Annotated in this window: 102 protein-coding genes and 2 riboswitches (1 of these 104 only partly in view); of the genes, 68 read left to right on the forward strand and 34 right to left on the reverse strand. The window is 43.1% G+C overall.

What is annotated here, in order from left to right; all coding sequences use genetic code 11:
- Positions 1–137: the 5' end (the start) of a disulfide oxidoreductase gene (locus tag J7E35_RS16975; protein ID WP_214781692.1), read on the reverse strand. The gene continues 301 nt to the left of window position 1, outside the view; the window shows 137 of its 438 coding nt (coding positions 1–137); its start codon is at positions 135–137; the stop codon falls past the left edge of the window.
- Positions 138–421: 284 nt separating this feature from the next.
- Between J7E35_RS16975 and J7E35_RS16980 the strand changes: the two genes are divergently transcribed.
- The 3 genes from J7E35_RS16980 (at position 422) to J7E35_RS16990 (ending at position 4,996) form a co-directional block, all read left to right on the forward strand.
- On the forward strand, positions 422–1,960 hold the full coding sequence (locus J7E35_RS16980; protein ID WP_214781694.1) for a bifunctional GNAT family N-acetyltransferase/carbon-nitrogen hydrolase family protein: 1,539 nt from the start codon (positions 422–424) through the stop codon (positions 1,958–1,960).
- A gap of 527 nt (positions 1,961–2,487) precedes the next feature.
- The gene (locus J7E35_RS16985; RefSeq protein ID WP_214781696.1) at positions 2,488–4,233 is read left to right on the forward strand and encodes a phospho-sugar mutase; all 1,746 of its coding nucleotides are present in this window, start codon (positions 2,488–2,490) and stop codon (positions 4,231–4,233) included.
- A gap of 40 nt (positions 4,234–4,273) precedes the next feature.
- Positions 4,274–4,996, forward strand: a complete 723-nt coding sequence (locus tag J7E35_RS16990) for an SDR family oxidoreductase (protein WP_214781698.1) — start codon at positions 4,274–4,276, stop codon at positions 4,994–4,996.
- A gap of 142 nt (positions 4,997–5,138) precedes the next feature.
- Here J7E35_RS16990 and J7E35_RS16995 read toward each other — a convergent pair whose 3' ends face one another.
- A complete protein-coding gene (locus J7E35_RS16995) occupies positions 5,139–5,393 on the reverse strand; it encodes a YhdB family protein (RefSeq protein WP_214781700.1) in 255 nt (84 codons plus the stop codon).
- A 190-nt stretch (positions 5,394–5,583) separates the two neighbouring features.
- Between J7E35_RS16995 and J7E35_RS17000 the strand changes: the two genes are divergently transcribed.
- From J7E35_RS17000 to J7E35_RS17010, 3 genes are all read left to right on the forward strand, one after another.
- Entirely contained in the window at positions 5,584–5,907 is a 324-nt protein-coding gene (locus tag J7E35_RS17000; RefSeq protein ID WP_214781702.1) for a DUF3889 domain-containing protein, read from the forward strand.
- A gap of 68 nt (positions 5,908–5,975) precedes the next feature.
- Positions 5,976–7,385, forward strand: a complete 1,410-nt coding sequence (locus tag J7E35_RS17005; RefSeq protein ID WP_214781704.1) for a SpoVR family protein — start codon at positions 5,976–5,978, stop codon at positions 7,383–7,385.
- Between the two features lie 543 nt (positions 7,386–7,928).
- Positions 7,929–8,852: a cation diffusion facilitator family transporter gene (locus J7E35_RS17010; protein WP_214781706.1), complete on the forward strand. Its 924-nt coding sequence runs from the start codon at positions 7,929–7,931 to the stop codon at positions 8,850–8,852.
- 443 nt (positions 8,853–9,295) lie between these two features.
- On the opposite strand, the gene J7E35_RS17015 is transcribed toward J7E35_RS17010, so the two are convergent.
- Positions 9,296–9,586 (reverse strand): ArsR/SmtB family transcription factor, encoded by a 291-nt coding sequence (locus tag J7E35_RS17015; protein ID WP_214781871.1) that lies wholly within the window; start codon positions 9,584–9,586, stop codon positions 9,296–9,298.
- Positions 9,587–9,884: 298 nt separating this feature from the next.
- Between J7E35_RS17015 and J7E35_RS17020 the strand changes: the two genes are divergently transcribed.
- Positions 9,885–10,253 carry a YidH family protein gene (locus J7E35_RS17020; protein ID WP_214781708.1) on the forward strand — a complete coding sequence of 123 codons (369 nt, stop codon included), beginning with the start codon at positions 9,885–9,887 and terminating at the stop codon, positions 10,251–10,253.
- Positions 10,254–10,373: 120 nt separating this feature from the next.
- Here J7E35_RS17020 and J7E35_RS17025 read toward each other — a convergent pair whose 3' ends face one another.
- Both J7E35_RS17025 and J7E35_RS17030 read right to left on the reverse strand, forming a co-directional pair.
- Positions 10,374–11,024, reverse strand: coding sequence for a DUF3939 domain-containing protein (locus tag J7E35_RS17025; RefSeq protein ID WP_214781710.1), 651 nt, complete (start codon positions 11,022–11,024; stop codon positions 10,374–10,376).
- Between the two features lie 368 nt (positions 11,025–11,392).
- Positions 11,393–11,530 (reverse strand): hypothetical protein, encoded by a 138-nt coding sequence (locus J7E35_RS17030; protein ID WP_214781712.1) that lies wholly within the window; start codon positions 11,528–11,530, stop codon positions 11,393–11,395.
- 10 nt (positions 11,531–11,540) lie between these two features.
- On the opposite strand from J7E35_RS17030, the gene J7E35_RS17035 reads away from it, so the two are divergent.
- From J7E35_RS17035 to J7E35_RS17070, 8 genes are all read left to right on the forward strand, one after another.
- Positions 11,541–13,820 (forward strand): sensor domain-containing protein, encoded by a 2,280-nt coding sequence (locus J7E35_RS17035; protein ID WP_214781714.1) that lies wholly within the window; start codon positions 11,541–11,543, stop codon positions 13,818–13,820.
- 44 nt (positions 13,821–13,864) lie between these two features.
- A riboswitch (guanidine-I (ykkC/yxkD leader) is annotated at positions 13,865–13,963 on the forward strand.
- A gap of 129 nt (positions 13,964–14,092) precedes the next feature.
- Positions 14,093–14,416, forward strand: coding sequence for a quaternary ammonium compound efflux SMR transporter SugE (gene sugE, locus J7E35_RS17040; RefSeq protein ID WP_214781716.1), 324 nt, complete (start codon positions 14,093–14,095; stop codon positions 14,414–14,416).
- 121 nt (positions 14,417–14,537) lie between these two features.
- Positions 14,538–14,885: a PadR family transcriptional regulator gene (locus J7E35_RS17045; RefSeq protein WP_214781717.1), complete on the forward strand. Its 348-nt coding sequence runs from the start codon at positions 14,538–14,540 to the stop codon at positions 14,883–14,885.
- Entirely contained in the window at positions 14,866–15,507 is a 642-nt protein-coding gene (locus J7E35_RS17050) for an HAAS signaling domain-containing protein (RefSeq protein ID WP_214781719.1), read from the forward strand. The genes J7E35_RS17045 and J7E35_RS17050 overlap by 20 nt, the downstream gene beginning before the upstream one ends.
- 103 nt (positions 15,508–15,610) lie before the next feature.
- Positions 15,611–17,074 (forward strand): DUF4153 domain-containing protein, encoded by a 1,464-nt coding sequence (locus tag J7E35_RS23755; protein WP_214781721.1) that lies wholly within the window; start codon positions 15,611–15,613, stop codon positions 17,072–17,074.
- 116 nt (positions 17,075–17,190) lie between these two features.
- Positions 17,191–17,544, forward strand: a complete 354-nt coding sequence (locus J7E35_RS17060) for a hypothetical protein (RefSeq protein WP_214781723.1) — start codon at positions 17,191–17,193, stop codon at positions 17,542–17,544.
- A gap of 246 nt (positions 17,545–17,790) precedes the next feature.
- Positions 17,791–19,587: a TIGR04190 family B12-binding domain/radical SAM domain protein gene (locus tag J7E35_RS17065; protein ID WP_214781725.1), complete on the forward strand. Its 1,797-nt coding sequence runs from the start codon at positions 17,791–17,793 to the stop codon at positions 19,585–19,587.
- A gap of 157 nt (positions 19,588–19,744) precedes the next feature.
- Complete coding sequence (locus J7E35_RS17070) at positions 19,745–20,701, forward strand: cation diffusion facilitator family transporter (RefSeq protein ID WP_214781727.1); 957 nt, start codon at positions 19,745–19,747, stop codon at positions 20,699–20,701.
- A gap of 83 nt (positions 20,702–20,784) precedes the next feature.
- On the opposite strand, the gene J7E35_RS17075 is transcribed toward J7E35_RS17070, so the two are convergent.
- On the reverse strand, positions 20,785–22,134 hold the full coding sequence (locus tag J7E35_RS17075) for a hemolysin family protein (RefSeq protein WP_251009789.1): 1,350 nt from the start codon (positions 22,132–22,134) through the stop codon (positions 20,785–20,787).
- Positions 22,135–22,635: 501 nt separating this feature from the next.
- On the opposite strand from J7E35_RS17075, the gene J7E35_RS17080 reads away from it, so the two are divergent.
- A complete protein-coding gene (locus J7E35_RS17080; RefSeq protein WP_214781731.1) occupies positions 22,636–23,703 on the forward strand; it encodes an ATP-binding protein in 1,068 nt (355 codons plus the stop codon).
- Between the two features lie 18 nt (positions 23,704–23,721).
- Here J7E35_RS17080 and J7E35_RS17085 read toward each other — a convergent pair whose 3' ends face one another.
- Positions 23,722–24,282, reverse strand: coding sequence for a GNAT family N-acetyltransferase (locus tag J7E35_RS17085; protein WP_214781733.1), 561 nt, complete (start codon positions 24,280–24,282; stop codon positions 23,722–23,724).
- A 121-nt stretch (positions 24,283–24,403) separates the two neighbouring features.
- Between J7E35_RS17085 and J7E35_RS17090 the strand changes: the two genes are divergently transcribed.
- Positions 24,404–25,678, forward strand: a complete 1,275-nt coding sequence (locus tag J7E35_RS17090) for a dicarboxylate/amino acid:cation symporter (RefSeq protein WP_214781735.1) — start codon at positions 24,404–24,406, stop codon at positions 25,676–25,678.
- Between the two features lie 51 nt (positions 25,679–25,729).
- On the opposite strand, the gene J7E35_RS17095 is transcribed toward J7E35_RS17090, so the two are convergent.
- Positions 25,730–26,860, reverse strand: coding sequence for a histidine kinase N-terminal domain-containing protein (locus J7E35_RS17095; RefSeq protein ID WP_214781737.1), 1,131 nt, complete (start codon positions 26,858–26,860; stop codon positions 25,730–25,732).
- A gap of 258 nt (positions 26,861–27,118) precedes the next feature.
- Positions 27,119–27,225, forward strand: a riboswitch (TPP riboswitch).
- Between the two features lie 109 nt (positions 27,226–27,334).
- Here J7E35_RS17095 and thiT point away from each other — a divergent pair.
- The 5 genes from thiT to J7E35_RS17120 all read left to right on the forward strand — a co-directional run bounded on the left by thiT (position 27,335) and on the right by J7E35_RS17120 (position 31,542).
- Positions 27,335–27,931 (forward strand): energy-coupled thiamine transporter ThiT, encoded by a 597-nt coding sequence (gene thiT, locus J7E35_RS17100; protein ID WP_214781739.1) that lies wholly within the window; start codon positions 27,335–27,337, stop codon positions 27,929–27,931.
- A gap of 268 nt (positions 27,932–28,199) precedes the next feature.
- Entirely contained in the window at positions 28,200–28,424 is a 225-nt protein-coding gene (locus J7E35_RS17105) for a FeoA family protein (RefSeq protein ID WP_214781741.1), read from the forward strand.
- Positions 28,424–30,433, forward strand: a complete 2,010-nt coding sequence (feoB, locus tag J7E35_RS17110; RefSeq protein WP_214781743.1) for a ferrous iron transport protein B — start codon at positions 28,424–28,426, stop codon at positions 30,431–30,433. Before J7E35_RS17105 ends, feoB begins: the two co-directional genes overlap by 1 nt.
- A gap of 21 nt (positions 30,434–30,454) precedes the next feature.
- The gene (locus J7E35_RS17115) at positions 30,455–30,619 is read left to right on the forward strand and encodes a FeoB-associated Cys-rich membrane protein (RefSeq protein ID WP_214781745.1); all 165 of its coding nucleotides are present in this window, start codon (positions 30,455–30,457) and stop codon (positions 30,617–30,619) included.
- A 458-nt stretch (positions 30,620–31,077) separates the two neighbouring features.
- Entirely contained in the window at positions 31,078–31,542 is a 465-nt protein-coding gene (locus tag J7E35_RS17120; RefSeq protein ID WP_214781747.1) for a helix-turn-helix transcriptional regulator, read from the forward strand.
- A 59-nt stretch (positions 31,543–31,601) separates the two neighbouring features.
- Here J7E35_RS17120 and J7E35_RS17125 read toward each other — a convergent pair whose 3' ends face one another.
- Positions 31,602–32,120, reverse strand: a complete 519-nt coding sequence (locus tag J7E35_RS17125) for a universal stress protein (RefSeq protein WP_214781749.1) — start codon at positions 32,118–32,120, stop codon at positions 31,602–31,604.
- A 159-nt stretch (positions 32,121–32,279) separates the two neighbouring features.
- On the opposite strand from J7E35_RS17125, the gene J7E35_RS17130 reads away from it, so the two are divergent.
- Both J7E35_RS17130 and J7E35_RS17135 read left to right on the forward strand, forming a co-directional pair.
- The gene (locus J7E35_RS17130) at positions 32,280–32,465 is read left to right on the forward strand and encodes a hypothetical protein (RefSeq protein WP_214781751.1); all 186 of its coding nucleotides are present in this window, start codon (positions 32,280–32,282) and stop codon (positions 32,463–32,465) included.
- Between the two features lie 1,149 nt (positions 32,466–33,614).
- Positions 33,615–36,005, forward strand: a complete 2,391-nt coding sequence (locus tag J7E35_RS17135) for a transglycosylase domain-containing protein (RefSeq protein ID WP_214781874.1) — start codon at positions 33,615–33,617, stop codon at positions 36,003–36,005.
- A 344-nt stretch (positions 36,006–36,349) separates the two neighbouring features.
- Here J7E35_RS17135 and J7E35_RS17140 read toward each other — a convergent pair whose 3' ends face one another.
- Entirely contained in the window at positions 36,350–36,673 is a 324-nt protein-coding gene (locus J7E35_RS17140; protein ID WP_214781753.1) for an HPr family phosphocarrier protein, read from the reverse strand.
- Between the two features lie 262 nt (positions 36,674–36,935).
- Here J7E35_RS17140 and J7E35_RS17145 point away from each other — a divergent pair, with 262 nt between their 5' ends.
- The 7 genes from J7E35_RS17145 (at position 36,936) to fumC (ending at position 45,860) form a co-directional block, all read left to right on the forward strand.
- A complete protein-coding gene (locus J7E35_RS17145) occupies positions 36,936–38,216 on the forward strand; it encodes an MFS transporter (protein WP_214781754.1) in 1,281 nt (426 codons plus the stop codon).
- Between the two features lie 163 nt (positions 38,217–38,379).
- Positions 38,380–38,931 (forward strand): RNA polymerase sigma factor SigY, encoded by a 552-nt coding sequence (gene sigY / locus J7E35_RS17150; protein ID WP_214781756.1) that lies wholly within the window; start codon positions 38,380–38,382, stop codon positions 38,929–38,931.
- Positions 38,897–39,244: a YxlC family protein gene (locus J7E35_RS17155; protein WP_214781759.1), complete on the forward strand. Its 348-nt coding sequence runs from the start codon at positions 38,897–38,899 to the stop codon at positions 39,242–39,244. Before sigY ends, J7E35_RS17155 begins: the two co-directional genes overlap by 35 nt.
- A complete protein-coding gene (locus J7E35_RS17160) occupies positions 39,241–39,438 on the forward strand; it encodes a sigma-Y antisigma factor component (RefSeq protein WP_214781761.1) in 198 nt (65 codons plus the stop codon). The genes J7E35_RS17155 and J7E35_RS17160 overlap by 4 nt, the downstream gene beginning before the upstream one ends.
- A 438-nt stretch (positions 39,439–39,876) precedes the next feature.
- Complete coding sequence (locus J7E35_RS17165; RefSeq protein WP_214781763.1) at positions 39,877–41,634, forward strand: ABC transporter ATP-binding protein; 1,758 nt, start codon at positions 39,877–39,879, stop codon at positions 41,632–41,634.
- Positions 41,631–43,634, forward strand: a complete 2,004-nt coding sequence (locus tag J7E35_RS17170; RefSeq protein ID WP_214781765.1) for an ABC transporter ATP-binding protein — start codon at positions 41,631–41,633, stop codon at positions 43,632–43,634. The genes J7E35_RS17165 and J7E35_RS17170 overlap by 4 nt, the downstream gene beginning before the upstream one ends.
- Positions 43,635–44,480: 846 nt before the next feature.
- The gene (gene fumC, locus J7E35_RS17175) at positions 44,481–45,860 is read left to right on the forward strand and encodes a class II fumarate hydratase (protein WP_214781767.1); all 1,380 of its coding nucleotides are present in this window, start codon (positions 44,481–44,483) and stop codon (positions 45,858–45,860) included.
- A gap of 155 nt (positions 45,861–46,015) precedes the next feature.
- On the opposite strand, the gene J7E35_RS17180 is transcribed toward fumC, so the two are convergent.
- Entirely contained in the window at positions 46,016–46,219 is a 204-nt protein-coding gene (locus J7E35_RS17180; RefSeq protein WP_214781768.1) for an alpha/beta-type small acid-soluble spore protein, read from the reverse strand.
- Positions 46,220–46,576: 357 nt separating this feature from the next.
- Between J7E35_RS17180 and J7E35_RS17185 the strand changes: the two genes are divergently transcribed.
- Positions 46,577–46,819, forward strand: coding sequence for a hypothetical protein (locus J7E35_RS17185; protein ID WP_214781876.1), 243 nt, complete (start codon positions 46,577–46,579; stop codon positions 46,817–46,819).
- A gap of 75 nt (positions 46,820–46,894) precedes the next feature.
- Here J7E35_RS17185 and J7E35_RS17190 read toward each other — a convergent pair whose 3' ends face one another.
- Together J7E35_RS17190 and J7E35_RS17195 are read right to left on the reverse strand one after the other, a co-directional pair.
- On the reverse strand, positions 46,895–47,995 hold the full coding sequence (locus tag J7E35_RS17190; protein ID WP_214781769.1) for an ABC transporter ATP-binding protein: 1,101 nt from the start codon (positions 47,993–47,995) through the stop codon (positions 46,895–46,897).
- A 134-nt stretch (positions 47,996–48,129) separates the two neighbouring features.
- Positions 48,130–49,029 (reverse strand): PucR family transcriptional regulator, encoded by a 900-nt coding sequence (locus J7E35_RS17195; protein ID WP_214781770.1) that lies wholly within the window; start codon positions 49,027–49,029, stop codon positions 48,130–48,132.
- Positions 49,030–49,198: 169 nt separating this feature from the next.
- Here J7E35_RS17195 and J7E35_RS17200 point away from each other — a divergent pair, with 169 nt between their 5' ends.
- Entirely contained in the window at positions 49,199–49,459 is a 261-nt protein-coding gene (locus J7E35_RS17200) for a metal-sensitive transcriptional regulator (protein WP_041966706.1), read from the forward strand.
- 195 nt (positions 49,460–49,654) lie between these two features.
- On the opposite strand, the gene J7E35_RS17205 is transcribed toward J7E35_RS17200, so the two are convergent.
- From J7E35_RS17205 to J7E35_RS17235, 7 genes are all read right to left on the reverse strand, one after another.
- Positions 49,655–49,840 carry a hypothetical protein gene (locus J7E35_RS17205; protein ID WP_214781771.1) on the reverse strand — a complete coding sequence of 62 codons (186 nt, stop codon included), beginning with the start codon at positions 49,838–49,840 and terminating at the stop codon, positions 49,655–49,657.
- 58 nt (positions 49,841–49,898) lie between these two features.
- The gene (locus tag J7E35_RS17210) at positions 49,899–50,111 is read right to left on the reverse strand and encodes a YheE family protein (protein ID WP_214781772.1); all 213 of its coding nucleotides are present in this window, start codon (positions 50,109–50,111) and stop codon (positions 49,899–49,901) included.
- A 173-nt stretch (positions 50,112–50,284) separates the two neighbouring features.
- The gene (locus J7E35_RS17215) at positions 50,285–51,469 is read right to left on the reverse strand and encodes a YheC/YheD family endospore coat-associated protein (protein WP_214781773.1); all 1,185 of its coding nucleotides are present in this window, start codon (positions 51,467–51,469) and stop codon (positions 50,285–50,287) included.
- Positions 51,466–52,833: a YheC/YheD family endospore coat-associated protein gene (locus J7E35_RS17220; protein ID WP_214781775.1), complete on the reverse strand. Its 1,368-nt coding sequence runs from the start codon at positions 52,831–52,833 to the stop codon at positions 51,466–51,468. The genes J7E35_RS17215 and J7E35_RS17220 overlap by 4 nt, the downstream gene beginning before the upstream one ends.
- On the reverse strand, positions 52,830–53,915 hold the full coding sequence (locus J7E35_RS17225) for a YheC/YheD family endospore coat-associated protein (RefSeq protein WP_214781777.1): 1,086 nt from the start codon (positions 53,913–53,915) through the stop codon (positions 52,830–52,832). Before J7E35_RS17225 ends, J7E35_RS17220 begins: the two co-directional genes overlap by 4 nt.
- A gap of 122 nt (positions 53,916–54,037) precedes the next feature.
- Positions 54,038–54,199 (reverse strand): hypothetical protein, encoded by a 162-nt coding sequence (locus tag J7E35_RS17230; RefSeq protein WP_214781779.1) that lies wholly within the window; start codon positions 54,197–54,199, stop codon positions 54,038–54,040.
- Positions 54,200–54,361: 162 nt separating this feature from the next.
- Positions 54,362–55,465 carry a YheC/YheD family endospore coat-associated protein gene (locus J7E35_RS17235; protein ID WP_214781781.1) on the reverse strand — a complete coding sequence of 368 codons (1,104 nt, stop codon included), beginning with the start codon at positions 55,463–55,465 and terminating at the stop codon, positions 54,362–54,364.
- Positions 55,466–55,944: 479 nt separating this feature from the next.
- Here J7E35_RS17235 and J7E35_RS17240 point away from each other — a divergent pair, with 479 nt between their 5' ends.
- The 4 genes from J7E35_RS17240 to J7E35_RS17255 all read left to right on the forward strand — a co-directional run bounded on the left by J7E35_RS17240 (position 55,945) and on the right by J7E35_RS17255 (position 60,551).
- Entirely contained in the window at positions 55,945–56,304 is a 360-nt protein-coding gene (locus J7E35_RS17240) for a YlbF/YmcA family competence regulator (RefSeq protein WP_214781783.1), read from the forward strand.
- Between the two features lie 455 nt (positions 56,305–56,759).
- Entirely contained in the window at positions 56,760–57,632 is an 873-nt protein-coding gene (locus J7E35_RS17245; RefSeq protein WP_214781785.1) for a Cof-type HAD-IIB family hydrolase, read from the forward strand.
- 273 nt (positions 57,633–57,905) lie between these two features.
- Entirely contained in the window at positions 57,906–59,414 is a 1,509-nt protein-coding gene (locus J7E35_RS17250; protein WP_214781787.1) for a coproporphyrinogen III oxidase, read from the forward strand.
- Positions 59,415–59,756: 342 nt separating this feature from the next.
- Entirely contained in the window at positions 59,757–60,551 is a 795-nt protein-coding gene (locus J7E35_RS17255) for an enoyl-CoA hydratase (protein ID WP_251009659.1), read from the forward strand.
- Positions 60,552–60,587: 36 nt separating this feature from the next.
- Here J7E35_RS17255 and J7E35_RS17260 read toward each other — a convergent pair whose 3' ends face one another.
- Positions 60,588–60,773, reverse strand: a complete 186-nt coding sequence (locus J7E35_RS17260) for a YhzD family protein (protein WP_214781789.1) — start codon at positions 60,771–60,773, stop codon at positions 60,588–60,590.
- Between the two features lie 119 nt (positions 60,774–60,892).
- Positions 60,893–61,054, reverse strand: coding sequence for a hypothetical protein (locus tag J7E35_RS17265; RefSeq protein WP_214781791.1), 162 nt, complete (start codon positions 61,052–61,054; stop codon positions 60,893–60,895).
- 237 nt (positions 61,055–61,291) lie between these two features.
- Between J7E35_RS17265 and J7E35_RS17270 the strand changes: the two genes are divergently transcribed.
- The 7 genes from J7E35_RS17270 (at position 61,292) to J7E35_RS17300 (ending at position 70,639) form a co-directional block, all read left to right on the forward strand.
- Positions 61,292–62,191 carry an ABC transporter ATP-binding protein gene (locus tag J7E35_RS17270; RefSeq protein WP_214781793.1) on the forward strand — a complete coding sequence of 300 codons (900 nt, stop codon included), beginning with the start codon at positions 61,292–61,294 and terminating at the stop codon, positions 62,189–62,191.
- Positions 62,184–63,437 (forward strand): ABC transporter permease, encoded by a 1,254-nt coding sequence (locus J7E35_RS17275; RefSeq protein ID WP_214781794.1) that lies wholly within the window; start codon positions 62,184–62,186, stop codon positions 63,435–63,437. The genes J7E35_RS17270 and J7E35_RS17275 overlap by 8 nt, the downstream gene beginning before the upstream one ends.
- A 209-nt stretch (positions 63,438–63,646) precedes the next feature.
- The gene (locus tag J7E35_RS17280; protein WP_214781880.1) at positions 63,647–64,342 is read left to right on the forward strand and encodes a Type 1 glutamine amidotransferase-like domain-containing protein; all 696 of its coding nucleotides are present in this window, start codon (positions 63,647–63,649) and stop codon (positions 64,340–64,342) included.
- Between the two features lie 414 nt (positions 64,343–64,756).
- Entirely contained in the window at positions 64,757–65,980 is a 1,224-nt protein-coding gene (locus J7E35_RS17285; RefSeq protein ID WP_214781796.1) for a metallophosphoesterase family protein, read from the forward strand.
- A gap of 17 nt (positions 65,981–65,997) precedes the next feature.
- Positions 65,998–68,997, forward strand: coding sequence for an ATP-binding protein (locus J7E35_RS17290; protein ID WP_214781798.1), 3,000 nt, complete (start codon positions 65,998–66,000; stop codon positions 68,995–68,997).
- A gap of 76 nt (positions 68,998–69,073) precedes the next feature.
- Entirely contained in the window at positions 69,074–70,018 is a 945-nt protein-coding gene (gene yhaM / locus J7E35_RS17295; protein ID WP_214781800.1) for a 3'-5' exoribonuclease YhaM, read from the forward strand.
- Between the two features lie 438 nt (positions 70,019–70,456).
- Positions 70,457–70,639: a sporulation YhaL family protein gene (locus J7E35_RS17300; RefSeq protein ID WP_214781802.1), complete on the forward strand. Its 183-nt coding sequence runs from the start codon at positions 70,457–70,459 to the stop codon at positions 70,637–70,639.
- Between the two features lie 43 nt (positions 70,640–70,682).
- Here J7E35_RS17300 and J7E35_RS17305 read toward each other — a convergent pair whose 3' ends face one another.
- Positions 70,683–71,564: a peptidylprolyl isomerase gene (locus J7E35_RS17305; protein WP_214781804.1), complete on the reverse strand. Its 882-nt coding sequence runs from the start codon at positions 71,562–71,564 to the stop codon at positions 70,683–70,685.
- Between the two features lie 193 nt (positions 71,565–71,757).
- Between J7E35_RS17305 and J7E35_RS17310 the strand changes: the two genes are divergently transcribed.
- The 3 genes from J7E35_RS17310 to J7E35_RS17320 all read left to right on the forward strand — a co-directional run bounded on the left by J7E35_RS17310 (position 71,758) and on the right by J7E35_RS17320 (position 72,200).
- The gene (locus J7E35_RS17310; RefSeq protein WP_023615406.1) at positions 71,758–71,838 is read left to right on the forward strand and encodes a YjcZ family sporulation protein; all 81 of its coding nucleotides are present in this window, start codon (positions 71,758–71,760) and stop codon (positions 71,836–71,838) included.
- Between the two features lie 93 nt (positions 71,839–71,931).
- On the forward strand, positions 71,932–72,015 hold the full coding sequence (locus J7E35_RS17315; RefSeq protein WP_064503397.1) for a YjcZ family sporulation protein: 84 nt from the start codon (positions 71,932–71,934) through the stop codon (positions 72,013–72,015).
- A 92-nt stretch (positions 72,016–72,107) separates the two neighbouring features.
- Positions 72,108–72,200, forward strand: a complete 93-nt coding sequence (locus J7E35_RS17320; protein ID WP_102261746.1) for a YjcZ family sporulation protein — start codon at positions 72,108–72,110, stop codon at positions 72,198–72,200.
- 164 nt (positions 72,201–72,364) lie between these two features.
- Here J7E35_RS17320 and J7E35_RS17325 read toward each other — a convergent pair whose 3' ends face one another.
- The 3 genes from J7E35_RS17325 to J7E35_RS17335 all read right to left on the reverse strand — a co-directional run bounded on the left by J7E35_RS17325 (position 72,365) and on the right by J7E35_RS17335 (position 74,064).
- Positions 72,365–72,553 (reverse strand): hypothetical protein, encoded by a 189-nt coding sequence (locus J7E35_RS17325; protein WP_225650422.1) that lies wholly within the window; start codon positions 72,551–72,553, stop codon positions 72,365–72,367.
- 326 nt (positions 72,554–72,879) lie between these two features.
- The gene (locus J7E35_RS17330) at positions 72,880–73,455 is read right to left on the reverse strand and encodes an HTH-type transcriptional regulator Hpr (RefSeq protein WP_214781806.1); all 576 of its coding nucleotides are present in this window, start codon (positions 73,453–73,455) and stop codon (positions 72,880–72,882) included.
- A gap of 237 nt (positions 73,456–73,692) precedes the next feature.
- Positions 73,693–74,064, reverse strand: coding sequence for a YtxH domain-containing protein (locus tag J7E35_RS17335; RefSeq protein ID WP_214781808.1), 372 nt, complete (start codon positions 74,062–74,064; stop codon positions 73,693–73,695).
- Between the two features lie 175 nt (positions 74,065–74,239).
- On the opposite strand from J7E35_RS17335, the gene yhzF reads away from it, so the two are divergent.
- Positions 74,240–74,431 carry a membrane protein YhzF gene (gene yhzF, locus J7E35_RS17340; protein WP_214781810.1) on the forward strand — a complete coding sequence of 64 codons (192 nt, stop codon included), beginning with the start codon at positions 74,240–74,242 and terminating at the stop codon, positions 74,429–74,431.
- A 46-nt stretch (positions 74,432–74,477) separates the two neighbouring features.
- Here yhzF and J7E35_RS17345 read toward each other — a convergent pair whose 3' ends face one another.
- The 3 genes from J7E35_RS17345 to J7E35_RS17355 all read right to left on the reverse strand — a co-directional run bounded on the left by J7E35_RS17345 (position 74,478) and on the right by J7E35_RS17355 (position 77,019).
- A complete protein-coding gene (locus tag J7E35_RS17345; protein WP_214781812.1) occupies positions 74,478–74,996 on the reverse strand; it encodes a tryptophan transporter in 519 nt (172 codons plus the stop codon).
- Positions 74,997–75,120: 124 nt separating this feature from the next.
- On the reverse strand, positions 75,121–76,203 hold the full coding sequence (serC, locus tag J7E35_RS17350) for a 3-phosphoserine/phosphohydroxythreonine transaminase (protein WP_214781814.1): 1,083 nt from the start codon (positions 76,201–76,203) through the stop codon (positions 75,121–75,123).
- Between the two features lie 396 nt (positions 76,204–76,599).
- A complete protein-coding gene (locus tag J7E35_RS17355) occupies positions 76,600–77,019 on the reverse strand; it encodes an HIT family protein (protein ID WP_214781816.1) in 420 nt (139 codons plus the stop codon).
- A 578-nt stretch (positions 77,020–77,597) separates the two neighbouring features.
- Here J7E35_RS17355 and J7E35_RS17360 point away from each other — a divergent pair.
- From J7E35_RS17360 to J7E35_RS17370, 3 genes are all read left to right on the forward strand, one after another.
- Complete coding sequence (locus J7E35_RS17360) at positions 77,598–78,338, forward strand: ABC transporter ATP-binding protein (RefSeq protein ID WP_214781818.1); 741 nt, start codon at positions 77,598–77,600, stop codon at positions 78,336–78,338.
- A complete protein-coding gene (locus J7E35_RS17365) occupies positions 78,331–79,542 on the forward strand; it encodes an ABC transporter permease (RefSeq protein WP_214781820.1) in 1,212 nt (403 codons plus the stop codon). The genes J7E35_RS17360 and J7E35_RS17365 overlap by 8 nt, the downstream gene beginning before the upstream one ends.
- A 291-nt stretch (positions 79,543–79,833) precedes the next feature.
- Complete coding sequence (locus J7E35_RS17370) at positions 79,834–80,556, forward strand: EcsC family protein (RefSeq protein WP_214781822.1); 723 nt, start codon at positions 79,834–79,836, stop codon at positions 80,554–80,556.
- Between the two features lie 27 nt (positions 80,557–80,583).
- Here J7E35_RS17370 and J7E35_RS17375 read toward each other — a convergent pair whose 3' ends face one another.
- A complete protein-coding gene (locus J7E35_RS17375; RefSeq protein WP_285290335.1) occupies positions 80,584–81,792 on the reverse strand; it encodes a M20 family metallopeptidase in 1,209 nt (402 codons plus the stop codon).
- Between the two features lie 154 nt (positions 81,793–81,946).
- Positions 81,947–83,338, reverse strand: a complete 1,392-nt coding sequence (locus J7E35_RS17380) for a hypothetical protein (RefSeq protein ID WP_214781824.1) — start codon at positions 83,336–83,338, stop codon at positions 81,947–81,949.
- 313 nt (positions 83,339–83,651) lie between these two features.
- Between J7E35_RS17380 and liaF the strand changes: the two genes are divergently transcribed.
- The 3 genes from liaF to J7E35_RS17395 are packed head-to-tail and all read left to right on the forward strand — an operon-like array spanning position 83,652 to position 86,094.
- The gene (gene liaF, locus J7E35_RS17385) at positions 83,652–84,404 is read left to right on the forward strand and encodes a cell wall-active antibiotics response protein LiaF (protein WP_251041061.1); all 753 of its coding nucleotides are present in this window, start codon (positions 83,652–83,654) and stop codon (positions 84,402–84,404) included.
- Positions 84,405–84,418: 14 nt separating this feature from the next.
- Complete coding sequence (locus J7E35_RS17390; RefSeq protein WP_214781828.1) at positions 84,419–85,453, forward strand: HAMP domain-containing sensor histidine kinase; 1,035 nt, start codon at positions 84,419–84,421, stop codon at positions 85,451–85,453.
- Complete coding sequence (locus J7E35_RS17395) at positions 85,453–86,094, forward strand: response regulator transcription factor (protein ID WP_214781830.1); 642 nt, start codon at positions 85,453–85,455, stop codon at positions 86,092–86,094. Before J7E35_RS17390 ends, J7E35_RS17395 begins: the two co-directional genes overlap by 1 nt.
- Before the next feature lie 456 nt (positions 86,095–86,550).
- Here J7E35_RS17395 and J7E35_RS17400 read toward each other — a convergent pair whose 3' ends face one another.
- On the reverse strand, positions 86,551–87,063 hold the full coding sequence (locus J7E35_RS17400; protein ID WP_214781832.1) for an antibiotic biosynthesis monooxygenase family protein: 513 nt from the start codon (positions 87,061–87,063) through the stop codon (positions 86,551–86,553).
- Positions 87,064–87,366: 303 nt separating this feature from the next.
- On the opposite strand from J7E35_RS17400, the gene hemE reads away from it, so the two are divergent.
- The 5 genes from hemE (at position 87,367) to J7E35_RS17425 (ending at position 94,020) form a co-directional block, all read left to right on the forward strand.
- Positions 87,367–88,413, forward strand: coding sequence for a uroporphyrinogen decarboxylase (hemE, locus tag J7E35_RS17405; protein ID WP_214781834.1), 1,047 nt, complete (start codon positions 87,367–87,369; stop codon positions 88,411–88,413).
- A 90-nt stretch (positions 88,414–88,503) separates the two neighbouring features.
- Positions 88,504–89,442, forward strand: a complete 939-nt coding sequence (gene hemH / locus J7E35_RS17410; RefSeq protein WP_214781835.1) for a ferrochelatase — start codon at positions 88,504–88,506, stop codon at positions 89,440–89,442.
- Positions 89,443–89,584: 142 nt separating this feature from the next.
- Positions 89,585–91,012 (forward strand): protoporphyrinogen oxidase, encoded by a 1,428-nt coding sequence (gene hemY / locus J7E35_RS17415; protein ID WP_214781837.1) that lies wholly within the window; start codon positions 89,585–89,587, stop codon positions 91,010–91,012.
- Positions 91,013–91,174: 162 nt separating this feature from the next.
- Positions 91,175–91,747: a TetR/AcrR family transcriptional regulator gene (locus J7E35_RS17420; RefSeq protein WP_214781840.1), complete on the forward strand. Its 573-nt coding sequence runs from the start codon at positions 91,175–91,177 to the stop codon at positions 91,745–91,747.
- Between the two features lie 74 nt (positions 91,748–91,821).
- On the forward strand, positions 91,822–94,020 hold the full coding sequence (locus J7E35_RS17425) for a YhgE/Pip domain-containing protein (RefSeq protein ID WP_214781841.1): 2,199 nt from the start codon (positions 91,822–91,824) through the stop codon (positions 94,018–94,020).
- 253 nt (positions 94,021–94,273) lie between these two features.
- On the opposite strand, the gene J7E35_RS17430 is transcribed toward J7E35_RS17425, so the two are convergent.
- Entirely contained in the window at positions 94,274–94,435 is a 162-nt protein-coding gene (locus J7E35_RS17430) for a hypothetical protein (protein WP_214781843.1), read from the reverse strand.
- A gap of 105 nt (positions 94,436–94,540) precedes the next feature.
- Entirely contained in the window at positions 94,541–94,675 is a 135-nt protein-coding gene (gene yhfH / locus J7E35_RS17435) for a protein YhfH (RefSeq protein ID WP_214781845.1), read from the reverse strand.
- A 170-nt stretch (positions 94,676–94,845) separates the two neighbouring features.
- On the opposite strand from yhfH, the gene J7E35_RS17440 reads away from it, so the two are divergent.
- The 9 genes from J7E35_RS17440 to J7E35_RS17480 all read left to right on the forward strand — a co-directional run bounded on the left by J7E35_RS17440 (position 94,846) and on the right by J7E35_RS17480 (position 103,587).
- The gene (locus J7E35_RS17440) at positions 94,846–95,580 is read left to right on the forward strand and encodes an MBL fold metallo-hydrolase (RefSeq protein WP_214781847.1); all 735 of its coding nucleotides are present in this window, start codon (positions 94,846–94,848) and stop codon (positions 95,578–95,580) included.
- A gap of 14 nt (positions 95,581–95,594) precedes the next feature.
- On the forward strand, positions 95,595–96,584 hold the full coding sequence (gene lplA, locus J7E35_RS17445) for a lipoate--protein ligase (RefSeq protein WP_214781849.1): 990 nt from the start codon (positions 95,595–95,597) through the stop codon (positions 96,582–96,584).
- A gap of 170 nt (positions 96,585–96,754) precedes the next feature.
- Complete coding sequence (locus J7E35_RS17450; RefSeq protein WP_214781851.1) at positions 96,755–98,311, forward strand: fatty acid--CoA ligase family protein; 1,557 nt, start codon at positions 96,755–96,757, stop codon at positions 98,309–98,311.
- A 294-nt stretch (positions 98,312–98,605) separates the two neighbouring features.
- Positions 98,606–99,382, forward strand: coding sequence for an enoyl-CoA hydratase-related protein (locus J7E35_RS17455; protein WP_214781854.1), 777 nt, complete (start codon positions 98,606–98,608; stop codon positions 99,380–99,382).
- 287 nt (positions 99,383–99,669) lie between these two features.
- Positions 99,670–100,398 (forward strand): AzlC family ABC transporter permease, encoded by a 729-nt coding sequence (locus J7E35_RS17460; protein WP_353050020.1) that lies wholly within the window; start codon positions 99,670–99,672, stop codon positions 100,396–100,398.
- Complete coding sequence (locus J7E35_RS17465) at positions 100,391–100,696, forward strand: AzlD domain-containing protein (RefSeq protein WP_214781856.1); 306 nt, start codon at positions 100,391–100,393, stop codon at positions 100,694–100,696. The genes J7E35_RS17460 and J7E35_RS17465 overlap by 8 nt, the downstream gene beginning before the upstream one ends.
- A 168-nt stretch (positions 100,697–100,864) precedes the next feature.
- Positions 100,865–101,653, forward strand: coding sequence for an ABC transporter ATP-binding protein (locus tag J7E35_RS17470; protein ID WP_214781858.1), 789 nt, complete (start codon positions 100,865–100,867; stop codon positions 101,651–101,653).
- Positions 101,637–102,392, forward strand: a complete 756-nt coding sequence (locus J7E35_RS17475) for an ABC transporter permease (protein WP_214781859.1) — start codon at positions 101,637–101,639, stop codon at positions 102,390–102,392. Before J7E35_RS17470 ends, J7E35_RS17475 begins: the two co-directional genes overlap by 17 nt.
- A 193-nt stretch (positions 102,393–102,585) precedes the next feature.
- Positions 102,586–103,587, forward strand: coding sequence for an aliphatic sulfonate ABC transporter substrate-binding protein (locus J7E35_RS17480; RefSeq protein WP_214781860.1), 1,002 nt, complete (start codon positions 102,586–102,588; stop codon positions 103,585–103,587).
- Positions 103,588–103,994: the final 407 nt, after the last annotated feature.

Here is a 103,994-nt window from a genome sequence, read left to right on the forward strand (position 1 = left end):
CGCTGATACCAGCACAGCAGACAAGGCTCATACTGCCGGATTTCTGAGAAATACAGACTGCCGAACATGGCAATGATCGACGCAGCCCAGGCCGTAAATAAATATGACTCCCTTGAATCTTTTTTCGTCTCTTTCAAGCTAATCTCCCCTAAGCCAGATAATCTCTATTTAAACACTTTATATAAAAGAAACACTTACCTCTCATTACATCTTAAGGAATGTAATAAAATATTTCAATTAACATTATGTGAAATAATTTTTCCCAATACAAAGGGAGAAGCTAAATAAAGAGTTATAACCAATCGATTTAGGGTATAGGAATATGATGATGATTTAGAGGCTAGTTTGTTTTTTTTACATACATAGTAAGTAAATGCTAATAATAGCGATTTTTTTTATGACAGAAAGGATGCAGATTTATATGAGTGAATTGGATTTGTCCAAATTTGAAAAAAGAATGATCATCCGCAACACGAAGCAAGAGGATATTGATGAGATCATCAAGATGCAGAACAGCTGCTTTCCTGGAATGGATCCGTGGAAGCGGGACCAGCTTGAGAGCCATCTTGACGTATTTCCAGAAGGCCAATTCGTTGCAGAATATGATGGGAAAGTAGTTGGCTCCTGTTCGAGTCTGATTATAAACTTTGATGAATATGATGACCGCCACAGCTGGGATGATGTCACAGATGAAGGCTATATTACGAACCATAACCCAGATGGATATAACCTATATGGAATAGAAGTCATGACCCATCCTGAATTCAGGAGGATGAAAGTTGGCTACCGTTTGTATGAAGCAAGGAAGGATCTCGCAAGGCAAATGAATCTGAAAAGTATCATTATCGGCGGGAGGATCCCAAATTACCATTTGCACGCGGAAGAAATGTCACCAAGAGAATATGTCCGGCAGGTCGCTTCCCATAAAATCTATGATCCGGTTCTCTCATTCCAGCTGAGGAACGACTTCACTCTGATGAGGATCAACCCGAACTATTTGCCGGATGATCTCCAGTCGAATAAATACGCGACATTGATGGAATGGAACAATGTAGACTATCAGCCAAAATCGAAAAGATTCTATAAGACCAGCAATCCTGTCCGGATATGCGTTGTCCAGTATATGATGAGACAAATCAAGTCATTTGAAGATTTGGCTCACCAGGTTGAATACTTTACGGATGTTGCATCAGATGCCGGTTCTGATTTTGCCGTGTTCCCGGAAATTTTCACGACACAGCTTATGTCATTCATGGATGAAAAATCACCCTCGCTCGCGGTACGCAGGGTGACTGAATATACCGAGCAGTACATCGAGCTGTTCACCGACCTGGCTGTCCGCTACAATGTCAACATCATCGGAGGCTCGCATTTGGTAAAAGAAGAAGACGATGAGATTTACAATATTTCTTACTTGTTCCGCAGAGATGGAACAATCGATAAGCAATACAAGCTGCATATCACGCCAAATGAGCGTAGATGGTGGGGCATCAGCCGCGGCGATGAATTAAAGGTGTTCGATACAGACTGCGGCAAGATTGCGATTCAAATTTGTTATGATATCGAATTCCCTGAACTTGCGAGGATCGCCACTGATATGGGAGCCAAAATCATTTTCACACCGTTTTGTACCGAAGACCGCCAGGGTTACCTGCGGGTTCGTTACTGTGCCCAGGCGAGAGCGGTCGAAAATCAAGTGTACACGGTCATTTCGGGTACGGTTGGCAACCTGCCGCAAACAGAAAACATGGATATCCAATATGCCCAGTCAGGGATTTTCGCGCCATCTGATTTTGAATTCGCCAGGGACGGCATTGTCGGCGAAACCAATCCAAATATCGAAATGGTCATGATCGGCGATGTTGACCTGGAAATCCTCCGCCGCCAGCGCCAGGATGGGACAGTCCGCCAACTCAAAGACCGCAGGCATGATATTTACCGCATTCAGTATAAGAAGTAAGATAAGGTGAAGCACCTGGGGAATAGAGCTGATTCCCCGGGTGTTTTTTTGCGTTCTTTTTGGAGTGGCTTTAAGGTAATGAAATAAGTGTACAGAAGTGTACAGGGGTATGCTCCCAGTTTTACCTTAAGCAGGGTGACGGCGGGATTAACCCTTTTTTTCGGGCAATTAACCCTTTGGTCCGGGCAATTAGCACAATGTTTCGGATGATTAACGGTATTATTCGGGAGATTATGGCCGAAGATTAAGAGAATAATTTTTCCAATTGGCTCAGCTGCTTTCAGCACACTCGATTTTTACAAGATAATGGAAAAAATCAAACCCGCTGATCAACCGAAATAAAAAAAGAAATCGCAATAAGGTGGATTCGTGCTGCTAATGTAAAAAACGACATTTAAAATTAGACATTTTAATGGCAAAAGCAGTGAAATATATCGAAAACAATCACACAAAAGTTATCAATCATACCCTATCTTGTTTTATAATTAGCTGTAAGATTCAAATCTTATTTTTCAGGAGGTCATTCAATGGATTGGAAGAAGAAAGCCGACAAGTGGCTTGGTTTTGCCGGATTGGATCCGGAGCTGAAAACCGAACTAGATTCATTAAAGGATAATGGACAGCAATTAGAGGAAGTATTTTATAAAGATTTGGAATTCGGCACTGGCGGAATGCGCGGTGAAATTGGCGCGGGTACCAACCGGATGAACTTATACACAGTGCGCAAGGCATCTGCCGGTCTGTCAGCATACATAGAAGCACAAGGAAATGAAGCGAAGCAGCGTGGCGTGGCAATTGCCTACGATTCCCGCCATAAGTCACCTGAATTCGCAATGGAAGCTGCAAAGACATTGGCGACCCGCGGCATCCAGACATATGTTTTTGAAGAATTAAGGCCAACACCGGAGCTTTCATTCGCAGTACGGCACCTGCATGCATATGCAGGAATCGTCATTACTGCCAGCCATAACCCGCCTGAATATAATGGCTATAAAGTTTATGGCCCTGATGGCGGACAGCTGCCTCCAGATAGTGCGGATGAAGTGATCACAAAGGTAAACGAGATTGAAAATGAATTGGCAATCGAGGTAATGGAAGAGCAAGAGTTGAAGGAAAAAGGCTTGATTAAGATGATTGGGTCCGAAGTGGACCGCGCTTATCTTGAAAAGCTTATGACGATATCCGAAAATCCAACGCTGGCAGATGAAGCCGATGTGAAAGTGGTTTTCACACCATTGCATGGGACTGCCAATATGCCTGTGCGCAATATCCTGACGAACCTGAAATACCAGAACGTCACGGTCGTGAAAGAGCAGGAGCTTCCGGATCCTGAGTTTTCCACAGTTCAGAGCCCGAATCCTGAAGAGCCTGCCGCATTTGAGCTTGCGATCCGTGAAGGGAAGAAAATCGATGCTGATGTACTCATTGCAACGGACCCTGATGCAGACAGGCTCGGTATCGCTGTAAAAGACTCGGATGGGGAGTATGTTGTGCTGACAGGAAACCAGACAGGAGCCCTGCTGCTGCATTATATCCTGACGCAAAAACAGGAGAAGGAAACACTCCCAGCCAATGGTGCAGTGTTCAAGACAATCGTAACTTCCGAACTTGGACGCAAAATCGCATCATCTTTCGGGGTTAATACAATCGATGTATTGACCGGTTTTAAGTTCATCGCAGAAAAAATCAAGCAATATGAAGAATCAGGGGAGTATAAATTCCTGTTTGGCTATGAAGAAAGCTATGGATACCTAATCGGGGACTTTGCCCGTGATAAAGACGCAGTCCAGGCGGCGATGCTTGCTGTCGAGGTTTGCGCATATTATAAGAAGAAGGGCATGTCTTTGTACCAAGCTCTGCTCAGTGTATTTGAAGAATACGGTTATTATCAGGAGGGACTGCGTTCCCTGACGCTGAAAGGAAAAGAGGGCGCAGAATTAATCCAGAAAACGCTCGGGGTCTTCCGCCAGAATCCTCTTAGACAGCTCGGTGAATTGAAGGTTACCACTGTGGAAGATTATTTAACAGGTATAAGAATGAATGAGAGCAACGAGGAAGAAAAAATCCAGCTTCCTTCTTCAAATGTTATCAAATACTATCTTGAGGATGGTACATGGATGTGCCTTCGCCCGTCTGGAACGGAACCAAAGATCAAGTTTTATTTTGGTGTGAACGACAAGAGCCTGGCAGAAAGCAAGCAGAAGCTTCAAAAAATCGAACAGGATTTCATGGAGGCAGTTGAAAAGAAAATGGAAGCTGCAAAGAACTTGTAAATCACAACCTTAGAACTTCAGCAAGAAAGGAAGTAATCAAATGTTAAAAGAACAAGTAGCAATCGTCACAGGTGCATCAAGAGGAATTGGCAAGGAAATAGCCGTGAAATTGGCTGAGCAGGGAATGAAGCTCGTGATCGCAGGCAGCTCAGAAGAAATCAATCAGACAGCGGATGAAATGAAACAGAAAGGTTTTTCAGATGTCATAGCGGTCCAAACCGATGTCAGCGATGAGCAGCAGGTGAAGAACCTTGTTGAAAAAACGGTGGAAGCATTCGGCCAGGTTGACGTACTTGTCAATAATGCCGGTATCGGCTTTTTCAAACTGGCAGAAGAAGTCACGGTTGATGAATGGAAAAAGCTTTTTGAAGTTAATGTACAAGGTGTATTCCTTGGCGCCAAAGCCGTACTTCCACATATGAAGGAACGTAAATCGGGGACCATCATTACAATCTCCTCTGATGTAGGCAGATACACGATTCCTAATGGAAGTGCTTATACAGCTTCAAAGTATGCTGTCCAGGGCTTCAGCGGGGCACTTGCCCAGGAAGTGAGGGAGTTTGGAATTCGCGTTGGCACCATTAACCCTGGAATGGTTGATACTTATTTTGCTGACTCAAAGCAGGGGCTTCCGGAAAAACATGACTGGCTGAAGGTAGAGGACATAGCAAACGCAGTTGTCTATATGGCTTCCGCTCCTAAACATATGCTTATTGATGAAATTGTCATTCACCCGCTTGTACAGAATTATCCGATTGCCTGATTAAGGTGGGATTTAGCAAAAAAATGAAGCGGGTAGTGAGTAACAAGCCAAATAATTACTAGTAAAAATCAGCATAAAAAATAATAAACACGGCACCTTAATATAGGTGACCGTGTTATTTTTTTTGGTGGAATTCTCATGGTTAAATCGAGCCGGTTACAGCGGTTTCCAGGTAGTCATCGCCGGCGGCTTCATTTGCGTGGTCGATATATCTGAGCAGGGAATACAGGCGCTTTTCAATGACAGCATAATCTTTTTCAAAGTTGTAAGCGTGGAGAAAATGTTCGATCTTTTTGGCCAGGAACTGGTCCTCTGTCCTGACCATAAGGATGAGCAGGTTATCCCATTGGGATCGGTGCGTGTAATATAGAGCCCGATCGTAATCCGATTTCTTCATATCCAATCCTCCTTATGAGGAGTTGATAATATTATATGGATTTGGCGCCGTAACTTCCTCAGAAAATGTTGGACGCCCCTGTTTACTGGGTTTTTCAAGTTTTACCTGTATATTTGTACGCAGAAATGATCAGGATTGACTACATTTCGATATGGGTTTACCAAGCTGGTATGCCAAAAAGGAGTGTACGATGAAAAAGTATTTTTTCACCATGGCTGTATTGTTGATTTTGTTACTGGGGATCCAGAGAGTTGATATTCATGCGCAAAGGCCGGACTATGAAAAATATGGACGGATCGCTACTGCTGTAATCAAGGAGGAATATCCAGGAGAAGCTGTCCAGGATTATAAGTATAAGGGCAGAAAGCAAATAGATGATCGCCAGGTACTCGACTCATTTCAATACAAGGTCAGTGTCGACGGAAAACCTGTTATTATGACGGTGCAAGTAGCCCACGATTTAAAAAATGAAAGGTTGTTGAGTCTTACAGTGACTGAGCAGCACCAGCAGTAAAGTTTCTAACCTGTTCATCATTCTCCTTTATTTCTCATACATTGTTGTAAGAGGTGAAAGGGGGAGAGATGGTGTCGGAAGATCAGAAGTCACTGGAATATGCCATTTCTGAAATTACCGAAATCGCTAAAGGGTTTGGGCTGGACTTTTATCCGATGAGGTATGAAATATGTCCTGCAGAAATCATCTATACATTTGGCGCTTATGGAATGCCAACAAGGTTTTCTCATTGGAGCTTTGGCAAACAGTTTCATAAAATGAAGCTCCATTATGATTTAGGTCTCTCAAAAATTTATGAGCTGGTTATCAATTCTAATCCATGTTATGCCTTTTTGTTAGATTCGAATTCGCTGATTCAGAACAAGTTAATCGTTGCCCATGTCCTTGCCCACTGTGATTTCTTTAAGAACAATGTCCGTTTCCAGAATACGAAGAGAGATATGGTTGAAAGCATGGCGGCAACAGCTGAGAGAATCCGTAAATATGAAATCGAGCATGGAAAACAAGCGGTGGAGTCTTTCCTTGATGCGGTGCTAGCCATCGAAGAGCATATCGATCCATCGTTGATGAGGCCGAAGCTCGCATGGTCTGCCGAAGATAATTTTGAGGATGAACCAACGACAATAGCGACTCCGTATGATGATCTTTGGAACCTTGAATCCAAAAAGACGGAATCAACAGAGAAGATAAAGAAGAAGAAATTCCCGCCGCGCCCAGAGAAAGATCTGCTATTGTTCATTGAAAGTTATAGCCGCGAGCTGGAGGATTGGCAGCGGGATATCCTAACAATGATGCGTGAGGAAATGCTTTATTTTTGGCCGCAGCTTGAAACGAAAATCATGAACGAAGGCTGGGCTTCATACTGGCATCAACGGATTCTCAGGGAAATGGATCTGACGAGCGGCGAAGCAATCGAGTTCGCAAAATTGAATGCCGGAGTCGTGCAGCCATCAAAGACGGGAATCAACCCATATTATTTAGGGATTAAAATTTTCGAGGACATCGAAGAGCGCTATAACCATCCGACTGAGGAAATGAAGCGGCGAGGCGTAAAGCCGGGGTCAGGCCGGGAGAAAATGTTTGAAGTCCGCGAAATCGAATCGGATATTTCATTTTTACGCAATTACTTGACGAAGGACCTTGTCATGCGTGAAGATATGTACCTCTTCCAAAAACAAGGACGTGAATATAAAGTCGTCGATAAAGCGTGGGAACAGGTTCGAGACCAGCTTGTCAGCATGAGAGTGAATGGGGGATTCCCATACTTGACCGTAACGGATGGCGATTATCTTAAGAATGGAGAGTTATATATAACACACAGCTTCGAGGGGATCGAGCTCGACATTAAGTACCTTGAAAAAGTCCTTCCATACGTCCATCAGCTATGGGGCAGGAAATGCCATATCGAAACAATGGTCGAAAGCAGGGCAATGCTATACACCTATGATGGAAAAGGGATCCATCGCAAATATTTATAATCAAGAAAACCGCTGATTTCCAGCGGTTTTTAATTATTTTTGTAAGGCTGTTTTCGTAAGATTGTTGTTAAAATCCTAAAGCCGATTTTAGCGTATATAAAGCCATTTTGCTGGTCGGTATTAAGTATGCAAGCTCTTTTCTCATTATAAAGAGACAAGTTTGCAAAGAAAAAAAGGTCATTCAATCTTATTTTGTAGTCGATAGCAATTAAGTTTGAGAAAAGAGCTTTGTGAAAAACTACAATAATAAGGTAATTAAAATATGGCTGTTTTCGTAAAGATTGTTGTTAAAATCCTAAAGCCGAGTTTAACGTGATAATAGCCATTTGGTATGTCGGTACTAAGTTTGCAAGCTCTTTTCTCATAATAAGCGTTCATTTTGTGAAGAAACTCAGGTAATTCAATCCTATTTTGTAGGCAATAGCAACAAAGTTTGAGAAAAGAGCCTAAAATATAGACAAGCTTTTTGTTGAACCAATTTCAAAAGTGAGTCATAATTATATATATGACCATATATTCATATATAAGGCGGGGAGGGATCATATGGGACATAATCATTCGCATGGGCACAGTCACAGCCACGGCCATGCCCATACAAACAATAAAAGAGCTTTATTCTGGGCTTTTCTCATAATTGCAGCTTTCATGGTTATTGAGGTGATTGGCGGGGTCATCACCAACAGCCTTGCTTTGCTTTCCGACGCGGGCCATATGCTGAGCGATGCAGCTGCACTTGGTTTGAGCTTGTTCGCGATGAAGCTTGGCGAAAGAAAGGCCACACAATCAAAGACGTATGGTTATAAAAGATTCGAAATCATCGCAGCAGCTTTAAACGGGCTTACCTTGATTATTATTTCAATTTATATATTTGTTGAAGCATACCATCGTTTTACAGATCCTCCGCAAGTTCAAAGCATAGGAATGCTGACGATTTCCGTTATTGGGCTGATTGTCAATATCATTGCCGCGTGGATTTTGATGAGTGGAGACAAGGATGAAAACTTGAATGTAAGAAGCGCTTTCCTTCACGTGTTGGGAGATATGCTTGGCTCGGTTGGGGCAATCACAGCAGCATTGCTGATATACTTCTTTGGCTGGGGACTTGCAGATCCCATCGCGAGCGTAGCCGTTGCGATTCTGATCATCATCAGCGGCTGGAGAGTGATGAAGGAGAGCTTTCATGTACTGATGGAAGGCACACCGGAGCAGATTAAAGTGAACGAAGTGAAAGATGAAATAATGAAGATTCCCGAAGTGAAGGATGTGCATGATGTCCACATCTGGTCGATTACTTCAGGCGTGCTGATGCTTAGCGGGCATATTGCCGTCAAAGGCGAAGGAGCGCATGACAGAGTGCTTCACAAAGCCCAGAAGCTGTTGCATGACCGCTTCGGGATTGATCATAGTACACTTCAGGTAGAAGGGGAGGAACACGGATGCCCATGCGCCCATGGACCTTGCAATTGATTAAACAGTACCATATCACGATGGAATAAAAACATTAAAATGCTGTTATCGCAATGATTGTTGCTATCGTAAATGTTCTAGAATCGCGCTAAAGAAGGTGTCTGGCTCTTTTCGAGATGATTCCTGATATGGATGGCATTTTATACTCGTGAAAACCCAGGCGCCGGTTTTTATTTTTGGTTGAGAAAGCAATAAAGTTTACGAAAGGCTGTTTTCGTAAAGATTGTTGTTAAAATCCTAAAGCCGATTTTAACGTAATATAAAGCCATTTTGCAGGGCGGTATTAAGTTGAGATGCTCTTTTCTCACAAAAAAGTCTACTTTGCGAGGAAAAATAGGTCATTCAATCCTATTTTGTAGTCAATAGCAACAAAGTTTGAGAAAAGAGCCTAACGAAAAGAGCCATCAAAAAAACATGCCAGCCAATATAGATGGGCATACCCATCAATGATGGCTGGCATGTTCTATGCTTTGCTTTAACAGATCGATGACATGTTCGTCATCATGGGTATAATAGAGCGAAGTGCCTTCTCTCCTGAATTTGACGAGCCTGAGATTCTTTAAAAAGCGCAGCTGATGTGAAACGGTCGATTGCAGCAAAGAAAGCTTTTCTGCTATCTCATTAACCGAATGTTCCCCCTGTAGCAGCAGATGGAGGATTCTGAGTCTCGTGGGATCTGAAAGGGCTTTGAAGGTCTGGGAAACCATGAATAATGTTTCCTCATCCAAATCCATTTCATGCGTGTTCTTTTTCTTTTCTTCCAAGTTAATCAGCCTCCTTCATCTATATTATACCTTATGAAAGAAAAATCACGGCTGTAAAAACAGACGAGATTTCTGTTTTTGATATAGAGTCTTTCAGCATCTAAACGAGTAATCCAGCCTCTCAATATTAGGATGAATAACTATTCCTGTAGAGGTGGAAATATAGAACATGCAAATAAAGATAGATGGTGACTGAGCAAATGAACAGGAATCTTTGAGGCTCGGGTGATAAACTTATAGTTAATAGAGGCAGGAAGTAGGTGAAGAGGTGGACGAGAACAATACACATGAATCAAAATATATCCAGCAGCACCTTGCAAATGAGCGTACCTACCTTGCCTGGGTCCGGACCTCAATCGCCATAATCGGGATTGGTTTTCTGGCATCAAGTTTGCATTTTAATAACATCAGGTCTGTAAGCCCGGCTGCAGACACGATTGCTGTTTTTGTCAGCATCTTTTCTTTGTTGATTGGTTTGATAATCCTGTTCTTTGCGACAACACATTATTTCTCGGTACGAAAAAATATCAACAGGCAAACATTCGAATCAGCCAGTAACCTGATAAAAATTTCTACAGGGATCATTTTTTTGATCTTTCTGTTACTTGGTATTTATTTAATCAGCATTTTATTTTGACGTGGCTTTATTGCCAGTTTGACTTGTTCCCTTATGGACCGGGCTTCTCCTTACGAGGTGCTTGCAGACAAAGGGAATCTTTAAGACCATCAGCGGAAACCAGGCAGAGCATCGTTACCCTCAATTGCCGGTGCTGTTTTTCTCTGGTTTTTTATGAGTTATGAGACCATCGTAATTGGTGATATATAGCTCAATTTCCGGCTGGATATCGAGGCAGTGGGCATTCAACAGCTGATAATAGTTCACTCTATGCAGTGGGTCATAGGGAAGCATTGGGTACTCCTTATGCTCTTTAACATAAAGATCTACTGCCTTTTGGACTTTATCAATCGTTATTGCTAGATTTTTTTCTTCCTCAGTGAAAATATCGTATGTTTCCTTTGACATATAAAAGTTTCGTGATGGAATTCCTTTCAGGAGGGGGGCAAGTTGTTCCATATCGATCCTGTTGTCTTCCTTGACAAGAATAGTTCGGTAAACGCCCTTGGGAAGATGTTCTGAATACGTGCGTACTGCTTTTTTTATCTGGTCAACGCTTGCCTCAATGATTGGCCAGGTGGTTTCCTTCGACTTTTTTTTAACCCTGGCATAGAAAATAATAAATTGGACCAATCCTGCAGTGGAACTCAATATAGTTAAATACGGAAATAAATCGAACATGAGGTCTAATAGCCAACCGATGATTAGCCAGACGAATGCAGTTGTAACTTTTATGCCGGCTGTTTCAGAAAATAAGTGTCTGCTGCTGCTCTTGTCTTTCTCCGTTTGCATCTTAATCCCTCCTTTCAAAGGCAGAAACTGCCATTGCTACTCCATAATCCATTAACCATTACAGGAGTCACATTATTTGTGTGAAGGCTTATAAAGAGACTGGACTTAAGATAACGCTGGTTTTGCCGATATAAAAGTAAGAGTCTGTCCTTTTGTGCTATTGTGGGAAGAGTTCAACCGGGCGATTGAAGCAGGGGGCGGGATGGGATAAAAAGGCGGATCAGTTTCTACCTATATTATATTAAATTCTCTTCATGATTGGTATGGTTCTGTTTTGAATATTATGAAAATAAGATTCGAAACAGGTCGATTATATGGCTGAATATTGTATAATATTTAGAAAGCTTCAATCTTTTTCCCGAAAATTGTCATGCGACTGGCTTGCATGTATCAGCTATTTCATAAAGGCAAATAAACCAGACAGAAACGAGGGGCAGGATGGATATTCCCCATATGTACATATTTGACTTGAATAATATAGCTTTGACCGTCGTTTTTTTAATCATTTCGTCCATAATGGCAGTTGAATTCAGCAGGCAAATCAAAAAGACGGTTAATAGAAAAAGACGTAAAATGGTCCTGTATTCGCTTCTTTTGGCTCTCACATTCTTGCTGACACATCTTTTTGTGATTATTTCTGCAGGCGTTCCATTTTCGACAAGCAATATTTATTTATTTTTTATGATATTTTTTGGCATTTGCGGAATTGGATCATACGCAGCTTTGAGTCTGGCGCAAAGGGATATTGCGAATACTGCTCAGTACGTATTCACTAGTCTATTAATAGCTGCCAGCATCATGGGGGCTGAATATACGGCATTCTATATAATCTTCAGGGAAGCTATCAAAGTTCAGCCGATTTTATCCATTATCTCCTTTTTAATGATATTGGTCACTTCATTTTCGTTCATCAGGTTTTTGATGCAGATTACCAACGAGGATATTTATGAGTTTGTAAAAAAGTATAAGTATACAGGCAGTGTCCTTGGCGGCATGGCAATGGGAGGTATCCCGTATATCGTCCTGACTTCGATGATGAACGTTACAGATGGAAGCGGCATACATTCCTACCTGGCGCCGTTCGTTTATATGGCCACAGCAAATTTATTATTCATGCTCGTACCGGACCTATTTGGCGAAAAACTGATCATGAAGAACGTCCAGTCTCATTTATCCTTGTTTACCCATAACCCTGATTCTGTATTCAGGGTCGACTTACAAGGTTATATTTTAAGTGTCAATAAAAAGGCAGTTGAGCTGACAGGCTATATGGCCAATGAATTAGCGGGTCTCCATTTCATTGATTTGATTGGGGGCAGCGAGGAAGAAAAGAAAATAAGGAAATATTTCATGAAAGTGCTCAGCGGTGAGACGAAATTGATTGAAACCACTCTGATAAGGGCGGATTCAACTTATGCCGACGTAAGAATCACAGCGGTGAGAATCATCGTTAAAAATACAACAGTTGGTGTCTTTGGAATAGTCAGGGACATAACAGAACAGAAAAAAGCAGACAAAATGATTGAGTATCTTGCATATCATGATGAACTGACTAATTTGCCTAACAGACGGAATTTAGAGAAAGTCATGGCAGTGCAATTTATTAAGGATGAAGGGTTTTCCTTGATCTATCTTGATTTTGATCGTTTTAAAAGAATCAATGATACATTTGGGCATTCATTTGGTGATAAGATTTTGGTTGAGATCGGCAGGAAGCTCTCAGAAGTTGTCCCGGAGGAATGCCTTGTTGCAAGAATAGGCGGAGATGAATTCGCGATTCTTGTTACTGGAGGGAATAAGCCAGACGGAGTTGCCAAAAAGATTGTGCATGCATTCCAGAGTCCGCTTTTTGCGGAGGGAATGGAATTCCTGATCACGGCTAGTATTGGGATCTCAAGGTATCCAGAAGATACGGATAATCTTGGATTATTGCTGAAGTTTGCTGATATGGCAATGTATAAGGCAAAAGAAAACGGTGCGAACCACTTTCAGTTTTTTGACCAAAGCATGGTGGACCATAACCTGAATAAGTTTGAACTTGAGAATGAATTGCGGAACGCTATAAATAGTGATTCTCTCACGGTTTTTTACCAGCCTAAGTACAATGCAGCAACAAATGAAATAACAGGGGCTGAAGCACTGGCAAGGTGGAAGCATGCTCGCCATGGAATGATTCCTCCAGGTGTGTTCATTCCGATTGCAGAGGAAGCGAACTTGATCGTACCTCTCGAGAGATTGATCATCAGGAAAGTGTTCAGTCAGCTTGTACAATGGAAGGGTCAGGGTTTTGAAGTTCCCCGCACTTCGATCAATATCTCGATCATCCATTTTTACCAGGAGGATTTCGTGAAATTCATGAGGCAAACACTTAAAGAATATGGACTTTATGGTGAATTGATTGAAATCGAAGTAACTGAAAGTATCATGATTAAGAAGGAAGATAGCATCAACGCACAGCTCCAGGCTTTAAGGGAGATTGGAATCGAGGTCAGCATTGATGATTTTGGCACGGGATACAGTTCATTGAGTTATTTAAGTAAGCTTTCGGTCGATCGTTTGAAAATTGACCAGAGCTTCATTTCACACTCCCAGGAAAACCGTGAAATCATATCCACGATTGTCTCTATGGCAACGAACCTAAAGTTAAAGGTGATTGCCGAGGGGGTAGAAACGGAATCTCAGATTGACCTGTTAAAATCACTGGGCTGCCACGAAGTCCAGGGATATTTTTACTCACCGCCATTGCCATCCAATGAATATGAAACGATGATGAACAGGGAACTTCAGGAGACATGACGGCCTTTTTGACTGACTGTGCTGATTATGTTACTATTCTTTTATGAAAAGTCCTCTAGGGTTCCGCAGCTTTTGCTGGACTGGTCCGAGAGAGGGCGCACAGGAATTGCCTGTGTACACGGAGGGATAAAAACCCGGGAGATATCTATGTGATATCTCCCGGTTTTTTTATGGTTAAGATATTTATATGGTTATTGAGTTGCGGATAATCCCATGAAGTTTTCTTAATCAAGCTCCGTCGCCTGCACTTTAAAATGAAAGGGGTAAGAAGTATGGCTTGGTTTTATTTAGTTATCGCCGGTATATTTGAAGTCGTTTGGGCCATTGGCCTGAAGTATACAGAAGGTTTCACCAAAGCAGTTCCATCGTTGATCACCTTGGTCGGGATGGCCATAAGCTTTTATTTTTTGTCTATGGCAGTCAAAACTTTGCCAATCGGTACTGCATATGCAATCTGGACTGGAATTGGAGCTGCAGGGGCAGTCATTCTAGGGATAGTTTTGTTTGGAGAGCCGCGTAGCCTGATGAGACTGATGTTCGTTGCCTTCATTCTGGTTGGGATCATCGGCCTGAAAGCAACATCCGGAAGCAATTAATCATATTCAGGAAGTAGGCTAGCAGAAAAGTACAGTCTGCTTTTTGAAATTTAATTTGAAATTTTCACCAATATATATTATGATGCCGGTAGGTACCTTTTATTACTAGGTAGGTGATAGGATGTTTAATCGTGAACTTTTAAAAGGGAGCACATCGCTTGTGCTGCTCCAGTTGTTGAATGAACGGGATATGTATGGTTACGAGCTAGTGAAAGAACTGGATAAGCGCAGTGACCACAGCCTGCAGGTAAAAGAAGGAACCCTTTACCCGGCATTGCATAAGCTTGAAAAGCAGGGATACATTGAATTTTACTGGCAGGAGCAGGAAAAAGGCCCGGCAAGGAAGTATTACCGGATTACTGATGAGGGCAGGGAAGTCCTTATAGTGAAAACGGAAGAATGGCAACAGTTCGTCAATGTCATGAACAAAGTGATCAGGAGACCGAAAAATGATCCAGTTAAAGACTGAATTCCTCAACGAGCTTGGCAGGCACCTGGGGAAGCATACGGACAAAGAACAAATTTTAGCTGAATATGATATCCATATCACAGAAATGCTTGAAGAGTTCAATGGCAGTGAAAGAGAAGAGGCGGATATTAGCACTGAACTTTATGCAAGGTTGGGGACTCCGGAAGAGATTGCAGATAGCTGGAAGGAAGAACTGTCAACGACCTCAATAAAAACTCAATGGGTTTTTATTTTGGCCAACCTGATATTCTTCGTTGGCGGCACCATCCTGACCCTGGTTCATAATCTTTTTGATTTCCCTTTCATTGACATGGCGTGGAAAAGCCTGACGTCGATACCAGCTGTGATCATTTTGCTTTACCTCTTCTTTTGGATACTGCTTGGATATGAAATAGGCAAAGGCTTTGGCCATAAGGGCAGGAGATTGATGAAAAAGACGTTCATTCTCTCCATTCTGCCGAACATCATTCTTATGAACTTGACTTTGTTCAACCTGATTCCGCATGATTGGTTCCAGCCGCTCCTAAGCCCCGCATTCATTTTTATTTGTATTTTGTTTACAGCACTATTGTATCCAATATGTTGGGTTGGATATAGATGGGGGAAAAGGGCTTCCATCTAATTTTTTTGTCATAGTACATAGAATTTCTATGTACATAGAATTATAAGGTGAATATATTTTTTGAATATATACCTAGTTATTCTAGGTGAGAGGAGAGAGTCAAGTGGAAGTGAAAATGAAAAAAGGTGACTGGATGTTTTTCCTGGTTTGTCTTGCTCTGGGGATCCTGGCTGAAAGGTCTTTCTTGAATGGGAAAATTGGCCTATCCTATCCTGTGTTTATTACTGTGTTTTATGGTGTGTTCTTCTGGAGGTATCGTTCATTTGCCTTCACCAATAAAAGGCTTGGACTTTTGATGGTTGCTTCAATATGGCTCCTTTCAACCAGCTTTTTTCTTCATTCGAATATGATTTTATATGTATTGAACTTCCTGGTGATTCCAGTGATGGTCCTTATCCAGCTTGTGCTTATTACTTATCCGCTTCATAATCAATGGCATAGATGGCCGTTCGTCCAAAATCTCTTTTTGACAGTAGGAGCAGCAATTGCCTATGTTTACAAGTTTTTAATGAATGCGGCTAAATTGGCAGTCAGAGGGCTTGAAGAAAGCAAGAGTGCAACGATCCGAAAAGTATTGATCGGCATGGCTATTTCAATCCCGCTATTGTTTGTTATCGTCAATCTGCTTGTCTCTGCTGACCAGCAGTTCGGAAACCTATTAGGCGCCTTCCCTCGCTGGCTTTTGGGATTGAAGATAGAGGAAGAAGTGCTGCGGACGATTGCGGTCACTATTTATGCATTGTCAATCTTTGGACTATTCCAGGTGCTAAGGAATAAGCAGCCGCTGCCTGCAAAATCCCAGGAGCCAAAAGATAAGATGGCATGGGACAGCGTGATCAGCCTGACAGTGCTTACTTTATTGAATATCGTGTATCTGTTGTTTGTCATTGTACAATTCCAATACTTTTTCAGTGAGACTCTAAAGGCAGGATTTACGTATGCTGAATTTGCACGCAGAGGATTCTTTGAACTTCTTTTTGTGACCATGTTGAATTTGTTGATCATATCCGCTATTGTTTCGTATGTTGATAAAGCTTCCAAATTTATGACGCTGGCTATTCGCTCTCTTCTTTCTCTGCTCGTCATCTTTAGCGGAGTGATGCTGTATTCAGCTTTTATACGCCTGTTCATGTATGAAGAGGCTTATGGATTCACTTTTGCCAGGGTACTGGCCCATTCTTTCATGGTTTTCCTGCTGGTGATATTGTGCTACTCCTTTATGAGAATATGGATGGAAAGGCTCTCACTAGTCCGCTTTTACATCATATCTGCCATCATTTTTTATACATTGATCAACACAGTCCAGCTTGACCGGTATGTTGTTGACCGTAATTTGGAGCGTTATTCAGAAACCGGAAAAATAGATATTTACTATCTGAACTCACTGTCTTATGAAGGAGTGGAGGGACTGGTGGAGCTATATAAGCTTAATCCAGACCACCCAGGTCTCACGGACTTGCTGCTGCAAAGGAGGCAAGAATTCCTGGATTCAGAAGAAAGCTGGAATACGATAAATATGGCCAGAAGAAACGCTGAAAAAGCGTTAATGGAACTGGAGATGCAGTAACAATGAAATATGGCAAAAATGAAAACAAAGGCGTCTTTGTTACTAGTTTTGTAACATATCAATGTGAATAATGATGATAAAATAACCTTAAGCCAAATAAAGGGGAGCCATGTGAAATGGAAGGGATATCTGAAATCATCAATCTCTTAAAAGGTATTGAAAGTTCGATTGACTCATTGAATAAAAGGACCGAAAACATAGAAAAAAGACTCGGCCGACTCGAAAAAGTCGATAGCATTGAGCATCGCGTAACATCAAACCAGATCGATATAACAGACATTAAAGACGCACTTGAAAGAATGGAAGAAGCACAAAGTGCAAAAATCGAAAACATGTTAAAAGAATTGCTAAGCAAAGCAGCAATGAAAAACAATACAGAATTCACCACGATCCACAAACGCCTTGATTCCCATCTTTTAAAATTGGGCAGGGTCGAGGAAGAAATCCTGATGGTCCAGCAAGAAAAATAGTTTTTTAGAGATTGCGATCGTGCAGTCTCTTTTTTTATATAATGCTTCCACAAAACTTTCATAAACTCTCAATCTCTTTATTTATAAGGGTCTGGAGGCTTTTTGAAGCAGTTATGTTAAGTTGTTCACAAAAAATTTCACTTTGCGGGACTAAGACGAAGTATTTGGAAGTTATGATTAATGTGTACTCATACATTGCCTTTATTAGGCAGATTAATAGTATATATTTTATTTGAGGTGAGTCCTTTGAAATACGATTTAGTCCTTCTTCATGCGCCAAGTGTTTATGATTTCAGGAAAAATGCGCTGCTGGTAGGCCCGATCAGTGACGTCGTTCCATCCTCTCCAGTATTCGAAATGTATCCTATTGGCCTGACAAGCATTGCGGAATATTTAGAACGCCAGGGCTTGCGCGTGAAAATTATTAATATCGCTAATCGAATGTTGATGGATGAAAACTTTGATGTCGAAAAGAAATTAAAAAAGATCAAGACACGGGCTTTTGGAATTGACCTTCACTGGCTGCCGCATGCTCATGGAAGTATCGAACTTGCGAAAATTGTGAAAAACCTTCACCCGGAAACTCCTATGGTTTTTGGCGGTTTATCTGCAACCTATTACCATAAAGAATTAATAGAATATCCATTCATTGATTTTGTCATGAGGGGTGATTCAACTGAAAAATTAATGCTCCTTTTGATCAACCATTTGAAAAATGGAACCCATCATCAGGGCGGGATTCCAAACCTTACTTGGAAGGACGGAGACACTCCAGTATACAACCCGTTAAGCCATGTTCCTGACAGCCTGGATGAATTTGATATACCGGGCTATCGATATACGATCAAGTCGGTCTTCAAGTATAAGAATTTCCTGGACCCGCTCCCCTATAATGGATGGCTTCAATACCCTAATACCGCGATTCTCACGGCAAAAGGCTGCACCCAGGGCTGCTTGATTTGCGGGGGCTCGAAGCAATCATACAAGGATAACTGCAATCGTAAAGTCCTGGCAAAACGCTCGCCTGCTAAACTAGTAGAGGACATTCTTTTCATCCAGCGCTTCAGCAGGGCTCCGATTTTCATTCTTCATGATATCCGCCAAGCGGGAAAGGAATATGTGGATGAGTTTTTTGAAAGGCTCAGTAAGATCAACTTGAAAAATGAGCTGGTATTCGAGTTGTTCCAATATGCGAACGAAGAGTTTTTTGAAAAGATTGAGAAGGCTGTACCAAAGTACAGCATTGAATTGACATTGGAAACACATGATGAGAAGATCCGCCGTTATAATGGCAAATTTAATTGCACAAATGCAAAAGTCATTGAAACACTGCAGGCTGCATTAAAGCATAGCTGCAAGAAGATAGATATATTTTTCATGGTTGGCATTCCGCACCAGGATTATCAAAGCGCCCTTGACAATGTCGAATTTTGTGAGGAAATTCATAATGCATGTGGAGGGGATAAACGTCTATCATACTTTGTCGCTCCGCTGGCACCATTCCTGGACCCGGCAAGCCCGGCTTTTGAAAATCCCGAAAAATATGGCTATAAGAAGTTCTGCCATACACTTGAGGACCATAGAAAAGCAATCACCCAGCCATCATGGAAATACATGCTCAGCTTTGAAACAGATTATATGACCAGGGATGATATTGTAAAGTCAACCTATGAATCTGCCAGAAGCCTCAATGCCTTTAAACTGAAGTACAGCCTTGTAGACCAAAAGACACATGATGAGGTGAATGAGAAAATCACCAGGTCGCTTGAATATATAGAGAAAATCGATGAAATTGTTGCTCTTCCCGAACAGGAAAAAAACCAGCAGTTAGCACTTCTTAGCAAGGAAATGGAAGAAGTGAACAAATACAGTATTTGCGGTAAGCATGAATTGAAATGGGAAGTGAAAAAGCACTATGCTGATATCTTCTCGCTGACGGCAATCGGAATAGAGCTGTTGGCAGAGGACATCTTGATCAATGCAAAACAGAAATGGAATGCCTATAATAAAAGAGTTGGAGAAGCCTCTAAAAGCAGGACGTGAATTTTAGAAGAGAGCCCCTAAGGACCTAATCCTGAGGGGCTCTTTTGCATGTTAATTACCTAAGTGGTTCCTGAAGTTAATCTTAAAAATGTTTAAAGTAGAACGAAATGTGAAAAGGTAAAGGAAAATATATTTAACTAGTAAAGCGGGTGGAGAAATGTCATCAATGATTGAATTTTTTAAAAGAGGAAATAAATCTTCGGGGATTGCTGCGGTTGGGAATACCTTCCTTGCAATCATCAAAGGGGTTGCTGCAGCTATCAGCGGAAGTGGTACGATGCTCGCGACGACACTTCATTCGGTTGCAGATGCACTGAATCAATTTTTTGTTTTCATCGGCAGTGCCATCTCGGAAAAAGAAGCGACAAAGCGATTTCCGACCGGATTTGGAAGAGTTGTAAACCTGTTCGTACTCGTGGCTGTCATCATCATTTCAATCATGGCATATGAAACAGTAATCAAAGGATGGGAACTGATCCAGCATCCAAAAGCTTCTTCAAATATGTGGTTGAATGTTATTATTATGATAATCGCAGTACTTGTTGATGGGGCAATCTTGATAAAAGCAATGAAGGAAATTGCTCACGAAACGAGAAGTGAAGCAAAGGGATTCGGAATAGTAGGAAATGCATTTAAGAATGTCAGTCTGGCTGCTCCGCCGACAAGACTAGTTTTCTATGAAGATTTGATTGCGACTTTTGGTGCACTGTTAGCACTTGTTTCGATTGTAATGGCCCATGTTACAGGATTTTATTTACTTGATGGGATTGGAACCTTACTGATTGGCATCCTGCTGATTGGGATTGCTTTGAAGATTGGTTATGAAAATACGGTTGGACTGATTGGTGTCGCCGCGCCTAACGTGGTTGAAAACAGGATTGCAAGGCTCATTCTATCCGATCCGGATGTAATTGACATCAATACGTTAAGGATTGTCCAGGAGGGCAGACAGTACCATGTCGAAAGTTATCTGGAACTCCGTAAAGGGCTGACACTTGCCGACGCTGATGATATCAAGTTCAGGGTCAGGGATAAGGTACTGACGGATCCAGATGTTGACGATGTAATAATGGGTATCATCGAAGCGGATGACGTCCAAAATTGGAAACTGTAAAATGTAAAAAACAGGCAGAGTTTGGTATCTGCCTGTTTTTGTTTAGTTTTAGCATGATACAGCCCTAGAACTAATTGGTTTTTCTATGAAACAACTTCAGTCTGGTTCATAAAAAAATTTTCCGCTGGCTTTTCGATTTCGGGTTGTTTACTTACTTCAATATATTTAATGTGGTGCTCTTCCATTTCAATGATCTTGAACGAATAGGATCCAAAGCAAACAACGTCGCCCTGCTTGACTTCATAATTTTCGGTAAGCATCCAGCCGCCGATTGTATCGACATCTTCATCGTTGATATCAATCGCAAGCATTTCATTTACCTCACTGACTAGCAATTTGGCATCGATGATATAATGACTTTCTTTGACTTTGCGAATCATCGGCACTTCATCCATATCGAACTCATCGCGAATTTCTCCCACAATTTCTTCAAGGATATCTTCTACTGTTACAAGCCCGGAAGTTCCGCCATATTCATCCATCAAGATCGCCATGTGTATGCGTTCTTTTTGCATCTTGACGAGCAGGTCGTGAATAGGGATGCTGTCAATGACCCGGATGATTGGACGAATATATGAATCTATCGCTTTTTTTCCGCGCCCCTGGTCATGGATCAGATCAGTCATGACTTCCTTGATATTGACAAGCCCGACAATGTGGTCCTTATCTCCGTCGATGACGGGATATCGGGTGAATTTCTCTTCCTTTACAATCTGGAGGAAGTTCTCCAGAGTATCCTCGATTGACAACGAAATGATTTCCGTACGGGGCACCATGATTTCCTTAGCGATCCGGTTGTCAAATTCGAAAATTTTATTTACATACTTAAACTCTGACTGGTTGATTTCACCACTTTTAAAGCTCTCAGACAGAATAATGCGAAGTTCTTCCTCAGAATGAGCCAAATCCTGTTCAGAGGCAGGCTTAAGACCGACAAGCCCAACAGCAAGACGAGCGGATCCGTTCAATAACCAGATGAATGGATACATGATCTTGTAAAAAAGGATCAGCGGACCAGCTGTATTCAGCGAAACCCATTCAGCCTTTTGAATCGCTAAAGTCTTAGGGGCGAGTTCCCCGACTACGACATGCAGGAACGTAATCGTCGCGAATGCAATCCCCACTGAAAAGACATGTCCGACGGATTCAGAAATAGCCAGGCTGTTGAACAATGGTTTTAGCAAATCGGCAATTGCCGGCTCTCCAAGCCAGCCTATTCCCAGAGCAGTGATTGTGATCCCAAGCTGGCAGGCAGAAAGGTACTCATCCAGATTGGATATGACTCTTTTTGCGAGCACAGCTTTTTTGCTGCCTTCCTCTATTAGTTGGTCGATTCTGGAACTTCTCACTTTAACAATCGCAAATTCTGAGACGACAAAAAATGCCGTTAAAGCAATTAAAATGGCTATCCAAACCAAGTTAAATATGTCCAAATAAGTTCCCTTAGCCCGCGGATTTGCGGGTAAGGAGTCACCTCCCAGTAAACTGAAAATTAAGCCTGGAGTTACAGGCTGCAAATAAATGATTACATTCATCAAGACATTTTAACGGCCCGTTCCGTGCGGCTGGATCAGCCAGGGCCAACATCCTGTTATGCTGTTCCTTCCGCGTTTACAGCTGTTAAATTCTCGATACGATAGATTGCCCCATCATACCACCTCAGCTTTATCATTTAAATTTTATTATACCATATCAAGAATAATTAAGGGGAACATTAATACGGTTTGATATCAATGTATGAAACGGACACATAAAGTATGAAGTTTATGTTCAAGTATATTGGAAAATTCAGATTTTAACAATTTAATGCTTTTCCAGGAGGGTCAGAAAAATTTCCCAATGTAAATAAAACCCTTTTTATGGCTTTTTTAACAGTTAGAGTTTGAAATTAGTTTAAATATTCAGTAAAATTTCTATAAAAAGGGAGGCTGTCTATGAGTATTCTTTTATCAAGTTTGGAAAGAAAGTTACATAAAGCCGAAAAGACGGATGAACAAATTTGGGTAGGTCCATCCCTGGATTTCATTTGCAAGAGAACTCCGGATGGTCTCATCAAATATGTTACACCAACCGTTTATTCCATGCTCGGCTATGAGCCATCTGAATTAGTCGGAAAACTGTACACTTTACTTGTTCACGCCGAGGATTATAAACGGATCTTGAATGCTGACATGCCCGAAGCTGAGGACGTATGCAGTCTCACTTACCGCATTAAGCGAAAAGACGGAGTGTATATCTGGGTGAATTCACAAATCTCGGTTGTTCGGCATCCTGAAACAAATGAACCATTTGAACTATTTTCAGTGACAAGTGATGTTTCTGCAAAAATCAAAACAGAGCATTTCATCCTTGAGTATGAAAAATTGAATGTTGTTGGCCAGCTTGCTGCAGGTATTGCACATGAAATCAAAAACCCTTTGACAAGCCTGAAAGGTTTTATCCAGCTTATGAAGTCAGGGAAAGAATTGAATCACAATTATTTAGCGATCATGGAAGAGGAAATAAAGCGGATGGAGACAGTATCCAAAGAGCTGATGATTATGGCAAAGCCGCATAAATCCGACTTAAAGTCCTTTGACGTAAATGACTTGGTTGATCATGCCATCACTCTGCTGATGGCTGAGGCAGCAAAAAAGTGCGTCGAAATAACCAAGCAATCTACACTTGAAGATGGAATGTTGCTTTGTGATGGGAATAAGATCAAGCAAGTGCTGATCAATATGCTGATGAACGCGATTGATGCGATGGATTTGCCAGGTGAAATAACGGTTGCGATTTCCAGATCAGTTGAGGAGTTGACTATTGCCATAGCTGATTCGGGTTCAGGAATCCCTTCGAAGGATTTGGACAGGATCGGCAAGCCTTTTTATACAACAAAGGAGAATGGGAACGGACTGGGTTTGATGATCTGCTATAAAATTATTGAAGAACATAATGGCAAAATCAATGTGGTATCGAATGGTGAAGGGACAACATTTACCATCAAGCTGCCAATCCGTTGATTTGCTTGATTCCAGTGCTTAAGAATAATGTACATGTCTTCTATGCCATTCTTTTGAAAGAAGCCCATATAAAAATAAATCCTGAAAATGTCCATTTAAGTATTCCCCATCACGTATGACACCCTCCTTGTAAAACCCAAGCTTCTTGGGGATGGCCTGGCTTTTATGATTGTCCTTGCCGCATCGGATCTCTATGCGGTTAAGCCCAAGCTCATAAAAAGCATGGTTTATGACTGCTTTCACTGATCTAATTGTAATGCCTTTTCCTTGCAGTTTTTCCGCCGTGTAGTAGCCAATGCTTGCCTGCGAGTTGCTCCAGTCAATGCCATGCAGGCTTATACTGCCTGCAAGGATCCCCCTGTATCGAATGCCAAAATGAATGCTGCTCCCTTCTTGATAATTTCTCTGCCACATTTGGATCACCGAAAAAAATTGACCGGGAGCTTGAATACCATCTATCCAGGGAAGCCACTCCCGCAAATAGCGACGATTAGAATCCACAAGCCAGAATAACTCCCCCGCTTCACGCGGCTCAAAAATTCGCAGTTCAAGTTCGGAATCAACTTTTAAAGTTAACATAGGAACCTCCTTAAACTTTTCCTGATGGTAGTTTTGGCCATTTAGTTCGCTGTAGTTTAAGCCGGCCAAAAGAGGGAATAAAGCTTTACATTGTTTTTTAATTTTTTTTGGGAGGAAGACTATGAAATTAACGACTAAGATTTTGATTGGCCTTGGACTTGGCGCAATGACCGGGCTGATCCTCAATATTTTCTCACCTGAATTGTTCACTGTTTTAGATAAATTCCTATTTACACCCCTTGGCAAGATATTCATCAATTTAATCAGTATGCTTGTCGTACCGATTGTCCTGTTTTCAATTATTCTCGGAACCGCTGGGTTAGGTGACCCCAAGAAACTTGGGAGGATTGGTTTTAAGACTGTAAGCTTTTTTTTAGGTACAACAGCGATTGCAATTACAATTGGTCTTGCGCTGGCATTTTTAATCAAGCCTGGCTTGATGGGCCAGTTTGATACCAGTGGAGCAGAATTCAAGGCTGAAAAGGCCCCTCCGGTAAGCGAAACCTTTTTAAATCTTATTCCAGCGAACCCGTTTGAAGCACTTACTGCTGGCAATATGCTGCAAATTATCGTGTTTGCGCTATTTATCGGGATTGCTTTAACAGCACTGGGTGACAAAACAAAAGGGATACTAAATCTGGTCGAACAAGGTAATGAGATCATGATGTATCTGGTAGGCCTTGTCATGAAGTTTGCTCCTTATGGAACTTTCGGTTTAATTGCTACGGCTATCGGAAGTCAGGGAATCGATGCCATCAAGGCGATGGGAGTATATATGATCGTCGTTGTTCTGGCTCTCGTTGTCCATGCGATTATTACTTATGGATCTGGTGTCTATTTCATTGGTAAGAAAAATCCATTTTGGTTCTTCAAGCAATTCTCCCCGGCGATGGGTGTTGCCTTCGGTACATCGAGCAGTAATGCAACACTTCCGGTTTCAATGGAAACAGCACAGAAGAACCTTCGTGTTCCTGAATCTGTCAGCAGCTTTGTGCAGCCTCTTGGAGCGACAATCAACATGGACGGCACAGCAATCATGCAGGGGGTAGCTACCGTCTTCATCGCACAGGTATACGGTGCCGACCTTACAATGGCCGAGCTTTTAACGGTTGTCCTGACTGCAGTGCTTGCAAGTATAGGGACGGCAGGTGTTCCAGGTGTTGGTTTGATCATGCTGGCGATGGTACTCCAATCAGTAGGCCTGCCAGTCGAAGGGATTGGACTAATACTTGGCATCGACCGTCTGCTCGATATGGCTCGAACGGCTGTCAATATTACTGGCGATGCAGCTTGTGCGGTCATTGTCTCTGAATCTGAGAAAAAGCATGCGTTAAGGCCTGAGAAAAGTAAAGTGAAAAAGGTGGCGGACGACCGCTCACTTGAATATTTAGATTAAAGTAGAAGAGACCCCGCCGTTGCCGGCGGGGTCTCGTTGTTCAGGTATATGTCAGATTTCGATCTTTGTCAAAGGCAGCAGCATGATAAAAGACGTTTTGTCAGGTTCTGATGAACAGGCGAGTATGCCTTTATGCTTTTCGATGATTTCCCTGCAGACGAACAATCCAAGTCCGGTTCCAAGTGTTTTGGTCGTGACGAATGGCTCAAAGATGGTTTTTAACAAATTGTCGGGTATGATTGGCCCATTATTCGAAATTTCAATTTTTATATGGGTATCATTCACGAAATATCCTTTTATTTCAATCTGTGGATCATCACGGTACTGGCTCAATACGTCAATGGCATTGAAGATGATGTTGATGAGGACCTGCCTGATTTCATCAGCATAGCCGTACAAATCCATATCCTCGGCTATATCCTTGATCACCCGGACATTCGTGTCAAGGATGCTGGGATACAGGAAATTTAAAACCTCATCAATCATTTTATTCAAAGAGAAATGCGTTTTTTCTTTTCCAATCAGCTCTTTTTTTGATAGCAGCAAGAATTGCGAAATCCGGAAATTCAGTTGTTCAAGCTCGCTTGAGATGATATCAAGATACTTCATATCTTGATGTTCAGATCTTAAGAGTTGGATGAAGCCCTGAATAGAAGTCAGCGGATTGCGGAATTCATGGATGAAGCTAGACGTCATTTGCCCAAGCAATGTCAGCCTGTCTTTATGTGTTGAATCTATGAACTGGTTCTTTTCCTCGATGATCTTGTTTTTTTGTTCATTATAATAAGATACAGCGTAATACAAAAAGGTATCGAAACAGTAATTGATCGAGTTGATGGCTTCTTGCATTTCTGTCCATTCCATATTCATTTTATGAAGATGTTTGTATAGAACGGAGCGTCCGGAATTGACATTATAGACAAAATCGCCAATGTTTATGTCAGCACGTACTCGTTCTTCTCCGACCATGAAAGCAAGCTCCTGAATATGTTCTTCCAATTCCTCACTTGTCTTGGAAAACACCGAGAGAATGATTGCATACATTCTCTCAGCGTTCCTGCTTATTTTCTCTTTATATGGATCATCTTCTGAGACGATGATTTTTTCCGTCCAGTCAGCTATGAGGTTTTCTTTTTCACTAGTCAGGAAGCTAAGCAATCGGTTATCCGTAATTGGCAGCATTTCATTAAGTCCCCCAGTTTTTCATTTCGGTATTAAAGATTCGAGGAAAAATCTTAAATCCCTTTGTCGAATATTAAGAACATCCGCTGAATTGCGTCGAATAGCTAAAAACGTGACAAAAGAAGGATTTTTTTAGCAACATTGAAAGAGTTTTGTCTATTGTGTCATCGACATTTATTGAGAAGTGCAGAGTTTGCTGACAGGTTATACTTGTTATTAAATTGAAGAAGTAGTATATTCATAGTGTAGAAACTAAATAATAACCACAAGGGGAGCTGCGTGAAGCAGCTGAGAGTGAGCGGCCGAGTTCTTACCCTTTGAACCTGTTAGTTAATACTAGCGAAGGAATGTGGATGCGATAGGAAAGCAATCTTGGGAATCCTATATCGATCCCCACGATTGCTTTTTTTGTTTCTGAAGCAGAAAAGGCGTGTTAGAAACGGACCTCATTCTGAAAAGAAGGAGGAACAAAACATGAAACAAAAACAAACTCTCTTTTTAGTGGAAATAGCCGTATTTTCCGCACTGGCTTATTTGCTTGATTTATTTTCCGGGTTTTTATTTTCAAGAATCTGGCCCCAGGGCGGGTCAGTGTCGATTGCGATGGTGCCTGTATTCCTGATGGCGTTCCGCTGGGGAATAAAGGGCGGCGCAATAACTGGGCTGCTATTGGGACTCTTGCAATTCATCCTTGGTTTCTCGCAAATATACCACCCTGTACAGGGATTCATCGATTATTTGGTGGCATTTACTGTGCTGGGAGTTGCCGGTATTTTTGCAAGGCAGGTCAAGGAGAACATCCAGAGTGGGAATAAGAAAAAGTGGATTGGTTTGATCATCGCTGGTACCTTCATTGGAAGCTTGCTACGCTTTATCGCTCATTTCTTTTCGGGCTGGATCTTTTTCGGTGTATGGGCGCCAGAAGGACAGCCAGCGTGGCTTTATTCCATTATCTATAACGGTACTTACATGATCCCGAGCATGATTTTAAGTGCAATTATCATTATTCTGGTCATCGGCTATGCACCATCGAGAATGGTTAAGTCGACACCTGTAAGCAATAAAATGTAGTAGATAGGGGAGCTGAATAGCTCTCCTTTTTTTTATGCGCGTTTTATACATATAAGTGTATGTAATGGGAATGAAGTGATTCTCGGTAAAAGTTTTGTCAATTATATGGAGTTTGCAATAAATATACGTTGCAAGCTTAATCTTAGTGATTTATGTCACAGTGCAACTCGACTTCAACTGGTTAAATAAAGATAATCATTCTCATTTAGAAAAATGAATCATCAAAGGGTTTCATAATAACTATTAAATCTAAAAAAAGGTGATGGCTATGCTGGGTAAATTAAAGACTGGTGAAAAAGGCCGGATCTTGAATATTGCTAGTGCTGACAAATTTGTCAGAAGAAGATTGCTTGATTTGGGAATAGCAGAAGGCTCTGAAGTGTGCGTAAAATGCATACTGCCTTTTGGCGGCCCAGTGATGGTTGAATCCTGCGGGCAATGCATCGGCATTCGCCGCAAAGAAGCATTAAGGATTGAAGTGGAGCGAGTATGATGAATATTGCACTCATTGGCAACCCCAACACTGGAAAAACTTCATTGTTTAATAACTTAACAGGTTCCTATGAATATGTCGGGAACTGGAGCGGGGTAACGGTCGAGAAGAAAGTTGGCCTATTAAAAAATGGCAGGGACCAGCTTATTGACCTTCCTGGGGTGTATACCCTCAATCCACTTTCTAAAGATGAAGGTGTTGTGACGAATTTTTTCCTGAATGAACCATTCGAAAAACTTCTGAATATCCTGGATGCTTCTCAGTTAAGGCGCAATCTTCACCTTACTATGCAGCTGTTGGAATACGGTGCACCTGTCATTATTGGTTTAAACATGCTGGATGTGGCTAAAAACAGGGGGATTCAAATTGATATTGCTAAACTGTCTCAATCATTGGGCGTGGCAGTAGCACCTGTTGTTGCCAGGTCAGGCAAAGGATGTAATGAACTTGCAGAACTGGTGGCTGGCGGAGTTATCGGCATCGGGAAGTCGAATCTCATTTATTATGGAAAAGCGATTGAAGCGGGCATCCTGGAGCTTGAGACCAAACTGGCCGGAAAGACGGAACACCCGGTTCGCTGGCTTGCACTTCAGCTGTTTGAAGGCAACCCCTATGTGAAAAATCACCTGGAAACAATACTTTCACTGGATGAGCTTGACACACTGGTCAACCATGTTTCGGTTTCCGAACAGCGAAATTCGGGCAGTAAACAAGCGCTTGACCAGATCATCCATCGCAAGCGCAGTGAAGCGATCGATAAAATAGTATCAGAGGCAGCCACCACAATGGAAAATAAAAAGATTCCATTGACAGAGAAGGTTGATATGATCGTAACGAATAAATTCCTGGGAATCCCGATTTTTCTTGTATTGATGTACATGATGTTCATGCTTACGTTTGACTGGCTTGGCTTCCCGCTCTCTGATGCCTTGGATTCACTTCTGTCCGGACCAGTAACATCAGGTATCACAGCAGCACTGACTGCAGCGGGTGCTTCCTCATTCATCAAGGACCTGGTTCTTGATGGGATTGTAGCTGGAGTAGGGGGAGTCCTCGTCTTCGTGCCGCAAATCTTCATTTTGTTCTTCTTCATATCCTTGCTTGAGGATTCAGGTTATATGGCTCGTGTCGCGCTAGTTATGGACCGGTTAATGGAATCAGTCGGCTTGAATGGAAAGGCATTCATCCCAATGATGATCGGATTTGGCTGTAATGTACCTGGCATCATGGCAGCAAGGACCATTGAGACACCGAAGGAAAGGCTGATGACCATCCTGCTGACTCCGCTTATGTCATGCTCGGCGCGGCTGCCTGTTTACGCCTTGTTTGTCGGAGCGTTTTTTTTAGAACATAAAGCAACTGTAGTTCTGAGTTTGTATGTGTTGGGGGTAGTGATCGCTCTTTTGCTGGCAAAGGTATTCTCGAAAACCTTATTGAAGGGTGAAACTTCTGTATTCGTCATCGAGCTTCCCCCATACAGGCTTCCGCAGGCGAGAGCGCTTTGGAGAAGCACATGGGATAAGGGGAAAGGATTCGTGAAGAAGGCAGGAACATTTATTTTTGCCGGCTCCGTCCTGATCTGGCTGCTTGCCTACGCTGGCCCGGAAGGCGTGAATGTAAGCATGGATGATAGCTATTTAGCGGTTCTTGGAGGTATTTTCTCACCGTTATTCGCCCCCATAGGCTTTGGGACATGGCAGGCCAGTGCCTCACTTTTCACTGGTTTCCTGGCAAAAGAAGCTATTATTTCGACAATGAACATCATTTACTTTGTACCAGATGAAGCTAGTCTGCAAGGCTTGCTTGCTGCTCATTACACACCATTAGCTGCATACAGCTTCATGGCATTCATCCTATTATACGTTCCTTGCCTTGCAACTGTAGCAACCATTTATAAGGAAACTGCTTCCAAACGCTGGACAGCTTTTTCAATCACTTATGCCCTGGTTATCGCATATGCATTGTCTCTGGTTATTTATCAAGGCGGTAAGTTGTTAGGACTAACCTAAGCCTTGAAGGAGGAAGGATCTATGATCGCAAACATTTTGATAGGCGGAGCCATATTCGGGTATGCCGGCTGGGCCTTCTGCCGATTCATCAAGAAATCAAAGGAAGGAAAATGTGCTGCCTGCTCCATCCAAAGCTCATGCTCAACCAACTGCAGTAGTATCAGCCGGGAAAAACAAGCAAAATAAAAAAAAGGAATGCAGTCCTCTGCATTCCTTTTTTTTTCGAAGAGCATGCAGTACGACATATTGAAAGCATAGGTATTGAACATGCACTATAAAAGCAATGAGCATGGCACCAATAATATAAGGGGGAAGAAAACGCGGCGGACCAAAAACAACATTGAGTTTAAAGGCAATCATATTAAAATTTAATGCTCTTTTCTCAAACTTTGTTGTTATTGACTACAAATAGGATTGAATGTTTATTCGGAAAGTTTACTCTATTGTGAGAAAAGAGCATGCAAACTTAATACCGTCCTGCAAAATGGCTCACATTACATTATAATCGGCTTGGGATTTTAACAACAATCTTTACGAAAACAGCCAAATTTAAAGTGCAAAACTTGCGGTAAATAAAAAGTATTTTTAATTCTAACTAATTTGGTGTAAAATTACACCAAAAGCATTTCAAAGGAATGAAGCGGATGACTAGGGATGAAATTATTAGCAGGGTATCGGAAAAAGTAAGGGTGCTGCGGGCAGAAGTTGGTTACACACAGGATAAAATGGCTGATATCATTGGAATCTCCAAGAAGACACTTGTCCAGATTGAAAAGGGCAGGGCTCAGGCCGGCTGGTCGACAGTCGTGGCCATAGCTGCCCTGTTCAGGGAAACAGAGACCATCCAGTTTTTGTTCGGCAATGAACCACTAGAGGTACTTGAAACCATCGCACATGAAGGTACAGACTATCGAAAAGAAAAAACATTGGGCGGCAAAGTCTGGTGGCGTGAAGTTTCAAGAGTTGGCGGATTTGTGATGCAGCAGAACATCCTTAGCCAGCATTACAGGATTCTGGATCAAGATGATTTCAGGATATTCAGCAGCTTTGAAGAAAAGGAGACAATGGAGCGGTTAGAAGAAATTGCAGCTGAAGCATTGAAGGGATAAAGCAAGAAATTGATGAAAAAAGCAGCCGGGTAATGGCTTAAACCCGGCTGCTTTTGATTTTATTTAGCGATTAGTACATGGCAGTGAGCGTTATTGGCAACCTTTTGGCTTACTCCACCAAGAAGCTTGCGCTTGATGCCTTCTTTTCCAGACTGGCCAATGATGATCAAATCAGCCTTTACATCTTTAGCATACTCCACAATACTCTCGGATGGACTTCCTTCAAGGATGGAGTATTCAGTGTCGATGTGTAGCGCATCAAGTTCAGCTCTTGCGTTATTAAAGGCTTGTTCAGAGCTGTGGGTTATGATTGAGTGCTCTGATTTATCAAGTGCACCTTGCTCCATAGCCAGTGGAGGGACCTGGATCCCATCTGCCGGGAAGTTATTGATTGGCAGATGCTCAATGGGGCGCTCAGTCGTTTCAACCAGTTCGCTTTTAATTTCCTCTTCATAAACATGGCCTACATACAATTTGACCCCATCTTTTTCATTAGTGAACTCCTTAGCCAGTTGCAAGGCTTTCTTGCTGCCTTCAGAATCATCGTAAGCGAGCACCACTTTTTTTATTTCAGCCATATAGATCAACCTCCAAGATTAGTACTTCTTATAGTTCATTACCCATTTTTAAAATAGAACTAACCGACCTAATAATTTCCATATACCCTCAAAAAACTTCAAATAGTGGCGAACCTTGTTGTATAGCTTTTCAAATTACTGGGGTAGGGAGTGTCCGGTATGATATCTCATTCTCAAAAGCCAATTCATCCGACAATACGGAAATGCATGCAGCACCTGGATGTCATTCAAGCAGATGATAAAACCAAGCAAATCGTCTATATGTATATGGAAACACTTCTCCGTGAAAGTAATATGGCAGCTGCCTGCGAGCAGGCACCCATAGAATCACAGATTCATAATTAATAAGAACAGTTGAAGCTTATTTTAAGAAACTACCGCAGATTTTCGGACAATCTTGCGGTATTTTTTTGTTGTTTGTCTGAAGAGATGCCATTGTTCGGACAAAAAGAGGGCTCATACAAGCAATTTTGTCTGAAGTGGTTCCGTGTTCGGACAAAAAAAGTGGTCATGCAAGCAGTTTTGTCTGAAGTGATGCCAGGTTCGGACAAACAGAGGACTCAGGCAAGCAGTTTTGTCTGAAGTGATGCCAGGTTCGGACAAACAGAGGACTCATGAAAGCAATTTTGTCTGAAGTGATGCCGTGTTCGGACAAAAAGAGGGCTCATACAAGCAATTTTGTCTGAAGTGATGCCAGGTTCGGACAAAAAAAGGACTCAGGCAAGCAGTTTTGTCTGAAGTGATGCCATGTTCGGACAAAAAGAGGGCTCAGGCAAGCAATTTTGTCTGAAGTGATGCCGTGTTCGGACAAAAAGAGGGCTCAGGCCAGCAGTTTTGTCTGAAGTGATGCTGGGTTCGGACAAAAAGAGGACTCATGCAAGCAGTTTTGTCTGAAGTGATGCCGTGTTCGGACAAAAAGAGGGCTCAGGCCAGCAGTTTTGTCTGAAGTGGTTCCGTGTTCGGACAAAAAAAGGGCTCATGCAAGCAGTTTTGTCTGAAGTGATGCCAGGTTCGGACAAAAAGAGGGCTCATACAAGCAGTTTTGTCTGAAGTAATGCCAGGTTCGGACAAAAAAAGGACTCATGCAAGCAGTTTTGTCTGAAGTGATGCTGTGTTCGGACAAAAAAAGGGCTCATACAAGCAATTTTGTCTGAAGTGATGCCAGGTTCGGACAAAAAGAGGACTCAGGGCAGCAGTTTTGTCTGAAGGGATGCTGTGTTCGGACAAAAAAAGTGGTCATGCAAGCAGTTTTGTCTGAAGTGACGCCAGGTTCGGACATAATAGCGTCCAGGCCTCTAGTTTATGTCGAACTCCACTCGCCTTTTGCTTGCTTATATGTCTTTTTTCCTCATAATTAGCCAATTTGTGTTAATGCCTTTTAAAAATGGGTAAAAGAAAGTGTCATATTTTTAAACTATTTTTAAAAGGTTGGGGTGCTCAGTGAGCAAAAATTCAATAGTAACACGTTTTCTAAGAGGCTGGAAAAGGCTGCATATGAATCAAGTCCTGGTATTATCGGTTTCAACAGCGGTACTGGCTTTCTTGAGTTTTTTCCATGTGTATTCTGAGGGGGCTGACATCAGCGCATTGAATGATGACATGGCACAGTCAACCGTCATCTACGATGCAAATGGCGAAGTTGCCAGCAAGATTTCGGCTTTGAAAAATGAAGGGATCAAGATAGAGGATGTTCCGGACCATGTCATAAATGCTGTTATCGCCATAGAGGACCACCGTTTTTATGAACATGATGGGGTGGACCTGGTGGGCATTTCGCGGGCATTTGTACAGAATGTCAAAGCTGGAAGCATTGTTGAAGGTGGAAGTACAATAACACAGCAATTGACAAAAAATGCTTTGCTTTCGAGTGAAAAGACTTATAAAAGGAAGCTCGAAGAATTTTTCATGGCGAGAGAAATCGAGAAGCAATATTCCAAAGATGATATCATGCAGATGTACTTGAACAGGATTTATTTCGGTAATGGTTCATGGGGGATTAAAAGGGCTGCTATGGGTTACTTTGGAAAGGATGTTAAAGATCTTTCCATCAGCGAAGCAGCAATGCTTGCAGGTTTGATCAAGGCGCCTTCAGCGCTTGATCCCCATAAGAATTATGAAGAAGCGATTGAAAGAAGGAATCTTGTCCTGCAAATGATGAAAACCCATGGATTTATAAAGGAAGAAGAATATACACACGCCGTTGCCGAGAAGATTGTCCTGAATGAAAAAGGCGGAGATCCGTTGCGCGGCAAGTATCCATATTATGTGGATCACGTCATTGATGAAGCAATCAAGAAATACGGGCTGACTCAGGAAGAAATCTTGACTGGCGGGCTTCAAATTCATACAGAGCTTAATGTAACAATGCAATCAGCTGTGGAAGCGACTTACGCGAAAGATGACCTGTTTCCAAAAGGTACTGATAAGCAAATGGTCCAAAGCGGCGCTGTTCTTGTCGATCCAAAAACAGGCGGGATTCGTGCCCTTGTAGGCGGACGCGGTGAGCATGTATTCCGTGGCTATAATCGTGCTACGCAATTAAAAGCACAGCCAGGCTCGACGATGAAGCCGCTTGCCGTATTTGCACCAGCGCTTGAAGAAGGCTGGGGTGTTACGGACATGCTGAAGGACGAAGAAATGGAATTTAAGGATTATAAGCCTCAAAACTTCAATGGTAAATATAAAGGCGAAGTCCCAATGTATGAAGCATTGAGAGATTCATTGAATATTCCTGCTGTATGGCTGCTGGATGAAATAGGCATTGTCAAAGGAATGGAATCCGTAAAGAACTTTGGAATTAATCTTGATCCAAAGAATGACCGTAATCTGGGACTCGCGCTTGGAGGCCTTTCGACTGGAGTATCACCAGTTACAATGGCTGAAGCATATTCAGCATTCGCCAACAATGGCGAGCGTCATGAAACATATGCCATCACTAAAATTATTGATAAAGAAGGCAAAACAATTGCAGAGTACAAGGGAGAGAAGAGCAAGGCTGTTTCAAAAGAGACCGCTGAAAAAATGACGACGATGCTTCTTGGTGTCGTTCAGGAAGGCACAGGGAAAGGTGCACAAATCCCCGGCAGGGAACTAGCGGGCAAAACTGGGTCTACACAAGTTCCGATTGAAGGTGTCAAAGGAACCAAGGACCAGTGGTTTGTAGGGTATACACCACAGCTTGTGGGCGCTGTATGGGTTGGTTACGACAAGACAGATAAGGAACACTTTTTAACCACTACGAGCAGTGAAGGAGCCGCCTTGGTCTTCAAGGATTTTATGACAGAAGCACTGAAAAATACAAAAGCACAATCTTTCAATGTTCCTCCACTTTCAAAATATATCGAGGAGCACAAGAGGCAGCAGCGTGCCAAGTCTGTAAAAGTGCTCGAGTCAAGGATTAAAAAGGAATCAGAAAAGCTTAAGAAGCAATGGGAAGAGGCAAAAGAGAAGCTGAAAAAGAAAAAGGAAGAATCAAAAAAAGAAGCAAAAAAGAAAGAGAAACAGGAAACTGATACTGATTCTGCCGCAGCGTCAACGAATTCTGACAGCAGCAATGACACCAGTGACACCGGTGAAAAAAATGATACCGGAGATTCCAAGGATACTGGTGGAAATGCCGGCGGAGAAGGTGACACCGGCGGAGAAGGAGACACCGGCGGAGAAGGAGACACCGGCGGAGAAGGAGATACCGGCGGAGAAGGAGACACCGGCGGAGAAGGAGACACCGGCGGAGAAGGAGACACCGGCGGAGAAGGAGACACCGGCGGAGAAGGTGACACCGGCGGAGAAGGAGACACTGGCGGAGAAGGAGACAACGGAGATACCGGAGGATCTCACGGCGATGGGTCTGATGATAAAGAAAAAGAAGATGCTAGCATTAACTGATACTAAACAAGCACAGGGGATATGTCTCCTGTGCTGTTTTTATTTTTGTAATCCAATTTGTTGGGATGGAATTGACTTAACTTTTCACCGAGAATCTGAGAGAAGTCCGCTGATGTTCTCAACAAGTTTTCCATGAGTGGATAAAAAAGTTGTTTACGAGCTGGTGTGAAAGCAAAAGTTTATGAAAAGTACATAAAAAAAGACCCGCTTGGAAGCAGGTCTTTACTAAAATCAAATTATATTAAGCTTAAAAGGAAACCGATTACGACGACAGCGCCGATAATCATAAGAATTGTTCTTACCATGAAACTTCACCTCAGTTATTAGTTTATCTATTACTGTGACTATATTTGGAATGATTCGGAAGACTCGATCAGTCGCTTGCGTTTTACGCGAAGGACAGAAGCTTCATTCGTAAGAAGCCTGGTCAGCTGGTTTAATTTCGGTTCTACATTTGTACCTTCCATAATAATTTTTAAAGTTGTATTTGGTTCCACTGTCAACAGGAAGGAAACAAGCTTAGACAATGAAGTGGCCTCAACTGCCTTTTGGCGGCTGTACAAGTAAGTAGTACCATCCAATTTTTTAGCCGCCTGATAAATTTCAAGCATTTTTTTCATTGTGAATCTTTTCTGGACCATAACATTCGATGACATAATCTCTTTCATTTATATAAACTCCTTTAATGAATCAATTTTTATTAGGTTAGTAGAATATTACCCCGTTAAGTTGATCCGAAAACCTATAGAGATGAAAATGGGCGATGTTGGCAGTCTAACCAGCATAAAAAGTGTTGAAGCCAGAGTAGTTCTCCAGCGAAGAGGCACTCGGTCTCAGGATGTAGAAAGAAACAGTCAGGAGAAAGTATATTGTAGCCAGAGTTTCAAGCTAATATAAAGCTATTAAAAGAGATGCGAGGAGCAGACAGTTATGAAAAAATTTGCGGAGATTTTCAGGAACAGGAGTTTCACGAACTTATTTTTAGCAAACTTCACTTCCCAAATGGGCAGTACGATTGGCTTGACAGCCTTCATGTTTTTCTTGCTGGATCGTTTCAGCTCCCAGCCAGCCTATGCGACGATAACCGAGCTGATGTATTCCTTGCCAATGCTTGCGGTATTTTTCCTGATTGGAGTTTTTGCTGACAGGATGGACCGGCAAAAAATCGCCGTTTATTGTGATTGGATTAGTGCGGGATTTTCTTTCGCATTGATTGCTGCTATTTATATTGGCTGGATGCCGATGATCTTTGCTGTACTGTTTTTGAGAAGCGCGGTTCAAAAGTTCTTTTTCCCGGCTGAGCATGGGATGGTACAGGGGATTTTGAAAAAAGAGGATTACACAACCGCGGCTGGTTTGAACCAGCTAGTGATGAGTCTGTTCATGCTATTTGGCAATGGCCTCGGTGTTCTCGCTTACTGGTCGATTGGTATTTATGGTGCGATTTTGGTTGACACTCTGTCGTTTATCATCAGTGCACTGCTCATCCAGAAGACTGATGTTTTGATGGAGGCGCGACTCCCAAATGGCCCTCATACACTAAAGGATTTGAACATTAAAATGGTCTTCAAGGACTTTAAATACGGTTTTATGTATGTCATGAGGAGCAAGCTGTTGTTTACTTTAATCATTGGTTTTTTCATCTTTGGAATTGTGAATGGCGGCTTCTCCGTCATGCCTATTTTCATTCTGAAATATAAACTGGCTCCCGAAACGTATGAACAATACTCGATTGTCATTGGTTTTGTGTTTGGCATAGGGGTGTTGATTGGAAGCTTTATAGCGTCATTGCTTTCTCAAAAAGTGAAGCTCTACCACCTGATTTCAGTTGGTTTGATCATCTCAGGTAGCTTTACAGTTCTCGCGTCACTGCCCACCAACATTTATCTGTTCCTGGGTATCCTGTTTATCTCTGCACTGGCGCTGCCGCTTATTAATGTAGGGATTGGCGGGTGGCTTCCGAGCATCATTGATCCGAAAATGATGGGCAGGGTACAGGGACTGATTAGCCCTCTTAATATGCTGTCTCATTCATTGACTCTCGCATTCATTGCATACAGTTTTCCGTCTCTGCTTACAATTGAAATGCTTTATTGGATTGTTGGTGGTTGCCTCGCCATCGTAGGGGTATTTTACATGATTGTTTTGCCTAAACTTGCACAAGAGAGCGAGTCTGCTGTTAATGAGACTGTTGTCGAGCAGGGAATATAGCAGGAAGTCCTTAGAGGGCTTTCTTTTTTTATCGATTTTTAGCAGATCCACTGAAAATTTTTTATAATATTTTTGAACGAACCTTTACTTCATGCGTCTTATTAATAAATAATCAACTTAGAGATCATTTATATGGGTGGCGGGGAAAGAGAGGCTTGCTTTGATGGATGAAAAAGATTTAATCAATAGCGCAAAAAAAGGCGACAACCGATCGTTTGCTGTGCTGTTCAGGAATCATTATCCCCTGCTGGTAAAATACCTGATGAAAATAACGATGAATCCTGATATCGCAGAGGAAATCGCACAAGGTACGATGGCTAAATGTGTGGAGAAGATTCATTTGTTCAATGGGAAATCTAAATTCTCGTCGTGGCTGATCAGCATAGCCACGAATATGTATATTGATCAGCACCGCAAGAAAAAGCGCGAGCGGAAATGGAACGAAGGAGAAGCAGCATCACGAAAGCTGCAGTGGCATATGGAATCGAAAAATGAGGAATGGACAGATGCGCTGGCTGCATTATCCAGGCTGACAGATGAAATGCGAATCCCCCTTATCCTTAAGCATTATTATGGGTATTCGTACGATGAGATTGGTGAAATTTTGAATATCGCCAGTGGTACGGCAAAGTCTAGAGTCCATCATGGACTTTTAGCTGTTAGAAGGGAGCTGAAAGTAGATGAAAAACCAAAAGGGAACCTCGTCAAAACATGAAAAAATGGATAAGGAGTTTTTTGATACCATCAGCGCCATCAATAATGGATTGGACAAACTAGACTCCATGGATACTTATGTCCCGGATGATAAATGGTTCGAGCAAATGGTGCTGGATCAACAAGAAATACAAAAGAAGAACTATCGACGGGAATTAGCGTGGTTTATATTAAGTGCTGTGTTGATTTTAAGCGGAGTTCTCTTCACTATGCTGGAGATCCCTATACTCTTCTTTGTGCTCCAGGCTGTGACAGTAGCGATTACAGCAATCTATAGTTATAAAGGAGTGCAAAAGCAGGTGGACAGCAGATGAACGAGGAACTGTCACCTGTTATGCTGGCCCTGGTCGTTTTGATTCTATTGGTGCAGAGCATTTTTCTTTTTACAAATGCGCGGAAGCATGGCCATAATTATTGGCTATGGGGAATCCTTGGATTGATTCAGGCACCGATGCCCCTCCTATTTTATCTATTATTTGCGCGAAAGATGTGGCGCAGAAAGACATAAGAATGAAATGATGAAAAATAGTGAAAAGTTTGAATTGACATGATGACTGTTATGGTGATAACCTTACAAAGGAATGGAAAATATAACTAAAAGGAGGGTTACGGACATGAACATTGTTAAAAACGCAAAAAACGCTCAACTAAATACACGTACCCCATCCTTTTACCATAGCTGATTTTTTAATCAAGTTGTTCTGTGACTGGAAAGGCATGGGTTGCGCATCTGCGTGACGTATGCCTTTTTCTGTCTTCATCGATTGATTCAAGACATATCGCATGCCGCGGTATGTCTTTTTTCATGTTCAGAGAACATCCATTCCAAAATAAATTGAGGAGGAATTGAAATGAGTAAGTCAAACGTAAGGAAAATGGTAAAAAAGGAATATCTCGAAAGCGGCTAGTCAGATTTTTTACACAGAGAGAGGGAGAGTGATTATTCATGTTGTCAGTTTTATCGAAGTTAAGCTGGTTTTTTAAAGAAAACTGGAAGAGATACAGTGTCGCAATTACGTTATTGATCTTTGTCGGCATACTTGATGTGCTGCCGCCTAAAATTGTTGGGATGGCAATCGACGCAATCCAGCTTGGTTCCATTAATCAGGCATTAATTCTAAAGTATATTGGCGGCCTCTTGCTGATTACGGTGGTCTCCTATTTCATCACATACATTTGGATGTACCAGTTATTCGGCGGCGCGTTCCTGATTGAACGGAAGCTCAGGACCCGTTTTATGAAGCATTTGCTGAAAATGACACCAACGTTCTTCGAAAAGAACCGTACTGGTGACTTGATGGCAAGGGCTACGAATGACTTAAAGGCAATATCCATCACGGCAGGTTTCGGAGTCCTGACGCTTGTCGATTCAAGCATCTTCATGCTGACTATCCTGTTCACGATGGGTTTTTTCATAAGCTGGGAACTGACGCTGGTTTCAATCATTCCTTTGCCAATAATGGCGTATCTAATCAACATTTATGGCAAAAGGATTCATTCCAAGTTCACGTCTGCCCAGGATGCTTTCGGCGAGCTGAATGACCGTGTACTTGAATCTGTTTCTGGAGTGAGGGTCATCCGCGCTTATGTACAGGAAAAAGCTGATGAATCAAAGTTTCATGATTTGACTGAAGATGTCTATCACAAAAATGTTGAAGTCGCAAAGATTGATTCTTTGTTTGAACCGACGATTAAAATCCTTGTTGGGTTGAGCTATCTGATTGGATTAGGGTATGGAGCATTTCTGGTCTTCCAGCAAAAGCTGACGCTTGGAGAGCTGGTCAGCTTTAATGTTTATCTGGGGATGCTGATCTGGCCGATGTTCGCGATCGGTGAATTGATCAATGTCATGCAGAGAGGGAATGCGTCTCTTGACCGCCTGAATGAAACACTATCCTACAAGGAGGATGTTGCCGACCCGGCGAAACCGGTGGAAGGCAATGAACCTGAATATTTACAGATGTCAGAGTTCACATTCAAGTATCCTTCATCAAAGGTGAATAATCTTGATAGGATTAAGCTGCATTTGAACCGCGGTGAAACGCTGGGAATAGTCGGCAAGACAGGAAGCGGCAAGACAACTCTGATCAAACAGCTGTTAAGGGAATATCCTGAAGGCAGTGGGAACCTGCTTGTATCAGGAGTGCCAATCCAGGAGCACAGCCTTACGCAGACTCGGGGCTGGATGGGCTATGTTCCTCAGGAAAACATCCTTTTCTCCCGTTCGGTTAAGGAGAATATTTTGTTCGGAAACCCAATGGCTTCCGAAGAAGATTTGCAGAATATCATCGATCTTGCTGCTTTCCGCAAAGATCTCGAGATGCTCCCGGAAGGTCTGGCAACACTTGTTGGTGAAAAAGGGGTTGCACTTTCCGGCGGCCAGAAGCAGCGTATTTCGATTGCAAGGGCTTTGATCAAGGATCCAGAAATCCTGATCCTAGATGATTCACTTTCAGCAGTTGATGCAAAAACAGAGAAGAAAATCATTGATAATATCCGCAGGGAGCGGAATGCAAAAACAACAATCATCACAACACACAGAATGTCTGCGGTTGAGCATGCTGATCATATCGTCGTACTTGAAGATGGGAAAATTACCGAGGAAGGCACGCACGACCAATTGATGGCTGCTCAAGGCTGGTATTATGAACAATATATCAAGCAGCAGGCAGCAGCAGTCGAAGAGGAGGTGCACTCCATATGAGTACAGGAAAAAGACTGTTCAAATATGCGTTAAACTATAAGAAAATAATCCTGATTGCCCTGGCGATGCTGACTGTCGCTGTTGTCGCAGACCTTGCAGGGCCGTTCATCGCCAAGCGGATGATTGATAATCACATTTTAGGAATTGAGTCGGTTTGGCACGAAACCGAGGCCGGGGATGGTGCCGTTGAATACAATGGCAGTTTTTACTCAAAGGATAGCGGCGAGGACAGCACAGATTCTGCACGGATTTTTCAGGTAGGAAGGAATTTCGTGTTTGTGGATGCGGATGTTGAATTCGACGGAAGCCGAAGTTACGAGAATGGGATGCTGATAATCAGCAAAGGATCAAAAGCAGCGCAATATGAAGCAGAGGTATTGTCGGGCGATGATTTGATGAGTTTTTACAAGCCGGAAATCCCCAATATTATAAAGCTGCTATCGTTTTATTTCGGATTGCTGGTTATTGCGTCCATCTTCCAATATGGACAGAGATTTTATTTGCAGAAGTCAGCCAACAGGATCATCCAGAAGCTGAGGGAGGATGTCTTCAGACAAATCCAGCGGCTGCCAATCCAGTATTTTGACAATCTGCCGGCAGGGAAGGTCGTTGCCAGGATCACGAATGATACAGAGGCGATCCGTGAATTGTATGTCACCGTCCTGTCAACGTTCTTTACAAGTTTCATTTATATTACCGGCATCTATATTGCCTTGTTCATCCTGAATGCGAAACTTGCAGCAATCTGTCTGCTGCTATTGCCAATCCTGTTTGTATGGGCAAAGCTATACCGTAAATACGCATCAAAATATAATCATGTCATTCGCTCTAGAGTCAGTGATATTAACGGGATGATCAATGAATCAATCCAGGGTATGAGCATCATCCAGGCCTTCAGCCGCGAAAAAGAAACACAGCAGGAATTCGAGACACTTAATAAGGAGCACTTTACTTATCAGAATAAATTGTTGAATTTGAATTCCTCTACCTCACATAATCTTGTGGGAGTGTTAAGAAACATCGTCTTTGTGGCGTTCATCTGGTATTTTGGCGGTGAGGCGCTTCAGCCATCTTCCGCCATTTCACTCGGGATGCTCTACGCGTTCGTAGATTATATTAACCGGCTGTTCAATCCTGTCCAGGGAATCGTCAACCAGCTGGCTAACCTTGAGCAGGCACTGGTTGCCGGAGAGCGGGTGTTCAAACTGATGGACGAGGAGGGAATCGATGTAAGTGAGGAAGAGATTCCCCGCTATAAAGGAAATGTCATCTTCGATCATGTTTCCTTCGGCTATAAAGAAGGAGAATATGTCCTGAAGGATCTTTGTTTTGAAGCAAATCAGGGTGACACCGTCGCGCTGGTTGGCCATACAGGTTCAGGCAAGAGTTCAATCATGAACCTGCTGTTCAGGTTTTATGATCCCCAGGAAGGAAAGATCCTGATTGATGGCATGGATATTACGGAAATGCCTAGACAGACATTAAGAAAGCATATGGGAATCGTCCTCCAGGATCCATTCCTTTTTACCGGTACAATTGCCTCCAACGTCAGCCTTGATCATCCTCACATTACAAGGGAAACGGTTGAAAAGGCTCTGGCCAGTGTTGGGGCAGACCGCGTTCTGAAGAATCTTGAAAAAGGTTACGATGAACCGGTGATTGAAAAGGGCAGTACACTTTCCAGCGGGCAGAGACAGCTGGTCTCTTTTGCCAGGGCATTGGCCTTCGACCCAGCCATCCTGATTCTTGATGAAGCGACTTCGAGCATCGATACCGAGACAGAAGCGATCATCCAGGAAGCAATGGATGTCCTTAAGGAAGGAAGGACGACCTTCATCATCGCCCACAGACTGTCTACCATCCGCAATGCTGACCAGATTCTTGTGCTGGACCGCGGGCGGATTGTTGAAAAAGGAAACCATGATCAGCTGATGGAACTTAAAGGTAAATACTTTCAAATGTATCAGCTCCAGCTAGGCAGTAAAGTTAAGGCAGGTTAAAGGAATCAGCACCCAATCTGTTGGGTGCTGAATTTTTTTTGGTTAAGGAATTTATAAAAGTTATTGAGTTGTGGATAACTCTCTGAAGTTTTCTTAATCCAGCTCCAGCGCCTAGCCCCTCGAGTCGCTTGTCTAGCTGCGGCTCCTAACTCCACGAGACGCTTCGTTCCTGCCAATGAAGTCAAAGAACGACTTCACTGTCAGGCCCTCCGTGGCACACGATGTGCTAGACCCGCCAGCCACAGGACGTGGCGTCATAGGCGGGCAGCGCTTGTCGGGGCTTAACGAGGCGCTTGAGCTTTTTGTTCTGTGCAGCTTTCCAATTTTAGGGTGAATGTGCAATCATCGCTTATGTTGGTGCAATTATTACCATTCACTGGGCAATTATCGGCTATGGCGGTGCAATTATGGTCCTTTTTTGTGCAATAATCTAACATTATAAAACATAAAGAGCAACAGACTTAAGAGTCCTATGAGAAACATCACAACGGTTTTTGTTTTTGTCACAGAATGTTACGAAACCCTTCCGTTGCCATCTGGCGTCCTGTGGTAATTTAATTATAAACACATGAAAATTCAGGAGGTTGTCAAGATGGCGGAGTTTGCAGTAACCTTAAGCATCGCAAGCATCATGATCCTGGGCTATTATATAGGCTATGCAATTTATAAGGCATAACCTGGAGCGAAAATAGACATAATGAAAAGCGGAAGCAGCATTCAAGCTGCTTCCGCTTTTTTGGGTTTTCATGCACTTTTCTGTAATTTCTTCTAAAAAACAGTTATCCTATAGGCGAAAATGTTTTAAATGTTTCGATAAGTTAATAATTAGATTGAGGAGGGATCGTGTTGTCAGATTATCGGGTTGAAAGAGATACGATAGGCGAAATCAAAGTACCGTCAGATAAGTATTGGGGTGCACAAACTCAGCGGAGCAAACAGAATTTCAAGATAGGTACAGAAAGAATGCCGATTGATGTGATTTATGCATTTGCGGAAGTAAAGAAAGCTGCAGCCAGTGTGAATGCTGCTTCTAAAAAGTTGTCTGATGCAAAAGCGAAGGCAATCCAGGCAGCCTGCGATGAAATTCTTACCGGGAAATTTGATACCCATTTTCCGTTAGTCGTATGGCAGACGGGAAGCGGAACTCAATCCAATATGAACGTGAATGAAGTGGTCGCAAGAAGGGCGAGTGAACTTCTCGCAAATCAAGGGTCTAATGAAAAAGTCCACCCAAATGATGATGTGAACATGTCACAGAGCTCAAATGATACATTCCCGACAGCGATGCATATTGCCGCGGTAAAAAAGGTGACAGGGGAAGTTCTGCCTGCACTTGAGCTTTTCAAAGAAACTTTAAAGAGAAAAGAACAGGAATTCAATGATATCATCAAAATCGGCAGGACCCACCTCCAGGACGCAACTCCATTGACATTGGGCCAGGAGATCAGCGGCTGGAGAGCCATGCTTGAAAAAAATGAGCAGATGATAAAGGATGGCCTCAAATACGTCCGGGATTTAGCGATTGGCGGTACGGCTGTAGGAACAGGCATCAATGCCGCGAAGGATTTTGGAGATCAGGTAGCGAAGCAGCTTGTTGAACAAACGGGCGAGACATTCCATTCAGCGCCAAATAAGTTCCATGCATTGACCTCTCATGATGAAATCGTGTTCCTTCATGGAGCATTAAAAGGGCTGGCTGCAGATTTGATGAAAATTGCCAATGATGTTCGCTGGCTTGCCAGCGGCCCAAGAAGCGGGATTGGTGAACTATCGATACCGGCAAATGAACCTGGCAGTTCAATCATGCCTGGTAAGGTTAATCCAACCCAAAGCGAAGCACTGACAATGGTGGCGACACAGGTGTTTGGAAATGATGCTTCCATCGGCTTTGCCGCAAGCCAGGGGAATTTTGAGTTAAATGTCTTCAAACCTGTTATCATTTATAACTTCCTGCAGAGCGCGAGGCTGTTGGCAGATGGAATGAGATCATTCAATGATAACTGTGCAGAAGGTATAGAGGCGAACCTTGAAGTAATTGCTGGCCATGTTGAGCGGTCATTAATGCTTGTAACTGCTTTGAATCCTCACATTGGTTATGAAAAAGCAGCAGAAATCGCCAAGCTCGCCTTCAAAGAAAATACAACCTTGAAGGAAGCCGCGATAAAAACAGGTTATCTGACATCAGAGCAATATGATGAGTGGGTTAAGCCAGAAAAGATGATTTAACAGACCTGGACGGGAACATTGAAACGAGATTGCCTGATTGGGGATATAGTAGCTCATCGTTCCCATTAGGTGCTCGGAACCCTGCCAAATTTAAAGGCCCCCTATTGGAAGGGGGCCTAAGCCATTCTATTTAATTATCCTGTTAATTTTACAATTTAGCGTACAGAACCACCAAGTTGTTGCTCAGCCATTTGAACTAGGCGCTTAGTGATTTCTCCACCAACAGATCCGTTAGCGCGAGAAGTAGTTTCTCCACCAAGTTGTACGCCAAATTCTGTAGCGATTTCGTACTTCATTTGATCAAGAGCTTGTTGAACACCAGGAACTAATAATTGATTAGAGTTGTTACTGCTAGCCATTAATATTTCCTCCTTTGTGTTTTTCAAAGTTGTATTTGGGTCAGTATTGGAATCGAACCAATCATGGCTTTTGCCACGCCGCCTGGTTTAACCCTCGATAAGGAATTTGGCTGGGCTAGCCGGAATTGCACCGGCGCGCGTAATAGCTGCCTTCTAAGGCTTAACCCAATGGTTTGTTGCGCTTGTTGCTGCTTCGTTGTTTTCTGTTGCTGTTTTATTAATAACTAGTATGTTTTTTTTCGAGAACTTTATGCGCCAATGGATTAAGGTAATTAATTCCAAAGGCAACGTCCTACATAACCGTTTTCTAATCAACGCAAACTATCAATAGCAGGAAAGTAGAAAGGATTGAAGAGAATGGGTATGTGCCCGATTTGCAACGGCTTCAGAACTATCACTCCAGCGTGTCCAAACTGCAGCGGCAGCATGGAGAACAATGGACGTGAAGCGGATTTTTATGATGATTACAGCCCTTATATGCCAATCGATCAAATGAAGCTAGAAGATGGGTATCCAACTGATTTTTCTGAAGGGGAATGCCCGCATCTTTTCAAATGTACAAATTGCGGATCAAGCCAGGTTTTCTTGATTAAAGAATAAGGCTTTAATAACTTTTGGGAAAATGAGTATAGAAAAAAGCAACCGTGGCCACGGTTGCTTTTTTATCATCTAAAATTAAGGGCGGATTCTCTTTTCTGTTTCAGCGTCAAAGAAGTGGACCTTATTCATATCAAATGCCAATTCGATGACTTGGCCTGGTGTTACGTCTGTACGTGAATCAACACGTGCCACAAAATCCTGGCCTTCGAACTGAGAGTAGATCATTGTTTCAGCACCAGTTAATTCAGATACTTCAACAGTTGCCTTGATAGTAGCGCCTTGAGAAGCATCGATGAATACTGGCTCATCGTGAAGGTCTTCAGGTCTTACACCAAGGATGATGTCTTTCCCTACAAACCCTTGTGCACGAAGAACTTTCATTTTTCCTTCTGGAATAGCGATTGAAGAGTTGTTGACTGTGAATTTGCCTTCTTCAAGCTTGCCAGTAAAGAAGTTCATGGAAGGTGATCCGATGAACCCGCCAACGAAGACGTTTTCTGGATTTTCGTAAACCTCTTTAGGAGCTCCAACCTGCTGGATGATACCATCCTTCATGACTACAAGGCGGGTCGCCATTGTCATCGCTTCCGTCTGGTCATGCGTTACGTAAATAGTCGTGGTATCAAGACGGCGGTGAAGCTTTGCAATTTCAGCACGCATTTGTACACGAAGCTTTGCGTCAAGGTTTGATAATGGTTCGTCCATCAAGAATACCTTTGCGTCACGGACGATAGCACGCCCTAAAGCAACACGCTGACGCTGACCACCTGAAAGTGCTTTTGGCTTACGATCTAGATAAGGCTCAAGACCAAGGATCTTGGCAGCTTCTTTAACACGGCGATCGATTTCGTCCTTAGGGAACTTGCGAAGCTTCAATCCGAATGCCATGTTATCGTAAACAGTCATATGCGGGTATAGTGCATAGTTCTGGAATACCATCGCGATGTCACGATCCTTAGGAGGAACGTCGTTTACACGCTTGCCATCGATATAGAAATCACCTTTGGAGATTTCTTCAAGACCAGCGATCATACGAAGTGTGGTCGATTTACCGCAGCCAGATGGGCCAACGAATACGATGAATTCTTTATCCTGGATATGAAGGTTGAAATCTTCTACAGCTGTAACTTTGTTATCATAAATTTTATAAATATTGTCTAGTTTTAACTCGGCCATTTTTTTAGCCTCCCTGTATGTTTGTCTACAAAAACAGTTTAGCGGAAATGACCTGAAATAATCATCGGCAGGGTGCACAAAAATAATGTAAGCCCTTTTATGCAATTTGTTTAATGTATAATGAAGTGGTTGAATCAGCGTATCTCCTCATAAAGGCTTGCAAGGTAGACTACAACGGCCGCGTCGAAATCCTTCAAGTTGACGCCAGTCTTTTCCATGAATTTGTCCAATCTGTACTGAAGTGTATTTCTGTGGACATAAAGTTTTTTGGCTGAAAGAGAAGCGTTCGAACTGCTTTCCAGAAAAACTTTGATCGTTGCCATCAACTCTTTATCTTCTTCAAATGCGTCAAGGATTGATAACTCAAGAATCTTCTTTAGGTAATCAGGCAAATGTGTCGCTAACAGCATAGGAAACGATTTTTCAAACGTGTATACATTATCACGAGTAGTATGACTGGTTAATTCCTCGAACACCTGCTTTTCTTTATCGAAAAAGTGAGGGAGCTGGGCAGTAACCTTTTGGAATTTACCCATATAAAAGGAAATCTTTACAAAGAAATCACTTTCAAACGTCGAGGCAATGGAATAAAGTTCTTCAGCGTTTTCCGACACTTTCTTTTTTTCTTCAATAATGATTCCAAATGAGCTGTGGATCCAGATGATGGGGTGGTCAGGAAAAAATCCGTTTAAAGCTTCATGGATCTCCTCTGTTTCCATATCTTTTACCTGAAGCCGGAACTGGATGAAACGGACTTCATCGTCTTCTGTGGCCGGCATTTCACCATCATGGAAGAGAAATCGGTTCCAGGAGTGGGCTGCCCCTGACAAATGTGTATGATTCTCCGGCTCGACAAAATGAAACATATTCTTCATGAGATCAAGCTGGCTTTCTGAAATTTTATCCTTTGGAATTCCGACCCAAATCGGCCTGGCATCGGCCTCTTTAAACCAAAAGTAATCAGTTGATGGGGATGCCGGGATATTTTCTTGCGTGACAGAATCAGGGAAATAAGATAATATTTTATTAATCATATAAGTATCCTCAGATTTAATTTGATAAAAGCTGACATATCTTTTATTATAACAGGTGTAGCTTTTAAATGTTAATTCATGCAAAGAGCTGCCAACTGGTAGAAAAAGGAAAAAAACGTTGGTATAATAGATACAATACGGGGTACCGTAAGAGAGAGGTGTGTAGGAAATGGAATACACAACAGAAATGAAAAATCGTTTGAAGCGATTAGAGGGCCAGGTACGTGGAGTCATTCGCATGATGGAAGAAGAGAACCACTGCAAGGACGTAGTTACTCAGTTATCAGCTGTCCGTTCCGCAGTAGACCGCGCGATTGGTTTCATTGTCGCAAAGAACCTTGAATCTTGCATTACTGAAGCAGCGCAGGAAGGCAAAGATGCCGACGAAGCAATCAAAGAGGCAGTAAATATGATAGTAAAAAGCAGGTAAGACACCAGCATCCTTTTTAGGATGTGGTGTCTTTTTTTGTTTAAAAATAAAGTATTAAGTCTTTATACTAAGATTAGTGTCTAGCTCCAGCGCCTAGCCCCTCGAGTCGCTTCGGTCCGCCCAATGAAGTCAAAGAACGACTTCACTGGTCGGCCCTCCAGCGCTTGTCGGGGCTGTTCAAGGCGCTTACGCTTTTCATTTGTTTGGCGGGTCTTCGGGATAAAAGTCATGGCTTTCCTCAATATTGGGTGAACTGTCCAATCTGTGTACAGTACCACCGGCCATGCCTTCGTTGATCATCCGGTCAACATCGACATAAACTGCATCCCGTCCCTCATATTTTATGTCCTCAGCAAACTTTTTGCCGCCTTTGTGCTTCATGGAATCCTCCTCCAATGATTTTAAGCTTAGAATTCCGGAAAAGGAGTAGAAACATACATTACTTATCATATACATGGAAGAGCATCAGCTCGTGGATTTGCTCTTTCAACTGATCGATATGCTCGTCAGAGGGCTGTTCAAAGGTCCACTGAATATCCCCATTCTGATGATAAATTCCCGTAAACTTTTGCTTTTTAAAATAAAATGAGAAATGCCAGCCAGGCATATCTTTATTCTCAAATAATGATTTGAATTGGAAATGAGTAATCAATCTGATTCCCCCTTTTAAAGATGTCTTTTCATTATTATATAGTATTCAAGCACGAAGAAGCGCAGATAATTACTCTGGAATAACAGTTGTTGTTTTGAAGGAGATGTAAAGTCATGAAAAATGAGCCGCATTTCCTGGGCGGCCCACCATAAAACTGTATCTAGCAATCTCTATCAAAATCCAGTTTTCCTGAAAAATAAATCGACAAGAGCAGAGAGCCTTTTTTCCTCAATCTGTGGTTCGTCGAAGCTCATTGGTTTTGAGTTGACTTCATAAATGACATAATTGCCTTTTTCAGTGATTCCGGCATCAAGTGAAAACTCCCCGAAGTAGCCTAACTCTTCAGTGAGCAGCTCACCGATTTCCTTAACGGCCCAGTCGAAGAATTGGTCATGCCTGGCACTCTTAACCTTAATATAAGGAAGCATGATCCCTCCATTCGGCAAGTGAGTGGTCAGGTCCTGCTTCCGGGATTGCCGGATGCCGATTCCTGTCACTTCATACCCATCTTTCCCATCAAGGGCATGTACTCGGAAGTCAAATCGCTTCCCGTCAATGGATGTCGGCATGACTTCTTTCTGGGCAATGTACTCATATCTTAACAGCTGTCTGGATTTGACCTTCCAAAATTCTTTTATGCCTGGATAAAGATGGCGATGTGAATGGCTCTCGAACTCGATTTCCCCGTTCTTTTGCCGCAGGCGGAAAATTCCGATCCCCTTTGAAGATGAAGCGGGCTTAAGATAAATCCCTTCATGTTTATTAAGGAAAGCAGCCAACTGGATCATTGATTTCACTGAAATACTTTCAGGCATTAGCTTTCTTAATTGAGGATGTCTGGAAAATAGGGAATAGAGCTTGTTTTTATTGATGAATCCAGGATTGAAAAAAGGGATTCCGAGTGCGGACAGGTAGTTTACGGCATCTTTAAAAGCTGGCTGCTGCTCTGCTTTCCGGAAGGGAACACGATTAAAAACAAGATGAGGAAGAGGGGCCTTCACAGGTATCCATTTTTGCACAGTTGGTAAAAATACGACGCCGGTTAGTCCATCCTTGACGATTGTTTCCGGGGGGAAGACGACAATCAGTCCATTCCGCTTTAGGATTTCTTCTTGAAGGGCCTGAAACAATGATCCATTGCCAGACAGGGACATATTCTTGCTCATAGAGGTCATGATTCCAACCAGGGGACCAATATTTCCCTGGTTGTTTTTCAATAAGAACTGCTGGCTGTTTTCCGGAAGTGTATCTGATGAAGCAGCAGCGATGCTGATTTTATTAAAGCCAAAGCTGAGTTTTTCGCCAGCTTTGGCTTCATGCGTCCATGCCTTCGATTCAGTATTGTAGCGCAGGATCATTTGAAAATATCCTCAGGTGCCGTAATCGCTTTTTCCGCTAAAAAAATGCCGAAGGATAGAGACAGCTTTCTGGTGAGCAAATCAAAATTCTTTAGCTTTGGATGCTTGAAAATCGACCGTCCTGGCTTTGAGTTGGCTTCAAAGAGCCATACTTTTCCTGATTTATCGATTCCAAAGTCAAAACCAAGCTCGCCTATTATTCCTTCCATGTTTTTTTCCAAGATGGAGCTAAGGACCAGTGCGGCTTCAGAAAGCTTCTTTTCACAAATCTCCAGTTCGGTCTGGTCTTCAAATAGTTCATCAAGTGATTTTACGACTCCGCCGTTGTTCACATGGGTGGTCACGCTTCCCTGGCCGGCAATTTTTGCGGCGATCGCCGCTACCTGCCACTGTCCGTATTCATCTTTATTTGTATGGACCCTGAAATCAATGAGCCTTTTCTCGGATCTAAGCAGGCTGATGCCCTGCTGGACAATCATCTGGGAAAGGTTCCGCTTGTGAAAAATTTTCTTCATCAACTTTTCCAGGCTTTCAAACCTCGTTAACTTATTGATGCCCTCCTGGTCTCGATAGCGGCAATAATAATAGCCATTATGCTTATCGAACAGGATTTGGTGGATTCCCAGCCCAAGACTTCCATTAGCCGGTTTGATATAGACGTTCCCATAGTTTGAAAGCATCCTTTCAATCACTGAAAAAGAAGAAAATTGATGTGTTTCAGGCAAGTACTCTGCTGCACGTTCATCCTGCTGCAGGCGCTCAAATACATCCAGTTTGCTGAAAAAACCCGGGTTATACCATGGAATCAGGTAATCGGTCTGCATCCTGGATTTTAGGCTGCGAAGCTCAGATTTTCTTTCGGTTCGCCTGTTTGGAAGACGGTCGTAAACAACATTGGGGAAGGGCACCTTTATTCTCATCCAGCCTCCATCGACAAAGAAATAACCTTGTATCAATCCTTGATCCCAGTCGATATGTTCCTCGCCAAAGACAAAGGGAAGCGCGCCGACCGATTTATTGACGGAAAGAAGCTTGGCAAAAAACATAGACCTATCACCAATCGGTCTTAATGGAAAAGGCGTAAATCCAGATGTCAGGATGCCAATGAGGGGCCCGATAAATAATGTATTCTGATCGATAAAAAGATGTAACGATGTCGATAAATCGGGCATTGAGAGCTCCTTCTGCACATCATCACTCAGTACAATCACGTTTCTTCCTTTAGGATGAGGAGCACATGCGACATCAACTACCTTGTTGCCAAACGCGATTTTATTAATATCCTTGCTATTTGTCACCTCGGCAGGGACAAAGACTAGCTGTTTGGAGTGGGCAATGATTTCAATTGGATATTTTTTTCTCATAAGTGCTGTTCCTCTCTTTCTGGCAGAATTTCTGTTAGCATTCTGGCATATTCAAGTGGTGCTTTATATAGCACTTCTTTCAAATCCGGATTTGTGGAAGCGATGACTTTTCTGCCGGGCTTTGAGTTCGTATCAAGCACCCATAGGGCATGGTCCTTAGAAACACCAATATCTACGCCGAGTTCGAAAAGCCGTGGGAAAGACCCTTCAAGAATGCCGGGCAGGGTTGATAGAATTTCCTCTATTTCATGTAAAATGAATCTTTTTGTACGGATATCCAGGGAATTAGCATACTCATCAAATGGCAGTATTTCTCCGCCGGCACTTATGTTCGAAAGGATTCCGTCCTTGCTGCCGCGGCGGATTCCCTTGCCTCGCACAACCCACTTATCCTCATGGTCCTTTTGCAGCAGAATTCTTATGTCAAAAGGACAATTTTGCGAATCGGACAGCTGGAGGTAAGGCTGCATCATATACTCTTTTTTACTGAACAGGTGGTCGAGCCAATTTTCTGTCTCACTGGTGGAATCGAAATTTTTTGTTGACACCCTGCCGCCAAGGTCTGCTGAGATTACGAACTCTCCACCTGATTTTTCAATTTTATAGATCCCGGCACCGCCCGATCCGAAAAGCGGTTTCAAAACTGCCTTATCCATCTCTTCCAACTGGGCTACAACTGCTTTTCCGCTGGCGGCAAGAATCGTTCTAGGAATGTATGGAGACAGGGAAGATGTCGACAATACCTGGTAAATAGCCCATTTATTAGGTAATCCATTTCCCAGGAAGGAAATATCCGCTTTTTTCTTAAGCCATTTTACAATCGCCATGGCTTGCTTTGATGAAGGATCATTTGTATAAAAACAACGGTCATAAATGATCATCGGGAGCGGGAATTCTGATTTTACCCAGCAATCTTCCTTGTGGTCGTATTTTTCTCCCGAAACCAATTGTGTTACTGGATGGATTTTAGCTGGTGAGAACCTAAAGCAGGTGAACAAGTTTGGATTCGCCCGCCTGGCAATCTCGGTAAGATATGTTTGTTCACTTTTCATGGAAAGTGTCATCATTCCAAATGAAATCATTTGCATTTCTCCTTTTGTACAGTGATAGGAAAGTATTATTTTCACTTAGAGAATTGTCCAGCTCCAGCTCCTAGCCAGTTTTCATCGCTGGAAGAGCTTCCTCGACTACCTTGCGATAAGCGTCAGCTTTGAGCAGCTCGAGTCGCTTGTCTAGTGTCACCTCCTAGAAACTCCGAAACTTCAACTCCGTCGGCAAGGTCGGAGTCTCCAGTTTCTGCGTTTCTGGACAGTCGGCTATACTTTTCGATTTCGGTCCGCCCAATGAAGTCAAAGAACAGCTTCATCGGTCGGCCCTCTAAGGCCCAGGAGCAAACCCGCCAGCCACAGGATAAGGAAAGCTTCGAAGCGAATCATCGCACGACCGAAAGCGGCGGCTTTTGGGAGGACGTGGCGGTATAGGCGGGCAGCACTTGTCGGGGCTGAACAAAGCGCTTGCGCTTTTCTTATTATGGCTGGCAAAGTCCATAGCAATGGTCAATGATGGCTCTTGTTGAAGGCCTTATTTTCGTGTTTTTCTCTTCAAAGTTCTTGGAAGGCTTGGAATTGGCTTCGATCAGCCACAAGTTACCTTTAATATCAATTCCAATATCAATCCCCAGCTCGGCAGTGAGCCCCTCCGCATATTTGCTGATGACTTCTGCTGTTTCAAGGGCCAGCTCCTTCATCAGTGCCAGTTGATGCCTCGCCTGTTCCTTTCCAAAAATCAGCGCGAGAGTATGCCCAGGTTTCATGACCTCGCCGCCACGGGCAATATTTGATACGAAGTACTGTTCAGCCGAAACCCTGGCTACAATGGAAGTAACCTTCCAGAATTGCTGGGCATTTTTATGGCAGAGGACCCTGAAATCCAGCCTCCTGCCATTTAATTCTGATAGCTGTATTCCCTGCTGGATGATGCAAAGGCGTTTTCCGACGATTGGAGAAATGGCGCTGGCTAGTTCTGACATATATTTGAAGCCTGGAAGGTCCCTTTCCGGCATTGACGAAAATGACGCATGGTACAACCCATCATTTTTCGCCACCTGGATAATATTGCGTCCCTGGCTTCCGTGGACAGGTTTGATATATAGCTCAACATGCTTCTCGAGCATGTTTTGGAGCAGGGTCTCGGAGTATAAATGCGTTTCAGGTATGAACGGATGTAGATGGTCTTCTTGTACTATAGATTCATGGATTTCCCACTTGGAAAGAAAGCGGTGATTAAATATCTTTATTCCGCGAGCATCCAATTTATTTAAAAACCCCTTAAATCCTTTGCTGATTTCAGTCCTCCGTGATGAAACCCGATTATAGATGACAGCTGGAAAAGGAAAGAAACCTTTTTTCCATCCATCTTCTTCGTCATCATAAGAAAAGCCCTCGACTCCTTTTTCAGAAAAACCTTTAAGTGAAAAAACATAAAAGCTTCCCCCTAATTCGGATACTCCCTGATGGAGCTCTTCGCAAAAGGAGTGGACTTTACCGAAGTCAGGTCCGTTATCTTCATTTATTTCGGTCAGCAAAGCGATGACAGGATTGTTGGGTAAGCTTTTCGATTTTGCTGGCGTCATAGCTTCTCCTCATTTTCTTTTAGGCTGTTTCAAGAAATAAGACAGTGAAATTTTTCACTTCGAGAATTGTCTAGCTCCAGCGCCTAGCCAGTTCTCATCCCCGAATTCGCTCTTTGAGCAGCTCGAGACGTTTGTCTAGCTGCGGCTCCTAACTCCTCGAGTCGCTTCGGTCCTGTCAATGAAGTCAAAGAACGACTTCACTGGTCGGCCCTCTGAGGCACAGGAAGTGCAGACCCGACAGCCACAGGACGTGGCGTTCAAGTCGGGCAGCGCTTGTCGTGGCTGACCGAGGCGCTTGCGCTTTTCTTAACAGCCTAATTGTAAAATAGGCAAACACACATATTGCATCCTATGAATAGTAGTTGTTATTGGTGATTTTAATGATAAGAGTTAAATTTCGCCTAACCCGAACTTTTGGCATTCAGCAACATAGTTTGTTATAGTGGAGTGGAGCGTTTAACGTAGAAGGAGTGATTTAAATGGCAGTCAATCTTTACGATTCAGCCTACGAATTGGAAAAAGCAATCAGGAACAGTTCGGAATACACAGAATTAAAAAATCTCTATGATGCTGTGAATAGCGATGAATCAGCAAAAAGAATGTTTGAAAGCTTCCGCAATATCCAGATGCAGCTTCAGGAAAAGCAAATGACTGGGCAGGAAATTACCCAGGAAGAGGTAGAGCAGGCACAAAAGACAGTCGCTCTTGTCCAACAGCATGAATTGATTTCGAAGCTGATGGAAGCGGAGCAAAGAATGAGCATGGTCATTGCCGAGCTTAACCAGATTATTATGAAGCCTCTCGAAGAGCTTTACGGAAATCCGAACCAGCAGCAATAATAGAATGACAGGACTCCCGCCGATGTGCGGGAGTTTTTTTGTTGATTGGAATAAAGGAAAAACTGTCGGTCATCAAGGCTATGACGGACAAAAATCAGCGGAAGTGAAGAGAAACTGTCCGTCATCAAGGCTATGATGGACAAAAATCAGTGGAAGTGAAGAAAAATTGTCCGTCATCAAGGCTATGACGGACAAAAATCAGCGGAAAAAGAGGGAAAACTGTCCGTCATCAAGGCTATAATGGACAAAAATCACCAGAAAAGAAGAAAAACTGTTCGTCATCTATGACTCTCTTGGGCGGAAGGAGACTTATCATATACGCTGCCCTCATACCATCTGTGGACTGGGTCCCGCAAAGGAAGCTAATAACTAAACCCTGCCCCTGTTCTATTCTCTAGCTTTCTATCATACAAGTTAAATAAGGACAAAAACACCGAAGAAATGGGGGCATAAATATGATTTACCGTCTTCTTGCGCTTAACGTGGATGGCACGATTCTCCAATCAAATGGAAGGCTCCATAAATCCACGAGGGATGCGATTGAGTACGTTCAGCAAAAAGGGGTTTACGTAACTCTAGTAACTTCAAGAAGCTTCCCATCTGCCAAAAAGGTGGCTAAAGCGCTGAAAATAAATTCGTTGCTTGTTACTCACCTGGGATCTTATGTTTCTAATGACCTTCGCAGTGATCCAATTTTTGAAAAACGGATTCCCGAGGATGTAACCTTCCAGCTTGTCAGATTTCTTGAAAGCTTCCCTTGCCAAATCCGGCTTGTGCACGAAAAGTTCTCACTGGCAAACAAGTATAAATTAAACCACAATCTGCTGGCGAAAACCGTGTTTACTTCAGGTGACCCGATTTTTTACTCCCAGCAATTCACGGATTCTATCAGTGAAACACTTGTCAATGAGCCAGTCTCCCCTCCTAAAATCGAAGTCTATTTTGAGTACGAAGAGGATTTGAAGGATGCGCAGCAGGCGATTAATGGAATGTTTTCAGAAGTGTCCCTGTCGAGGCTGAATGATTACAGGCTTGACATCATGCCTGAGGGTGTCTCGAAACTGAACGGCCTGATCCAGTTGGGAGAACACCTTGGCATTCCATTGAAGGAAATGGTCGCAATTGGCGATAGCAGTGATGACATGGACATGATCGAAGCGTGCGGACTTGGAGTCGCAATGGGGAATGCTTCTGTGGAAGTAAAAAAAGCTGCTGATTGGGTTACCCGTTCGAATAATCAGCATGGAGTAAGCTACATGGTCAAGGAACACTTCCGCAAACAGCACCCGATCGAGTTTCTCCGCAAAATGAATATTATAAAAATGTAAAATGGAAGCACGCCTGGAATTGATCGCAGGCGTGCTTTTGCTTTGTTTGGGAATGATTTGTAGTTTTTCAGGAAGATATCTGGATGTTTCGCAAATAAAGGAAATCCTTTCGGAAGTATTCGATTCAGGAATGAGTTTTTAGGAAAATGAATAGGACGTCTATAATAATCTTCGGACCACAGCAGAAAACTGGTAGCTTTTACACTGTCTTGACCTTTGGATCATTATTCTATTACACTTATTGAAGCATGTTTAATTGAAAAGGTGAATCTCATGAGAATTAATATAAAAGGTATTCAAGATGACAGATTACAGCGTCCTCTCGGGTTGATCGCTAATCTGTTTTTTGAAGAATCAGAAGTAGCATTAAGCGAGACGGAACAGGAAGTTGATGCGGTAATTAAATTTGATGTTCAAAATGCCGGCGGAGAGTTTTTTGTAAAAGCAGCTTTGGAGGCAGAGGGAGAGGCTTATTCAGCAGAAGCCAACAAAGAAATTCCAGCTGGTTTGAGCGAAAAAGAAGAATTCAAATTGCTCAAAACAGTCATTTCAAGGGCTTATTTAAAAGTGCTTCAAGACTGGACAGGAATGATCCAGAAGTGGGGGATACTTACAGGGGTTCGTCCTACCAAGCTTTTGCATAAAAAGCTCCGCGAAGGAATGAATCAGCAGGATGCCCATAGAGAGCTGAAGGAACAGTATTTGATATCGGATGAAAAAATCCAGCTCATGCAGCAAATCGTTGACCGTCAGCTTGCTGTCCTGCCTGACCTGTATGATCTGAAAAATGGTGTCAGCATTTATATCGGCATTCCATTTTGCCCGACAAAGTGTGCTTACTGTACATTCCCTGCTTATGCCATCAACGGCCGGCAAGGGTCTGTGGATTCTTTCCTTGGCGGGCTTCACTACGAAATCCGCCGTATCGGGGACTGGCTGAAGCAGAATGATATCAAGATTACTACCGTTTATTATGGAGGCGGTACACCGACGTCGATTACCGCTGAAGAAATGGATATGCTGTATGAAGAGGTTCAGCAATCATTCCCGGATGTGGAGAATATCAGGGAAGTGACTGTCGAAGCCGGCCGGCCGGACACGATCACTTCTGAAAAGCTGGATGTGCTGAAAAAGTGGAATATCGACCGGATCAGCATCAATCCGCAGTCATACATCCAGGAAACCTTGAAGGCAATCGGCCGTCACCATACAGTGGAAGAAACGATAGAAAAATTCCACCTGGCCCGCCAAATGGGCATGAACAACATAAACATGGATTTGATCATTGGCCTTCCAGGGGAAGGGACGGAGGAATTTGCCCATACCCTGGCTGAAACAGAAAAGCTGATGCCGGAGTCCCTGACGGTTCATACTCTTTCTTTCAAAAGAGCGTCAGAAATGACAAGGAATAAACAGAAATATAAAGTATCTGGCCGCGATGAAATAGAAAAAATGATGAATATGGCTGAATCATGGACGAAGGAGCATGACTACGTGCCATATTATCTGTACAGACAGAAGAACATTCTTGGGAACCTGGAGAATGTAGGCTATGCTTTTCCTGAGCAGGAGAGCCTTTACAATATTATCATCATGGAAGAACAGCAAACCATCATAGGCCTGGGATGCGGCGCATCGAGCAAATTCATTGATCCCGAAACAGGTGTTATCATACAGTTCTCGAATCCAAAGGATCCAAAGTCATATAACGACAGCTTTGAAGAGTACGCTAATAAAAAGATCGAGATTCTCGACTCTTTGTTTAATAAGGCGAAAATTTAATGATGATAAGCTTCCGAAGATTCATTTCGGGAGCTTTTTTGGTTTGGGGAACGACTTGACCATTTTTGCGTGATTTGAAAATATATTGGCCAGCAAGTTCCTGTCAAAAACTTTTTATTCCGCTAAAGCGGCCGGCATTTTTGCGTAAACGGCTTCTAATTCCGCGAAAAGGATATTTAAATCCGCGAAAAACCAACTAAATTCTGCGAAGGGGAATAACCCTGCAATTATCCTCTGCGAATTTCTGTTTATTCTTTAAAAAATCTAAATAGTGGGAAAAAAGGTTTTTAAATATAACTTCTCCCTATATAATAAAAATATAAGGATAAATGGAGGGGATGAATGGTGGCGATTGAATTTTCAACGGACACTGTGAAATTAGACATTAATGGACGTGTTGCGGTTCTTGAATTGAACAGGCCAGCAGCACTGAATGCTCTTGATGTGGAAATGATCAAGGGAGTCACTATGAATCTGAAGGAAGTCTGCAAGTCTGATGAGATCGATATTGTGGTGATTAAAGGAGCCGGTCGTGCCTTTTCAGCAGGCGGTGATATCAAAACGATGCTTTCCAATACAAATGAAAGCGATTTCTATCATGTGATGGATGATATTCACGATATGATCGTGACTTTGTACAGCATGCCAAAGGTAACCATCAGCGCAGTAACAGGTGCAGCGGCAGGCCTGGGCTTCAGCCTTGCACTAGCGACAGATTACATAATCGCCGAGCCATCAAGCAAGATAGCGATGAACTTTATTGGTATTGGCTTGATACCGGATGGGGGAGGCCACTTCTTCATGGAGGAGCGCCTTGGGGAAACGAAGGCGAAGCAGCTGATTTGGGAAGGAAAGACTCTTTCTGCCACTGAAGCGCTGACACTGGGACTTGTTGACGAGGTGCCAACAGGAGATTTTACAGAAGCGGTTGAAGCTAAAATACAAGCATGGCTGAACAAACCGGTTCAGGCAATGATAAAGACGAAGAAAATCCTAGCAGAGAAAAACAGGCCTGCTCTGTTGAAAATCCTTGAACTGGAAAAATACGGACAGTTTAAAATGCGCCAGACAGAGGACCATCAGGAGGGCATCAATGCTTTCCTTGAAAAAAGGAAGCCGCAGTTCAAAGGAAAATAAACAAAAAAGCAAAGAGGGTGGACCTCTTTGCTTTTCTTATGGATGAAAAAGAATTAATTTTCCTCTAGGTGAAGTACAGCGGTGGGTCTTATCGGTGAGATTTTTTTCTTCAAGCATTCTTGATCCGATTTCCTTTGCTTCTTCATCATTGCCGGCCTGGAATGATTCGTCAATCAATTTTTCCCCATTTGGTTCAAAGGCTGTCAGTTTGTAAGTCTCCATCACAACGTCCCCTTTTTAAAGATTAGTAAGTATAAAACTAACTTCGATAATTGTCTAGCTCCAGCGCCTAGCCAGTTTTCATCTCTGCTTGTGCTTCTTCGAGTATCTTGCGAGAAGCGTTAGCTTTGAGCAGCTCGAGTCGTTTGTCTAGTTGCACCTCCTAGAAACTCCGAAACTCCAAATCCGCCGGCAAGGTCGGAGTCTCCAGTTTCTGCGTTTCTGGGCAGTCGGCTACACATTTCCATTTCGGTCCGCCCAATGAAGTCAAAGAGCGACTTCACCGGTCGGCTCTCTGAGGCACAGGACGTGCAGACCCGCCAGTCACACGATGTGGCGTTTTAGGCGGGCAACGCTTGTCGGTGCTGACTGAGGCACTTCCGCTTTTCTTGCAAAATTCAGATGATTACTATTATTTTTGCATAACTTTTTTAAATATGCAAAACAAAAAATATATTTAAATATGAAACTATTTTCCTATAAAATTCGTAGTAATTTATTGGAAAAGGAGGAAGATGATTATGGTATTACAGCTTGAACAGGTTACAAAGAGATTTGGCAATTTTACAGCAGTGAATCAGCTGTCACTTAATATTCCAGAAAAAGAAATGTTCGGATTCCTTGGTGCGAATGGCGCCGGGAAGACAACGACCTTCCGGATGATCCTGGGTCTTCTTGATGTCTCGGAGGGAATGGTTACGTGGGATGGCAAACCAATCAATTATGATTCGAGCAGTATCATCGGTTACCTTCCGGAGGAAAGGGGACTTTATCCAAAGCTTAAGGTCCGCGACCAGATAGTCTATCTTGCCAGGTTAAGAGGAATGCAAAAACAAGCTGCCCTCAAGGAGCTTGATTACTGGCTCAATCGCTTTAAGGTACCAGAATATGCGGATAAAAAGGTGGAAGAGCTGTCAAAGGGGAACCAGCAGAAAATTCAGTTCATTGCGGCTGTCATCCATAAGCCAAAGCTGTTAATCCTTGATGAGCCTTTTAGCGGACTGGATCCGGTGAATGTGGAACAGTTAAAAGAAGCAGTCGTCGAACTGAAAAATGCGGGCATGACGATTGTTTTTGCTAGCCACCGGATGGAGCATGTGGAAGAAATGTGTGAGCATATCTGCATCATGCACAAAGGAAGCCCTGTCGTCCACGGTGCCCTTAAAGAAATCAAAAGATCTTTTGGTAAAAAGAATCTGGTCATCCATGCGGATTTCGATACTTCTTTTCTTAAGGAGCATCCTGGAGTGGCAAAAGCAAAAATGACAGCAGAGGGAATCCATCTGCAAATCTCGGGGGAGCAAGTTGCCGAAGACATCTTGAAAGATATCGTTGGTAAAGGGTTCATCCGCAAATTTGTCCTTGAAGAGCCAAGCCTCAATGATATTTTCATAGAAAAGGTGGGTAATTCATATGAATAATTTTTTCATAATCCTGATCCATACATACATGAGTAAGCTGAAAACAAAATCCTTTTTAGTTACGACCATCCTGACAGTAGGGATTATGCTCGCGCTGACGAATATGACAAATATCATCGAGTTTTTCAATAAAGGTGAAGAGGCTGACAAAATTACAGTCATTGACGAGACTGGCCAGCTTTTTAAGCCGCTGAATGAGCAAATGAAGATGGTTAACGAGGAGCTTGTCCTGGAAAAACATGATGGAGATGAAGAAAGTGCGAGGAAAGCAGTCGAGGCAGGGGAATATAAAGGCCTTCTCGAATTAAGCTTGAACAATGAAGGGCTTCCGGCAGCTTCCTACAAGGCGATGAGCATAGCTGATTCTGCTATTCCAGGAGACCTGCAGGCTGCATTACAGCAGATTAAAACCTCGATGGCTTCGACACAAATCAATATCGCTCCAGATCAATTGGAAAAACTGTACGCGCCGGTTGAGTTTGAAAAAACAGCTCTCGAAAAAGATGCCAAAACGGAAGAGGAACTGAATCAAGCTAGAGGACTAGTCTATGTCCTGCTTTTCATCATTTATTTTGCGGTCCTTATGTACGCCAATATGATTGCCATGGAAGTCGCGACTGAAAAATCATCAAGAGTAATGGAAATCATGATATCAAGCGTATCGCCTATCAAGCAAATGTTTGCGAAGATTCTCGGTATTGGGCTGCTGAGCTTGACCCAGCTCGCGGTTCTTTTGCTGGTTGGGTACTACTCCATTAAACAGAACCTCGAAAGCATGGAGGGTGGATTTTTCGAGTTCTTTGGTTTTGGGAATATTCCAGCCAGCACGATCGTTTACGCTGTAATCTTCTTCATACTTGGGTACTTCCTGTATGCTACGATGGCTGCATTCCTTGGTTCACTTGTCAGCCGGATTGAAGATGTACAGCAAATGATTACACCAATGACAATGCTTGTAATCGCTGGCTTCATGATGGCAATGTTCGGGCTTAGTCAGCCAGAAGCGCCATTTGTAAAATATACATCCTTCATTCCGTTTTTCTCGCCGATGTTGATGTTCCTGCGCGTAGGCATGCTGAACATTCCTTTTTGGGAAATTGCTTTATCGATCGGTATCCTGGTTGCCACAATAGCCTTCCTGGCTGTATTCGGTGCCAGAGTCTACCGTGGCGGAGTCCTGATGTATGGAAAATCAAACTCATTCAAGGACATCAAAAAAGCACTGCAGCTAACGAAAAATGAATAAGGGAAAGCCGCAATCATGTGATTGCGGCTTTTTTACAGGGAAATCAACTGGCTATGCGGAATATTTAGTAGAGGATGAAATAGTTTGTGCCCGAGATGATGAGGAAACCGAAATACGGTCACATAAATGGTGAACAAGCCCGTATGGAAGAGGAAAGGCAGATTTCGGGTCATAAGATTACTAGATGTATAGAAGGGAAGTGTTCATGGTTGCGACAGATTATTGCAATGGGAGGCGGGGGTTTTTCGATGGAGCCTGAGAACCCTCTGTTGGATTTGTACATTCTGGGGCAGTCGGAAATTCAAACTCCGAAAGTTTGCTTTGTGCCAACTGCCTCCGGGGATGCTGAGAATTATATATTAAGATTCTATAAAGCTTTTGAAGGCCATAAATGCATACCATCACATCTCTCATTGTTCCGTCCTCCGACAAGAGACTTAGAAGACTATGTCATGGATAAGGAGATCATTTATGTGGGCGGAGGCAATACGAAGAACCTGCTGGCTCTGTGGAAGGAATGGGGACTTGATGTAATCCTGCGGAAAGCCTGGCAGCATGGCAGAATCATGGCTGGAGTAAGCGCGGGATCAATCTGCTGGTTCGAGGAAGGTGTGACAGACTCTTTTGGCAGCGGACTTGAACCGCTGAAGACTCTCGGGTTTTTAAAAGGGAGTAACTGCCCGCATTATGATGGGGAAGAGGAGCGTCGGCCTGCGTATCAGAGATTTGTGGGTTCGCGCAGGATAAAAGGCGGATACGCAGCAGATGACGGAGCGGCAATGCACTTTATCGATGAGGAACTAATTAAAGCGGTAAGCTCCAGGCCGGTAGCGAAGGCTTATCATGTTTGTGAGACTGATGGAAAGGTGCAAGAAAAGGAAATGGAAACAATATATCTTGGATAAAGGGGAACTGCAGTTCTAATGGGGACTGCAGTTTTTTTTTCTATAAAGTATAAACTTTTCACACTAAGACTGGTGTCCAGCTCCAGCGCCTAGCCAGTTTTCATCCCTGAGAAGGCCTCTCCGAGTATCTTGCGAGAAGCGTTAGTTTTGGGCAGCTCGAGACACTTGTCTAGCTGCGGCTCCTAACTCCTCGAGACGTTTCGGTCCTGCCAATGAAGTCAAAGAGCGACTTCAATGTCAGGCCCTCTGAGGCACAGGGCGTGCAAACCCGCCAGCCACACGATGTGGCGTTTTATCGCGGGCAGTGCTTGTCGGGGCTGACCAAGGCGCTTACGCTTTTTTTGTTAGAACGTGCATTCGTATTTTTTGAGTGTTAAAATAAAGGAAAACAGGAAGCGGGAAAGGAATTATCCAATGAAACAGGTGAAGTTTTTACATACTGCCGACCTTCATCTTGATAGTCCGATGGTTGGCCTGCGGCATCTGCCGAAAGCCATTTTTCACCGGCTCCAGGAGAGCACATTTACGGCCTTGAAAAATATCACAGATGCTGCGATTAAACATGAAGTGGATTTTGTCGTCATTGCGGGAGATTTATTCGATGGGGAGGACCGAAGCATACGTGCCCAGGCTTTTCTCCGCAATGAGATGGAGAAGCTGGCTGATGAAGGGATAAAGGTATATGCAATCCATGGGAATCATGATCATCTTGGCGCAAAATCCCTGACTTTAGATTTTCCAGAGAATGTTCACTTTTTCTCAGAACAGGTAGAAAAGGTTGATTATAGAAAGGATGATGGCACTCTTGTCCATCTTTATGGCTTTAGCTACCCAGAGCGGCATGTGATGGAGCGGTGGATTGAGAAATATCAGAAGGTCGATGGCGCGGATTTTCACGTTGGTTTGCTTCATGGCCATTTTGAGGGTGTGAGTGACCATGGAAAATATGCGCCATTCAGGTTATCTGATCTATTAGAAAAAAATTATGATTATTGGGCACTGGGCCATATTCATAAAAAAGCGTTTTTATCACAGCAGCCTTATGTTGTCTATCCTGGAAACCCCCAGGGACGGAACAGGAAAGAGCTGGGAGATAAAGGGGCGTATATCGTTAATTTGTCAGAAGCAGGCTCAGAAGTTACCTTTTATGAAACTGCTGATGTGATTTGGGATGAGGTAGTTATTGATGTCCAAGATTTGTTGAGTTTCAATGCACTCTATGAAAATTGCCTGGATGCCATCGATGGTAAAAGAAGAGAAGGAAAAGGGGTCCTGCTGGACATCAAGATTGAAGGCCTGAATTCCAGTCTGTCAGATGTGATTGAAAAAATAGAAAATGGCGAACTTCTTGAACTTCTGCAGGAAGCTGAAAAGGAAGAGGATTCTTTTGTCTGGGTGCACAGGCTAAAGTTTACCGAAGATATTGCTGTCGACCGCGCCGGATTGATTAAGCAAAGTGATTTCTATGAGGAGTTATTCAGCACGATTGAGCAATATGATGACTTGGGGAATTCTCTGTCTCCACTATTCCAGCACAGCCAGGCAAGAAGGCATTTAGGTATGCTGTCGGAACAGGAAAAAGAAGAACTGGTTGAGGATGCCGAGAGGATCCTTCTCCAAATGCTGCTGAAAAATTGAAGAAAGGAGGCCGAATGATGAGAATCATTGAACTGCATATATACGGTTATGGCAAGCTCGAGGATTATAAGATTAAATCATTAGGTCAAATGCAGATTTTCTACGGTGAGAATGAAGCTGGAAAGTCGACCATCATGTCATTCCTCCACAGCATCCTGTTCGGCTTTCCGGGCAAGCAAAGTGCCGAAAACCGCTATGAGCCAAAAAATAACCCAAAGTATGGCGGCAAGATAAAAGCCTTTTTTCCCGACAGGGGAGTGGCTGTCATCAAGAGAGTGAAAGGCAAGGCAACAGGTGATGTGACCGTATCTCTTGAAGACGGGACGATTGGCGGCGAAGAATTGCTTAAAGACCTTTTGAAACGAATGGATAAGAGCATCTTCCAGGCCATTTTTTCGTTCAACGTCCACGGGCTTCAAAATATCCATGCAATGAAGGGCGAAGAGCTTGGCAGATATTTATTTTCTGCAGGGACACTTGGAACAGACAAACTCTTCAATACCGAGGGTTTACTTCAAAAAGAAATGGAACTGCGTTTCAAGCCCAGCGGAAAAAGGCCATTGCTGAATGAGAAATTGAAAGAGTTGAAGGACATCCAATCTTCATTGAAGAATGCTGAGCAGCAGAATGAAAAATATTCAGAGCTTGTGAGGACGAAGGATGAATTGACGGATAAAACTGCCCAGCTTAAGAACGATATTTACATGCTGGAGCAAACCGGAATTAAGCTTCGTGAATATAAGCGCAATGAAAAGCTTGTCGTAGAAGCCGCAGGATTAGATGGAAAAATTAAAGTGCATGATCTGTCTTTTTTCCCAGAAGATGGCCTGAACCGGCTTGAGAAGTTGAACGAGCAGCTTAAATCAAACCAGGCTAGAACGTTAAGGGTAAAAGAAAAGAAAGATCAATTACTGAAAGATCTGGAAAGGCACAAGCCAAACTCCGATTTACTTGGTATGGAAACAGAAATTGAAGCAAGAATCGAAAATCTGCCTTTATATGATCAACTGAAGCAGGAAAAAAGACTGCTTGAATCCAAACTGGAGGAAATGACAGAAGAAATAGATCAGCTAAATGATAAGCTTCATACAGATTTCAATGAGGGAAATATCTATGAAATCAATACAAGTATCTTCATAAAGGAACATGCCGAAAACATAGATCAGACAGAGCAAAGGTTAAGGAATAAAAAGCTTGAGCTGGAGTCCGCTTTTGAAGAAGAAAAAAAGGCATTGGCAGAACTTGAAGCAAGGGCAGAAACCGCAAAAGATGATCTCCTTGATGAAGATGAACGAACAAAATTGGTGAAAGACCTGGACCTGCTAGGGAATAAGGAGAGAATCCATTCTGAATTGAACTACGTCATGGACCAGATTGAGTCGGCCAAAATCAAGGAAGAGACTGAAAAGGACAGACGAAGGCAGCAGCAGAAGAAAGATTTTAATCAATTGCTTCTTCTCGGCAGCATTCTTCTGATTGTTTTTCTTTGGGGAACTACAAATGGCTCCTGGTTCTTAGCCGGAATCGGGATTGCAGGATTGTTGCTTTTGCTGGCTGCCCGATTTAAGTCCGCTGACAAGAAGCCAATGGAGGACATGCTCCTGTCCAGGTTGCTGGAGCGGGAAAAAGCGCTAAAAGAAAACCTGAGCAGTCAGCTTGAAGGCAATGCATCTATGACCAAGAGCTTATTGGCCAAAGATGAGGAGGCGAGACTGCGCCATCGAGAGCTGCACATCAAAATTGAACAGCAGCATGCCCGTTTTGAAAAAGTAGTTCAGCAATTTGAAGCATGGGAAGCAGATGAAGCACAACTAAAGCAGAGAAGGACGGAATTACTGACACGATTCGGAATGACGGATACATCCGCACCTATTAAAGTAATGGATGCCTATCATTTAATAGAAAAACAAAAGCAGTATTTCCGTGAAAGAAAGAGAATAAAAGAAAGTTTGGAGAATGTGGCTGAATCTTTAATCGAAATGGAAAGCAGCCTGAAACTGCTTGCACAACGATTCCTTCAAAATAGCAATCTTGCTCCAGTCGAGACGGCCGGACTGCTGAAGAAGACACTGCGCGAAGCAATTGACCAGAAGTCGAGATACCGTGAATTGACCGTTAAACTGGAGGAACTGGAAGAAGAGCTTTCAACACTACAGAAGGAAGAGTTGATATTCAGTCAAGAAAAGGAAGGATTGCTTGCACAGGCCGGGGCTGAAGGTGAGGATGGATTCAGGCAGAGAGCGGAAAATGTCTCATTGGTAAAAGGCTGGAAGGCAAGACTGGAGGATATCGATCATCAGCTGCTTGCATCGGGAATCAGCGATGAGGACCGTGAAAAGATTCTAACAGGAATTCCGCTTGAGGAACAGATCGAGGACAACGATTCGAAGCTGGGAGAAAGAAAGCGGGAGTTATCCGCAAAGATTGACCTGATAGCCGATGTTAAGCATAAAGTGAAGGTGCTGGAAGAAGGCGGCATATATAGTGAATTGCTTCATAAATATAAGCAGCTCCAGCATGAGTTCACGGAAGATGCGAAAGAATGGGCGAAGTTCGCGGTCGCCAGGGATTTGCTTTCGAAGACAATTGACCGCTATAAGGATGAGCGAATGCCGAGAATGCTGGCCAGAGCTGAAAGCTTTCTCTCCGTTTTGACTGATGCAAGCTATGTGAGGATTATTCCTCAAGTTACTGGCAGCAGCGGTTTCCTGATTGAAAGAAATGACCATGTTTTATTTGAAGCGAATGAACTGAGCCAGGCAACTGCTGAACAAGTCTATGTATCCATCAGGCTTGCACTTGCTGCCGACCATTATGAACGTTATCCCTTTCCGGTTATCATCGATGACAGCTTTGTCAATTTTGATCAAAACAGGACTGCCCGGACAATTAAGTTGCTCAGGGAAATGAGCAAAAACAACCAGATTCTCATCTTTACATGCCATCGCCATTTGCTGGACTATTTTACGGAAAAGGAAATCGTCAATCTGCAAGAAAAAAGTACAAATATAGTTTAGAAATGCCATGATTTGAGAATCAGAGACAATAGACTCTGTATGTTATACTGTTGCAGAGAGGAGAGAGCTGTTAACTATGAATAAAGGAATTTTAAATCACGAAACAGGGGACCAGGTGGAATTGTTCTTATTGATCAAGCATTCGTCAAAAGGGATTGCCAGCAACGGAAAGCCATTTTTGACGCTTATCCTCCAGGATCAGAGCGGGGAGATCGAAGCAAAGCTTTGGGATGTTTCCGATGAAGATGAAAGTACTTATAGTGCTGAAAGCATTGTAAAAGTACAGGGAGATATCCAGAATTACCGAGGGCGAAACCAGTTGAAGATCAGGCAAATCAGGCCTGCTTTACCAGCTGACTCTGTCAAACTATCTGATTTTCTTGAAACAGCCCCTGTCAGCCAGGATGAAATGAGCAGCAAGCTCACCCAATATATTTTCGAAATGAAGAACCCTAATATCCAGAGGGTCACAAGACATCTTTTGAAAAAGCATATGAATGCATTTATGGAATATCCCGCAGCGACAAAGAACCATCATGAATTTGTCTCAGGACTTGCGTATCATGTAATCTCAATGCTTGACCTGGCGAAGTCCATCACTACGCTATATCCAAGCCTTGATAAGGATCTATTGTATGCGGGAGTCATCCTTCATGATTTGGGGAAAGTCATTGAACTGTCCGGCCCGATTTCTACTACTTATACAGTGGAAGGAAATTTGATCGGACACATATCGATCATGGTCAATGAGATTGGCAAGGCAGCTGATGAGTTGGGGATTAGTGGTGAGGAAATAGTCATCCTTCAGCATATGGTATTATCACATCACGGCAAAGCTGAATGGGGCAGTCCGAAACCGCCAATGATCAAAGAGGCAGAAATTCTGCATTATATCGATAATCTCGATGCGAAAATGAATATGCTGGATCGAGCCCTTTCAAGAGTCAAACCAGGCGAATTCTCCGAAAGAGTATTCGCGCTAGATAACCGCTCATTTTACAAGCCCGTATTCCATAAGTAAAAAAGCAAAAGACCTTTCCTCGTTTCATAGGGAAAGGCTTTTTTGTTATTTGTCTTCTATTATAAGTTGAACTTAAGAATTACCCATTGAATGAAGCGGAAGGTGCGTAGACTCCTCCGAAAATGCTAACGCATTTCCATCGTGCGCGGGCAGTTTCAAGGATGTAATTCAATGTCCTGCGGGATGAAAGGTCAGTGGGAGACCCCACAGGCGCTTGCGCCGAGGAGGCTCCCAGGCCGCCAAGGAAGAATTTGCACTTTGAAAAAGCCGGCACTTGGGTTTTTTCTTAAATCTTCCCGCGGAAAGCGAAGCACCTGGAGCGAAATGAAAAAGCTAAACCTTTTGGTTCACCTTATAAAATGGCATATTTTAAAAAAAACCTCATATTAATACAGTAAGAGTTCAGTTGGACAACCTTTAAATGGAGGGTATGAAAAAATGTCAATTCCAATATGGGTAATAGCAGTCGCAGCAGGTATCGTATTCAGTGCCTTCATGGCAGTGAAAACAGGGAAAGAAGAACAAAAAGAAGAAATGGAAAGCATTGAGCGAGAGGGCGAGCTTTACATGAAGCGGCTTGAAAGAGAAAAACAACAGAGAGAAAAATCAATGGAAGCATAAAAAAACACTGGTCTCCAAAACATGAGGCCAGTGTTTTTTTATATTATTGTGGTGTTTGTGCTTCTGCTTCTGGGAATTCAGCAGCACCTTTAAGGTCTTTATCTTTAATTTTAACGTTCGCAGCTTCCAGCTCACGCTTCAGGACTTCTTGAATCTTGTTAGAGTCCAGCTGAGCAAGCTTCAACTCATACTCAAGCTCGTCCTTCATTTCTTCATAAGATTCTTTTTCTTTTTTCTCAGTTACCTTGATGATGTGGAAACCGTGCTGTGATTTAACTGGTTCACTGATCTTATTTACTTCAAGGGCATAAGCAGCCTCTTCAAATTCCGGTACCATTTTACCAGGACCGAAGAATCCAAGATCTCCGCCTTGTGCAGCTGAACCAGGATCTTGTGAGTATTCCTTCGCTAAATCTTCAAACTTAGCGCCTTCCTCAAGCTTCTTCTTCACTTCCTGTGCAGTCTTTTCATCTTCCACAAGAATATGGCTTGCCTTGATTTCAGGCTTGTACTCTTCATAACGCTTCTTGACTTCATCTTCGCTGACCTTTACATCTTTAAGCGCAGCTTTTTCCATTAGAAGCTGATCTTTAAGGACTTCTTTTAATTCTTCTTCATCTTTTAGCTGGTTTTGCTGTAGAACCAGCTCGAAGTTCTCTCCAAGCTCTTCCTTAAGCTCGGCCACTTTTTCCTCAACTTCTTTATCAGTCACTTCATAATTTTCCGCAAGAACTTTTTGGTAAAGCAATTCTTGAAGTGCTTCCTCTCCATACTTTTCCTTCATGGATTGATAAAGCTCTTCTTTAGTAATGTTGCCTGCCTTCGACTCAACGATCACTTCTGAAGAATCAGCATTGTCGTTGCTGCATGCGCCTAATCCCATTACTCCGGCTGCAACCGTGAGGGAAATTATCATTTTTTTCATGGTGAACATCTCCTAAACAGAAAATTCTAGTGGCCGTTTTTAATCCACAATCTCTACTATAACATAATTTCAATTTTCTACAAAAAATAAGGAATGGATACTATTGGTTATTTATTGAGATGGGCGGATATCTATACCGTTTGTTCGAGGATGCATAGGATGTAGAGAAGAGAAAAAAAGGAGGTAGTTGATAATGGGCCACTATAATTCAGGGTTTGCGTTAATCGTTGTCCTGTTCATCTTGCTGATCGTTGTAGGTGCAGCGTACCTTTAATCAACAAAATGCAAGTAATGCAGGATAGCTGCCTATGCGGATATGACATTACTTGAATAAGATATCATAACCACTTTGGAAGGAGGTGTTAATATGGGTGCAGGATACGGCGGCGGCTTTGCGTTAATTGTCGTGTTATTCATTCTGTTAATCATCGTGGGTGCAGCTTGGCTTTAATTTCTGAATGAAGAGTATGGGGGACACTTGGCCCCCGTACTTCTGATTTTCGATGTTAAAGCAAGTTCTCATAGCAGAAAGGAGGAACCTCAATGTCTGGAGGAGGCTGTGGATACGGCGGCGGCTTTGCATTGCTCGTTGTCTTGTTCATTCTGTTAATCATCATCGGTGCATCTTGGCTGTAGGTACTGATGAGGGCAATGCTTTCTGCATGCCTTAATGAAGGCTAATCATAAAGACTGGAAATAAAAAGCGGTGAGGGAGACCTCACCGCTTAATTTATGTAGTCTGAAACCAACGCCGGCAGCGCTTGTCGGGCTGGCCGCGGCGCTTGGGCTGTTCTATTTAGTCACGTATAAAGAATTTCAACGAAGGATGAAATTAGCAAAATTGTAACTAAAATATTGATCGTCCTGAAAATATTTGCATGTTTGTCTTCTGGTATTTCCTTCTGGATGCAGAGGGAGTCTGTAAGCTTGTTTATATAGAAAAGAATGAAAGCAGCAAAAAGGACAAACACCAATAAAATGGAGATCATCGAAGAATCCCTCCTTAGCAATCTTTTTATCTTAAATACAATAACAAATATTTAAAGAAAAAGATAGTTTTTTATACAGGCAATTCCGTGCAGGAGGGGGGGATGAGTCGCACATGGACTTCCAAATTGTAGGTAATGATTTAAATGTGAGAAAATGAGCAAACCATAAAAAGAGCAAAAAGCGGAGAGGTTAATATTCATTCATCCGCTTTAAAAGAGGCTTCCAGCTGGAAGCCAGCCAAAAAACCAGCCAGAGGAAGTGGACTAGGCTTCTGTCTCCGAGGGATTATCCTCCCTCTCATAACGAGTGCCATCATACGAAAATATCAGGCATACTCCTTCTTAGCTGGATCTATCTTCTTGAGTTTCCCGTCCTCATCAGAAAACTTCCTGTCAATATTAGAAAAAGATTTCTCGAATATTTCCATAAAGTCATCGCCATAAATATTGCGGACAATTGCCATGATTTCAATGATATCCGGGAATTTTCCATATAGTTCCTTCAATGGCATTGCCCCTGAAAAAACAGCATTACTGTCTGGTTCATAGCTTTCCATCAAAGCTAGCAATACGCCTTCGCCTTCTTCCGTAAGCTGGATATACGTATTTCTCTTATCGCTTTCCTTCTTGGAAAACTTTAAATAACCGCGTTCCTCAAGCTTTTTCGAGAAGTTGAAAGCAGTGGAAACATGCATGACTCCAAACTTTGCCACATCAGAAATCGAAGCCCCATTCAAATGATAAGCAATCCATAAAATATGATGCTCATTGATATTCAGGTCGAATGGTTTAATCCATTGCTGCCAGTCCTTCTCGACAGACTTCCATAGGGCCTTGCTCAACTGCGCAATTCTTTGGCTAAACATCATTGCTTCTTTCATAGAATAATTTTTATCTCCCATTCTCATATTCACCTACTTTATTGTTCTATTTTCATTATGCCAATAAAACAAAAATTAATAAAGATATAAATTTACAAAATTTTTTGAATTTGTTAAATTCCATCTAAAGTCGTGTTGTTTTTATGTAATCACTTAGTTCTCAAAAGAAAATTCCAATTTGCATAATATATCTTTCTTGATAAAAAAGGAAAATCCTTCCCGCCGGAAAAATTTACTTTAGGGGAAGGATTATTCTGATTATTTTTCTTTAGAATTTGCAGCAGCCAATTCAGACTCCAAATCTTTAATTGAATCTTCAAGCTCCTTGACATCCTCCTGGAGACCTTTCTTATTTTCCTCCGTTTCAAGCTTCCACTCAAAAATAGCTGTCTTTACATCGGTAATAAATGTTTGGATGGAAGCTTTTCCTTCCTTTGAAGCGGTGGCCACTGTATTTTTCAACTCCATAGCCGAATCCTTAATATCCTTGATGGATCCAATGTATTCATTTTTATTAGCCAGAAGGGTTCTCCTTGTTTCATATCCTGACTTGGGTGCTGCAAGCAGCGTTGCAATTCCTGCTACAACACCACCTATAACCATTCCTGTTAAAACTTTTTTCGTTTTCATACTCTGACCACCTCATTAATTTTTCTGTATATGTTCTCCAAATGAATCCGGATTCCTCTTTTCTTCTATATTTAATTTCCTATTCTCGCACAAATAAACGTTATTAGCTTCATAGCCTTAAATTAACAGGCATAAAAATATAGTAAGGTCAGGTTCAGGAAGGGAGAGGAGGGGAATGGGGATTTTTACAAGTGTAGTGTTTTTCATCAGCGTTGCTTTCTTCGTGGGGGCCGTCCATCATCTCCTTGCGTTAAAGAAGCCAGGTATGTATCCTCCCAAGGCGCTTTTGCGGAAGAGAGCAGGCACCCTGGCAGGAGGAGGAGCCATTTTTTTACTGATCGGGATTATCTTTTACACATTCCAATAGAGCAAAACAAAGCCCCTGACCGCTATGGTCAGGGGCTGCATTTTTTTTAATTGATTTCAGCAAGCTTTGCTCTTTTAAAAATGTTCGTTGCCACGGGATAAAGAATGGCCATGAAAACGGCGTTGATTGCTGCTGTAGGAAGTACAACTGCAGCGAATAGAGCTGTGAACGGTCCTGGCAGGCCAACAATGAAATATGCAGAACCCAGGAAAACAACTCCTGATACGATGGTTCCAATCACTGTAAGGGCAGCTGCAGTATAAATAGAAAACTTGAAATTTTTCAGGGCCATCAGGATTCCGAAAAAGACAAACGCAGTAACAGGCTTATCAATTATGTTCGGGACAAGGCCTCCTGGGAAAGTAGTAGTCAATCCAGATATCAGTCCAGTGACGACTCCAACTAATAGTACACTCTTTTTGTCAGGATACAGGATGATTCCAAGGAACATCATCGTCAGCATCATATCAGGCTTCATGCCAAGGAAAAAACCTGGCATAACCGCGTGCAATACTGCCCCCATTCCCACTAAAAGTGACAATGCAACAAGATTCTTCGTATTCATTTCTCATCTCTCCTCTGCTATTCTAGCTAACTAGTACTCCTCCTGCAGTGCTCTCTGTGCCTGCAGCGAAAAGCTTTCTCCAATTATAACATATATTTTAATGGAGTAAAGGTTTAATATTCTGTTAATTTCTGCTTCTGAATGAATTCATGAAATCGGCAAGTTTCTCAACGTTTTCAAGAGGAACAGCGTTATAGATCGATGCTCTGCAGCCGCCAACGGATCTGTGGCCGCCAAGTCCAATAAAGCCGGATTCCTCCGCCTCGTGGAGGAAGGCCGAAGTCAAATCATCAGTTTCGAGTGTAAAGGTGACATTCATTCGTGAACGGCTACCTTTTTCGGCATGACCGGTATAGAACCCATCACTTCTGTCTATCGCATCGTAAAGCAGAGCAGCTTTTTGGCAGCTCATAAGTTCAAGCTGTTTTACTCCGCCCAGCGCTTCGGCCCATTCGAGCACCAGCATCAGGAAATATATCGATAAAGTAGGGGGAGTGTTATAAAGTGATTTTGAATCAGCGTGAACCTGATAATTAAGCATAGAAGGCAGACCTGGTTTAGAGCGCTTAAGCAAGTCCTTTTGGATAATGACGACTGTGACACCTGATGGGCCGAGATTTTTCTGCGCACCGGCATAGATGAGTCCAAATGATGATAGATTTAATGGCCTGCTGAGAATATCACTGGACATGTCAGCAACGAGCGGGTTAGGCAGGCCCTCAGGAAAGGAATGCCACTGGGTTCCATAGATGGTATTGTTCGTCGTGATGTGGAGGTAGGAAGTTTCAGCTGGTATATCGATTTCTGATATGCTGGGGATAGACTTATAATTGAGATGTTTGGAAGATGCGCCTACTACTGCCTTTCCAATCTTCTGAGCTTCTTTGAATGCTTTCTCTGACCATGTTCCGGTAAGGACATAACTCGCAGCCGATCCTTCCTCAAGAAGGTTCATTGGCACCATCGAGAACTGCAGGCTTGCACCACCCTGGAGAAATAGGATCTCATAATCATCAGGAATGTTGAGCAGCTCCCGGAGCAAATTTTTTGTACGTTCATTTATTTCTTCGAATTCATTGCTTCGATGGCTAAGCTCCATTACGCCCATGCCGCAGCCCAGGTAATTCATCATTTCTTTTTCTGCTTTCGCTAATACTGCCTCTGGCAATGCAGCTGGACCAGCATTAAAATTGAGTACTCGTTTCAAGTGGATCCCCCCGAAAAATAAATTACGGTATTTCTTTAATGTGTTAAAGTTATTAATATGCTACCAGAAAACCAAGCAAAATTCTAATGTTTTCAGAAAAATTAAAATAAATTTCAAGAAGTACGAATTTCTTTACATATGACGAAAGAAACAGATAGCTGTATGGACAGGTAGACGCCAATGCTTCCGAGAGAAGGTCTAACGGACAAACGCAAAGGAGAAACCGCAAAAAGTGTCCGATAGGAAGGCTCTATCGGACAAACGCGAGGGAAGAACGGCAAAAAATGTCCGATAGGAAAGCTCTATCAGACAAACACGATGTGGAAAGCCAGAAAAGTGTCCAATATAAAAGTTGATTCTAGTACCAATAAAAAAACTCCCGCAATGGGCGGAAGTCTAAATCTTGCTATTGATTTCAGCAGCGATTTTCTGATAATCGTCCGAAGTGTATTGATCCTGGTGGGTTTTCCAGACAGCGCCGAATCCATCGCCATTGCCATAGCGCGGAATCAAGTGCATATGGAAGTGGAAGACAGATTGGCCGGCTGCTTCCCCATTGTTTTGAAGAACATTCAATCCGATTGGGTCGTATGCAGCCTTGATTGCATTGGCGACTTTTGGAACCGCCTTGAATACATTCGCCGCAATTTCATCCGTTAATTCATAGATATTTTCCTTATGTACTTTAGGAATGACAAGTGTATGTCCTTTCGTTACCTGACTGATATCGAGGAATGCCAGTACATGTTCGTCCTCGTAAACCTTAGCTGAAGGAATGTCGCCATTGATGATCTTGCAAAAAATACAATCACTCATTTGTTCCACCCTTTCCATTGGTCATGTTTCTGGTATTTTATCACATTTTGCCAATAAACATAAAGAAAGAAAGGACAGGATCCGCATGGAATCCTGTCCCTGAAGGGAAAACGATTTACTGTTCATTGACGTTCTCAGCAGGTATACCTTTGATAAACACCTCATTTACAATTCATTTGAATTATAAAAATGATGGGTTATTCAGTACCTGGTTCAATAGGACCATCCCCTGTCTGCTTTAGTCGGTTTCACAACTTATAAAGCGGGAAGTGATCTGCGACACACACCTCATTTCAAAATGTCGGAGTGATGTTACTGAACGGCTGGGTTAACATTTACGTAGCGCAATGCAACCATCCCCTTGATTGAACGTTGAAACCAGTGTGCTTATAAATCGAATAATATGTCTTTAACAGACACCTCATTTCGAATTATTGCTTGTTTCCCCTTCAAAAATTATGATGCCCCGATGTGCTGCTTATATGCGAAAAAGTTTCGATATAAGTTGAAGCTTTTCCTAATGGATCTGGATTTGTTAAAATAACGGTACAGAAATATGAACTGGAAGGACGTTGTACATGTCTTTATTGGAAATTAACGAGGTGACCGGCGGATATACACGAAATCCGGTTTTGAAAAAAGTGAGCTTCACTGTCAATAAAAATGAAATCGTTGGCTTGATCGGCCTGAACGGTGCCGGAAAAAGTACGACAATCAAGCACGTAATCGGTCTGATGGAACCACATAAAGGTGACATTAAAATCAATGGCAGGACCTTTTTGGAAGGCAAGGAGGAATACAGGAAGCAGTTCACCTTTGTGCCAGAAACTCCTATTCTTTATGAAGAATTGACTCTTGAGGAGCATCTGCGTCTGACAGCCATGGCCTATGGCCTTGATGAAAAAGAATATGAGCAGCGAATAGATGCTTTACTAAAGGAATTCAGGATGAGCAAAAGGCTGAAATGGTTCCCGGCCCACTTTTCAAAAGGGATGAAGCAAAAGGTCATGATTATGTGCGCGTTTTTGGTACAACCCTCCCTTTATATCGTTGATGAGCCATTTGTCGGTCTCGATCCGCTTGGAATTCAATCCTTATTGGACCTGATGGACAAAATGAAGGAAAACGGAGCAGGCATTTTGATGTCGACGCATATCCTCGCAACGGCTGAGCGATATTGCGACCGGTTTGTCATTCTCCATAATGGGGAGGTCAGGGCACATGGGACGCTTGAAGAACTGAGGGATCAGTTCAAGATGCCTGGAGCAACACTGGATGATTTGTATATCCAACTGACAAAGGAAGAAGACAATGTTTAATCCCCAGCACTTATGGAAGGAGCGTTTCGGTACTTTTGCAAAGGAAACCGGAAGCTACCTTCGATACATATTTAATGGCCATTTAGTGATTGTCGTCCTGTTTTTATTGGGCACAGCGGCATTCTACTATCAAGAGTGGATTGATACGCTGCAGCCGGATTTCCCGGCAGCTTGGATCATCGCATTGATTCTTGCGGCCGTACTTTCATACAGCCGAATCCAGACATTCTTGACCGAGGCGGATAAAATATTTCTATTGCCGCTCGAAACCAGATTGGATGATTATTTCAGGAAATCTATTGTATTCAGCCTGAGCCTGCAATCCTATTTATTGCTGATGATACTCGCGGTGCTGATGCCGCTGCATGTAAAAATACATGGTGCTGACTTCAAATCGTTTTTCATCTTATTGGTCGCACTCATCCTGATAAAATGGATCAATATCCTGATCCGCTGGAATGTACAGTACTTTATCGAGAGAAATGTAAAATTGACGGACAGCGTCATTCGTTTTTGCATCAATGCGGTGCTTTTGTATTTTATCTTTTCAGGAGCCCAGCTGATTTTTGCTGCGGTTCCAATCGTTGCCTTGATCTTGCTGTATTTGTATTACCAAAAACAGGCGAAGGACAAGGGTTTGAAGTGGGAGCAGCTGATCGAGGACGAAGAAAGACGGATGAACGCCTTTTACCGTCTGGCCAATATGTTTACGGATGTTCCGAAGCTGCGGGACCGCACGAAAAGGAGGAAATGGCTCGACTGGCTGGTTAACATCATTCCGTATAAGCAAGACCTGACCTTCAGCCATCTTTACTTAAGGACCTTCGCGAGGTCCGGTGATTATTTTGGCTTGCTTGTCCGCCTTACAATTATAGGGGGAGCAGCACTTTATTACCTCACTTATGGGCCAGGGCAAATTTTTCTCGCTTTGCTTTTCATGTATTTGACAGGGTTCCAGCTTTTACCGTTATGGAACCATCATCAAAACAAACTATGGGTCGGTCTGTATCCGGTGCCGGAGTATGCCAGAATGAAATCCTTTACGAGCTTGCTATTGGGAATCATGATTTTCCAGGCAGCTGTATTTGCGGGGACAGTTCTGATTAAAGGAGAATGGCTGTCAGCAGCAATCGTACTCGCTTCCGGAATCGCGTTTTCGCTGTTTTTTGTTTATTTCTACAGCCGGAGCAGGCTGCAATCCTGATTAAGAATCCTTTTCGTAATCGCTTCAAGCTTTTATGAAAAGGGTTTTTTTGAATCGTTTTTGCATTTAATACGTATTAGTAAAAGGCTGTTTCGTAAAGATTGTTGGTAGAATCCTAAAGCCGATTTTAACGTATATAAAGTCATTTTGCTGGTCGGTATTAAGTTTGCAGGCTCTTTTCTCATTATAAAGAGTCAAGTTTGCAAAGAAAAAATGTCATTCAATCCTATTTTTTAGTCAATAGCAACAAAGTTTGAGAAAAGAGCCTAGTAAAAACAAGGGGTGAAGGCTTTGAATGAATATGATTTGAAGGCTTATGAAGAGGTCCTTGCCTGGAAGCGGAAGCTGAATAAACGCTCTAGCCTTTTGGTGCGTGCATCTAAAAGAGCGCAGACGAAAGTGAATGAGCTGATTCCAGACAAAGTCCATCAATTTTTAACGGAGAGCATTAAAAATATGGTCAAGGCAACTCTGGCTGGATCGAATTACACAACGAGAAAACAGCAGGGAACAGGGCTGACACTTGCCGAAAAAGACCAGCAGCTTCTGAAAAAGCTGTCAGGATACAAGAGGACAGCAGCCGTCGAGGGGGCTGGAACTGGAGCCGGGGGCATACTGCTTGGAATGGCAGATTTTCCATTGCTTTTATCGATAAAAATGAAGTTTCTTTTTGATGCTTCATCTGTATATGGTTTTGACCCTTCAAGATATGAAGAAAGGCTATTTATCCTTTATGTTTTCCAGCTGGCTTTTTCAAGTGATGACCATCGAAAGCAGACACTGGATTTGATTGAAAACTGGGAAGCAAGAAAAGCTGAATTGACGGAACTGGATTGGCAGCAATTTCAGCAGGAGTACAGAGATTATATTGACTTCGTCAAAATGCTGCAGCTGATGCCTGGGGTTGGAGCTGTTGTTGGAGCTTACGCAAATTACAATCTGCTTGACCAGCTTGGAGAAACTGCGATGAACGCCTATAGAATGAGAATACTGCAAACACCTCCGCAACCATGAGGAGCGGAGGTGTTATGCATTGGATCTTTAAGCTAATGTTTCACTTTTTTTATGCTTGATCTGTCCCTTTGTTTGATAGTTGAGCGCGGCTGCGCAAAGAGTCTTTGCCGCGATGACCATTGCTTTTTCGTCAAAATCGAATCTTGGGTGGTGGTGTGGGTACGACCCGTCTGATTCAGGCTGTGCCCCGGTGAAGAAGAAGGTACCTTTTACATTCTGCAGGTAGTAGGCAAAGTCCTCGCCGCCCATTTGAAGGTCGCTCTCTTCAATTTTTGTCACTTCCGGTACTTTAGTTGCGCAGTCAATCAGGAACTCAGTTTCTGCTGCATGGTTGACGACGGCTGGATAGCCTTTTTCATACTGGTAATCATAGGTGCAGTCTGTTGCCAGGCAGGTGCCATGGACTACTTTTTCAATTTCCGAAGATATGAAATCCCGGGTTGATTCGTTGAATGTCCTTACTGTGCCGATCAGCTTTGCTTTATCGGCAATTACATTAAAGGCATTGTCTGCTACGAACGAACCTACGGTCACAACTGCGGAATCAACAGGATCGACACGTCTGCTGACTATTTGCTGTAAGGTCGAAACAAGCTGAGCTCCAGCGACGATGGCGTCCTTTGTTTTATGCGGCTGGGCGCCGTGTCCGCCTTTTCCCTGAATCGCTATTTCAAACCGGTCAGCTGCCGCCATAATGGGCCCGATCCGGTATTGGATTGTCCCTGTCGGTTCAGTGGCCCACAGATGGGTACCGAAAATCACATCTACATCTTCAAGACAGCCGTCTTCAATCATCGAGATTGCCCCGCCTGGAGCATACTCCTCAGCATGCTGGTGAATCATCACATACGTTCCCTGCAAATTTCCCCTGTTTTCAAAGAGTACTTTTGCAAGCACCAATAATGTTGCTGTGTGGCCATCATGGCCGCATGCATGCATCACACCGGGAACTACTGATTTATATGGTACATCTTTCTCGTCCTGAATCGGCAGGGCATCAAAATCAGCTCTAAGGGCGACCGTTTTTCCGGGCTTTGCACCGTGGATTTTTGCGACTACTCCATTTCCGCCCACATTGGCTCGGACCTCAACGCCAAGTTTTTCATAATACGATTGGATATATTTAGCTGTGTTCACTTCCTGGAAAGACAATTCAGGATGTTGGTGCATATACCGGCGGATTTCCACCATTTCCGGAAAAAGGTTATCTATCTTTTTAAAAAGCTGATCCTGCAATTAATTCATCTCCTTATGTAAAATAGTTTGATAATTTAAATAATTATAGCACAAAAATAGAATAAAAACATTTTAGAATCATAGCAAAAGAAGCTCCCGTGAAGGAAGCTTCGTATATAAATGGAGCCACCTGAGTGGCATCCAGTGTTTTAAGTCATATAAGGAACATTGCAACGATCGTGGTGACAATAAGGCCGATTGTGACCGGAAGCAGATTCCTTCTCGCTAATTCGAACGGATCGACACCACAAATTGCAGCTGCGGGAATCAATGCCCATGGAACTAAGGTGCCGCCGCCAACCCATATGCCAGCAATTTGGCCAAGGGCAGTAAGGGTAGCCGCTCCGGCCCCTATGGCAGTAGAGAAAATCGCTGCCACCGACCCTGCCAGAGAAATTCCGGAAAAGCCTGATCCATCGAGACCAGTGATTGCGCCGACAGCAGTGAGGGTCACCGCACCCACTTCAGCGTTGAGCGGGACAACAGAAGCAAGCGCCACTCCGAGGTCATTTACAATTCCCTGCGAAGTTTTTGGCAGGAATTCCCCGATGATTTTTGTGAAGCCTGAATCTCCAAGGTAAAAGAAGGCGGCGATTGGGATGACTGCTCCGAAAACCTTGAATCCGAACTGGAATCCATCGATGAGGTAGCTGGTTGTTTTCTCGAGCCCTTTATTTTTATGTGCGGCGATGGAAATGAGAAGAAGGATGAAGATCGAGGTCCCGCCTACCAGTGCGGTTGCGTCGCCTCCTTGTAAGTCGAGAATGGACATTGCTGCGACATCTGCTGCAAATAAAATCGGAACCAGGAGGGCGAAGAATTTTCTGGCACTGTCTGATAGCAAGCTTAGATCACTAGTTTGATCCAGTTCTACTTCGAGCGTACCGCCGCCCTTTAGTGTGCCGTTTCTCATGTCTCTTTTTAACAGATAGAAAGCGGTGACCGTTGTGACTAGACCCATGACAATGACAAGCGGGATACTGGCCTGAACAACCGAGCTGACAGGAATGCCAGCTGCATCAGCCGTCAGCTTTGGAGCAGCCTGGATGACAAAGTCTCCAGAAAGAGCAATTCCGTGCCCGAAGAGGTTCATAGCTACGGCTACCCCGAGCGCAGGCAATCCGACTCTGACAGCAACTGGTAAAAGGACTGCCCCCATCAATGCTACAGCAGGTGAAGGCCAGAAGAACCAGGATATGACCATCATGACAATACCAATCGTCCAATAAGCAAGCGCGGGTGTTTTGATCAGCTTTGCAAACGGGGATATCATCGCATCATTGATCCCGGTCACCGTAAGTGTCCTGCTCATCGCCACGATAATCGAAATAACAAGAATAGTAGGCAAAAGCTCGGTGATCGCATATATGAAGCTATTGAATATGCTGCTGACCGACCCACTCAAGGATCCCGTAGCGACGATGGCCAATAAAAAGATACCGGTAATCGATATAAGGGTTGTATCTCTTTTCATGACCATGAAACCGATAATGAGTAAGATGAATAAAACATATATCCAATGTAGTGCGGATAATTCTACAGCCATGGTATAAAGCTCCTTTCTAAATGACATGCTGTTTGCCCTTTATGCAATATAGGCAAATTTCCTAATTGAGTACTACAGGATATGATGGCCGCAAAAAGGTGTGAGCGGTATTGGGGATTTTTTTTCGGTCTCGAGACGGAGAGGAAAAGCTTCTCAGGAGGGGCGGAAAATGTCCATCCATCTTTTAATATGAAGCTATGATTCTATCCTGAGAACCAGCGATGTTTAACATAAAAAAAGGATTATCCCAGCTAGAAAAGAATAAGTGATTATGCTGGAAAGAAAGAAGGGGGAAGTTTTGGGGACACGTTCTATGAATCAGGTAGCCGCTGCTGTCTTACTTTCAGCCATAGGGGTTATTCTGCTGCTAGTCAATTTAGGTGTCATTTCCTTGGAAATAAAAGAACTTTTTGTCGTAACATATCCTTTTTTACTCATTATGTATGGAATAGTGGTTTTGTTGCAGAAGCGATTTGGCTGGGGATCATTCATAGTCCTATTTTCATCGCTGCTGATCATGGACCGTTTTGGCCTGGTTGTTTTTCAATTTCTTGATGTGTGGAAGCTTTGGCCTGTGCTGTTGATTTATTTAGGTGCAGCCATTCTGTTTAACAGCAGAAAAATAAAGGTTATTTACCGAACTGATTTTCCGTCAGCCAAGGAGAAGGAAAATATCCCGGCGACCGAAACGTCCTTGAAGAAAATTCGCGGAGTATCGATGGGCAAGGTAACATTCAAAAAGCAAAACTGGGCAGTCGAACCAATGGATTTATACAATATGGTCGGTGAATATTTTATCGACTTCAGCAAGGGCTTCATTCCTGACAGGGAGACGCCAATAAGGGTGAGAGGCTGGATTGGTGAAGTGAAAATGCTCATTCCGGAGGATGTCCCGGTAAACATCAATGCTGTCATAGGTATCGGTGAAGTAAAGCTCTTTGATTATGCCCAGGAGCAAATAAAGCATGTAGTTGCATATAAGTCGGATGATTATGATCAGGCAGTAAGAAAACTGAACATTACGATCGAATTGAAAATCGGTTCTGTGAGGATTGATCGGGTGTAGGGGGGAAGTAGCAAATGACAAGTATACGCTTATGGTTTATCCAAACGTTCTTGATGATGGCTTTCATAACTTCCCTCATCCTCTTCATCGGCCTTCAAGTTTTTTTATTCCTTGTTCCCGACAGCGGCCTTTCGACTGCTATGACCTTCTGGTTTTGGCTGTATAGCTTTGTCGTAATGGCTGCAGCTGGATTTTATTTCAGTTTACGAGGAAGCTATGTAATCAAAGGACGCCTGGGTGACATTTTTCAGTTTATTGCCACATTGCGCAGAGGCAAATTTACGGAAAGAATTAAAACGGATGAAAGAGATGAGATCGGACTCATTTCAGAAGAACTTAATCAGTTATCTGAATACCTTCAGGAGCAGGTTCATTCATTGCAGCGGCTGGCAGAGGAAAAAACAGAGCTGTCCAAGACCGCAAAGTCGGCCGCCATCATGGAGGAAAGGCAAAGGCTTGCCAGGGATCTCCATGATGTAGTCAGCCAGCAGCTATTCGCGCTTAGTATGATGTCATCTGCTTCACTGAGATGGTTTGACCAGGAACCAGAAAAGGCCCGGAAGCAGCTGGAGCAAATTTCTGGGATAGCGGGCAAAGCACAGGGTGAAATGAGGGCCCTTCTTCTTCACCTGAGGCCTGTCCAATTGAGCGGGGAGAGTTTGTGCGAAGGTATCATTAAACTGATCAGGGAGCTGAAGCAAAAAACGAACCTGGCATTCGAAGCAAGTGTCGATGAAATCGAGCATCTTTCGCAGGCTGCAGAAGAGCATATATTTCGGATTGTCCAGGAAGCACTTTCGAATATCCTGCGCCATGCCGAGGCAACAAAGGTGAAATTGGTGCTTGCGGAGGAGCAGCAATACATCCATCTATATATAGGTGACGATGGTAAAGGCTTTGACATACACGAAGAAAAGATGGCATCTTATGGCCTTAAGACGATGCGGGAACGGTGCGAACAAATTGGCGGTACATATAATATCCGTTCAAAAGCGGATGAAGGAACATATATTGAAATACGGATACCGGCCTTGAGGAGGGAAGAGTAATGGGGAAAATAAGGGTTGCGGTAGTTGATGATCATGAAATGGTACGGAAAGGCATCATTTCCTATTTAGAAACTGAACCGTCAATTGAAATTGTGGGAGAGGCGGATAGCGGAAAAAGGGCCGTTTCACTTGTAAAGGAAACAAAGCCGGATGTTGTCCTGATGGACCTGTTAATGGAGAATGGATCGGGTATTGATGCAACCAGGGAGATTCTAAGCTTTTATCCAGAATGTAAAATCATCATCATCACGAGCTTTTATGACGATGAACAGGTTTTTCCGGCCATTGAGGCAGGGGCATTCAGCTACATGCTAAAAACTGCGACTGCGTCAGAAGTCATCAAGGCGATTGAAAAAGCTTCCAGAGGGGAGACGGTCATTGAACCAAAAGTGGCCAATAAAATGATGAAAAGGCTGAGACCGCAAGAGCGTAAACCACATGATGAACTGACAGAACGAGAACTTGATGTCTTGAAATGTATTGGTGAAGGTATGACAAACCAACAGATCAGCGAGGAGTTATTCATCGGTGTCAAAACCGTCAAAACCCATGTTTCGAATATACTGGGTAAACTCGGTTTGTCCGACAGAACGCAAGCAGCTGTTTATGCAAATCGTAACGGTTTGATCAAGACGACATAAGTGGAGGAGGGTGTCAGGAGATGACACCCTCCTTTATATTGGAAAAGTCTAATGCTTAGCTGTGCTAGGATGGAGGCGAAATACGGAGTGGGGTCAGCAAGAAGCGCCAACCATGGCCCTAATGAAGACAGAAAATGGCGGTAGATTAACCAAAAGCGTAATCCATCACTCTTATGGAGACAAGAAATGATGGTTGATCAGAAAAAAAGCGTCATCCATGGCCCTGATGGAGACGCGAAACGGCGGTAGATCTGCAAAAAGCGTAATCCATCGCTCTGATGGAGGCATGAAACGGCGGGTGACAAGAAAAAAGCGTAATCTATGGCCCTGATGAGTCGGGAAGCGACAGTTGATCAGAAAAAAGCGCCATCCATGACCGTGATGGAGACGCGAAATGGCGGGTGACAAGAAAAAAGCGCCATCCATTACCTCAATGGTGGCGCGAAAAGGCGACAATCATTCGCCTTCTATATAGTATTTCGAAACATATGAGGCACTCTCAAAAATATTCGGTCTTGCGGCATCTATTCCTGCTTCTGTGCCGCGTTTTTTGTGTGCATTCTCATAAGCCTTCGATTTTTGCCAGTTCTCGAATGCTCCTTCGTTTTCCCATATTGTCAAAATGATATAAGTGTTGTTGGATCCTAAAGGGCGAAGAACGCGGATTGCAACAAAACCTGGTTCATTCTCGATTAGCCTTGGCCTGTTCAAAAATCGGTCTTCAAAAAGGGGACGGCCTTCATCCGTTACGGGGATATTGTTGAGAACAGCGAACCCTTCATGGTCAAGTGAACCAGCGGAATCAATGATTTCATATTTCCTTGGTGAACTGAACACTGTTTTTTTGTCTGTCTCATGAACAAGGAGTGATGATTCATTGTTGTTCATCAAGATCATGGTTTCACCCTTGTGTTTTTCTTTTAATTTCAGCAAAAAATCTGGAGTTCCCGATGTAATAAATAGATTCATTTTCTCACCTCATCTAATAAAAGTACGTTACTTCTATTATACTAATTGTATGCTGATTAACCAAAGCTATCATCTGTTTTCCCTTTTATAGAGGAAGTAAAAGCAAAATTCGTCAAATTTTCAACAATTTAAAGCGTTTCCTATGAAATCGGCTGATAAAAACGATATAGTGTATATAGTTTGTTTTTTTGTTATAACAGCGCGAGGCTATCGCAAATCCGATTCGATAAATAGTTGTTTTTTATTTTAATCCTTTTATATTACAATGGAATACAGACATTACTGAAAGGTGGATTTCCCCTAATGAGCAAGATGATTAACGATACATTTTTAAAAGCGGCCAGAGGAGAAGCAACAGATTATGTTCCGGTCTGGTATATGAGACAGGCCGGAAGGTCACAGCCTGAATATAGAGAAATAAAGGAGAAATATTCCCTATTCGAAATTACGCACCAGCCTGAGCTTTGTGCATATGTCACAAGGCTTCCGGTAGAACAATATGATGTTGATGCGGCGATTCTATACAAGGACATCATGACACCTCTGCCAGCTATGGGCGTGGAAGTGGAAATTAAATCTGGGATTGGACCCGTCATTTCCAATCCAGTAAAAACATTGGCTGATGTTGAAAAGCTAGGTGCGATCAACCCTGAATCAGATATTCCGTACGTACTTGACACAATCAAGCTTCTTACAGAAGAACAGCTGTCTGTACCATTGATCGGCTTCTCAGGAGCACCGTTCACGCTTGCAAGCTATATGATTGAAGGAGGGCCTTCAAAGAATTACAACAAGACAAAAGCATTTATGTACGCTCAGCCTGAAGCATGGTTCGCGCTGATGGAAAAGCTAGGCGATATGGTGATTACATATGTTAAATCTCAAATCAAAGCCGGGGTTAAAGCAATCCAGATTTTTGATTCTTGGGTAGGAGCACTGAATGTCCAGGATTACCGAACTTTTATCAAGCCAGTAATGAACAGGATTTTTTCTGAACTGAAGAAAGAAAATGTTCCATTGATTATGTTCGGTGTTGGAGCAAGCCACCTTGCCATGGAATGGAACGATCTTCCGCTTGATGTTGTTGGACTGGACTGGCGTCTGCAAGTGAGCGAGGCTCGAGAACTAGGAATCCAGAAAACTGTCATGGGAAATCTTGATCCTGCAATCCTCCTTGCACCATGGAATGTAATAGAAGAAAGGGCAAAAGCGATCCTTGATCAGGGTATGGCACAGCCAGGCTACATCTTCAACCTTGGGCATGGTGTATTCCCATCAGTAAACCCGGAAACATTGAAAAAGCTGACTGCTTTCATCCATGAGTACTCTGCCTCAAAACTAGGCAAATAGCCTCTATTCTGCTTCAGAGCATTAGGTTTGGTAAAATGGTCTGATTTTTGGCAGAATAGTAGCTTAGAGACACGAAAAAGAGGTGCAATCATGACTAAGAAGAAGATGGGGTTGCTGGTTATGGCATATGGCACACCCTACAATGAAGAAGATATTGAACGATATTATACACATATCCGCCGCGGACGCACTCCGTCACCGGAAATGCTTGAGGACTTAAAACAGCGTTACGAAGCAATTGGCGGTATTTCTCCACTTGCGAAAATCACCGTTGCACAGGGCGAGAAGCTTGAACAGCATTTGAACAGCGTCCAGGATGACATTGAATTCAAGATGTATCTCGGTCTAAAGCATATCGAGCCGTTCATCGAGGATGCCGTGAAGCAAATGCATGATGATGGCATCGAAGAGGCAGTCAGCATCGTGCTGGCTCCGCATTTTTCAACTTTCAGTGTCAAATCGTATAACGGGCGTGCCAAAGAAGAAGCGGAAAAGCTTGGAGGACCTGAAATTGTATCGGTTGAACAGTGGTACAATGAACCGAAATTCATCAAGTACTGGTCTGACAGAGTGAGTAAAACCTTTGCTGAAATGCCTGCTGATGAGCGCGAGAATTCAGTATTGATCGTTTCGGCCCACAGCCTTCCGGAGAAGATTCTCCAAATGGGCGATCCGTATCCAGAACAATTAAAAGAAACAGCTGACTTGATTGCCAACCAGGCAAATGTGAAAAATTACGAGGTCGGCTGGCAAAGTGCAGGAAACACACCTGAACCATGGCTAGGGCCAGATGTCCAGGACTTGACGAGAGACCTGTACGAGGCAAATGGCTATAAAGCCTTTGTATATGTTCCGGCTGGATTTGTTTCCGACCATCTGGAAGTTTTGTATGACAATGATTATGAGTGCAAAAACGTGACGGATGATATCGGAGCAAGTTATTACAGGCCTCCAATGCCAAATACAGAGCCTGAATTCATTGATGCATTGGCAGATGTTATTTTAAAGAAACTGTCAACTTCACGTTAGGCTGCTTTCGCATTGATTGTTGCTTTTCTTACATGTTCTAAAACCGCATTCCTGAATTAAGATAGCATTTATACAGGTTGAGATAGCAACAATGATTACGAAAAGAGCCTCGCTAAAACTTACTTAAAGAAGGCGATTTACCTTGACAGAAAAAAAGAAAGTTGTAATTGTAGGGGGCGGCATAACAGGTTTGGCGGCAGCATATTATTTGCAAAAGCATGCCAGGGAGAACCAGCTTCCTCTTGATGTGAAACTGGTCGAATCCTCCCATCGTGTCGGCGGGAAAATGCAAACGTATGTTAAAGATGGCTTCGTCATTGAAAGAGGCCCAGATTCCTTCCTGGAACGAAAAGAGAGCGCAGGCCGACTTGCCAGGGAAGTGGGTTTAGGAGATAAATTAGTCAATAACAGTACGGGGAAATCTTACGTGCTGGTAAAGGACAAGCTCCATCCTATGCCTGGCGGATCAGTGATGGGAATTCCTACCCAGATCGGTCCCTTTGTTACAACCGGCCTATTTTCCTGGCCAGGTAAGTTCCGGGCTGCTGGAGACTTTTTTATGCCACCTTCAAAGGTAAAAGGTGACCAGTCCCTGGGTGAATTTTTCCGGCGCCGGCTTGGCGATGAGGTCGTTGAAAACCTGATTGAGCCCCTGCTCTCCGGTATTTACGCCGGGGATATTGATAACATGAGCCTCTTGTCTACTTTTCCGCAATTCTACCAGGTGGAGCAGAAATACGGGAGCTTGATTCTTGGCACAAAGAAGACAGCTCCCTCATCAAAAAAGAAGCCTGCCGAAACTGGGCAGGCTAAGAAAAAGGGAATGTTCCTGACCGTGACGACGGGTCTGCAATCGTTTGTCGACGCCATTGAGTCGAAACTTGAACCCGGTTCTGTCATTAAAGGAATAAGGGTCGATAAGGTCAGCAAACTGGAGAATGGTTACCGTCTGAGACTGAGCAGCGGTGAATCGCTCGATGCAGACAGCATTCTATTAGCTGCACCGCATGAAGCAGCCCTGCATATGTTCTCCGACCACGAACATGTTTTTGATCCATTCCGCGACATGCCTTCTACATCTGTTGCGACGGTTGCCATGGCATTCCCCGAAAGTGTCATAAAAGAAGATATAGATGGTACCGGCTTCGTTGTATCAAGGAACAGTGATTATACAATCACTGCCTGCACCTGGACACATAAAAAGTGGCCTCATACTACTCCTGAGGGAAAAGTCTTGCTCCGCCTTTATGTCGGCAGGCCAGGTGACGAGGCGATTGTCGAGCTTTCGGACGATGAAATCATCAAGATTGCGCTCGAGGATTTAAACAAAACAATGGATATCCAGGCACAGCCTGATTTTGCGGTAGTGTCACGCTGGAAAGAAGCCATGCCGCAGTATACTGTTGGGCATAAGGAAAGAGTCGCGAATCTGAAGAATGATCTGGCCAGTGAGCTTCCGGGTGTCTTCGTAGGCGGCAGCTCCTATGAAGGAGTCGGCCTTCCAGACTGTATAGACCAGGGAGAAGCAGCCGTCGAAAAGATCCTGTCATATTTGAAGCTTCATGGATAAAGGCCGTTTCTTCATTGCCTATTGCGAACATACTGCTCTTGATAAAAAACCCTTTTAGGGTTTTTTATTTTTCCATTCTTGCCATAGTGTTAAATACATGATAAATTAATAATTGACGTATTGACCATTTTTCTCATTTAGTCATTTTTGGAGGTGATAACCATGGCGGTCGATCGGAGACAGCAGATTCTTGAAGCGGCAACCAACTCTTTTTCACTTTACGGCTATAAGGCGACTACGATTGATCAGGTTGCAAAGCTGGCTAACGTTGGTAAAGGAACGATTTATACCTTTTTCAAAAATAAAGAGCAGCTTTTCGATGAAATCATTAATAGCCTCATCAAAGAAATGAAAGAAGTCGCAAATGAAGCAGTAGCTCCATCTGTTTCTTTTTATGAAAATGTCCACAGAGCTTTATATAGACTGCTGGAGTTCCGTAAAAAACATCAATTGACGATCAAACTCTCGCAAGAAGCCCGGGATATTGGCACACCCGCTGTTCTGGAGGTTATGGATAAATTAGAATCGGCCATTCTAAGCTTTATTAAGGAAAAGGTCATCCAGGCAATCCAAAAGGGTGAAATAAAGGAATGCGACCCGGAGATTACAGCCTTCATTATGATGAAGCTTTATATCGCGCTGATCTTTGACTGGGAAAAAAAGAACGAGCCACTTGAAAAGGAAAAAATCTCAGATCTGTTTGAGTTCTATATTTTTAAAGGATTGTCTGATTAAGGATAGTCCTTATTTTTAACAGTTAAATGACCAAATGAACAAAACGGTCAATTAATGCAACATGGAGGACTAAAATGAAAAGAAACCTATTCACCCAAGAATTACTATCTATTTTTCGCAATAAGAAGCTTCTTATTCCGATCATTGCCGTCTTGTTCATACCGGTTCTTTACAGTGGAATGTTTTTATGGGCATTCTGGGATCCGTACGAACATCTTTCAGATCTTCCCGTTGCTGTTGCCAACAGTGATTCAGGGTCAACGATTGATGGTGAGAAGCTGGAACTGGGTAATGACCTTGTTGAAAAATTAAAGGAAAATAAGGATTTTGGATTTGAGTTTGTGTCCGAAGAAGAAGGGACTAAAGGGCTGGAGCAGCAAAAATATTATATGCTCATCAAAATCCCTAAAGATTTCTCTGAGAATGCATCAACTTTGATGGAAGATCATCCTGAAAAACTTGAGCTTGTTTATATGCCTAATGAGAGCTTCAATTTCTTATCGGCACAGATTGGGGGAACAGCAGCAGAAAAAATCAAAGCATCCGTGTCCGAGAAGGTTTCTGAAACGTATGCTGAAACCATGTTTGACAAAATCGGCGAATTGGCCGATGGTCTGTCAAAAGCGAGTGACGGAGCTGCAGACTTGAACGACGGAGCAGTCAAGCTAAAGGATGGCAGCCAGGAGCTGTATAATCATTTATCTGGTTTGGCAAGCAAGTCGATTGAGTTCAACAAGGGGATAAGTTCGGCTAATTCCGGAACAAAAGAGTTGGCTTCTGGAGCTGGGAAACTAGCTGGGGGCCTTGGCCAATTGGTGGAAGGCGAAACGAAGCTGGAGGATGCTTCGGGGAAACTTCTGGCAGGCCAGAAAGATTTACAGGCAGGAGCTTCAGGAGTTAAAGCAGGGTTAGATCAAATAAATAGCAAGATACCAGCAATGATCAAGGGAACTACTCAAATTGAAGAAGGCTCTGAAAAGCTCGGCCAGAACCTATCAGCATGGAAAGCAGGGGCTGATGAAGCTGCCGGCGGTGCAGCTGAACTTCATGCGGGCATTCAAGAGCTTAAGAAGCAAATGGAGGCTATGGCGCCTTTATTGGGTGAATATCCTGATAAACAGCAAAAGCTAGCCCAGGCGCTTAATGAACTTGAAGCTGGCAGTGCAAGCCTTGAACAGGGAACATCGACACTTTCGGATTCGGCAGGTGCACTGGCTGCCGGTTCAGAGACAATTTCAGCAGGCTTAAAAGAAGTAATTGCAGGACAGGACCAGCTGCAACAGGGAATTTCTGAACTTGCAGCAGGCAGTGGACAACTTGAAACAGGTGCTGCAAAGCTGGCAGCCGGACATGAAGAATTTCATACTGGCCTTCAACAGTTCGGTGACAAGCTAAGTGAGGCGAAAGCTGGTTCTGCTGAGCTGGCGAATGGAAGTTCCAAACTTGTTGGTGGAATGGATCAGCTGGCATCTGGTTCCGCAGCCATGACGGATGGCGCGGATCAACTGGCATCAGGTGCTGAAAAATTGGCAGAAGGCAATACAAAAGTGGCGGATGGGACGGCAGAGCTTGCTGAAAAGCTGAAGAAGGGAGCAGGAGAAGCACAGCTTAATCCAAATGAGGATACTTATAATATGCTGGCGGCACCAGTCGAGCTGCAAAGTGAAACATACAAAGCAGTTCCAAACTATGGGACAGGGTTTGCACCATACTTTTTATCTCTTGGTTTATTTGTCGGTGCATTGCTGCTTTCAATCGTATTCCCATTAAGGGAACCAGCTGGTGTTCCTGCCAGCGGCGTAAGCTGGTTCTTCGGAAAATTTGGTATTCTGGCAGGAATCGGCGTATTGCAGGCACTTGCAGCAGATGCCATCCTTCTTTTAGGGCTGGGTCTAAAGGTAGAGAGCACTCCGCTATTCCTTATTTTCTCGATTGTTACAAGCCTGACTTTCATTGCATTGATCCAGTTCCTTGTGACATTGTTAGGAGATCCAGGCCGTTTTGTTGCAATCGTCATCCTGATTTTGCAGCTTACGACAAGCGCAGGAACTTTCCCGCTGGAATTAATACCAGGATTTTTACAGAAGTTTAATGCGTTTTTGCCAATGACTTATTCAGTACAAGGATTCAAAGCTGTCATTTCAAGCGGGGATTTCTGTTTCATGTGGCAAAATGCAGGGATTTTGGGCGGGTACATTTTAGTCCTGGCTGCAGGCACAGCATTATATTTCAATTGGATGTTCAAACGGAAATTCGCCATGTTAGCTGAATAACGAAAAGCAATAATCAATTCGAAAAAACAGCCATAACCAAAAAAGAAGCCAGCTCAAAGATATCGAGCTGGCTTTTCATGTGCAGTTTGACAACTGCGGGAAAGGGATTGTATTACACCCGGAAAACCGGGGAAGGAAAACGAATTAATCTTGATTTATAGTTGTATAAATCTACTTCGAGAATTGTCCAGCTCCACCGCCTAGCCAGTTTTCATCCCCGAGAGTACTTCTCTTGAGTATCTTGCGAGAAGCTTCAGCTTTGAGCAGCTCGAGACGTTTGTCTAGTTTCGCCTCCTAGAAACTCCGAAACTTCAACTCTGCCGGCAGGGTCGGAGTCTCCAGTTTCTGTGTTTCTGGGCAGTCGGCTATACTTATCGACTTCGGTCCGTCCAATGAAGTCAAAGAACGACTTCACTGGTCAGCCCTCCGTGGCACACGATGTGCTAGACCCGCCAGACACAGGACGTGGCGTTATAGGCGTGCAACGCTTGTCGGGCTGAACAAGGCGCTTGCGCTTTTCTTATAGTTTACCAGGGTCCATGCATCCATCACACTTATTTCCGTAGCATTCATGCTGTTCATCAATCGATTCTCCACACTCAATACATTGCTTCTTCGGCAAATTACGAAAGAATTCTACGACATTTTCAATCATGCTGTTCCCTCCAAATAAGTTGTGTTTTGGTACAGATTTATTATTTACTATATTGTATTATAACAGAATGGATGGCGTCAATCATAATTTTCTGAAAAAGCCGTTAAAGTGAAAAAATGGGCAAAATGAAGTATAGTGAAAGAAAAAGCGTGATAATAGGAGGGAAATCATTGAAGCTGACAATAGTAGGGTTCTGGGGTGGATACCCAAAGGTGAATGAAGCCAGCACTGGATATTTGCTCGAGCATGAAGGTTTTAAGCTAATGATCGACTTTGGCAGCGGCGTACTGGCGAGACTCCAAAATTTTGTCCAGCCAGAAGAGTTGGATGCCTTGGTACTGTCGCATTATCATCCGGATCACATCGCTGACATAGGCGTATTACAGCATGCCCGTCTGATACAGGGGTTCCTGGGGAAAAAGTCCCCGCAGCTTCCAATTTACGGACATACTCAGGACAAGCAGGAGTTTGCGAAGCTTACATATAAAAACATCACAAAAGGGATCGCTTATGATCCGGCAAAAAAACTTTACATAGGGCCTTTCACGATTTCATTCTTGTCTGCCGTCCATCCGGTTCCTTGCTATGCAATGCGGATTGAAGCTGGAGGTAAGTCACTTGTGTATACTGCCGATACTTCATTTAAGGAAGAGTTCATCCCATTTGCTTCGGGAGCAGACTTGCTGCTTTCTGAGTGTAATTTTTACGGGAACCAGGATGGCAAAGGTGCGGGGCATATGAATAGCTATGATAACGGAAAGCTTGCTTCCGAAGCGGACGTTAAACAGCTGGTACTTACCCATTTGCCGCATTACGGAGAAATTGACCAGCTTGTTTCTGAAGCTTCTACAGTTTTCAATGGCCCGGTTGCCCTTGCGAGGGAAGGGCTCGAAATCACTCTATAAAAGGAGACTCAACCATGTTATTTATTGATAATAAGGGAATCACAGATCCAAGGATCAACCTGGCAATTGAAGAATATGCCTTGAAGAACCTGGATATCAATGAAACTTACTTACTGTTTTATATAAACGAACCATCCATCATCATTGGCAAGAACCAGAACACAATCGAAGAGATCAATACGGAATATGTCGAGAAAAATGGCATCCACGTTGTCCGCAGGTTATCCGGAGGCGGAGCTGTATACCATGATCTTGGCAATCTGAACTTCAGCTTCATCACGAAGGACGACGGAGAAAGCTTCCACAACTTCAGGAAGTTTACCGAGCCAGTAGTTACTGCCTTAAGAAAACTTGGAGTCGATGCAGAGTTAAGCGGGAGGAATGACCTGCTTGCAGAAGGAAGAAAGATATCCGGAAACGCACAATTTTCGACCAGAGGACGCATGTTCAGCCACGGAACCCTGCTGTTTGACTCGGAAATCGAAAGCGTCGTTTCCGCGCTTAACGTAAAAAAAGACAAAATAGAATCTAAAGGCATCAAATCCATTCGCAGCCGAGTTGCGAATATCTCTGAATTCCTCTCAGAAAAAGTGACAATTGAGGAATTCCGTTCGCTTCTGCTGAAAAATATCTTTGATGGACTGGATGATATTCCGGAGTATGTCTTAACAGAGAAAGACTGGGAAAATATCCATGAGCTTTCTAAAGAAAGATACCAGAATTGGGATTGGAATTATGGGAAATCTCCTAAGTTTAACCTGCAGCATTCGCATCGTTTCCCGGTTGGGCAAATCGATGTCCGTTTTGAGGTAAATAAGGGGATCATCGAAAACTGTAAAATTTATGGGGATTTCTTTGGTGTAGGCGATGTCACCGAAATCGAGGACAAGCTGACAGGACTTAAATATGAAAAGTCCCAAGTTGCCGATGCGCTGAAAGAAGTGGATATCAAACATTATTTCGGAAATATTTCTAAAGAAGATTTCATTAACTTAATATATTAAATTTAGAAACGTGGTATTGATGATACCGCGTTTTTAATTTATTTAATGTAAAATTGGTAGAATTTCGACATATTTTCCTTGAATCCATAATTTTCTTTCAATATAATATATTTAGAAAACTTTTTACAAAGTTTGGTGACTCTTGTCACCGCAAAGGGGGAAGGGAGTTAATGAATCTTTCATCACAGCTTCATCACACTGCCTCAATGCTGGGCAATAAGCCGGCATATTTTTTCATGGACAAAGCAAGCACCTATGCAGAGCTAGATGCTGCTGTAACGAAGTTTGCTTCTGGTCTAGAGAAACTAGGGGTAAAAAAAGGCGAACATATCGCATTGTTGCTAGGAAACTCTCCACATTTTGTCATCAGTATGTACGGAGCGCTAAGGCTCGGTGCAACAGTCATTCCCATCAATCCAATTTACACAGCAGATGAAATCGGCTATATCTTGAACAATGGCGATGTAAAAGTAGTCGTCGGGCTGGACCTGATGCTGCCGCTCGCAGAAAAAATGCATCAGCTTCTGCCAAAGGTCGAACACTTCGTGATTGCGGAGACAGGTCAGAGCCAGATGTCTGATGAGGAATTGTCCAAGCTTTCTTTAGGTTCAAAAATGAAACCGTTTACACATGTCGTTGGTGCCGGAGACCTTCATTTCAAGGGTCCTGAACTGAATGATGATGATGTCGCAATCATTCTTTATACGTCAGGAACGACAGGCAAGCCTAAAGGGGCTATGCTTACACACCAAAATCTTTACAGCAATGCGAAAGATGTAAGCGATTACCTTAAGATGAATGAAGATGACAAGGTAATCACAGCTCTGCCGATGTTCCACGTTTTCTGTTTGACGGTCGCTCTTAATGCGCCGCTGATGAACGGCGGAACACTGTTGATTGTCCCTAAATTCAGCCCGGCAGAAGTGTTCCGGATTGCCAGGGAATACGAGGCAACTGTTTTTGCAGGCGTGCCGACGATGTATAACTTCCTATTCCAGTATCCAGAAGGAAATCCCGAAGACCTTAAGTCACTTCGACTGTGTATTTCTGGCGGTGCTTCACTTCCGGTTGCGCTTCTTCAGAATTTCGAGCGCAAATTCAATGTAATGGTTTCAGAAGGATATGGTTTGTCGGAGGCCTCACCGGTAACTTGCTTCAACCCTCTTGACCGCCCGCGCAAAGCAGGTTCAATTGGAACCTCAATCGTGAATGTTGAAAACAAGGTTGTCAATGAAATGGGAGATGAAGTGGCTCCTGGGGAAGTTGGCGAATTGATTGTCCGAGGCCCGAACGTAATGGCAGGCTATTATAAGATGCCAGAAGAAACAGCTGCGGCTATCAGGGATGGCTGGTTGTATACAGGTGATCTTGCCCGCATGGACGAAGAAGGATATTTCTACATCGTTGACCGAAAGAAGGACTTGATCCTCGTCGGCGGATACAATGTATATCCGCGTGAAGTCGAAGAAGTATTATATAACCATCCTGATGTAGTTGAAGTAGCTGTCCTCGGCGTTCCGGATCCTAATTTCGGCGAAGCAGTCAGGTGCTATGTTGTCAGCAAGAATCCTGAATTGACAGAAGAGCAGCTGCTGGACTATTGCCGGGAGCACCTGGCAAAATACAAGGTGCCAAGCGTGATCGAGTTCCTCGAAGAACTTCCGAAAAATACAACAGGGAAAATTTTAAGAAGAGCATTGAAAAACCAGGTTCTGCAGGGACAATAAACTATGAAATGAGAGGCAGGCGCCCGTGCCTGCCTCTTTTTTGAAGGCTCTTTTCTCAAACTTTGTTGCTCTTGACTACAAAATAGGATTGAATGACCTATTTTTCTTCGCAAAGTTGACTCTTTTGTGAGAAAAGAGCATGCGAACTTAATACCGACCAACAAAATGTCCTACTATTACGTTAAAATCGGCTTTAGGATTTTAACAACAATCTTTACGAAAACAGCCTTTTTGAAAAGCAGAAGGAAATTTGTCCTTGAGGCTAGAATGTCAATGGAGAAGGAGTTGATCAGTATGGGTAACATCACATTTCAATTAGAGGGATATACAGCAATTGTCACGCTGAATCGTCCGGACGCATTAAATGCTTTTAATTATGATACGCTAGATGAATTGCAGAAGGTCATTGAGAAAATCAGGACAAACCGTGATGTAAGGGTCGTGATTTTTACCGGAGCGGGTGAGAAAGCATTCAGTGTTGGCGCAGATTTAAAGGAACGCCGTACACTGTCTGACGAGGACGTAAAGAGGAACATCTATAAAATTGGAGAGGTCTTCACGATGATTGACCAGTTGCCGCAGCCGACAATCGCAGCAATCAATGGATTTGCCTTCGGCGGCGGAATGGAGCTTGCCCTGGCATGTGATTTCCGTGTTGCCGCGGCTGAGACGCAGATGGGATTGACGGAGACGAGCCTGGCGATCATTCCTGGTGCAGGAGGAACCCAGAGGCTGCCAAGGCTGATCGGCCAGGCAAAAGCATTAGAGCTGATCTTGACAGCGCGCCGGCTGAAAGCGGAGAAAGCTCTCGATTATGGCCTCGTTACCGCAGTAGTAAAAAAAGAAAACTTGCTTGATGAATGTATGAAATTTGCCGAAATGATGCTGGCTAACGGACCTGTCGCACTGCAGCAGGCAAAGTACGCCGTCAAACAGGGAATGAACGCAGACCTGCAGACAGGACTGCAAATTGAGCGCAAAGCCTACGAAGTCACCATCCCGACAGAAGATCGCCTCGAAGCACTGGCAGCGTTCAGCGAGAAACGAAAGCCAGATTTTAAAGGAAAGTAACTCAACACGGCCGCGGCCGTGTTTTTTTATGTGCAAAGACTGGGTTTTTGACCGCTAATAAGGATGTTGACTTCCTTTTGTAATCAATCGGCGGATTTTTAAATATATCGACAGCACTTTCCGAGAGACCAACTGCTTATTTAGCAGTCTGCCGGGCCTGGGTATTAATACGCATAAATTATTTCGATAAAAGAAACACTTTTCCAAGCTGCTGGAAGTATGTATAATATATTTTAATTGATTAAAGGATTTTATATTTTACATAGTGATAGAAAGGCGGGAAGCGAGTGGAAAGTACATTGGTTGTTAAGCAGGCAACAGATTTTAAAAGAGGAATTCAATCAGGCATCAGCATTGCGATAGGTTATATGCCGATTGCACTTACCTTTGGCTTGATCGCCAAGACAACAGGACTTGCGCTCGGTGAAACGGTCATGATGAGCATGCTGGTGTTCGCGGGGGCCGCACAGTATATTTCGTTAAGTCTCCTTGCGCAGGGGATAGGGATCTTTGAAGTCATCCTGACGACCTTTATCGTGAATATCCGCCACTTTCTCATGTCTGCGTCCTTGAATGAAAAGGCAGAAGAGGATACCGTAGGTGCAAGAATGGGCTATTCATTCGGGATCACGGATGAGACATTTTCAGTAGCCGCGACACGAGAAGGTACTGTCAATGCCCGGTATATGTTTGGCTTGAACCTTACTGCTTACTCGAGCTGGGTTGTTTTCTCCGGGCTGGGCTTCCTCATCGGTGCAGGATTGCCTCAGACACTGCAGGAAAGCATGTCAGTCGCGTTATATGCCATGTTTGTGGGCTTACTGGTCCCATCGATGAAAGGTAATGTAAAAGTTGTATACCTGGCCGTACTCGCAGCTGCGTTTAATTCGATATTTACAATGGCTGAACTCATGTCCACAGGCTGGGCTATCGTGCTGGCAACATTGCTGTCAGCGATTCTTGTAGAGGCAGTTGAAACATTCAAGAAAGGCAGGAGGGCAGAAACACATGAGTAAAGAAATTGTCATCATGATCATAGGTATGGCTATCGTTACCTATTTACCGAGGATGCTTCCATTTGTAATGTTCCGCGGAAAAGAACTGCCTCCATTCCTGCAAGGCGTCCTGAAAAATGTCCCATATGCCACACTGGGAGCGCTGATCTTCCCCGCAATCCTGTTCATTCAGGAAGACATCTGGTACGGACTGATCGGAGCCGCCGCCGCCTTCATCGTTGCCTTTATGGGAGCAAATGTCATAGTGGTCGTAATTGGTTCGATCTCCGTTTTGACTTTATATTCTTATTTCTTTTAGATCTGCTGGGTGCAGGTCTATTTTTTATGTATAAATCATTACCTGAATAAAAACGGCCGGGCTGATTGCAAAAATAAATGAAATGTTGACAAGATGAATGAATAGATTATAATTAACTTTATTAATTCCGACTAAAACAATAAGCTTTATTAGAATAGGGTGGTTTAATTGTTTATTGAAATCAGCAATGTACACAAACAATACGCGGACAAAAATAATCACCAGGTTGATATTCTAAAAGATATTAATCTAGAAGTAAATAAAGGGGAATTCGTATCGATTCTTGGACCATCCGGCTGCGGTAAATCGACACTTCTTTCTATAGTAGCTGGACTGACTCCGGCAACGAGCGGCGAAATTACAGTCTTTGGCAAAAAGATAGATAAACCGGGAAAGGACAGAGGAATGGTTTTCCAGCAGGCGGCGCTGTTCCCGTGGCTGAATGTATTGGAGAATGTTCTCTTCCCGCTTAAACAGGAAATGCCAAAGAAACAGGCCGAAGCGGAAGCAAAGAAACAATTACAAAAGGTACAGCTTAGCAAATACCTTTCTCACTATCCTCATGAGCTATCAGGAGGGATGCAGCAGAGGGTGGCGATTGCAAGGGCGCTGGCGATGAATCCGGAAATCCTTTTGATGGATGAACCATTCGGAGCTCTGGATGAACAAACTCGTTCGCGGCTTCATGAACAGCTGGAGACGATCTGGGCAGAAACTCAGAAAACGATCTTGTTCGTCACTCACAGCATCTCTGAATCCATTAAACTATCAGACCGGATCATTGTGATGGGAACGAAGCCAGGGGTGATCCTTAAGGATATTAAAGTAGAGATTCCAAGGCCCCGCCATGAGCATAAAAAAGAGATGGTGGAACTGGAAGAATATATTATGAGTTATCTGAAGAAGGAGATCGACAAAGTCATCAGGGAGGAGCTTGCAGATGAATCCGCACATTAAGAGAATTATATTTTTCTCAGCAATCATTGCATTCTGGTACGCAGGAAGCAAGCTTGAATGGTGGATGCCCATCATCCTTCCATCTCCGGAAAAAGTCCTTGAGGCACTGGTCACAGGCTTCGAGGATAAAACTTTGATCTATGATCTGATCGCCAGCTTCAAACGTCTTGCGATTGGTCTCGGTCTCTCCCTTGTAATCGGGACTGCGCTTGGAGTCCTGCTCGCAAAATCCAAAACGGCGGATGAGACACTGGGCACAATCGTTCTCGCGTTCCAAAGTGTACCTAGCATTGTTTGGCTCCCCCTTGCGATCATGTGGTTCGGAATGAACGAGAAAGCTGTTATTTTCGTGGTGGTTCTCGGAGGAACATTTGTCATGACACTTAATATTAGAGTTGGGATTAAAAATGTTTCGCCATTATTTATAAAGGCCGCGAAAACGATGGGAGTGACAGGCTGGAATTTATATAAAAGGGTTATTTTTCCGGCAGCGATCCCTTATGTGGTAACCGGCTCAAGACTGGCCTGGGCATTTGCCTGGAGGGCTCTGATGGCAGGGGAACTTTTAAGCACGGGCCCAGGTCTCGGATATACGCTCCGTTACGCCTCGGATTTCGGCAATATGGGGCTCGTGATTGGCGTCATGATCATTATTGGTGTCATTGGAACAATCGTAGACCAGTTAATTTTCCAGCGTATCGAAAAATCGGTGCTTAATCGCTGGGGACTTGATTCATAAAGGCTCTTTTCTCAAACTTTGTTGCTATTGACTGCACAATAAGACTGAATTACCTTAATTTCTTCACAATGAGGAAAGAGCTTGCAAACTTGGTATCGAAATACAAAATGGTTATGATCACGTTAAAATCGGCTTTAGGATTTTAACAACAATTTTAGGAAAACAGACTTCATAAAATAAGGAGGAAAGAATAATGAAAAAAGCTATTTTAATGTTAACAATGTTGTTTACAGCTGCGATGGTACTCGCCGGATGCGGTTCAAGCGGTTCATCGACAACCTCAGCAGGCAAGGAAAAAATCGTCATCGGCTACTTCCCGAACATCAACCATGTTCCAGCGATGGTGGCAAAAGATAAGGGCTTCTTTGAGCAGCAGCTTGGCGATGGAACCACAATCGAGTATAAGACATTTGCTGAAGGCGGTTCTTTCATGACTGCACTGAAAACGGGCGAGATTGATGCAGGTCTTGTTGGCCCGGGCCCGGCGATGAACAATTACTCAACAGGTGCTGATGTTAAAATCATTGCAGGTGCGTCCACTGGCGGTACGGTTGTATTGGCGAGAAAAGGAGTCGAGATCAATTCAGTTGAAGACTTCGCAGGCAAGACATTCATCACCCCTGGAGTAGGCTGCACACATGATGTTCAGTACGAAACATACCTTGAAGCAGAGGGAATCACGTCACAGCGGATCGGCGGAACAATGAAGCACCTTACTGGCCAGCCGGCACAGTACGCTGCAATGCTGAAGTCAGGCAAGGTGGATATCGCTGTAGCACCTGAACCATGGGCAGCAGTAATTGAAAAAGAAACTGGCGCAGAAGTCGTTATCGGCTGGGATGAAGTATCATTCGGAGAAACACTTCCTGCATCCGTAATGGTCACTTCCGGGAAGATGATCGAGGAAAAACCAGAAACCGTCCAAAAAATTATTGATGCTCATAAAGATGCTGTGAAATTCATCAATGAAAACCCAGCAGAAGCACAGGAAATCACCATTAAAGACATTAAAGAAACAACAGGACAGGAGCTTGAACAAGATGTTGTCGAGCTGGCATGGGAAAGAATCGGCTTTACCCATGAAGTCGATGCACAGGCAATCCAGGACTTCTCGGATTCATCCTACGCATTGAAGTTCCTGAAAGACAAACCAGATTTCAAAACATTGATTGACGATAGCTTTCTAAAGAATTAAAGAAGCTTGCATAAAGAAAAAGGTATCAGGAGTTTTCCTGGTACCTTTTTGCTGTTAAAAGGAGACATTTTCCACACATAATAGCTTAATGTGCGGATAAAGGAGTCGCCCCCGAGAGTATCGTCACATAAAAAGACTTAATGTGCGGATAAAGGAGTCGTCCCCGAGATTATCGTCACATAAAAAGACGTAATGTGCGGATAAAGGAGTCGCCCCCGAGAGTATCGTCACATAAAAAGACTTAATGTGCGGATAAAGCAGTCTTCTCCGAGATTATCGTCACATAAAAAGACTTAATGTGCGGATAAAGGAGTCGCCCCCGAGAGTATCGTCACATAAAAAGACTTAATGTGCGGATAAAGGAGTCTTCTCCGAGAGTATCGTCACATAAAAAGACTTAATGTGCG

This window comes from Bacillus sp. ISL-45 (assembly GCF_018613195.1).
Classification (GTDB): Bacteria; Bacillota; Bacilli; order Bacillales; family Cytobacillaceae; genus Mesobacillus.

Excerpts from the sequence above, each read along its gene's own strand:
- J7E35_RS16980 (WP_214781694.1), top strand. The coding sequence starts at position 422 with ATGAGTGAATTGGATTTGTCCAAATTTGAAAAAAGAATGATCATCCGC.
- J7E35_RS16985 (WP_214781696.1), top strand. The coding sequence starts at position 2,488 with ATGGATTGGAAGAAGAAAGCCGACAAGTGGCTTGGTTTTGCCGGATTG.
- J7E35_RS16990 (WP_214781698.1), top strand. The coding sequence starts at position 4,274 with ATGTTAAAAGAACAAGTAGCAATCGTCACAGGTGCATCAAGAGGAATT.
- J7E35_RS16995 (WP_214781700.1), bottom strand. The coding sequence starts at position 5,393 with ATGAAGAAATCGGATTACGATCGGGCTCTATATTACACGCACCGATCC.
- J7E35_RS17000 (WP_214781702.1), top strand. The coding sequence starts at position 5,584 with ATGAAAAAGTATTTTTTCACCATGGCTGTATTGTTGATTTTGTTACTG.
- J7E35_RS17005 (WP_214781704.1), top strand. The coding sequence starts at position 5,976 with ATGGTGTCGGAAGATCAGAAGTCACTGGAATATGCCATTTCTGAAATT.
- J7E35_RS17010 (WP_214781706.1), top strand. The coding sequence starts at position 7,929 with ATGGGACATAATCATTCGCATGGGCACAGTCACAGCCACGGCCATGCC.
- J7E35_RS17015 (WP_214781871.1), bottom strand. The coding sequence starts at position 9,586 with ATGGATTTGGATGAGGAAACATTATTCATGGTTTCCCAGACCTTCAAA.
- J7E35_RS17025 (WP_214781710.1), bottom strand. The coding sequence starts at position 11,024 with ATGCAAACGGAGAAAGACAAGAGCAGCAGCAGACACTTATTTTCTGAA.
- J7E35_RS17030 (WP_214781712.1), bottom strand. The coding sequence starts at position 11,530 with ATGATTAAAAAAACGACGGTCAAAGCTATATTATTCAAGTCAAATATG.
- J7E35_RS17035 (WP_214781714.1), top strand. The coding sequence starts at position 11,541 with ATGGCAGTTGAATTCAGCAGGCAAATCAAAAAGACGGTTAATAGAAAA.
- sugE (WP_214781716.1), top strand. The coding sequence starts at position 14,093 with ATGGCTTGGTTTTATTTAGTTATCGCCGGTATATTTGAAGTCGTTTGG.
- J7E35_RS17045 (WP_214781717.1), top strand. The coding sequence starts at position 14,538 with ATGTTTAATCGTGAACTTTTAAAAGGGAGCACATCGCTTGTGCTGCTC.
- J7E35_RS17050 (WP_214781719.1), top strand. The coding sequence starts at position 14,866 with ATGATCCAGTTAAAGACTGAATTCCTCAACGAGCTTGGCAGGCACCTG.
- J7E35_RS17060 (WP_214781723.1), top strand. The coding sequence starts at position 17,191 with ATGGAAGGGATATCTGAAATCATCAATCTCTTAAAAGGTATTGAAAGT.
- J7E35_RS17070 (WP_214781727.1), top strand. The coding sequence starts at position 19,745 with ATGTCATCAATGATTGAATTTTTTAAAAGAGGAAATAAATCTTCGGGG.
- J7E35_RS17080 (WP_214781731.1), top strand. The coding sequence starts at position 22,636 with ATGAGTATTCTTTTATCAAGTTTGGAAAGAAAGTTACATAAAGCCGAA.
- J7E35_RS17085 (WP_214781733.1), bottom strand. The coding sequence starts at position 24,282 with ATGTTAACTTTAAAAGTTGATTCCGAACTTGAACTGCGAATTTTTGAG.
- J7E35_RS17090 (WP_214781735.1), top strand. The coding sequence starts at position 24,404 with ATGAAATTAACGACTAAGATTTTGATTGGCCTTGGACTTGGCGCAATG.
- J7E35_RS17095 (WP_214781737.1), bottom strand. The coding sequence starts at position 26,860 with ATGCTGCCAATTACGGATAACCGATTGCTTAGCTTCCTGACTAGTGAA.
- thiT (WP_214781739.1), top strand. The coding sequence starts at position 27,335 with ATGAAACAAAAACAAACTCTCTTTTTAGTGGAAATAGCCGTATTTTCC.
- J7E35_RS17105 (WP_214781741.1), top strand. The coding sequence starts at position 28,200 with ATGCTGGGTAAATTAAAGACTGGTGAAAAAGGCCGGATCTTGAATATT.
- feoB (WP_214781743.1), top strand. The coding sequence starts at position 28,424 with ATGAATATTGCACTCATTGGCAACCCCAACACTGGAAAAACTTCATTG.
- J7E35_RS17115 (WP_214781745.1), top strand. The coding sequence starts at position 30,455 with ATGATCGCAAACATTTTGATAGGCGGAGCCATATTCGGGTATGCCGGC.
- J7E35_RS17120 (WP_214781747.1), top strand. The coding sequence starts at position 31,078 with ATGACTAGGGATGAAATTATTAGCAGGGTATCGGAAAAAGTAAGGGTG.
- J7E35_RS17125 (WP_214781749.1), bottom strand. The coding sequence starts at position 32,120 with ATGGCTGAAATAAAAAAAGTGGTGCTCGCTTACGATGATTCTGAAGGC.
- J7E35_RS17130 (WP_214781751.1), top strand. The coding sequence starts at position 32,280 with ATGATATCTCATTCTCAAAAGCCAATTCATCCGACAATACGGAAATGC.
- J7E35_RS17135 (WP_214781874.1), top strand. The coding sequence starts at position 33,615 with ATGAATCAAGTCCTGGTATTATCGGTTTCAACAGCGGTACTGGCTTTC.
- J7E35_RS17140 (WP_214781753.1), bottom strand. The coding sequence starts at position 36,673 with ATGAAAGAGATTATGTCATCGAATGTTATGGTCCAGAAAAGATTCACA.
- J7E35_RS17145 (WP_214781754.1), top strand. The coding sequence starts at position 36,936 with ATGAAAAAATTTGCGGAGATTTTCAGGAACAGGAGTTTCACGAACTTA.
- sigY (WP_214781756.1), top strand. The coding sequence starts at position 38,380 with ATGGATGAAAAAGATTTAATCAATAGCGCAAAAAAAGGCGACAACCGA.
- J7E35_RS17155 (WP_214781759.1), top strand. The coding sequence starts at position 38,897 with ATGAAAAACCAAAAGGGAACCTCGTCAAAACATGAAAAAATGGATAAG.
- J7E35_RS17160 (WP_214781761.1), top strand. The coding sequence starts at position 39,241 with ATGAACGAGGAACTGTCACCTGTTATGCTGGCCCTGGTCGTTTTGATT.
- J7E35_RS17165 (WP_214781763.1), top strand. The coding sequence starts at position 39,877 with ATGTTGTCAGTTTTATCGAAGTTAAGCTGGTTTTTTAAAGAAAACTGG.
- J7E35_RS17170 (WP_214781765.1), top strand. The coding sequence starts at position 41,631 with ATGAGTACAGGAAAAAGACTGTTCAAATATGCGTTAAACTATAAGAAA.
- J7E35_RS17180 (WP_214781768.1), bottom strand. The coding sequence starts at position 46,219 with ATGGCTAGCAGTAACAACTCTAATCAATTATTAGTTCCTGGTGTTCAA.
- J7E35_RS17185 (WP_214781876.1), top strand. The coding sequence starts at position 46,577 with ATGGGTATGTGCCCGATTTGCAACGGCTTCAGAACTATCACTCCAGCG.
- J7E35_RS17190 (WP_214781769.1), bottom strand. The coding sequence starts at position 47,995 with ATGGCCGAGTTAAAACTAGACAATATTTATAAAATTTATGATAACAAA.
- J7E35_RS17195 (WP_214781770.1), bottom strand. The coding sequence starts at position 49,029 with ATGATTAATAAAATATTATCTTATTTCCCTGATTCTGTCACGCAAGAA.
- J7E35_RS17200 (WP_041966706.1), top strand. The coding sequence starts at position 49,199 with ATGGAATACACAACAGAAATGAAAAATCGTTTGAAGCGATTAGAGGGC.
- J7E35_RS17205 (WP_214781771.1), bottom strand. The coding sequence starts at position 49,840 with ATGAAGCACAAAGGCGGCAAAAAGTTTGCTGAGGACATAAAATATGAG.
- J7E35_RS17215 (WP_214781773.1), bottom strand. The coding sequence starts at position 51,469 with ATGATCCTGCGCTACAATACTGAATCGAAGGCATGGACGCATGAAGCC.
- J7E35_RS17220 (WP_214781775.1), bottom strand. The coding sequence starts at position 52,833 with ATGAGAAAAAAATATCCAATTGAAATCATTGCCCACTCCAAACAGCTA.
- J7E35_RS17225 (WP_214781777.1), bottom strand. The coding sequence starts at position 53,915 with ATGATTTCATTTGGAATGATGACACTTTCCATGAAAAGTGAACAAACA.
- J7E35_RS17230 (WP_214781779.1), bottom strand. The coding sequence starts at position 54,199 with ATGAAGCTGTTCTTTGACTTCATTGGGCGGACCGAAATCGAAAAGTAT.
- J7E35_RS17235 (WP_214781781.1), bottom strand. The coding sequence starts at position 55,465 with ATGACGCCAGCAAAATCGAAAAGCTTACCCAACAATCCTGTCATCGCT.
- J7E35_RS17240 (WP_214781783.1), top strand. The coding sequence starts at position 55,945 with ATGGCAGTCAATCTTTACGATTCAGCCTACGAATTGGAAAAAGCAATC.
- J7E35_RS17245 (WP_214781785.1), top strand. The coding sequence starts at position 56,760 with ATGATTTACCGTCTTCTTGCGCTTAACGTGGATGGCACGATTCTCCAA.
- J7E35_RS17250 (WP_214781787.1), top strand. The coding sequence starts at position 57,906 with ATGAGAATTAATATAAAAGGTATTCAAGATGACAGATTACAGCGTCCT.
- J7E35_RS17255 (WP_251009659.1), top strand. The coding sequence starts at position 59,757 with ATGGTGGCGATTGAATTTTCAACGGACACTGTGAAATTAGACATTAAT.
- J7E35_RS17260 (WP_214781789.1), bottom strand. The coding sequence starts at position 60,773 with ATGGAGACTTACAAACTGACAGCCTTTGAACCAAATGGGGAAAAATTG.
- J7E35_RS17270 (WP_214781793.1), top strand. The coding sequence starts at position 61,292 with ATGGTATTACAGCTTGAACAGGTTACAAAGAGATTTGGCAATTTTACA.
- J7E35_RS17275 (WP_214781794.1), top strand. The coding sequence starts at position 62,184 with ATGAATAATTTTTTCATAATCCTGATCCATACATACATGAGTAAGCTG.
- J7E35_RS17285 (WP_214781796.1), top strand. The coding sequence starts at position 64,757 with ATGAAACAGGTGAAGTTTTTACATACTGCCGACCTTCATCTTGATAGT.
- J7E35_RS17290 (WP_214781798.1), top strand. The coding sequence starts at position 65,998 with ATGAGAATCATTGAACTGCATATATACGGTTATGGCAAGCTCGAGGAT.
- yhaM (WP_214781800.1), top strand. The coding sequence starts at position 69,074 with ATGAATAAAGGAATTTTAAATCACGAAACAGGGGACCAGGTGGAATTG.
- J7E35_RS17300 (WP_214781802.1), top strand. The coding sequence starts at position 70,457 with ATGTCAATTCCAATATGGGTAATAGCAGTCGCAGCAGGTATCGTATTC.
- J7E35_RS17305 (WP_214781804.1), bottom strand. The coding sequence starts at position 71,564 with ATGAAAAAAATGATAATTTCCCTCACGGTTGCAGCCGGAGTAATGGGA.
- J7E35_RS17310 (WP_023615406.1), top strand. The coding sequence starts at position 71,758 with ATGGGCCACTATAATTCAGGGTTTGCGTTAATCGTTGTCCTGTTCATC.
- J7E35_RS17315 (WP_064503397.1), top strand. The coding sequence starts at position 71,932 with ATGGGTGCAGGATACGGCGGCGGCTTTGCGTTAATTGTCGTGTTATTC.
- J7E35_RS17320 (WP_102261746.1), top strand. The coding sequence starts at position 72,108 with ATGTCTGGAGGAGGCTGTGGATACGGCGGCGGCTTTGCATTGCTCGTT.
- J7E35_RS17325 (WP_225650422.1), bottom strand. The coding sequence starts at position 72,553 with ATGATCTCCATTTTATTGGTGTTTGTCCTTTTTGCTGCTTTCATTCTT.
- J7E35_RS17330 (WP_214781806.1), bottom strand. The coding sequence starts at position 73,455 with ATGGGAGATAAAAATTATTCTATGAAAGAAGCAATGATGTTTAGCCAA.
- J7E35_RS17335 (WP_214781808.1), bottom strand. The coding sequence starts at position 74,064 with ATGAAAACGAAAAAAGTTTTAACAGGAATGGTTATAGGTGGTGTTGTA.
- yhzF (WP_214781810.1), top strand. The coding sequence starts at position 74,240 with ATGGGGATTTTTACAAGTGTAGTGTTTTTCATCAGCGTTGCTTTCTTC.
- J7E35_RS17345 (WP_214781812.1), bottom strand. The coding sequence starts at position 74,996 with ATGAATACGAAGAATCTTGTTGCATTGTCACTTTTAGTGGGAATGGGG.
- J7E35_RS17355 (WP_214781816.1), bottom strand. The coding sequence starts at position 77,019 with ATGAGTGATTGTATTTTTTGCAAGATCATCAATGGCGACATTCCTTCA.
- J7E35_RS17360 (WP_214781818.1), top strand. The coding sequence starts at position 77,598 with ATGTCTTTATTGGAAATTAACGAGGTGACCGGCGGATATACACGAAAT.
- J7E35_RS17365 (WP_214781820.1), top strand. The coding sequence starts at position 78,331 with ATGTTTAATCCCCAGCACTTATGGAAGGAGCGTTTCGGTACTTTTGCA.
- J7E35_RS17380 (WP_214781824.1), bottom strand. The coding sequence starts at position 83,338 with ATGGCTGTAGAATTATCCGCACTACATTGGATATATGTTTTATTCATC.
- liaF (WP_251041061.1), top strand. The coding sequence starts at position 83,652 with ATGAATCAGGTAGCCGCTGCTGTCTTACTTTCAGCCATAGGGGTTATT.
- J7E35_RS17390 (WP_214781828.1), top strand. The coding sequence starts at position 84,419 with ATGACAAGTATACGCTTATGGTTTATCCAAACGTTCTTGATGATGGCT.
- J7E35_RS17395 (WP_214781830.1), top strand. The coding sequence starts at position 85,453 with ATGGGGAAAATAAGGGTTGCGGTAGTTGATGATCATGAAATGGTACGG.
- J7E35_RS17400 (WP_214781832.1), bottom strand. The coding sequence starts at position 87,063 with ATGAATCTATTTATTACATCGGGAACTCCAGATTTTTTGCTGAAATTA.
- hemE (WP_214781834.1), top strand. The coding sequence starts at position 87,367 with ATGAGCAAGATGATTAACGATACATTTTTAAAAGCGGCCAGAGGAGAA.
- hemH (WP_214781835.1), top strand. The coding sequence starts at position 88,504 with ATGACTAAGAAGAAGATGGGGTTGCTGGTTATGGCATATGGCACACCC.
- J7E35_RS17420 (WP_214781840.1), top strand. The coding sequence starts at position 91,175 with ATGGCGGTCGATCGGAGACAGCAGATTCTTGAAGCGGCAACCAACTCT.
- J7E35_RS17425 (WP_214781841.1), top strand. The coding sequence starts at position 91,822 with ATGAAAAGAAACCTATTCACCCAAGAATTACTATCTATTTTTCGCAAT.
- yhfH (WP_214781845.1), bottom strand. The coding sequence starts at position 94,675 with ATGATTGAAAATGTCGTAGAATTCTTTCGTAATTTGCCGAAGAAGCAA.
- lplA (WP_214781849.1), top strand. The coding sequence starts at position 95,595 with ATGTTATTTATTGATAATAAGGGAATCACAGATCCAAGGATCAACCTG.
- J7E35_RS17450 (WP_214781851.1), top strand. The coding sequence starts at position 96,755 with ATGAATCTTTCATCACAGCTTCATCACACTGCCTCAATGCTGGGCAAT.
- J7E35_RS17455 (WP_214781854.1), top strand. The coding sequence starts at position 98,606 with ATGGGTAACATCACATTTCAATTAGAGGGATATACAGCAATTGTCACG.
- J7E35_RS17465 (WP_214781856.1), top strand. The coding sequence starts at position 100,391 with ATGAGTAAAGAAATTGTCATCATGATCATAGGTATGGCTATCGTTACC.
- J7E35_RS17475 (WP_214781859.1), top strand. The coding sequence starts at position 101,637 with ATGAATCCGCACATTAAGAGAATTATATTTTTCTCAGCAATCATTGCA.
- J7E35_RS17480 (WP_214781860.1), top strand. The coding sequence starts at position 102,586 with ATGAAAAAAGCTATTTTAATGTTAACAATGTTGTTTACAGCTGCGATG.